Here is a 105,118-nt window from a genome sequence, read left to right on the forward strand (position 1 = left end):
ACGCTGGAAACCGTCGCCGCCATTTGCGACACTACCTCCATGGACCCGGCGACAATCGCCGCCCTGTAACTGCGGCCAAGCCAAGGCCGAAGAACAAAGTTACACCAGTTCCTGGGACACGATCCATAACCGTAGCCGCAGACGGTTGGCTCCGGTGTTGGGCACGCCCATCTCCTCCAACTTTAGACCACGGGCAATCGCCGCGTCGGTGTTCTTCTTGATGTCGCGCTGCACCTCGCGCTTTTGATCCTCGGACAGCTTCAGATCACGTGCCAGTTCCACGACAATCTCATCGGGCTTGCCATAGACGGTGATGATCTGGTTCACCAAGCGCCGCAACTGGTTGAGGCCGATGTGGACTGTCGGGTTGGTGACGCGGCCATAACGGGTCACGTCGTCATCGCGTTCATCGTAACTGCCTGGTATCACGTGCCGGTCGAGGATCTGGCCGTAATACGGCAGCGCATCCAACCCCTCCCCGGTGCGACCATCTGAATGATGCCAGCCACAAGCGGCGACCGCCGCGCTATAGGGGATCACATCGGCCTCGAGTGCTGCCAGAATGCGGGTCGTGGCCGTCAGACCCAGACGTCCATAGCCTTCGGGCAAGGGCGCTTTGGCGGCCTCGATGGCATTCGTGTGCTCGAGCTGATGATGCGTCTTTAGCCAAGTCACGAAAATGTCGAAGCACTCTTCACTCTGCACTGCGCGAATACGCCTGACGATTTTCCACTGTGAATGACTATCCAGCGCTGACCAGCGTGGCCCAAACCTATCGGGATGCGACAGGCTGGCCCGTACCGGGTCGCAGGCAATCGCATCGCGGTTAGCGGTTTCAAGTGTAAAGCCCTGACCTTTCCGCAGTTTGATGACCTTGCCCAGTGCGGCCAGTTTCATCGACATGCCCAACATTGATTTGGTATGCACCTTGTTGTCCAGCGCATGAACGATCTGATCACGTTCCTCTTTGGTCAGGCCTCGTGCCGCTTCGCCCTGCGCCGTGATCCGCAAGGCGTTGACCGTCTCAAACAGAATGCGGCGTTGATTAAGGGGGTGGGCGCTGGGGATGCGCAGATCATCGGTGAATAGACACAGGCCCACTTTGGGGATCTTCAGGGGCCGTTGATGAAAAATAATTGTCTCAATTTCACTGCGCAATTCATCGGTCAGCGCATCGGCGTGGCAGGCGGCTTGTGCCCGCCACAACTTGTCGAATTCCTCGGCCAGATGGCGGCGGTCGGGATAGTAATCGTATCCGGCCTCCTCCTTTTCCGCATTGTCACGCTTGGCAATTGACAGGCGGGTGCGCACGGTTGGCACCTGCCGTTCATCTGGTGCAGCGGCGCGGCGCATATGCAGAAACTCACCGTACGTCCGGGCACCCTTGGCCATCATAGCCTGATCCAGCCGCGCGGTGGCATCCTTGATCTTGCCGCTTTCATTGTCGCCGCGATCCGTTTTTCGGTTCGATTTAAAGCCTCGCCGTTGGTTCAAATGAAACAACGCCCGGCCAAGATGTGTCAGCGGCAAAGCCTGATCCAAGCCCCGCGCCCGCAGCGCATAGGGATCCAGCAATTCCAACTCTTTGGCCACAGCTGGATTGGCGGGCATTAAACCCACTTCAGCCATGCGCTTCATCAATGCGGCCTTGCGCCGCAAATATCGATCTCGGCGGCGGCGCTGGGCGCGGGCCGCACGGCGATCAACAGCCAAAGATGCTTTGGATTTCGGATCACGCCCATCCGAAAAGATTCGCACACCGCCATCAACAACCTCAGAGATCGAACCATTTTCGGCTGCATAGAGCCACCAGCCAATTGAGTTCGTGCCAATATCGAGACCTAGACGCATAACTACCCCTCCGCACATGTACGGTATCGTTGCACCGTCCGTTCGGATGCTCAACCCTAAAGTGTATTGACATCTGGCTTGCAGATCGTCATTTGTGTATTGTTCAAAATTCGCGGTCGAGCCGTTAACAAGCATTCGATTGCACCACATTGAAACGCAGGCTGCGGCCTGCGTTTTTTCATTTCACCCTCTAATCAACTCGGCCTGCCGTTCTTGCGATACGGGCAGATAGCTGGACACGGTGGTCAGTGCGCTGTCGTGGCCGATGTTTTGCGAGAAGGCTTTGAAGGCTTCGCGGGTAGGGTAGTGGGTATCGGCCCAGCGCACCAAGGTCTTGCGAAAGCTGTGGGGGACGAAGGGGTGCAGACCTGCGCAAACAAAGGCGTCCTTGATCGCGGTGCGAATGGCCCCGGCATTGGCGTAGGGTTCGCGCTTGAGGCCAGTGACGGCAAACTGACCGTTGACGCGTTCCATCTGTGGCGGCGGGAACAAAGCATCCTCATGGCCAAACAGCAAATCATCGCGCAGATGGTGAACCCAAGCCGTGAAGCACTCCAGATACACGGGATCAACGGGCAGGAAATACGTCGTGAATGTCTTTGAGAACTTGGTACGCACATCGCGCCCATCTTGATGAACACAGCCCTCGATCAAATCAATGCGCTTTAGCCGTAGCGATGAGATTGCGCCATCGCGTGCGCCGGTAATCATCAGAAATGCAAACAGGGCTTTGTCCCGCTTTTCAATATCGGACCCCAAGGGCATCGCGTCAAAGGCGTGGCGGCATTGCTTGAGCGTCGGGTAGGGTGTTTCGCGGTGGGCGTGGGCGACACGGGCGTCTTTGGCGTTTTGATTGAAGTATTCGGCATCGGAATAGCTGATCCGAGACTTGTAGCCTGGTTGTCCAGCTAGCCAGAGAACGAACGCCTTGTTGGCGCGTAGAACACCGCTGATCGTCGCTTTAGACAGTGGCTTGCCGGTTCGGTGGTGTGTCGCGGCGTTTAGCTTGACCTTGAAGGCGCTGACCTGCTCAATGTGGAACCTCTTGAAAGATTTGTAACCCGTGCTGGCCTCGAATTTAAGGATGGCATCAGCCGCCCGATCCACGGTGACGGTGTCGCAGCGATTGGCATCGCGCAGATAAGCCAGATACAGCCTCTTGATACGCTCGTTTTCTTCGTTGATTTTGCGGGCCATGGTCGATCCTTTCAAAGTGTCAGTTTCAGAGGGGGTTGTTGGTATCCCTTAGGGTGTTGGGTCCTCTCGTCTGGTGACATCAAAGATTTGGCCAAGTTGCGGGATTTGTGCTTTACCAATCATCCGAAAACTGGGCATCTGACAGGCCTCGCAGAGACCCATGATGCGAGCCGTTGAGCCGGGTTGGTCGATTAGATCGACAAGCATCCCCCATGGGCGGCGCGGAGCTTTGCAGGACATGCAGTAGAGCTGATCGGGTTGCAGTTTCGCTTTGGCCTTGCCCTGTCGCGCCTCAAGATAGCTCCGCGCAACAGACCCAAGTACCAAGTATGGCCGCTGGGCCTTCAGCGCGGGCAAGTCATCGCGGGCCCACCCCCGCACCGCACCGACGGAGACGCCCAGCACTTGCGCGAGTTCAGGGATGGTGTAGGCGCGATTGGCCTTTAGAACGCGGGGATTGAGACGCTTTGCCACGGGCCTAGTCCTCGCCCTCGAACAAGGCGCGAATGTCCTGAGCTTTCCAAACCGTGGTACGTGGACCAAGTTTTTGCGGCTTGGGAAATCGCCCGTCTTTGACACCTTGCCACCAAGTCGATTTGGATACGGGGATCGGGCCCGCCGGGGCAAGGATTTGAGAGAGCCTTACCAACCCAGTTTCAGGAAATATGCGATGATCCATTGTGATACGACCTCATGCGTTAAGAGCTGAGGAAGTCTTTTCATGGTTCAAATCGCAGGTGGCGGAATAGCGAATTCGCTGAAACGAATAGGCGTAAGGCATTGTTAAAAAATAATAATACAGAATCTATTCGTTGGACGAATAGTGACTATTCCGCGTTCCAGTCGGGTGGCAAGTGTTGTGCACCAAGTTGCAGGTACTTCCTGATGGTATCCTTGGAAACACTAAGGCCCAGTTTGTCTGCAATAGATGCGATCTCACCGGGTATTGGGCTGCGGGGCTGGCTTGGGTCATAGCCATAGGCATCCGTTGCTATCGCGGTCAAAAGCTTTGCCAAGCTGACTTTTTCACGTGCGTCGGGATATCCTGCGCCGTTGTCGTCTCGTTCGACAGTAGGAACCGAACTGTTCGAACCTGGGTCGCCGACGGCTTGTTGAAGCATCGCCAAGAATTCAGGGTGTACCGGAAAATTTACGCGCTCGATCCATCGAAGTAACGCATTCGCCTTGATTTCTTCGCTCTGAGCAAAGAGTTGGAACTCTCGTCGAAGGAGCTCTGTGTGTCGGGACATATAGAGCGCGACGGTTTTTAGTGTGCGAGGGCGGCCAAACTGATCGTAGGGTGATGCAGCGGCGCTAAGGGAAGCGCTCGGCTCCAAGCCAACCGAGAGCCAAACAACCTCATCGAGTGACCAAAAACTTGATCTCCCCCAGTGCTCAAAATTGGCAAGATCACTCGTTCGGAAGAGAGGCGCCAAGTACCAGGTCGACAGGCCACTGAAGGCATCCAGAATCCGCCGTTTCGTGATGTCGAACCAGCTTTTTTCCGCCTCTGTTTGCGGCTTGCCTTCCCTGTCATATGACTGCGCAAGTTCTTCATCCGACATAGCGGCAAGGCGCTTCGTAATTTCGGCAAGGAAGTCATTCCGCTTTGCCAAGATCCTTGTCATTGTCCGATTGTAGTCTTCTCCAAGGGGCAAGATTTCATCAGCATCTGGTGGCAAAAAGAGCTTGCCCCCCAAACGCACCAAAACAGGACCGACGTAGGCAATGCGACTTAACGTCTTGTTCTCCGGCATAGAAACCTCATCGACATTATGATGTGATCAGGTTGCCCTTAGTTCTCCCAAGAATCCAGCCCACCAATCCGCAAGCCTGAGGCGTTCCTCCCAGTGCTGCCCGCGATCATAGGCGCGGCGAACTTGGTTGCTTTCGACATGGGCCAATGCGCGCTCGATGGAGTCAGGGTGCCAAAGGCCGCTCTCGTTGGCGATGGTTGAGAAGGACGCACGAAACCCGTGCGCGGTCATTTCATCACCGCTTATCCCCATCCTGCGCAGTGCGCCGTTTAACGTGTTCTCGCTGATCGGGCGCAGGTGAGTTCGTAGGGATGGAAAAAGATAGACGCCATTACCGGTCAATCGCCGCAGCTCATCCAGCAATGCCAGCGCCTGAGGTGGCAATGGCACTTTATGTGGCCTGCGCATTTTCATTTGTTCTGCGGGGATCGACCAAACTGCATTGGCAAAATCGATATGCTCCCACTTTGCAGAGCGCACTTCGCCGGGGCGTTGCGCTACAAGCGCGAGGAACTGCAACGCGATCTTTGTCGTCGTTTGGCCGTGGAAACCATCAATGGCGCGCAACAATCCGCCCAGCGTGGCCGGGTCTGTAATGGCGGCGCGGTGCTTAACCGTCGGGGTGATCAACGCGTCCCGCAAGGCATAGGTCGGGTCGATCTCAGCGGCACCCGTAGCAATAGCCAATCGAAACACTGCGCCGATTATGGCGCGTAGCCGTTTGGCGGTTTCGTAGTTCCCCTTGGCTTCGACTTTGCGCAGGCAGGCCAAAACGACGGGCGACGTAATGTCGGAGATTGGGATGTTGCCCAAGTCGGCATTGGCGAGGCCAAGTAGCCATACTGTCTTGCTCATAGTCGCCGGTGCTTTGTTCTCCTTGCGGGCTTTGACAATGTATGCGTCGGCGAACTTGGCGAACGTGTCGCCATTCGCTTCCCGAAGTTTCCGCTTTTGCTCTTTCTTGACCGCGCTGGGATCTTCGCCACTCGCAAGCAAGGCGCGCGCTTGGTCGCGAAGGCGCCTTGCGCTGGCAAGCGACACGCTTGGATATGCCCCGAACGACAGCAGCTTTTCCTTACCCTCAAAGCGATACTTCATCTGCCAAAGGCGCGACCCCGTCGGTTTGACCAAAAGGAACAATCCCTCCATGTCCGAGACTTTATAGGGTCTGTTCCGAGCGCCGAGATTTCGAATCTGTGTGTCTGTCAAAGGCATCTGGGGGTATCGTAATACTAGCGTTTTCGCGATACCCCCAAGAACACCCCCATACAGGGGGTATCACATTGGATAAGGCTGAACGTCATTGGACAACCCAGCACCGCCCAACCCCTTGTAACACAGGGGGTTTCGGATGTCTTTGGTGCTGTCTGGATTAAGAAGTGGTGCCGCTGAAGGGACTCGAACCCCCGACCCCATCATTACGAATGATGTGCTCTACCAGCTGAGCTACAGCGGCACTGACGCGCGGGGGTGCGTGGCAACCCTGCTCTGGTGGCGCGGTGTGTAGCACCGCGTCGGGGCCGGTTCCAGCCCCTATTTTCATGTTTTCGGATCGAATGCGCCACTATGCCTTGACGGGCCGCGACAAGCGGCGACACACCGTGCCAGGCCGGACCGGTTAGAGGCCGGCGCGTCGGGTTTGTTCGAGGTCGATGGGTTTGGGCGCGGTTGGCGCGGGTTCGGCCTCGGCGGTCGGCGCGTCAGCAGGCGGGGCTGCGGATGCGTCTGCCGGCTCGGGCGTGGCCTCGGGTTCGATGGTCTCGGCCTCCTCCGCCTCGGGCTTTGCGGCAGCGGGTTCGGGGGGCTCAGGCGCTTGCAGGTCGATCTCGACCTCGGGCTCCGCGACCTGTGGCTCGGCGGCAGGCAGCGCGCCGACGATCAGCGGCAGCATCTCGGTGCCGGTGGCGCTGGGACCGGTGCTGTCGGGCGGGGATTTCCAGCTCAGCGTGTCGAACGAGGTGCAATTGTCGCAGAGCGCATGCCAGCTGGCGTGCACATGCTGGCAATTCTCGCAGACCCATTGCGGGCCGCGCGGCGCGGTCAGGGCGCGGGCCAGCCAGCCGCGCACCACGGTGTCGGGCGAGCCTTCGCCGCGCTCGATCGCGGCCATGATGGTCATCACCCGCTGGCTGGGCAGGCGCTCATGCAGATCGCCGATGGCGCGGCGGGCGGCGGGGAAATCCTCGGCCGCGATCAGGAGTTCAGCGCGGGTCTGGCGGGCTTCGTCGCCCTCGACCATGGACAACAGGCTGTCGAAACGGCGCACCCGTTCGGCGGCAGTTTCATCCGCTTCGATACCGGCGAAGGCGCGGGCGAGTTCGGGATGCGGCTGGGCTTTCCAGGCGCGGCGGATCACCTTGGCGGCGGCGCGTTTCTTGCCGCGCGCGGTCAGCGCCTCGGCGGCCATGACCGCGGCGGGGACCAGCTCGGGCGAGTGTTTCGCCGCCTCGATGGCGAGATCCTGCGCCACAGATTCGCGTCCGGCTTTCGCCTCGGCCTGCGCCTGTTGCAGGGTCAGGACCGCGTCGCGGCGTTTGTAGACCGGCTTGGGCAAGCGGCCCGAACGCGAGGTGTCCAGAAGCGTGCGGCGCGCGCCGGACCAGTCGCCGGCCTTGTTTTGCAGCGCCATCAGCGTGTCTTGGGTCTGGCCGTGACCGGGGCGCAGGGTCAGCGCGGTTTCGGCGAGTTTGCGGGCGGTCTCGGGGTTACCGGCCTCGATCTGCTGCTGCATCAAGCCGCGCACGCCGACAAACCGCGCGCGGTCCTCGTCGAGCAGGCGTTTGAAATAGGTCTCGGCCAGCGCTGTGTCGCCCTTGGCCTGCGCCGATTGGGCGATCAACAGGTTGGTAAGTGTCCGGTTTTCCAGTAGTTTCTCGGCGCTGCGGGCTTTGGTCAGCGCCTTGTCACCATCATCGGAGGCGAGCGCGATGAAGCCTTCGGTGAGCGCGTCAAAGCCGCGTTTGCGCCGCGAGCGCTGGAAATAGCGGCTGATCGCGGTTTCGTCGCCGTTGATAAAGCGCAGGGTCGCGACCAAGAGGCCGGAGAGTTTCAGGAGCAGCCAGAGCGCGCCGAGCAGGAGGAGCGCGGCGAGCGCCATCTGGATCGGACCGAGGGTAAATTCGACATTGGCAAAGGCGATGCGCAGCCCTGCGTCACTACTCATCAGGGCTTCGGCGCCGAGGGTCAGACCGGCGACAACGGCCAGAAACAGAACGATTTTCAGAACGGTCCAGATCATCGTGTCAGTCCTCGTCGCGGGTCAATTGGGTTTGCATCTCGGCCAGCGCATCCAGCGCGGCCAGTCGGGTCTCGGCCTGCGCGCGCCAACCGGCCATCGCGGCGGCGGGCGCCTCGGGCAGCGCCTCGAGTTCACCAAGCGCGGCGGTGATCTCGTTTTGCCGCACCAGCGCCTCGGCGCGCGACAGGATCGCGTCGGTGCTATCGCCGTCACGCGGGGCGAGCGAGCGCGCCCCGGTCTGGTTGCGCAGGAAGGTCAGCAGGCGGTCGGCGACCGGCGCATCGGCGGGCGGCGCATCGGCATTGAGCGCTTCGCGGGCGGCGGGGGCGAAGGCGGCGCGCAGACCGGGGGCGGTGATCAGACCATCGGCCAAAGGGGCGAGCGCCTCGGGGGTTTCGGTGGCCGCATTGAGCGTGGCCAGCGCCCCGGGCGCGGCTTCGCCCGAATCGGCGGCGGCGATCAATTCGGCGAGCGCGGCGCGGGCGGCAATGCGTTCTTGCGCGGCTTCGACATCGGTCTCGCGGGCGTTGAGCGCTTGCGCCTGTGCCTCGACCTCGGCGCGGGACTCGGCCAGCGCGGCATCGACGGCGGCCTGCGCCTGCGCGGGGATACCGGCCTCAAGCTGGGCGATGCGGGTGTTGACCGGCGCCAGCGCGCTGCCGATGGCGGCGTTGAGGTCGGCGTTGTTGAGCCGTGCCTCTTCGAGCGCGGCGATGCGGGCTTCCAGCGGTGCGAGGTCGGTCTCGGCCTGCTCCAAGGCGGTGACACGGTCGGTCAGATCAGGGGCGGCCTCAAGCGCGGTGAGGCGGTCAGACAGCGAGGTCAGATCCGCGGAGGGCGTGCCGCCGGTGTTGGCCTCAAGCGCGGCGATACGGGACTGCAGATCGCCGGAGGCATTGCGCCAGCCCTCGGGGAAAACCGCCAGCGCTGTGAGCCCGCCGATGCCTGCGGCGAGAACGCCACCGATGATCATATTGCCCGCGCCTGCGGTTTTGGCGGCCTGCGCAGGGAGCGGGGCGGGAACCGGCGCGCGTTCGGCCTCGGGGGGCTGGGTGGTATCCGTGGTGTCTGCTTCGGTGTCTGTGGCCTCGGCTTTGGCGCTATCTGCGGCGTCATCCGCTGGCGGTTCTTGCGGTTCGCCATCCTGCAGGGTCACGTCTTCGGTCACATCATGCGGCACATCCAGCGCGGCGTCGGTGTCAGCTACGGTATCGGCGTCAGGGCTGGTGTCAGCACTGGTGTCTGCGGTGGCGTCGGTGGCGAAGACATTGGTCACCTCGGTCGACTCACCTCTGGCCTCAGCTTTGGCGGCATCGCTTTTTGCAGTCTGTGCGGGCCTGCGCGTGCCGCGATTGCCGTCGGTGTCTGACATTCCATCCTCCAGATAGCCGCGCCCCAAGTCCCGCGGCGGGTAGGTTTTACTTATCGGTTACGGGGGCTTGCCTCAAGCCATCCGCCGCAATCCGCGACATCACATCCGCGATGGCCGCCATCATCCCCTCGGCATCCGGCGTGCGCGCAATCTGGCACAAGGCGCGCAACTCCGGCGGCAGATTATCCGCACAGGCCGCGCTGATCGCCACCATTCGCAGGTCTTGCAACTCTGCGCCCTGCAACTCTTGCATGAAACGCAGCGCCGCGCGCGGGGAAAATAACGGCACCACACAGACCTGCCCCGCGGGACGGGCCTGCAATTGGGTCAACACCGATGGCGGCCAATTGGTTGCACGCGCCTCATAGACTTGCACACTGCGCGGCTCCATCCCCTCGGGCCCGAGCGCCGCGACCATGTCGCGGGCCAGATGCACGCCGTGAGCATGAACCAGCGGCCCCTCGGGGCGGCGGGCGATCAGATAGGCGACCATCGCCACCGCATCACCGCCGCAGTTATAGGCCACAAAGCCAGCGTCTTGCGCGGCCTGCATCGTCGCCGGGCCGACGCAAAAGGCGGGCAGACCGGCGATCCCAGGCATATCCTTGGCCACCTGCGCCACCGCTGGCACCGCATTGACCGAGGTCAGCAGGAGGCCGCGTGCGCCCTTGAACACCGCAGGATCAAAGGCCAGCGGCACGATCCCCGAGAGCGGCGCGATCAGCAGATCATGCGGCGGGCACTGCGTTTGCGCCTCGGCGGCGAAGTGATGCGCTTGCGGCAACGGGCGGGTGAGCAGGAGTAACGGGCGCATGAACCTCAACTTAACGGCGGCCGCGCCCATTGTCTGCGACGCCCCCCGATGTTACCCCCAGCGCCGAACCATGCGCAACCGGGTGCAGATGACCAGAGTGCTGACTTTATTGGGTATTGAATCCAGCTGCGACGATACCGGCGCGGCACTGGTCCGGCATGCGCCGGGCGCGGCGCCGCAGATATTGGCCAATTGCATCGCCGGACAGACCGAGCTGCACGCGGCCTACGGCGGTGTGGTCCCCGAGATTGCCGCCCGCGCCCATGCCGAGAAGCTGGATCTGATGGTCGAGGCGGCGCTGGCGGAGGCCGGGCTGGGGCTGGCGGATATTGACGCGATTGCGGTGACCGCAGGGCCGGGGCTGATTGGCGGGGTGCTCTCGGGCGTGATGCTGGCCAAGGGGTTGTCACTGGCCAGTGGCGTGCCGCTGATCGGGGTGAACCATCTGGCGGGCCATGCGCTGACCCCGCGGCTGACCGACCAGCAGGCGTTTCCCTATCTGATGCTCTTGGTCTCGGGCGGGCATTGCCAGTTTCTGCGCGTGGACGGGCCGGATGATTTCACCCGTCTGGGCGGCACGATTGACGATGCGCCGGGCGAGGCCTTTGACAAAACCGCAAAACTGCTGGGTCTGCCGCAACCGGGCGGGCCGTCGGTGGAGCGCGAGGCGCTGGCGGGTGATCCCGCGCGCTTTGCCTTCCCGCGGCCGCTTTTGGACCGTGCGGGCTGTGATCTGTCATTTTCGGGGCTGAAAACCGCACTGATGCGTGCGCGGGATGCTCTGGTTGCCGAGCAAGGCGGGCTGACCCAGCAGGACCGCGCCGATCTCTGCGCGGGATTTCAGGCGGCGGTCGCCGATGTGCTGGCCGAGAAATCGCGCCGTGCGCTGGCGCAATGCCCCGATATCACCGGCTTTGCGGTGGCGGGCGGGGTGGCGGCAAATAAATCCCTGCGCGCAGCCCTTGAGCGGGTTGCCGGTCAGGTGCCGTTTCTGGCGCCGCCCCTCGCGCTCTGCACCGATAACGCGGCGATGATCGCCTGGGCGGGGCTCGAGCGGTTCCGCGACGGTCACCGCGACGATATGAGCCTTTCCGCGCGGCCTCGCTGGCCGCTTGACACGACTGCGCCCGCCCTGATCGGATCAGGCAAACGTGGCGCCAAAGCCTGAGGATATCTATGCCCCTATTCGCCATGATCTGCACCGATAAAGCCGACCACGAGCCCCTGCGCAAAGCCAACCGCGAGGCGCATCTGGCCTATCTGAACGAGACCGGCTGCGTCACCTATGCGGGCCCGTTTCTGGACAATGGCACGATGACCGGCTCTTTGGTGATCATCGAAGCCGCTGACAAAGCCGCCGCCGAGGACTGGGCGGCCAATGACCCCTATGCGCTGGCGGGATTGTTCGCCAAGGTGCGCGTTGAAGAATGGAAGAAGGTGATCGGCTGATGCGTTACTGGTTGATGAAATCCGAGCCCGATGTGTTCAGTTGGGATGATCTGGTCGCCGTGGGCGATAAGGGCGAGGAATGGGACGGCATTCGCAACTATCAGGCGCGTAATTTCATGCGCGAGATGGAAATTGGCGATAAAGTGTTCTTTTACCACTCGAATATCGGGCTTGAGGTGGTCGGGATTGCAGAAGTCTCGGCAACGATCCACCCCGATAGCACCACCGAGGATCCGCGCTGGGAATGCGTCGATATCCGCGCGGTGAAACCGCTGCCGCGTTCGGTGACGCTGAAAGAGGTCAAGGCGACGCCCGAGCTGGCAAATATGTCGCTGGTCACCTCGATGCGCCTCTCGGTGCAGCCGGTGACGCCCGAGGAATGGGAAATCGTCTGCAAAATGGGCGGGCTGTAAGGCGCGCGCGCCTGCGGCACCGAAACAGCTTACGGCACGGAAATAAGTAGTCAGGCGGGCAACCGCCGGTTAATCTTTGCTGTGTCGTCATCAAAACAGGAGGGGGCTATGGCCTATCTGGCGGTTATCGTCGCCGCGATCGCAGGGTTTGCGATTGGTGCGGTCTGGTATGGTGTGTTGTCGAAACAATGGATCAAGGCCGCGGGCATCACCGTCGGCGCCGATGGCAAGCCCGAGGGTGGCTCGCCGCTGTTGATGGTCCTTGGCTTTCTCTGCGTGCTGGTGGTCGCCGGTATGATGCGCCACGCCTTCATCATGTCGGGCATCAACACGCCGATGTCCGGTCTGGTCGCGGGGCTGGGCATCGGGTTGTTTTTCATCACCCCCTGGATCACGCTGAACGCGCTCTTTGGGATGAAGCCCAAGGAATTGCCAATGATCGACGGCGGTTACGCGACGCTAGGCTGCGGCGTGATGGGGCTGGTGCTGACGCTGTTTTAACCGGCGGGCGGTGCGGGCGTCCCTCAAGCGGGGAACGCTCGACCTGCCCCCCTGCCCCGCCTTGCGCGGCTTGGCATGCGCGCCGGAACCTCTGGCACGCGTGGCCTGTTATCGTTGCCTGCGCAGACCCGTTGACCAGTCTCGCTCAACGCCGCCGGATGCGGCGGAAGCTGAGGTTGGAATTGCGCCCGATCCCGCGCCGCAACCCCCAGTAAATCACCGCCAGACTCAGCAGTAGCCAGAGCGCGCCCCAAAGCACCGTCGGCCCGCCGTATTGCGCGGCGAGCATATAGGCGTCCGAGCGCTCGCCCGAGCGGCGGATGGTGTCGTCGAAAATATCATAAGGCACATAGAGCACGCTGGTCAGCCCGATCAGCCGCAGCACCATGTCATTGATTTCAATGCTCAAATAGCGGCCAATTGCCAGCATGCCAAAGCCTGCGACGCCGCAGAACAAGAGCGCGAACGCCTCGCGCACATAGAGCAGCGCGACCAGCAGGGTCAGAAAACCGAAGCCCATCACCACCACGCGGTCCCAGCGGGTGCGCAGCGCCACCCACAATAGTGCCATGCCCAGAAACAGCGATCCCAGATAGCCCGCCGAGAGGATCAAAAACCCGTTGCCGCCCCGCGTCAGCGCCGTGCCGCCCTGTTGCGCCGAGACGGAAATCCGCTCGATCGTGCCGCCCGTGGCGATGGCCGCACCGCCGTGCGACAGCTCGTGCAGGAACACCACCAACAGTTTCAGCGGAAAGACGGCGGGCGTATCCCAGAGCAAAAACACCAGCGCGGTGAGGAGGATAAGCTGCCAATGGGATTTGATCATCTGCATGCCCCTATGACGCTGGTTTGCGCTGCAATGTCAATTCCACCCCGTCAACGGCACGGGCTCACGCAAGATTGTTACCCAATCACCGCAGTTTCCAGACAGTTCCAAACTTAGGGGTTTACACAAGCCCCGCTTGAGCGTTCATTTTTCATATGCCGTCACTCAGCGCGCGGCGCGCCAGAGACGGATGCGGAGAAGGACGCGGATATGAAACCGACAGACACGCAGAATCCCGAGTATTTTCATAAAGTCGTTGATTGCCAATACGCCTGCCCCGCGCATACGCCGGTGCCGCTTTATATCCGGTTGATCGCACAGCAGCGCTATTCCGACGCCTATCTGGTGAATTGGGAAAGCAATGTGTTCCCCGGTGTTCTGGGCCGCACCTGCGACCGGCCCTGCGAGCCCGCCTGCCGCCGCGGCCGCATTGATGAGGAACCGGTGGCGATTTGTCGGCTGAAACGGGTGGCGGCGGATAACAAAGAGGATGTGACGGCGCGGCTGCCGAAAGCGGGGCCGCCCAATGGCAAGAAAATCGCGCTGATTGGCGGTGGTCCGGCGTCATTGACCGTGGCGCGGGATCTGGCGCCTTTGGGGTATGAGTTGCATCTCTATGAGGGCGAGGCCAAGGGCGGCGGTTTCATGCGCTCGCAAATCCCCTCATTCCGGCTGCCAGATTCGGTGCTCGATGAAGAGGTCGGCTATGTGCTGGATATGGGCGTGGTGAGTCATTTCAACAGCTATATTAACAGCATGAACGAGATGCTCACCAAGGGCTATGACGCGATTTTCGTCGGCTGCGGTGCGCCGCGCGGGCGCGATCTGCCGAAGCTGAAGGGCCGCAAAGAGGCCGCTGCGCATATCCATGTCGGGATCGACTGGCTGGCCAGCGTCGCCTTTGATCATATCGAGAGCATTGGCAAACGGGTGATCGTGCTCGGCGGCGGCAACACCGCGATGGATTGCTGCCGCACCGCGCGGCGGATGGGCGGCGAAGATGTGAAGGTGATCGTGCGCTCGCCGTTTGCGGAAATGAAAGCCTCGCCATGGGAAAAAGAGGACGCGGTGCATGAGGGCATCCCGATCATCGACAACCATGTGCCCAAGGAATTCGTGGTTAAGGATGGCAAGCTGGTCGGCATGCATTTCGACCGTGTCGAGGCGGTCTACAAGGACGATGATAGCCGCGAATTGGTCTCGACCGGCGAAGAACCGGTGTTCTACCCCTGCGACGATGTGTTGATCGCCATCGGGCAGGAAAACGCCTTTCCGTGGATCGAAAAGGACAGCGGCATCCGCTTTACCTCTTGGGGCACGCCGATCCTCAATGACGATGACACCCTGCAATCGACGCGCAAAGAGGTGTTTTTCGGCGGCGATTCCGCCTTTGGCCCGAAGAATATCATCACCGCTGTGGCCCATGGGCATAAAGCGGCGGTGTCGATTGATCTGTTTTGTCGCGGCAAGGATCTGGAGGATCGCCCCGCGCCGATGGTTAATCTGGTCAGCCAGAAAATGGGCATCCATGAGTGGAGCTATGACAATGATCCGGTGAATGACGCCCGCGAGGCGGTGCCGCTGGTCGAGTTGGAAGCGGCGCTCAGCGACCGCGCGCTGGAGGTGGAACTGGGGTTTGACGCGAGTTCCGCCTTTGTGCAGGCGGCGCGCTGTCTGAACTGCGATGCGCAGACCGTATTCACGGCCAGCAACTGCATCGAATGCGACGCCTGCGCCGATATCTGCCCGACCTCTTGCATCAGCTTTGTGCCCCCTGCCCCCGAGGAGGACTTGCGCGCAAGATTAACCGTGCCGGCGACCAATCTGGAGCAGGATATCTTCGTCTCCGACCCGCTGCCGACCGCCCGTGTCTTGGTCAAGGATGAGGACGTCTGCCTGCACTGCGGGCTCTGCGCCGAACGCTGCCCGACTTCGGCTTGGGACATGCAGATGTTTCTTTACAACACAACCAAGGCAACGCCGGAACTGGTGGAGATCCCATGAAACAGATCAAGGGCGTCAATGACTTTGTGGTGAAATTCGCCAATGTGAACGGCTCCGGCTCGGCCAGTGCCAACCACCTGTTTGCAAAGGCTATTTTCCGCATGGGCATTCCCGTCAGCCCGCGCAATATCTTCCCGTCGAACATTCAGGGCCTGCCGACATGGTATGAGGTGCGGGTCAGCGCCAAGGGCTATCTGGGGCGGCGCGGCGGGGTGGATATCATGTGCTGCGTCAACCCGCAAAGCATGGAGGCGGATGTCGCCAGCGTCGAGCCGGGCGGGTATTTTCTCTATGACAGCACCAAGCCGCTGGCACCGCATTTGCAGCGCGATGACATCAGTTATTTCGGGGTGCCGTTAACCGAGATGTGCATGCGCGAATACCCCAATCCGCGGCTGCAGCAACTGTTGAAAAACGTGGTCTATGTGGGCGCGATGGCGGCGCTTCTGGATATCAAATTCTCGATCCTCAAGGACCTGCTGGGCGACCAGTTCAAGGGCAAGGAAAAGCTGATTTCCTCGAATGTCCACGCGCTGGAAATGGGCTATCACTATGCGATGGATCACTTCAAATGCCCGCTGCCGATCCATCTGAAAGCCGGTGGCAATGCGGCGCCGCATATTCAGGAGAGCGAGCATATCTTGATGAACGGCAACACCGCCGCCGCGCTGGGCGCGATCTACGGTGGGGCGACGGTGGCGGCGTGGTATCCGATCACGCCCTCGACCTCGGTGGTCGATGCGTTTGCGCAATACGCCGAGCGGATGCGGATTGATCCGGGCAGCGGCAAGAAGAATTTCGCCATCGTGCAGGCCGAGGACGAGTTGGCGGCGATCGGCATGGTGGTCGGCGCCAGCTGGAACGGCGCGCGGGCGTTTACCGCCACCTCGGGGCCGGGATTGTCGCTGATGAGCGAGTTTCTGGGGCTCGCCTATTTCGCCGAAGTGCCGGTGGTGTTGATTGATGTGCAGCGCTCGGGCCCCTCGACCGGGATGCCGACGCGCTCGCAGCAATCGGATATTCTGGCCGCCGCCTATGCCAGCCACGGCGACACGAAACAGGTGCTTTTGTTCCCCGCCACCCCGCGCGAATGTTTCGACATGACCGTGCAAGCCTTTGATCTGGCAGAGCAATTACAGACGCCGGTGATCCTGATGTCTGATCTGGATCTGGGGATGAACGACTGGATGTCGCCACCTTTGGAGTGGGACGACAGCTATCAGATGGACCGCGGCAAGGTGCTGGACGCCGAAGGGTTGGACAAGGCCGCGCGTTGGGGGCGCTATCTGGATGTTGACGGTGACGGGATTTGCTATCGCACCTTGCCCGGCGCGCACCCGGATAAGGGCGCCTATTTCACTCGCGGGTCGTCAAAGAACGAGATGGCGGTCTATTCGGAAAGCGGCGAAGATTACGTGCAGAATATGGACCGGCTCTTGCGCAAATTCGAGACCGCGAAATCCTATGTACCGGCGCCGAAAACCCATGATCCGATCCCGGTGAGTAAGCCGAAAACCAAGCTGAAGCTCGGCGCATTGTTCTTTGGCACCTCGGCCTCGCCGGCCTATGAGGCGGTGGAGATGATGGCCGAAGATGGTTACCCGATTGATACGATGCGGATCAGGGCGTTTCCGTTTCACGAGAGTCTGGATGCCTTCATCCATGCCCATGATTTGGTGTTTGTGATCGAGCAGAACCGCGATGGGCAGATGCGGCGGTTAATCATTAATGAGTGTGAAATCCCGCCCGGCAAGCTGCGCCCGATCCTCAATTACTCGGGCACGCCGATCACTGCGCGGTCCATTGCCGATGAAATCCGCAACGCGCTTGGTGCCAAAAGTGCCGAGGTGGTCGCCCTGCATTCGGAGCCTGTCTGATGTCCTATATCAAGCCAAAATTCCAGCATCCCAATATGCCCAAGAACGCGCTTGGCTATACGGTGGGCGATTATAACGGTGCAATTTCAACGCTTTGCGCGGGCTGCGGGCATGACAGTATCTCGGCAGCAATCCGCAATGCGTGTTTTCTATCCTCGATCCCGCCGCACCGGATTGCGAAACTATCGGGGATCGGCTGTTCGTCGAAAATGCCGACCTATTTTCTGGGGCGCAGCCACGGGTTCAACTCGGTGCACGGGCGAATGCCTTCGGTGGCGACTGGTGCTTCGCTGGCCAATCGCGAGTTAACCTATATCGGGATTTCCGGCGATGGCGATACGGCGTCGATTGGCATGGGGCAGTTTATCCATCTGATCCGGCGCAACGTGAATATGACCTATATCGTGGCGAATAACGGCTGTTACGGGTTAACCAAGGGGCAGGATAGCGCCACCGCCGATCTGGGCGCGGTCAGCAAGGCCGGTAACGTGAACCCGTTTGACGGGATTGATCTGGCGAGTCTGGCGATCTTGCAGGGGGCCAGCTTTGTCGGGCGAAGTTTTTCGGGCGATAAGGAACAACTCGAGCCGCTGATCCGCGCGGCGATGGCGCATAAGGGGTTTGCGTTTATTGATGTAGTCTCGCCCTGTGTGACGTTTAACAATCACAGCGGATCGGGCAAATCCTATGCCGAGACGCGCAAAGCGCTGGATGCGATGCCCTTGGATTTCGTGCCGATGCGCGAGGAAATCCGCACCCAATATGAGCCCGGCACGACGCAGGGGGTGACGCTGCACGACGGCTCGGTGATCCATCTGCACAAGGCGAGCAACGGGTATAAAACCGACGACCGCAATGCCGCGCTGCTGTCGGTGCAGGAGGCGCGGGACGAGGGGCGGCTGTTGACCGGTCTGCTGTATCTGGACCCGAATACGCAGAATCTGGCGCAGAATCTAAAGCTGGCGAGCAAGCCGTTGAACAGCCTGAGCAAGGATGAATTATGCCCCGGCAGCCGGATGCTGGACAGTATCAATCAGGGGCTGCGGTAGGGCGTTCAATAGAAGGCGCAAGTCCTGAGCGCGTCCAAGAGCGCGGCGTGCAGGTTGCGGCTGGTCACTGCGTCCCCGATGCGGGCGAGGTGATAGGTGCCGGATTTGTTGAGCGTTTGGAACGGGTTGGTGCCAGTGATCAGCGCTTGGTGGTCAAGCTGACCGGCGTTGCGGGACCCTGCTTTCAGGGTGTGAAAGAGTTCATCCATCGGCGTGGCGCCGTGCTCGATGACGACGTGATCGACCTCGCGGGTGACCTCCTCTTTGGTTAACACATGGCGCAGGGTGGCTTTGATCCGGTTGCCCTCACGCATGAGGCTCAAAGGTTCATAGAGGCAGGTGAAACTGACGCCCGTGCGCGCCAGATCGCGCAGCGCCACCGCGGAGGTTGTCGGGCCGAGGTCGTGCAGCAGCGCGCGGTCCGGCGTCGCCAGTTCCAACGAGGCACCGGCGCTGGCCATAAACTCCGCGACCACCGCCGAGGGTTGATCGCCGACCTCATCGCAGAGCAAGATCTCGCCCGAGACGCGCGCGGCGCCGGTCAATACGTCCCAACTGGACAGCGCCAATTCGGCGCCGGGAATGGAGGGGGCATCGGGCCAGCCGCCACTGGCGATAATGACCAGATCGGGGGATTCGGCGTGGATGTCCTCGGGCTCGGCATAATGGTTAAGGCGCGGCTCAACGCCCAGCGCCGCGAGTTCAGAAATTAACCAATCCGCCACGCCCCAAATCTGCCGCCGCGTGCGGGATTTAGCCGCCAGCGCCAATTGCCCGCCAAGCCGGTCGCTGGCCTCGAACAGCACCACCTGATGCCCGCGCAGGGCCGAGACCCGCGCCGCCTCCATGCCCCCAGGGCCGCCGCCGATCACCACCACGCGTTTCGGCATATCGGCTTTTGTGATCACATGCGGCAAGACCGCCTCGCGTCCGGTGGCGGCATTTTGGCCGCATACGGCGGGCTTGCCTTGGTTAACGCGGTCGACGCAGTAGCCAAGCCCGACGCAGGGGCGGATGCGGACCTCCTCACCGCGCATCAGTTTCGCCACCAGATGCGGGTCGGCCATATGGGCGCGGGTCATGCCGACGAGATCGACATGCCCGCCCGCCACCGCATGGCGCGCGGTGGCCAGATCGGCGATGCCGCCCGCGTGCAGGATTGGCAGGGAAACGGCCGCGCGGATGCGGCCTGCGACGGGGATATGCGGCGCCGAGGGCAGGCCCATCGGGCGCACCCAGCCGGCAAGGCCGAGGTCGTCATAGGGGGCTCCGGCGAGGATGTTGAGAAGGTCCACCTGCCCCGTCGCCTCAAGCATTTTGGCCGCCTCGATACAGTCTTCGGCGCTGAGCCCGCCGTCCAATTCCTCATCGCCGGTGATCCGCATGGAGAGGATAAAATCGGGCCCAACCTCGGCGCGCACCGCGTCCAACACTTGCAGAGTCAGGCGCATGCGGTTGGCGAGCGATCCGCCGAAGGCATCCTCGCGCTGGTTGGTGGCGGGCGAGAGGAATTGGCCGAGAAGATGCGAATGCGAGAGCAGTTCCAGCCCGTCAAACCCGCCCGCCTGCACCCGCCGCGCGGCCGCGGCGAAATCGCCGATCACGCGGGCGATGTCTTCCGCCTCCATCACCTTGGGAAAGGCGCGGTGCGCCCGTTCGCGCAGCCCCGAGGGCGCCAGCACCGGCAGCCAATGCCCGTCATCCCAAGCGGTGCGCCGCCCCATATGGGTGATCTGGCACATCACGGCAGCGCCATGGGATTTTACGCCATGCGTAAGCTTTTGAAACCACGGAATGATACTGTCGTCACCGGCGTAAAGCTGGCCAAAGACCGAAGGGCTGTCGGGGGCGATATTGGTCGAGCCGCCGATCATCGTCAGCGCGACGCCGCCCTTGGCCTTTTCCTCATGATAGAGCCGGTAGCGGGTTTTCGGATGGCCGTTTTCAACGAGGTTCGGCGCATGGGCGGTGCTGACAATCCGGTTGCGCAGGGTCATTGTGCCAAGCTGGAAGGGCTCAAGAATATCACTCATCCGGCGCGCTCCTCTGGCCAAGAAAACCCCATTATTTCCGCCAGTGAACCCGCGGCGGGCGCAGAGGTCAATCCATCCCTGCCGCGCAAGTGACGCCACGGCGTGATTGTCCGAACGGGGGGCTTGGCCCTAGCATTTTGGCAACCAAGGAGCCTGCCATGACACCGCGTGACCCGATTGCCCAGCTGCCGACCCATGAGGTTTTGAATACGCCGCCGCATATGGGGGATCAGGATCTTTGGGCCGGTGACCGCGCCCTGCGCCATTGGGCGGCGCAGAGCGGGGCGGGGGCGCATAGCGCTCATATGGCCGAGGCGGGGCGGGCGTTTGGCCGTGACGAGACCTTCGAGAAAGCCACGCAGGCAAACCGCTATGATCCCGAGTTGCGCGCCTTTGACCGCTACGGAATGCGGCTCAATGCCGTCGAGTTCCACCCCGCCTATCATGGTTTGATGGCGCTGGCGGTCGCGAATATGGCGCATAATTTTGCGTGGCATCACGAAGGGAACGCGGGGCATGTCGGGCAATCATTGCTGACCTATATGTTTGCGCAGCCCGAGGGCGGGGTGCTCTGCCCGATGGCGATGACCTATTCGGTGCCGCCCTCTCTGCGGTTTACGCCGGCGCTCGAGGCCGAGTGGATGCCGCGCATCCTCTCCACCGATTACGACCGCCGCGACATCCCTGCGCCTGAGAAAAGCGGCGCCCTGATGGGGATGTTCATGACCGAGAAACAGGGCGGCTCGGATGTGCGGGCCAATTCGACCATGGCGCGGCCCGAGGGGGCGGCGACCGGCAATGGCGCGGCGTATCTGTTAACCGGTCATAAATTCTTCTGCTCGGCGCCGATGTGTGATGCGTTTTTGGTGCTGGCCAATACCGAGGGGTGCGGGCTGTCGTGTTTTCTGGTGCCGCGCTGGCGGCCTGACGGGACGCGCAATGCGCTGTATTTACAGCGGCTTAAGGACAAGTTGGGGAACCGTTCGAACGCCTCCTCAGAGATGGAGTTTCTGGACACCTACGGGACGATGGTCGGCGATGAGGGGCGCGGGGTGCGCACGATCATCGAGATGGTCAACGGCAACCGGCTGTTCTGCGCGATGGGCTCGGCGGGGATCATGCGGCAGGCGCTGGTGCAGGCGCTACATCACTGCGCGCATCGCTCGGCGTTCCAAAAGCGGCTGATCGCGCAGCCGCTGATGCAGAATGTGCTGGCGGATATGGCCGTCGAGGTTGAGGGCGCACTGGCTTTGGGGCTGCGGGTGGCGCAGGCGATGGACAATGCGATGAGCGATCCGGCCGAGGCGGCGCTGGCGCGGATCGGCACCGCGGTGGCGAAATACTGGAACTGCAAGCGCTGTCCGGTGCTGGTGGCCGAGGCGCTCGAGTGCCATGGCGGGCCGGGGTATATCGAGGAGAGCATCATGCCGCGGCTCTACCGCGAGGCGCCGCTGAACTCGATCTGGGAGGGTTCGGGGAATGTGATGGGGCTGGATGTGCTGCGGGCGATGGCGCGGGAGCCCGAGGGGATTGCAGCCTATATGGCCGAGGTGGAACTGGCGCGGGGGCTGCATCCGCAGCTTGATCGGGCTATTGGAGAACTGAAGGATGAGTTGGGGGATAGGGCAGGGCTTGAGGGCAGGATGCGGAGTGTGACCGAGTTGCTGGCGCTGTGCCTGCAGGGCGCGCTGCTGCTGCGGTTCGGGGATAGCGCGGTGGCCGAGGCCTTCTGCGCCTCGCGGCTGGGTGCGCGGTATCGCGGGGCATTCGGGACGCTGCCGAAAGGGTGTGATCTGGAGGTGATTATCGCGCGGGCGATGCCGGGGTAGTTGGTCTTTTGCGGGCGGTCCGAACAAAGCCCAAGGGCAGCGCGGTCACGCGGGGCAAAGCGAAGCGCCGCCGTCGCCCTCCGGTATTCATGGGGGCGTGACGGCGCTGCCCGACGGTTCCCATCGGGCGGGAGATTGGATTAATGTGTGCGCGTAAGCTGCGATATGCCTAAGCTCGGCGCCATTATTCCGAGGGCAGTGCCGCCACACGGGGCGTAGATTATGGGTGAGCAAGCTATTGGGCGAGGCCAAAGGGCAACGCCCTATTCCCAAGGGCGCGCCGAACCGAGGGGCAAGCGAAGCGCCGACCCGTGGGGTCGGTTCGGCGCTGCCCGACGGTTCCCATCGGGCGGGAGATAGCATCAATGTGCGCGCGCAGGCTACGACATGCCTAAGCACGGCGCCTTAATTCCGAGGGTGCGCCGAACCGAGGGGCAAGCGGAGCGCCGCCCCCCCGACACAATAGAATGCGGGTCGGTTCGGCGCTGCCCGGCGGTGCCGCCGGGCGGAAGACAGGATCAATGTTGGCGCGGAAATACTGATATTGCTAAGCGCAGCGGCTCATTCCCAAGGGCAGCGCTGCCACGCGGGGTGGAGCGAAGCGCCGCCCCGAGGGGGCGTGGCGGTGCTGCCCGACGTGTCCGTCGGGCGGGGTGTTGGATATATGTCGGGCGGTAAGCCGTTAAATCTCGCCGAAGTCCCCTCCCCGGCCTTTTCCGCTGGCGAAACGACCCGCGCCCTCGATGCCCACCGCGATCTGCGCTTTGCTGCCGCGCCATTCCTGCCGCAGCGCGTCCAATTCGCTGAGCCCGTGTTGCGCGCGGGCTGAATGGCGGTCGGCGCGCATGCAGGTCTGCGGGAAGCGCGCAATGTCATGGGCCAGCGCCTCGGCCTTGGCCCGTGCCTCGCCCTCGGGCACCACATATTCGCAGAGCCCGATGCGCAAAGCCTCCTCGGCCCCCACACGGCGGCCGGTCAGGATCAGGTCCATCGCCCGCCCCTCGCCCACCAACCGCGGCAGCCGCACGGTGCCGCCGTCGATCAAGGGGACGCCCCAGCGGCGGCAGTAGACGCCCATGAAAGCGCTCTCTTCCATCACCCGGATATCGGCCCAGATCGCCAGTTCCATCCCACCCGCCACCGCCGGACCGGCGACGGCGGCGATCACCGGTTTTGACAGGTCCAAGCGGCTTGGCCCCATTGGCGCCATCGGAGGGGTGCCGGCGTCGGGAATGTCATAGCGATCCATCGCTTCGGGGCCGGACAGCGCCGCCGCGTGTTTGAGATCCCAGCCCGCGCAGAATGCCCCGCCCTCGCCCCAGAACACCGCCACGCTGGCGCTGTCATCGGCGTCAAACTCTTGAAACGCGTCATAAAGCGCGGTGGCGCTGGCCAGATCCATCGCGTTGCGCGCCTCGGGGCGGGAGTGGATGATGGTCCAGACCGGACCGGATTTCTCAATGCGCACGCTCATTGGGGCCTCATGTTGCTGCGGTGGTTTGGGGCAAGTCTTTACCTGCGGGCGAGGCATGGCAAGACAAGGCTGGCGGGCGAGGAAAATACCGTGGCGTCGCGGGGGAAGCGCTGAGGGACGCGCCCGACACTGGGTGGGCGCTTGCAACCAATGATCGGCACGGGCGCTCAACAGCTTCCATGTCGGTTGCGCGGCGAAAGACATCGCCAAGGCGCCCTCCCGGGGGGAGGGTCGGGCGCGGCCCGGCGTATCCGCCGGGCGAAACAGGCTATAATGGCAAACGCCGCCCCGTGGGGCGGCGCGTCGTCTGGTAATTAAGGGCTCACAGGATACCCGGCAATTTCAACCCGTGCTCGCGGGCGCAGGCTTTTGCCTCGTCATAGCCTGCATCGGCGTGGCGCCAGACGCCGCTGGCGGGGTCGTTCCACAGCACCCGCTCGAGCCGCTTGGCGGCCTCGGGCGTGCCATCGGCGCAGATCACCACACCGGCGTGCTGCGAGAAGCCCATGCCGACGCCGCCGCCGTGGTGCAGGCTGACCCAGGTCGCGCCCGAGGCAGTGTTGACCAACGCATTGAGCAGCGGCCAGTCCGAGACCGCGTCCGAGCCGTCCATCATCGCCTCGGTCTCGCGGTTCGGCGAGGCCACCGAGCCCGAATCCAGATGGTCACGGCCAATCACGATCGGCGCTTTCAGCTCGCCATTCGCCACCATCTCGTTGAACGCCAATCCAGCGCGGTGGCGGTCGCCCAGCCCGATCCAGCAAATCCGCGAGGGCAGCCCCTGAAACGCGATCCGGTCGCGGGCCATATCCAGCCAGTTGTGCAGATGGGTGTTCTCGGGGAACAGTTCTTTCATCTTCTGGTCGGTCTTGTAGATATCCTCGGGATCACCCGAGAGCGCCACCCAGCGGAACGGGCCGACACCGCGGCAGAACAGCGGGCGGATATAGGCGGGCACGAAACCGGGGAAGGCGAAAGCATCCTCGAGCCCCTCTTCCAGCGCCACCTGCCGGATGTTGTTGCCGTAATCGACCGTCGGCACACCCATATTGTGGAAATCCACCATCGCCGCGACATGGATCTTCATGCTGGCGCGGGCGGCTTTTTCCACCGCTTTCGGGTCGCTTTCCTGCTTGGCTTTCCAGTCGGCCATGCTCCAGCCCTGCGGCAGATAGCCGTGGCGCGGGTCATGGGCCGAGGTCTGGTCGGTGACGATATCGGGGCGCACGCCGCGTTTGACCAACTCGGGGAACACATCCGCCGCATTGCCCAAAAGCGCCACGGATTTCGCCTCACCGGCTGCGGTCCAGCGCTCGATCATTGCCAGCGCTTCATCAAGACTGTCGGTCTTTTCATCGACATAACGGGTGCGCAGGCGGAAATCGATGCTGTCGGGGTTGCACTCTACGGCCAAGCAGCAGGCGCCGGCCATCACCGCCGCCAAGGGCTGCGCGCCGCCCATGCCGCCCAAGCCACCGGTGAGGATCCATTTGCCCTTGAGCGAGCCGCCGTAATGCTGGCGTCCGGCTTCGGCAAAGGTCTCATAGGTGCCCTGCACGATCCCCTGCGAGCCGATGTAGATCCACGAACCGGCGGTCATCTGGCCATACATCGCCAGACCCTTTTTATCCAACTCGTTGAAATGGTCCCAAGTCGCCCAATGCGGCACAAGGTTCGAGTTGGCAATCAAGACGCGCGGCGCGTCCGTATGGGTTTTGACCACCGCAACGGGCTTGCCCGATTGCACCACCAGCGTCTCGTCGGCTTCCAGATCGGTCAGGCTTTGGACGATCAGATCGAAGTCTTTCCACGTCCGCGCCGCGCGCCCGATGCCGCCATAGACCACCAGTTCATGCGGGTTCTCGGCCACATCGGGGTGCAGGTTGTTCATCAGCATCCGCAAGGGGGCCTCGGTCATCCAGCTTTTGGCGGTCAGTTCGGTGCCGGTCGGCGGGTAGACGTCGCGGGTGTTCTTGCGCGGGTTGCTCTCGGTCTCGCTCATTGGGGTCTCCAGTCGGACAGGGTTTGCAGGATGGTCTTGAGATGGGGACGCAGGCGTTCGGCGGCCTCTGGCGCATAGGCCCAGGGCGGGCTCTCGATCATATAAGTGGATTGCGCGAGCTCCATCTGGATCGCGTGCTGGCCCGCCTCGGGGCGGCCATAATGGCGCGTGGTCCAGCCGCCCTTGAAGCGCCCGTTGCTGATCGAAGAATAGCCCTCGGCGCCCTCACAGATCGAGGCCACAGGGTCGGCAATACTGGCATCGCAGGTGGTGCCGAGATTGGTGCCGATGTTGAAATCGGGCAGAGTGCCGTCAAACAGGAACGGGATATGCGAGCGGATCGAATGGCAATCATAGAGGATCGCGAAGCCGTGGATCGCATAGACGCGGTCGAGTTCGGCCTGCAGCGCGTCGTGATAGGGCGCATGGTAGAACTCGCGGCGGCGGGCAATCTCGGCTTCGTCGGGTTCCTGCCCCTCGCGGTAGATCGGCTCACCGTCGAAATCGGTCAGCGGGCAGAGGCCGGTGGTGTTCTGGCCGGGATAGAGGCTGACGCCAGACGGGTCGCGATTGGCGTCGATGACATAGCGGTGGATGGTGGTTCGGACTGTGGTCACATTGTCGACCAGACCGGCGTAGAGATCATGGATATGCCAGTCGGTATCACTGATCGCCAACCCGCGCGGGTTCAGCCGTGCAGCGCAATCGTCGGGCAGGTGGGTGCCGGTATGGGGCAAGCCCAGCACCAGCGGGCTGCTGCCACGGGTGATCTCAAGCAAGCTCATGCTGGCCTCCGTAGATGCGGGCGTGCAGCGGGTTGATGCCGATCCCGTAAGAGAGTTCGCCGGGTTCCTCGACGTCCCAGACCGCCAGATCGGCGCGCATGCCCGCGGCGATCATGCCGCAATCGATGAGCCCCAGCGCGCGGGCGGCGTTGCTTGTGGTGCCGGCCAGCGCTTCGGCGGGGGTCAGGGCAAACAGCGTGCAGCCCATATTCATCGCCAAGAGTAGCGAGCCGAGCGGCGAGGAGCCGGGGTTCCAATCGGTGGCGACGGCCATCGGCACGTTATGCTTGCGGAAGGCGGCGATCGGCGGTTTTTGCGTCTCATGGATGGTATAAAACGCACCCGGCAAGATCACCGCGACACTGCCCGCGGCGGCCATCGCCTCGACGCCCATCTCATCGGCGTATTCGACGTGATCGACCGAGAGCGCCCCGTAACGCGCGGCCAGAGGCGTGCCGCCGATGTTGCTGAGCTGGTCGGAATGGAGTTTCACCGGCAGGCCCAGCGCCTGCGCCTTTTGGAACACGCGCTCGATTTGGGCGGTGTCAAAGGCGATGCCCTCGCAAAACCCGTCCACCGCATCGACCAGACCCTCGGCATGGGCGGCCTCGAGCGTGGGAATGCAGATGTCGTCGATATAGGCGTCGGGATTCATGCCTTTGGGCACGGCATGAGCGCCCAGAAAGGTGGTTTTGACCCGCACCGGCCGGTGCTGAGCGATCTGGCGGGCGACGCGCAGCATTTTGAGTTCGCTGTCACGGTCGAGCCCGTAGCCCGATTTCACCTCGATCACCGCGACGCCCTGCGCGATCAGCGCATCGGCTTTGACCAGCGCCTTTTTCAGCAGTTCCGCTTGCGATTCGCTGCGCGTGGCCGAGACCGTCGAGGCGATGCCGCCACCGGCGCGCGCCACCTCTTCATAGCTGGCACCATTGAGCCGCATCTCGAATTCGCGGGCGCGGTTGCCGCCGTAGACAATATGCGTGTGGCAATCAATCAGCGCCGGGGTGACCAGCCGCCCACCAAGTTTATGGATCGCCAGCCCGGCAAATTGCGCCGGTTGATCCGCGCGTTTGCCGACCCATGCGATCTTGCCGCCCGCAACCACCACCGCAGCATCCTCGATCAACCCGTAGCCGCCACTGGCGACCTGCATGGTGGCCGCGTTGATATCGTGAAGCGCATAGTCTTGCATGATGGGTTGTCCTATCGTTAGATCATGCTTATTACTATTATGTAGCTACATATAAAAGTCAATGGAGCCTGAGCCATGCAATTCATCAATGCCAAACAAGTGCTTACTCCGCAGGGTTGGCAGGCCGACCGGCAGCTGCATATCGGTGCCGACGGGCGAATCGCCGGGATCGGGCCGCAAGAGCGCGCGGCGGATGCGCAGGTCGATCTGCTGCTGCCGGCGCCGGTCAATCTGCACAGCCATGCGTTCCAGCGCGCCATGTCCGGCCTGACCGAAGCGCACGGCCCCGATCCGCGCGACAGTTTCTGGACCTGGCGGCAGTTGATGTATCGCTATCTCGACCGTTTGACGCCGGATCATGTCGAGGCGATTGCGGCGATGGTGTTCATGGAGATGCTCGAATCGGGCTATGCCAGCGTCGCCGAGTTCCATTATCTGCATCACGCGGTGGGCGGAGTGCCCCATGCCGATCCCGCCGAGATGGCCGCGCGCATCACCGCTGCGGCGACGCGCACCGGTATCGGGCTGACGCTGTTGCCGGTGCTCTACCAGTTCGGCGGCTGCGACGGGCGGGCGCTGAACGGCGGGCAGATGCGCTTTGGCAATACGCCGGAGCAATTTGCCGAGTTGCATGCGGGTTCGGCGCGGCTGATCGCGCAGCAACATGCGGATTACCGCATCGGCGTCGCACCTCATTCCTTGCGCGCGGTGGATGCAGAGGGGATGGCCACGGCGCTCTCGCTGGCGGGCGACGGGCCGATCCATATGCATCTGGCGGAACAGGTGGCCGAGGTTGAGGAAGTGCAAGCCCATCACGGCGCGCGGCCGGTGGAATGGCTGCTGGCCAACCATGAGGTGGGCGCGAACTGGTGCCTGATCCACAGCACCCAGATGACTGCGGCTGAGACCGAGGCTCTGGCGCGGACCGGCGCGGTGGCGGGGCTTTGCCCGATCACCGAATCCAACCTTGGCGACGGGATTTTCCCTGCCACCGAGTTCACCCGACACGGCGGGCGCTTCGGGGTCGGCTCGGACTCCAATGTGCATATCGCGCTGTTCGAGGAACTGGCGGCGCTGGAGTATTCGCAGCGGTTGCGCGACCGTTCGCGCGCGGCATTGGCGCAGGAGAGCGCCTCGACCGGGCGCGTGCTGTTTGATCAAGTGGCAACTGCGGGGGCGCAGGCGGGCGGGCGCGACGCGGGGCGGATTGAGGTGGGGGCTTGGGCGGACCTGCTGGGCATCGAGACCGACAACGCGTGGATCTGCAACCGGCAGGGTGACGCGGCGCTCGACAGTCTGATCTTTGGTGGCCACGGGCGCGACTGTGTGCAACAAGTCTGGAGCGCCGGACGCCATGTGGTAAGCGCCGGTCGCCACGCCGATCACGAGGGGATTGCCCGCGCGTTTCAAACCGCCGTGCAGGAGCTGGGCCAAGACATTTGACCGAACCGATCCGCCATAGCTGGACCGACATCCGCGACCGCATCCATGCGCGGCTTCTGGACCGCACTTACCGGCCCGGCGACAAGCTGCCGCGCGACGAGGATATCGCGCAGGATCTGGGCTGCGCGCGCTCGACGGTGCAGCGTGCGATGCGCGATCTGGCGGATGCGGGGCTGGTCGAGCGCAAGCGCAAGGGTGGCACCACGGTGCGCGCCGATCCGGTGACCCGCGCGACGCTGGATGTGCCGATCACCCGCGCCGAGGTCGAGGCCTTGGGCAGTGTCTACGGCTATCATCTGCTGCTGCGCGATCTTGCCGTGACCCCGCCCGCCATCGCCGCGACTCTGGCACTGCGCAAGCCGGTGGAGATGCTGCATGTCGAGGCGCTGCATCTGGCCGACCAGCGGCCCTATATCCTCGAGGATCGCTGGATCTCTCTGGAGACCTCGCCGGAGATACTGGGTGTGGATCTGGCGGTGGAGAGCGCCAATGAATGGCTGGTGCGCAACAAGCCCTACAGCCGCTGCGACCTGCGGCTCTATGCGATCGAGGCCAATGCGCGGACGGCGTTGCAACTGGACACGCCGGTGGGCGCGGCGCTGTTGGTGATCGAGCGCACGACCTGGATCAACGAGGCCCCGATCACCACGGTGCGCTCGGTGACCAAACCGGGGTATCAGATGTTGACGCAGATTTAGAGGGCACCCTGCCCCGCGTCGCGCAGTGCCAGACTGCCGGGTGTTTTTGTGCTGCGCGGAGTCGAGGCGAAGCCGCCGCGCATCGCCAGACCGCCCCCCGGGCTGGCGATTTGGTTGGCCTTGGCGCGCCGCTTCATAGTCGTGCGGGTTTGCCACGATAAAGCGCGTCGCTCAGCGGTGGGATCGCCATCCCGCGGTCTGGCACTGCGCGGCTCGGGACAGGTGCGGCGGCTTGCGCCTTGTGTCCGCGCGGGGCCCATACCGCGGTCTGGCAATGCGCGGCACTCCCTCATCTCAACAAAAAAGCCCCCCGAACCTGCGTTCGGAGGGCTTCTCTTAACCTGTCACCAGCTTACGACACGTCGAATTTCAACGGCCGCACCTGCTGGAACATACCGGTCGAAGCCAGCTTCTCGACCACTTCGCCGCTCAGCGGGTGATCGAGATACAGGAGCGCGATCGCGTCTTTGCCTACGGTCGCACGACCGAGGGTAAAGTTGGCGATATTCACCCCGTTCTTGCCCATCGTCTCACCCAAGAGACCGATAATCCCCGGCTCGTCTTTGTTGGTGGTATAGAGCATATGCTCGCCAACCTCGGCGTCGATATTGATACCCTTGATCTGGATGAACCGCGGCTTGCCATCGCTGAACACGGTGCCGGCAATCGAGCGCTCGCGGTCGTCGGTGACCACGGTCAGCTTGATATAGCCATCAAAGGCGCCGGTTTTATCCTGATGCGTGGTCGACATTTTGATGCCGCGCTCGCGGGCGACAACCGGTGCCGAGACAAGGTTCACATCGGGGTTCGAGGCCTTAAGCACACCGGCAATCGCCGCGCAATCGAGCGCCTTGAGGTTCATCTTCGCGGCGGCCCCGTCATAGAGCACATTGATCGCGCGCACCGGCTCATTGGTCATCTGACCGGCAAAGGCCCCGAGATGGGCGGCGAGTTTGATCCACGGCCCCATAACGGCGGCCTCTTCGGCGGTGACCGAGGGCATGTTGAGCGCGTTTTGCACGGCGCCGGTGAGCAGGTAATCCGACATTTGCTCGGCGACTTGCAGCGCAACGTTTTCTTGCGCTTCGGTGGTCGAGGCGCCCAGATGCGGCGTGCAGACCACATTCGGCAGGCCGAATAGCGGGTTTTCCTTGGCCGGTTCTTCGGCAAAAACATCCAATGCGGCGCCAGCCACCTGCCCCGAGGTCAGCGCCTCGGCCAGTGCCGCCTCGTCGATCAGACCGCCGCGCGCGCAGTTGATGATCCGCACACCCTTCTTGGTCTTGGCGAGGTTCTCGCGGCTCAGGATATTGCGGGTCTTGTCGGTCAGCGGCACATGCAGGGTGATGAAATCGGCGCGCGCCAGCAATTCATCGAGATCCACCTTGGTGACGCCCATTTCCTTGGCGCGGGCCTCGGTGAGGAAGGGATCAAAGGCGACAACCTTCATCTTCAGCCCATGCGCGCGGTCGCAGACGATACCGCCGATATTACCGGCGCCGATCACCCCGAGGGTCTTGTTGAACAGCTCAACCCCCATAAAACGCGACTTTTCCCATTTGCCGGCATGGGTCGAGGCATTCGCCTCGGGCAGTTGCCGCGCAACCGCGAACATCATCGCAATCGCATGTTCGGCGGTGGTCACCGAGTTGCCAAAGGGCGTGTTCATCACGATCACGCCTTTTTTCGAGGCGGCGGGGATATCGACGTTATCGACCCCGATACCGGCGCGGCCGATGACTTTGAGGTTGTCGGCTTTCTCGAGCAGTTTCGCGGTGGCTTTGGTGTTCGAGCGGATCGCGAGACCATCGTATTGGCCGATCACCTCGGCGAGTTTTTCCTTATCCTTGCCCAGATCGGGCATGAAATCGACCTCGATGCCGCGGTCGCGGAAGATCTGGACGGCGGTTTCCGAGAGTTTGTCGGAGACGAGAACTTTGGGGGCCATATCGGCGCTCCTTTCCTGTCACGGCGTCTGGGACGCATGGGTGACGGTGTTTTGGGTCGGTGACGGTGCGTGCAGAGCACACACCCTACGGGTCAGGGACTTCGGGCGGCGGTAGGGTGCGTGCTATTGCACGCACCGAACCAGTTTGCGGCCGAGTTCAGGCGTTCTGCGCTTCGATCTCGGCGTTGAACGCCCAGTCGATCCAGGGCATCAGCGCCGCGACATCGGCGGTTTCCACCGTCGAACCACACCAGATCCGCAGACCCGCAGGCGCATCGCGGTAAGCGCCGATATCCAGCGCCACGCCTTCGGCCTCGAGCCGCTTCGCCACCGCTTTGGCAAAGGCCGCCCCGTCCTTGATCCGCGGATCGTTGAACTTCAGGCAAACGCTGGTGGTCGAGGCCTGCGCCGGATTAACCGCGAGGTTCTCCAGCCACGGGGTTTTCGCCACGAAATCCCAGATCGCCTGTGCGTTGGCCGTGGCGCGGGCCTTCAGCGCCGGTTGGCCGCCAAGGCTCTGCGCCCATTTCAGCGCCACGAGGTAATCTTCAACCGCCAGCATCGACGGCGTGTTGATCGTCTCGCCGCGGAAGATGCCTTCGATCAGCTTGCCGCCTTTGGTCAGGCGGAAAATTTTCGGCAGCGGCCATGCGGGCGTGTAGCTTTCCAGCCGCTCGACGGCGCGGGGGCTCAGGATCAGCACGCCATGCGCGCCCTCGCCACCCATCACCTTCTGCCAGCTGAAAGTGGTCACATCCAGCTTGTCCCAGGGCAGATCCATCGCAAAGGCCGCCGAGGTCGCGTCGCAGATCGTCAGACCCTCGCGGTCGGCGGGGATCGCATCGCCATTGGCCACACGCACGCCCGAGGTGGTGCCGTTCCAGGTGAACACCACGTCCTTGTCGAAATCGACCTGCGCGAAATCAACGATCTCGCCGTAGGGCGCCTTGCGCACTTCGGCCTCGATCTTCAGCTGTTTGACCACATCGGTCACCCAGCCTTCGCCAAAGCTTTCCCAAGCCAGCATCTCGACGCCGCGGGCGCCCAGAAGCGACCAGAGCGCCATTTCGACCGCGCCGGTGTCCGAGCCGGGCACGATTCCGATACGGTAGTCCTCGGGCACGCCGAGAACCTCGCGGGTCAGGTCGATCGCCTGGGCGAGTTTGGATTTCCCCACCGCGGCGCGATGCGAACGGCCCAAGGGCGCGTCGGCAAGCATATCCAGCGAGAAATTGGGGATTTTAGCGCAGGGGCCAGAGGAAAAACGCGGATTGGCCGGCCGCGTGGCCGGTTGTGCAATAGCCATTGATGCTATCCTTCCAGATAAGCGCCCCTCGTTGGGGAGGGGTGTCCCACGGATGGGGATAGCCGCGCCGCCCCACTGGCACAAGCGGCAAAATTCGCCTAATGCGGCGGTAGAGGCGCGCAAACCGACCGGCGTGCCGCGAAATGTAGTCGATCGGAAACAGCCATGCCCGCCACCCCCTCGCCCGCCCCTTTCGTCGCCACGCTGCTGTGCAACCCGCAAAATCCGGTGCTGGAGCCGACGCTGGTGGAAACCCTGCGCAACGCTTGGGGCGGCGGCGAGGCGCGCTGGCTGAATCCGGGGATTGCCGCCGAGTTTGATCTGGGCGCGATGCCCGACACCCGCTGGACCACTTGGGAGGACCTGCAGGCGCTGGGGATCGACCTCTGCGTGCAGCCCGCTGCGGGGCGGCGCAAGGCGATGCTGCTGGCGGATATGGATTCGACGATGATCGAGCAGGAATGCATCGATGAATTGGCGGATATGGCGGGCGTCGGTGCGCATGTGTCCGAGATCACCGCGCGGGCGATGAATGGCGAGCTGGATTTCGAGGCGGCACTGCGCGAGCGGGTCGGATTGCTGGAAGGGCTGGCCGAGGGGATCATCGCGCAGGTGCTCTCCGAGCGGATTACCTTCATGCCCGGCGGCAAGGCGTTGATCGCGACGATGAAGGCGCATGGCGGGCATGCGGCGCTGGTCTCGGGCGGGTTTACCGGTTTCACCGAGGCGGTGGCGCGGGATCTGGGCTTTGACGAGCACCGCGCGAATACATTGCTGGCGCAGGACGGGATGCTGACCGGAGAGGTTGCCAAGCCGATCCTTGGCCGGCAGGCGAAGGTCGATGCGCTCAATGACATCACCGCGCGGCTAGGGCTGACGCCCGCGCAGGTGATCGCGGTGGGTGACGGGGCGAATGATCTGGGGATGCTGGATCTGGCCGGTGCCGGTGTCGCGCTCCACGCCAAACCGGCGGTCGCGGCGCAATGTGATTTACGGGTGAACCACGGCGACCTGACCGCGCTATTGTATCTTCAGGGATACAGTGTCGAAGAATTCGCCCCGATCTGAGGGCTGTAGCTGCCGAACCCGACCAGCGGGGGTTTCACACCCCCGCACCCCCGTGGGATATTTCTGGACAGATGACGGGGGAGACGGGCATGGCGCAGACGGGGATTTTTATCGGTGGCGGCGGTGAGGGTTACGGTGATCCGCAGGAGTTGCTGCTGCGCTATGGCAACCGCCACGGGCTGATCGCGGGGGCGACGGGCACCGGTAAGACGATCACCATGCAGATCATGGCCGAGGCGTTTTCGCGCGCCGGTGTGCCGGTGTTCCTGACCGATATCAAAGGCGATGTCAGCGGCATGGCGGCGGCGGGGGAACCGCGTGAAGCCTTTGCCGCGCGCGCTGCGACGATTGGGCTGAGCGACATTGATTACGCGGCGATGCCGGTGACCTTTTGGGATCTGTTCGGCGAGATGGGCCATCCGGTGCGCGCCACCGTGGCCGAGATGGGGCCGCTGTTACTATCGCGGATCATGGAGTTAACCGAGGCGCAGGAGGGGGCGGTGAATATCGCCTTTCGGATCTCGGACGAGCAGGGCTGGCCGATCCTTGATATCGCCGATCTGCGCGCGATCCTGCAGTTTCTGGCCGAGAACCGCAAAGAAATCTCGGCGCAATACGGCAATGTCACCACCTCCACGATCGGCGCGATCCAGCGGCGGTTGCTGGTTTTGGAGAACCAAGGCGCGGCGTCGTTTTTTGGCGAACCGGCGCTGGATATCCGCGATCTGATGCAGCTTGACGGTGCGCAAGGGCGGGTGAATATCCTCCATGCGGCGAAGCTGATGACCACGCCGCGGCTCTATGCGACCTTCATGCTGTGGCTCTTGTCGGAACTGTTTGAGGAACTGCCCGAGGTGGGCGATGCCGACAAGCCGAAGCTGGTGTTCTTCTTTGACGAGGCGCATTTGCTGTTCAACCGCGCGCCGCGGGCGCTGGTCGAGAAGGTCGAACAGGTGGCGCGGTTGATCCGGTCCAAGGGCGTCGGCGTGTATTTTGTCACCCAGAACCCCGATGATGTGCCGGAGACGATCCTCTCGCAACTGGGCAACCGTGTGCAGCACGCGCTGCGCGCTTTCACCGCGCGCGACCAGCAGGCGCTCAGGCGTGCGGCGCAGACCTACCGCAGCAATCCGCGCTTCGAGACCGAAGTGGCGATCCGCGAGGTCGGGGTTGGCGAGGCGGTGACCTCGTTTTTGGAGCATAAGGGCGTGCCCGGCGTGGTCGAGCGGACGCTGATCCGCCCGCCCTCTTCGGTGATGGGGCCCTGCGAGGATGCGGTGCGGCGGCAGGTGATGGCAAATTCGCCGATGGCGGGGAAATACGACCGCGCGGTGGACCGCGATTCGGCGCATGAGATGCTGGCGCGGCGGGCACAGGAGGCGGCGCAGGAGGCCGAGGGATTCGAGGACCGCACTGCGCAGGAGGACGAGGCGACGGAGCGTTATTCGCGGGCGCGGCGCTACCAGCCGCCGGGGCGGATGGCGGAGCGCGTTGAGACGGGCAGCTCACGGGCGCGGCGGCTGGGCAGTCGCAAGACGACCACGCAGACACCCACCCGCAGCCGCTCGTCGCGCTCGGATTCGGTGCTGGAGACCTTTGGCAAGTCGATGGCGCGCTCACTTGGCACCGGCGCAGGCCGCGCCTTGTCGCGCGGCGTGCTGGGGACGTTGTTTCGCGGGCGCTAAGGCGCGGTATTCGCTACGGCTTTAGCTGCGGCGTTAGCTACGGGCGGCGGCCATCAGCCGGCGCATTTCGGTGATCGCCGGTGCCAGCCCCATGAACACCGCTTCCGAAATCAGGAAATGGCCGATGTTCAACTCGCGGATCTCCGGCGTGGCGGCGAAGGGCTGCACGGTGGCAAAGCTGAGCCCGTGGCCGGCGTGGACCTCAAGCCCCGCCGCATGGGCGATCTGCGCGCCCTTCATCAGCGCGGCGAGCTCCAGCGCGGCGGCTTCCTCCTGCCCCTCGGCCACCAAGTCGCAATAGCGGCCGGTGTGCAATTCGATCACCGGCGCGCGCACCGCAACCGCGGCTTCGATCTGGCGTTCGTCATGGCTGATGAACAGCGACACGCGGCTGCCCGCCTCGCGCAGCGGCGCGATGTAATCGGTGAGCCGCGCGATATCGCTGGCCACATCCAAACCGCCCTCGGTGGTGCGTTCCTCGCGCTTTTCGGGCACCAGACAGACCGCGTGGGGCTTGTGGCGCAGGGCAATCGCCTGCATCTCGGCGGTGGTCGCCATCTCGAAATTCAACGGCAGGTCAATCGCCGCCATGATACGGTCGATATCGGCGTCGACGATATGGCGCCGGTCCTCGCGCAGATGCGCGGTGATGCCGTCGGCGCCCGCCTCTTGCGCGATCAATGCGGCGCGCACCGGATCGGGATAGGCCGAGCCACGCGCGTTGCGCAGCGTAGCGACATGGTCAATGTTGACACCCAAACGAAGCGGCGAATTGGTCATATCTTATCTCCGGTAGTGGCGGATTGCTCGCGACGGCGAGCCTCCTCAAAGCGGGCCTTGAGCCGTTTCTGGCGCCCGCGCTGATAGGCGCGCACCAGTGGCAAATGTAGAAGATAGATCACCACAGCAGAAGGCAAGCCGATGATCGCGCCGCCCAGCATATAGGGCAGGAACACCTGCCAGAAGACATCGGCGAGATTATTCCAATGGACCTCTTGGGTGGACATTAGCGCCATGAAATTGCGCGACAATTCCCCGCTGGCATGGCCGATTGCCGACATCGCGGCGCGGAAAGACACCGCGTCATCGGACCCCAGTATCCAATGCCCCAATTCCATCGCCGCCACCGCCATCACCGGAAAGGTGATCGGATTGCCGTAGAAGGTGCCCAAAAGTGCGGCCAGAACATTGCCGCGCAACACCCATGCGAGCAGCGCCGCGGTGGCGAAATGCAACCCGAAGAGCGGCAGGAAGGAGGCGAAACAGCCCAGAGCGATGCCGCGGCAGATGCGCTCGGGCGAATCCGGTAAGCGGCGCATCCGGTGCAGCACATAGGTCGCCGCCCGACGCCAGCCACCGCGCGGCCAAAAGAATTCAGCGACGGTGCGGAGCAGGGTCTTGGGGTTTCGACGCTTGAAAATCACGCGACGCCGTCCGGGTTCAGGGTTGCCGGTTCGGGTCTCGAACACGGATGATTTGAGCAACATCGCTTTCCGCCGAAAGCAAGGTCAGGATTTGATGCAGATGAGGGGCATCTGACACTTCGATCTCGACGAAAATGCGGAAATAATCGGGCTTTCGGTCGATAAACCGCAAATCCGAGATATTCGCCTTATTCTCGCCAATCACCGAGCAGACCAGCCCCAGAACACCGGCGTTATTGGTGATCGTAACCTCAAGCGAGACCGCGTGCACAGGGGGGTGTTTGCCCTCATGCCAATGCAGGTCGATCCAACGCTCGGGCTGGGCCTCAAGGCTGGCCAGCACATCGCAGTCAATCGCATGCGCCACGACGCCCTTGCCGCGGTAGGTGATGCCGACGATACGCTCGCCCGGCACCGGCTGGCAGCATTGCGCGCGGCGGAATTCCTGCCCCGGATCAAGGCCGATCACCGGACGCGCGGTGTCGATTTCCTCATCAGGCAGCACCGCCAGATCGGGATACAGTTGCGCGACCACGGCGCGGGCGCTGATCTCGGCCGAGCCGATACGGGCCAGCAAGTCCTCGGCCCCCTTGAGCGCCATCCCCCCCGCCGCCGCGTCCAGCGCCTTATCGGTGATCTTGCGGCCAACGTTCTCAAAGGCCACCCGCGCCAGTTCCCGACCCAAGCGGATGAAACGGGCGCGGTTTTCCTCACGCAGCGAGCGGCGGATCGCGGATTTGGCGCGGCCGGTATGCACCAGCTCGATCCAGCTGCCCTGCGGGCGCTGGCCCTGCGCGGTGATCACCTCGACCGACTGGCCGTTGCGCAGCCGTGTCCAGAGCGGCACGCGCAGCCCGTCAACCTTGGCCGAGACCGTGGAATTGCCGATTCGCGTATGGATCGCATAGGCGAAATCCAGGGGCGTGGCGCCGCGCGGCAGCTGGATCACATCGCCCTTGGGGGTGAAGCAAAACACCTGATCGGAATACATCTCGAGCTTCACATGCTCGAGAAACTCGCTGTGATCCTCGGCGGTATCGAGCCGCTCGGTCAGTTTGGCGATCCATTTCGCCGGATCGACGGCAAAGGGGTTCACCGCCCGCGACCCGTCGCGATAAGCCCAATGGGCGGCGACACCGGCCTCGGCGACCTCATGCATCTCGCGGGTGCGGATTTGCACCTCGACGCGTTTGCCATCGCGCCCCGACACGGTGGTGTGGATCGAGCGGTAACCGTTGTTCTTGGGCTGGCTGATATAGTCCTTGTAGCGCCCCGGCACCGCGCGCCAGCGCTGGTGGATCAACCCGAGCACGACATAGCATTCCGACACCGTATCAACGATGATCCGAAAGCCGTAGATATCGGAGAGCCGCGAGAAGGCGAGGTCCTTCTCCTGCATCTTGCGCCAGACCGAATAGGGCTTTTTGGCGCGCCCGTAGACGGTGCCGTCAAGATCGGCCTTATCCAGTTCCAGCCGGATATCGGCGGTAATGCGCGAGATCACATCGCCGGATTCGCGTTGCAGGGTGATGAACCGGCGCAGGATCGAATTGCGCGCCTCGGGGTTGAGCACCTTGAAGGCGAGGTCTTCAAGTTCCTCGCGCATCCATTGCATGCCCATACGCCCGGCCAGTGGCGCATAGATTTCCATGGTTTCGCGGGCTTTTTGCGCCTGTTTATCGACCCGCATCGAACGGATCGTGCGCATATTGTGCAGGCGGTCGGTGAGTTTGACCAGAATCACCCGCAGGTCGCGCGACATCGCCATCAACAGTTTGCGGAAGTTCTCGGCCTGTTTCGCCTCGGAGGAGGAGAGCTGCAGGTTGGTCAGCTTGGTGACGCCATCGACCAGTTCGGCGATCTCTTGGCCGAACATCTTTTCGACCTCGGCATAGGTCGAGGGAGTGTCTTCGATGGTGTCATGCAGCAGCGCGGTGATGATCGTCGCATCATCTAGCCGCATCTCGGTGAGCAGCGAGGCCACCGCCACCGGATGCGAGAAATAGGGCTCGCCCGAGTGGCGGAACTGGCCCTCGTGCATCCGCGCGCCGTAGTCATAGGCGGCGCGGATCAGGTCTTCGTTGCAGTTCGGGTTGTAATTGCGGACCAGCGCAATCAGATCATCGGGCGTGATCACTTTGCGATTCCGCCCAATGCATCGTCAATTCTGCTCGCTTTGCGCGGCGACCAACTGGCGGAGCATCTGCTCTTCGGTCATGTCGTCGTGCTCGGGGGTGTCGTCCTGCGCCCCCATGCGCATCGCCATATCGTCCTCGACCGGCAGGTCGACTTCGTTCTGCGTGCGCATGCTCTCGATGAGCCGCTCGCGCAGGGCATCTGCACCCTGGGTTTCCTCGGCGATTTCACGCAGCGAAACCACGGGGTTCTTATCGTTGTCGCGGTCAACCGTCAGTTCACCACCCGACGCGATTTCACGCGCGCGGTGGGCGGCAAGAACCACCAACTCGAAGCGATTCGGAACCTTGTCAACGCAATCTTCGACCGTAACACGGGCCATGAAGCACTCCTAATGAGTCAGAGGGGAGGGTCAAGCAGTGTCCTTTACCGGCATTTCCCAGCAAAGACAAGCCCAGCGGCACCCGGTAAAGGCTGTGATCGGGGGTGATCACGGTTTTGCGCTCATCGCCCGCAGCGCCGCCACCTCACCGGGGTCCAATGCGGCGCACATCTCGCTGACGCTCTGGCCAAGCAGCGGATGCCGCCAGTCGGGCGCGACCTCGCACAGCGGCAGCAGCACAAAGGCGCGGTCCTGCAGGCGTGGATGCGGCAGGATCAACTGCTCGGGGGCGACACGCATCTGCGCCTCAAGCGGCAGCTCCTGCCAATGACGCTGCGTCACCGCATCGGGCAGGACCAGATCACCGGCGGCCAGCAAATCCAGATCAATCACCCGCTGGCCCCAGCGTTTTTCGCGGGTGCGGCCCATCTCGGCCTCAATTTGGTGCAGCACCTCCAAGACCTGCGCCGCGCTCAGATCCCCCGAGGCCAGCGCGCAGGCATTGGCAAAATCCGGCCCCGCCCCTGCCGGAAACGCCGGTGTCCGCCAAATCCCGCTTATGCGCTCAATCGTGAGGCCGGACTGGTTGATATGCGTCACTGCGGCCTTAAGTATGACCTCATTATTGAGTGCGTCATCCGAAGCGTTGCTGCCCAGAGCCAGCAGGAAGCTGTTGCGGTAATTTTGCTTCACATCTATACCCAATTCTGCCTGTGCCGCCATAGTGGTATGCTCCGGTGTAGCGTCTTGCGAGACTGTTTTGGCAAGTTCCGGCTCATTTGAGTTATAATACTGCATTTTTTGTCGCGGATTTGAAAGGAATTACAATGTTTTACAAAGATGAGCGCCTTGCGTTGTTCATCGACGGCGCGAACCTCTTTGCTGCCGGCAAGGCCCTTGGCTTTGACATTGATTACAAGCTGTTGCGGCAGGAATTCATGCGTCGTGGCAAATTGCTGCGCGCCTATTACTACACCGCGCTGCTGGAAAACGACGAATACTCGCCGATCCGCCCGTTGATCGACTGGCTGAACTACAACGGCTATTCGATGATCACCAAATCCGCCAAGGAATACACCGACTCGATGGGCCGCCGTAAGGTCAAGGGCAATATGGATGTCGAACTCGCGGTCAACGCGATGGAGATCGCCAACCGTATCGACCATGCGGTGCTGTTCTCGGGCGATGGCGACTTCCGCCCGCTGATCGAATCGCTGCAGCGTCAGGGCGTGCGGGTCTCGGTGGTCTCGACGATCCGCAGCCAGCCGCCGATGATCGCCGATGAATTGCGCCGTCAGGCCGATAATTTCATCGAACTTGACGAACTCCGCGATGTGATTGGCCGCCCGCCGCGCGATCCGCGCCCCCTGCGTGATGAAGACGAGACTGCGGTGGATGATCCGGCCGAAGTGTCCAGCTAAGCCTTGATCGCAGGCCTCGTCGGGCTGTTCGGGGCGGCATTCCTTGCCGCCACGCTGATCCCGTTCAACTCCGAAGTGATTTTTGTCGGCCTGCAACTGGGCGGCGTCGCGCCCTTGTGGCTGATGGTTGCGGTGGCCTCGGTGGCGAACACCTTGGGCGCCTTTCTCAATTACTGGATCGGGCTGCGGCTGGAAGATCGCGGCGCGCACCGATGGATGCGTATTCCCGACGCGCAATTCGACCGCGCCCACCACTGGTGGGAGCGTTGGGGGATCTGGACGCTGCTGCTCAGCTGGTTGCCGGTGGTCGAGCTGACCACGGTGCTGGCGGGCGCGATGCGCACCCCCTTGTGGCAGTTCACCCTGCTGGTGACGCTGGCCAAGACGGGCCGCTACATCGGGCTGGCGCTGATCACCGCCGGATTGTTCGGCTGATCCCCCTGCCCCGTGGCGACGCGGTTTTCCGCCCTGAGCCGCATCGCGACTGGACCCCGCGCGCCCAAAGCCTTACCTGTGGGCGAAACGGAGGCCCCTAGATGTCGAAACAGCCCCTGACCCTGTATCTGGCCGCCCCGCGCGGGTTCTGCGCCGGTGTCGACCGCGCGATCAAGATTGTCGAAATGGCAATCGCCAAATGGGGGGCGCCGGTCTATGTGCGCCACGAGATCGTGCATAATAAATACGTCGTCGACAGCCTGCGCGAACAAGGCGCGGTGTTTGTCGAGGAACTCGATGAATGCCCCGATGACCGGCCGGTGATCTTTTCGGCCCATGGCGTCCCCAAATCCGTTCCCGCCGCTGCGCAGGCCCGCGAGATGGTGTTTGTCGATGCCACCTGTCCGTTGGTCTCGAAGGTGCATATCGAGGCCGAGCGGCATTCGTCGAACGGCCTCCAGATGGTGATGATCGGCCATGCGGGCCACCCCGAGACGGTGGGCACCATGGGGCAATTGCCCGAGGGCGAGGTGCTGCTGGTCGAGACCGCCGAGGATGTGGCCCATATCACCCCGCGTGATCCGCAAAAGCTGGCCTTCATCACCCAGACCACGCTCAGCGTTGATGACACCGCCGGTATCGTTGCCGCGTTGCAAGAGCGTTTCCCGCAGATTGTCGGCCCGCATAAGGAAGACATCTGTTACGCGACCACCAACCGGCAGGCGGCGGTCAAGGATATCGCCGACCGCATCGATGCGCTCTTGGTGATCGGCGCGCCCAACTCCTCGAACTCGCGGCGGCTGGTCGAAGTGGGCCGCGCGGCGGGCTGTGCCTATGCGCAGCTCATCGGTCGCGCCTCCGAGATCGACTGGCGGGCGCTGGACGGGATCAAAGCCATCGGGTTGACCGCAGGGGCCAGCGCGCCGGAGATCCTGATCAACGAGGTGATCGAGGCCTTTGCTGAGCGCTATGACCTGACCACCGAGATCGTTGAAACCGCTGTCGAGAACGTCGAATTCAAAGTCCCGCGTGTGTTGCGGACGCCTGCATGACGGCTACAGGGATGAGTGGCGACCCCGAGACCCTTGCGGTCTATCAGGCGCGCGCCGAGGACTATGCGCGGATGATCGAGGACACGGCACCGGACGCGGATTTGCAGTCTTTCATCGCGCGCCTGCCTGCGGGGGCCGCTGTGCTCGATCTGGGCTGTGGCCCGGGGCCGGCCTCGGCCGCGATGCTGGCGGCGGGGCTTGAGGTTGATCCGGTGGATGCAACACCGGCGATGGTCGAACTGGCCCGCGCCTGCACCGGCAATCGCGCGCGGCTGGCGACATTCGATGACCTGATCGCGCATGCCGCATATGACGGTGTCTGGGCGAATTTCAGCCTGCTGCACGCGCCCCGTGCCGATCTGCCGCGCTATCTGGAAGCGATCCGCGCGGCGCTGACCGAGGACGGTGTGTTCCATATCGGGATGAAGCTGGGTGCCGGTGAAGAACGCGATGATCTGGGCCGCTTCTACAGCTATTACAGCCGCGATGAACTGGCCGGACTGCTGGCTACGGCGGGGTTAGAAATCCTCTCCGAAGAGATCCGCACCGAGGCCGGCCTCTCGGGTAAACCCGCCGCGGGCATCACTATTTTGACAAGGGCACTGCCGCAATGACCGAAGTTTTGGCATGGACCGATGGCGCATGTTCAGGCAACCCCGGACCGGGGGGCTGGGGCGTGTTGATGCGCGCGATGGACGGCGCGAAGCTGCTCAAAGAGCGCGAATTGCAGGGCGGCGAGGCCGACACCACCAACAACCGCATGGAGTTGATGGCCGCGATCAGCGCGCTCGAAGCGCTGACCCGCAGCACCGCGATCACCATCACCACCGACTCGGCCTATGTCAAAAACGGCGTCACCGGCTGGATCCACGGCTGGAAGCGCAACGGCTGGAAGACCGCGGCCAAGAAACCGGTAAAGAACGCCGATCTCTGGCAGCGGCTGGATGCGGCGCAGGCCAATCATCAGGTGACGTGGAAATGGATCAAGGGCCATGCCGGTCACGCCGAGAACGAGCGCGCCGATGAATTGGCCCGCGCCGGTATGGCACCGTTCAAACCGGCCAAAGCATGACCCTGCTCTCGGCGCTCGACTATCTGTCGGTGTTCATCTTTGCCCTGACCGGCGCGCTGGCGGCCAGCCGCGCGCAGCTCGATCTGGTCGGTTTTTTCTTTATCTCCTGCCTGACCGCGGTCGGCGGCGGCACCATCCGCGATGTGCTGTTGAACCGCGATCTGGTGTTCTGGGTCACCGATCCTTGGTATATCGCCGCTGCCTGTGTGGCTGCGGTTTTGGTGTTTTTCCTGGCCCATAAGCTGGAAAACCGCCGCCGCGCGCTGGATTGGCTGGACGCGGGCGCGCTAGCGGTGGCGGTCTCGGCAGGGGTCGGCGTGGCGTGGTCGCTGGGGCATGGACCGGCGATTGTGCTGATCATGGGGATGATCACCGGCACCATGGGCGGGATGATGCGCGATGTCGTCTGCAACGAGGTGCCCTTGGTGCTGCGCAAGGGCGAGTTGTATCTGAGCGCCGCGTTCTTCGGGGCTTTGGTGGCGCAGATCATCCATCTATTTACCGATTACGACCTGCTGGCCTTTGCCGCCTGCGCGGTGGTGACCTTCTTGCTGCGTGCGGGGTCGCTGGCCTTCGGGTGGAAGCTGCCGATCTATAAGGCGCGGCCCAAGCGGCATTGAGGCGTGATTAAGGTTGACAGAGGCGCGTGGCATGCCCATGTCGCATTCTGATTTGTGAATACGTGAGGCTGTGATGAGCGCGAAGATCAAACTGACCTGTAGCGACTGCGGGCAGGTCAACCAATTCCCCGCCGACAAAGCCGGAGCGGCGCCGAAATGCGGGATCTGCGGGGCGGCTCTGGGGCTGGGCAAGGTCGCGGCGCTGGATTTCAAGACGCTGGAGAAGGCGGCGAAGTCCGACGGGGTGCCGCTGCTGGTGGACTTCTGGGCGCCGTGGTGTGGGCCTTGTCGCGCGATGGCGCCCGAGTTCGAGAAGGCCGCGAAGGCGCTGGCGCCGAAGGTGCGGCTGGCGAAGATCAACACCCAGTCCAACCCCGACGCGACGGTGCGCTATAATATCCGCGGGATACCGGCGTTTATCCTGTTCCATAAGGGGCGCGAGATTGCCCGTCTGTCCGGCGCGCGCCCGGCCGCGGCGATCGAGAAATTCGTGCGGGACAGTTTGGCGAAGCAGAAGGGGTGAGGCGCCCTCGCACGGCGACAAGGCGAAGCCGCCGTGTGTCATTATGCACAAGCCGAGCAGCGTCAGGCCGCGGGCGGGCGACCGCGGGTAAAGCGGCGCATTTTATGGTGCGTTCTACATCCATGATTTGAACGGGGCGCTGGTGGTAATGGATCGCCAGTCCGGGGGGCGGCCTGGCGATGCACGGCGGCTTCGCCTTGATTCCGTGCGGGGGCAAGCAGAGCAACGAAGCGCCTCGCCAGACCGCGGGATGGCGATCTGACCGTCGAACGAAGCGCTTTATGGTAGCTAAGTCAGAGCACAGATTGAGTGATGTGCCTCGGTCCAGAATATCGCCAGCCCGTGCGGGCGGTCTGGCGATGCGCGGCGGCTTCGCCTTTACTCCGCGCGGGGGGCAGGAAAGCAAAACGCGGGACCGAGGCCCCGCGTTTGACTGATTTCTGCTGAACGATGCCCTACCCCGGCGACATGCCCCGCAGGCGCTCGTTACGGCGGCGCAGGATTTCGAGCGTGGCCAGCAAGAGGATCGACAGCCCCACCATCAGCGTCGCCACCGCCAGAATCGTCGGGCTGATCTGCTCACGCAAGCCGGTGAACATCTGCCACGGCAGGGTCTGCTGCCCCGCCGAGCCGACGAAGATCACCACCACAACCTCGTCAAACGAGGTGATGAAGGCAAACAGCGCGCCCGAGATCACCCCGGGCAGGATCAGCGGCAATTGCACCTTGAAGAAGGTCCGCACCGGCCCCGCCCCCATCGAGGCGGCGGCACGGGTCAGCGAGTTGTCAAACCCGACCAAAGTCGCGGTGACGGTGATGATCACGAAGGGAATGCCCAAGATCGCATGGGCCAGAACCACGCCCCAATAGGTGCCCTGCAAGCCAATCGTCGAGAAGAAGAAATACATCCCCGCCGCCGAGATGATCAGCGGCACGATCATCGGCGAGATCAACACCGCCATGATCACCCGCTTAAAGGGCACATGGCTCTGGCTGAGACCCACCGCGGCCAAAGTGCCCAGCGACACCGAGACCAAAGTCGCCATCGGCGCGATCGACAGCGAGTTCCACATCGCATGCTGCCAATCGGGGTTGGTGAAGAAATCGACATAGTGATGCAGCGAATAGCCTTCGGGGTCGAGGGCCAGCATCTCGGGGGTGAAGGTGAAGTAATTCTGCGCGTTGAACGACAGCGGCACGATCACCGCAATCGGGAACATCAGAAAGAAAAAGATCAGCCCGCAGATCACCCGAAACCCGTAATACCAGGTGCGTTGCAGCGGCGTTGCATAGGTCGGAAGCGCCATGATCTTTTACCCCAGCTTTACGTTGTCGATGCCGACAATCTTGTCATAGACCCAATAGAGCACCAGCACGGCGACCAAGAGGATGGTGCCCAAAGCGCCAACCAGCCCCCAGTTGCCCGAGACATTCCACTGGTGCGCGATCCGGTTCGAGATGAACATCCCCGAGGGGCCACCGACCAGTTCGGGCGTGATGTAGTAGCCCACGGCCATGATGAACACGAGGATCGCTCCGGCGCCGATACCGGGCACCGATTGCGGGAAATACACCCGCCAGAAGGCGGTCCAGTCATTTGCGCCAAGGCTCTTGGCGGCGCGCACATAGCTCGGCGGGACGGTTTTCATCACCGAATAGAGCGGCAGGATCATGAACGGCAGCAGGATATGGGTCATCGCCACGATGACACCGAATTTATTGTTGATCATCGCCAGCCGGTTGTCATCGGCGACCAGCCCGATCCAGACCAGCAACTGGTTGATCACCCCCTGCTCTTGCAACAGCACCTTCCACGCCGAGGTCCGCACAAGTAGCGAGGTCCAAAACGGCAAGAGCACCATGATCAATAACAGATTGGCATATCGCTCTTTGACATTGGCGAGGAGGAAGGCGACCGGATAGCCCAGCAACAGTGTGAGGAAACAGATCAACCCGCTCATCCATGCGGTGCGCCAGAATAGCATCAGATGGATAGATCGGTTGTCGGGCAGTGGCTCGATCTCGCCCGAGACCATCGTGTAATCCACCGCCGAGAGGTAATAGCCCACGGTATAGGGCGAGGAATAGGCCTTGAGCGCGCGCCATGTGGCGACATCGCCCCAGTCATCATGCGCCTCGATCATCAACTCGCGAAACGGGCCGGTGGCATCGTCATCAAGCCGCCGCAGGGGCCGCGAGGCGCGCCGCACCATGGTGGTAAACCCGGCCATCTCATAGTTCATCCGTCGCGCCATGGTCATCGCGGTGCGCTCTTCAATGGCGATCCGCAGGTCGCTGACCAGAGCGGTATAGACCGCCTCGGACGGGAGTTCATTGCTATCCGCATCCCAATCCGCCAGCGCGACCACGGTGCGCGGCAGGATATCGGTGATCTGCGGGTTTTCGACCGAACGGAACAGCATCGAGCCGATCGGCATCAGGAAGCCAAGGACGATAAAGGCCAAGAGCGGCGCGATCAGCAGTAACGCCCTGATTTTCTGGCGGCGCAAGGCCCGCGCGAGGCTGCGCTTGAGCGGTTCGCCACCGCGGGCGTCCATACTGCGTTCGTCGTGATCTGTGGCCTGAGTGCTCATCATTCTTTCCCTGAGGTTGCCGGTTCCCAGAGGCGGGAACCGGCGGGTTCATGAAAAACCGGCCCGAATGCGTATCTGCAAGGGGCCGGTTTGCTCAGGAGTTACTGAGCCAGCCACGCCTGGAAGCGGGCGTCCAGCTCATCGCGGTAGTCAGCCCACCAGGTGTAGTTGAACAGGAAGGAGCCTTCCATATTCTCGGGCGAGGTCGGCATATGCGGACCCATATCAATGCCCAGTTCGGCGTGCTGGCCAACCATCGGCGCCGAGGAGGTGCGTGCCGGACCATAGGAGATATAGGCCGCCTGATCCGCCAGACGCTGGGTGTCGGTGGCAAACATCAGGTAGTCCATCACCCGTGCCTGCGCCTCATCCGAGAGACCGGTGGGCACGATCCAACCGTCAAGGTCGAACATCTGGTGGCCCCAGGCCATGCCGATCGGCTGGTCCTGCTCGGCAATCGCGGCGAACAGACGTCCGTTATAGGTCGAGCCCATGAAGACTTCGCCATCGGCCAGCAATTGCGGCGTTTCAGCGCCTGCCGACCACCAGACGGTCTGGTCCTTGATCGTGTCGAGCATGGCAAAGGCGCGGTCAACGCCCTCGTCGGTCTCGAGCGTGGCATAGACTTCGTCATAGGGCACGCCGTCGCAGAGCAGCGCCCACTCCATGTTACCAATCGGACGACGCTCGAGCGCGCGGCGACCCGGATAGGTTTCAAGGTCGAAGACATCGCAAGCGCCGGTCGGTGCATCGACACCCTCGGGCACCATATCGGTGCGGTAGCCGAAGGTCGTCGAATAGACGATCTGCGGGATGAAGCACTCGGAGATGATCATATCGCCGAAGTCCTCAGACGCCGAGGTGCCATCGGGCGCGGCTGCCAGAACCGCGTCATGGTCGATTTCCTGCGCCAGACCCTCGTCGCACAGACGCATCGCGTCCGAGGCCACGGCGTCGACCAGATCCCAGGTCATATTGCCGGCTTCGTCCATCGCCCGCAGCCGCGCCACAGCATCGCCCGAGCTTTCGTCGGTGATGATCGTGACATCGGGATTCTGCTCGAGATAGGGGTTGTGATAGGCGTTCACCTGCGAGGCCTGATAGGCCCCGCCCCAGGAGACGATGGTCATTTCATTCGCCATATGGCCTTCGGCCGAAGCGCTTCCAACGGTCAATGCGACAACGCCGACAGCGCCTTTTAAAGCGGTGGTCAATTTCATGTAGTTACTCCCTAGTCGTATGCCCGCGTTGTAATTGTCTCGCGCCACCCTGCGGACAAAGGCGGCGTGCAGTCGCGTCGCGTCGCGCCTTAGGCGTCGAGCGCGCGACAATCCTCGGGACGCCAGCCAATGCGGATCTTGTCACCCTTTTGATAGCGTGGCTGGTCCTGTGCATTGCGGTATTTCATCACGAAATCCTGATTTCCGGCCACCCGCAAACGGGTGCGGAACGTGTCGCCCATATAGATGAACTCCAGCACCTCGGCGTCGATCAGATGCGCGTCGGGGTGCAGACGCTCGGGGTTGGATTCAACGCGCTCGGGGCGGATCGACACGCGGGTGCGCTCCCCAGCCTGCGAGACATTGACCGGCTGCGCATCGACCAGCGTGCCATCGTCCAGACGCACGGTGCAATGCTCGCCGTTGATCGTTTCCACCACACCGTCGAGCTTGTTATTCTCGCCGATGAATTGCGCGACAAAGCTGTTTTCGGGGCGTTCATAGAGATCTTCGGGCGGTGCCAACTGCTGGATGCGCCCATCGTTGAACACCGCGACACGGTCCGACATGGTCAGCGCCTCGGTCTGGTCATGGGTCACATAGACCGTGGTGATGCCCAGATCATGGGCCAGTCGGGTGATCTCGAACTGCATATGCTCGCGCAGCTGTTTATCCAGCGCGCCCAAGGGTTCATCCATCAGCACCAGCTCGGGCTCGAACACCAAGGCGCGGGCCAAGGCGACGCGCTGCTGCTGGCCGCCGGACAATTGCGCCGGACGCCGGTTCACAAAGTCCTCCATCTGCACCATGCCCAGTGCGCGGGTGATCTTGGCCTCGCGTTCGGATTTGCCCATGCCGCGCACTTCCAGCGGGAACCCGAGGTTCTCGCCAATCGTCATATGCGGAAAGAGCGCGTAATTCTGGAACACCATCCCGATACCGCGCTTATGCGGCGGGATGTTGTTGATCGGCTTGCCATCAAGCCGGATGTCACCATGCGTCGCCGTTTCAAACCCGGCGAGCATCATCAGACAGGTGGTCTTTCCTGACCCCGACGGTCCGAGCATCGTAAGAAACTCGCCCTTCGGCATGCTGAGGTTCAAATCCTTAACGACAAGTATCTCGCCGTCATAGCTTTTTTGCACGCTGTCGAAAACGACGAATTCGTCGGAGCGGTCAGTCGGCACTAGGTTTTCTCCCTGTTGAACAGCTATTCGTGTTCTTGCGTTCAGTAGAACTACCGCGCAGCAATATTTCAAGGATATTTTGGGAATGTGATCAAAATTCGCAGCGAAAGGCGACATTCGCCCTGCGTATCGGGTGATTTGAAACGCAAATGACCTGCCAAAGGCTAGTTTTTAAGCAATCGTCCCGCCGCGCCATGAAATTCAAGGGCTATCGGCCAGCGCAAAGCGCAGGTTTTGGGAAAAAATGGTGCGGTCGAGAAGACTCGAACTTCCACGGGGGTTAGCCCACAGCGACCTCAACGCTGCGCGTCTACCAATTCCGCCACGACCGCACTCTGGATTGGTGCGGTGCTGATAGCGGGTTCGCCATGGGATGTGAAGGGGGAAAACGAAAAACCCCGCCCGCAGCAAGCGGACGGGGCAGGCAAAGCCGGTAAAACGCCGGTATTTGCTTATTTGCTATAGGGTTGCGGCGCGGTTTGCGGGGCAATCACCGGCGCGACCGGGGTCGCCGCCATGGGCGCGGCGCCGGTGGCACCATCGACCGCGGCCAGAATCAGCGCATTGCGCGAATCAGGTCCGGGACGGAAGGCAACCTCGGTGCTGACCACGCCACCGGCGGGCAGGCTGGCGCGGAACCATTCTGCCGCCAGCTCGCGGCGCTGGGTGGCGCCGATCCCCTGCATCAGGTGATGCGCGGGCAATTCGCCGTAGCTATGCTCGCCCAGCGCCACCAGCACCATCGCCGAGCCGACCGCGACGGTCAGATCTTCGGTCAGATAGCCGCTCGACAGGCAGATCCGCGCGGTGCTGGCCAGATCACTGGTGCTCATCCCCGAGGTCAGCACGAATTGCGTCACCCCCTGCAGCACCTGATCGCGCGGCTGCACCGAGAGCGCCGCGACATGGGGCTGCAACAGCGGCTCGAGCCCCTGACACTGCGCGGCGATGCTCTGCGCGGTGGCGCCGGGCACCTGTGCGACCAGCGCCTCGCCCTCGGCGATGGCATAGCCACGGGCGAGGCAGAACTGCTCATTCAGGGCAAAGACCGGATCGCTCAGCGTGCCAAGCTCGGCATAGCCGCCATTGGCATTGGTCACCAAGGAGACGCGGTTGCAATGCGAGGCCAGCGAGGCCTGCTGCACCGCGCCGCCCGACTGTCCGCCAAAGAAATTCGGCACCGCGCTGGTGGCGGCGGGCGCCTCAGGTGCGGCGGGCACTGCGGTTGCGGCGGGAACCACGGGCGGCGCGGGCGTGGCCACGGTCACCGGCTGCTGGTTGATGCCCAGCATCTCGTCGCGCACGGTGTCCAGCAAGCCGCGCATCCCGTTCGGATGGCTCGCCGCCACGCGGGTCACATGCGGCCCGCCCATCACCGCGCGCTGGTGCGCGCTGAGCAGCACCTGCCGTTCGAATTCGCTGAGATGGCCGGTGACCGGAAAGCTCAGATAGGCCTGATACTGCGAGATCCCGGCGCGCGACTGGCGTCCGAGCACCCCGTCAGCGACGCCGACATGGAACTGGAAATGATTGAGCGCGGTCTGCACATCGCGCGCCTGCTGCCGCGCCGCCGAGGGCACCCGCGGGCGATGGGTGCGCACCGGCTGCGTGCGGGTGCGGTTGTGCTGGATCGCGCCAACGATCACCCCGCCGATAATTCCACCTGCGATTGCATCGCCGATATCCGCGGTGGCGCGACCGGTGCCGCTGACCATCAAAGCCGCCGCAAGTGCGGTTGCGGTTAATGTGTTGAGTTTCATAATACCCTCCCGAAAATGTATTATCTCTTAATGGCGTGCCACCCTAGCACCGTGATTCGATTCGTGCCAAGTCTCTTGGCCAGACCGCCGTTACCAGCGGTCACAACAGCTTAGACGGGATTGCCGCCCAAATGGTTCAAAAGAAATAAAAAATACGATGGAATGGAAAACGCTTGACGGGTTGCAGCCCTATCTCCCGACCCTTGCCGCGATGGAAGAGCGGGTGGCGCAGATCGCCAGTGGCGAGGCCGAAGAGGCGATCTGGCTGCTCGAACACCCGCCGCTTTACACCGCTGGCACCTCGGCCAATGCCGCCGATCTGACCGATCCCGGGCGTTTCGAGGTCTTCAGCGCCGGGCGCGGCGGGCAATATACCTATCACGGGCCGGGCCAGCGGGTGGCCTATGCAATGCTCGATCTCAACCTGCGCGGGCGCGATGTGCGCCGCTTTGTGCACAAGCTCGAAGACTGGGTGATCGCCACGCTTGACGAGTTCAACGTCAGGGGCGAGCGCCGCGAGGGCCGTGTCGGCGTCTGGGTGACGCGCCCCGACAAGCCGCGCAACGCCGATGGCAGCCTGCGCGAGGATAAGATCGCCGCGATCGGGGTGAAACTGCGCCGCTGGGTCAGCTTTCACGGCATCTCGATCAATGTCGAACCGGACCTGAGCCATTTCGACGGGATCGTGCCCTGCGGCATCCGCGAACACGGGGTGACATCGCTGGTCGATCTGGGCCTGCCGGTGACGCTGGAGGATGTGGATGTCGCCCTGCGGCGCGCCTTTGACGCGGTGTTCGAGTCGCAAGACTGAGGCGGCAGGCGCGATCCCGAGGCTCTGGCGCGCATCTGGCGCCGGTCTGGCGCGGCCCGCACCCCTGCCGGAGCGCCCGCAGCGGCAGGTCAAAAACCCTCGGATTGTCATTGACCTACATCAAATTTTTGCCTTCTGCGTCAACTCGAGCGTTGCCGCCGCCTGTCGGGCGAACTAGAACAGGGGCAGGTTCACCCCGGAGTCCTTGGATTTCGGGGAAGGTTTACGTAGAAAAACAAGATCACCAAGGGAACGGGAGCAAAGAATGGCCAACGCAGCCGCTCACGGGCACGAGGACAACCGGGGGTTCTTTACCCGCTGGTTCATGTCCACGAACCATAAAGACATCGGTGTCCTCTATTTGGTCACCTCGGCACTCATCGGCTTCATCTCGGTAGCCTTCACCGTCTACATGCGCATGGAGCTCATGGAGCCGGGCGTGCAATATATGTGTGCCGAAGGCGCGCGCCTGCTGGCCGACGGCCATTGCGAGGCGGCGAACGGCCACCTGTGGAACGTTTTTGTCACCGCGCATGGCATCCTGATGATGTTCTTCGTGTTCATTCCCGCCCTGTTCGGCGGGTTTGGCAACTATTTCATGCCGCTGCACATCGGTGCGCCGGATATGGCGTTTCCGCGGCTGAACAACCTGTCCTACTGGCTCTATGTCGCCGGTGCTTCGCTGGCGGTGTGTTCCTTGTTCGCACCGGGTGGCGGTGGCGATCTGGGCACCGGCGCCGGTGTTGGCTGGGTGCTCTATCCGCCCCTCTCGACCAACTTCGAGGCCGGGTTTGCGATGGATTTCGCGATCTTCGCGGTGCACCTCTCGGGCGCCTCGTCGATCCTTGGCGCGATCAATATCATCACCACCTTCCTGAACATGCGCGCGCCGGGGATGACCCTGCATAAAGTGCCGCTGTTTGCATGGTCGGTGTTTGTCACCGCCTGGATGATCCTTCTGGCGCTGCCGGTTCTGGCCGGTGCGATCACCATGCTGCTGACCGACCGGAACTTTGGCACCACCTTCTTTGATCCGGCAGGTGGCGGCGATCCGATCCTCTACCAGCACATCCTGTGGTTCTTTGGCCATCCGGAAGTCTATATCATCATCGTTCCGGGCTTCGGCATCGTCAGCCATGTGATTGCGACCTTCGCGCGCAAGCCGATCTTTGGCTATCTGCCGATGGTCTATGCGATGATCGCGATCGGGGCCTTGGGCTTTGTGGTCTGGGCGCACCATATGTTCACCGTCGGCATGTCGGTCACCCAGCAGAGCTATTTCATGTTGGCGACAATGACGATTGCGGTGCCAACAGGGGTCAAGATCTTCAGTTGGATCGCGACCATGTGGCGCGGCTCGGTGAGCTTTGAAACCCCGATGCTATTCGCCTTCGGCTTCCTGTTTGTGTTCACCGTGGGCGGCGTGACCGGCATTGTGGTGGCACAAGCGCCGCTCGACCGCAGCTATCACGACACCTATTATGTGGTGGCGCATTTCCACTATGTGATGTCGCTGGGTGCTGCTTTTGCACTGTTCGCCGGGATCTATTTCTGGATGGGCAAGATGACCGGCCGCCATTACCCGGAATGGGCAGGCAAGCTGCACTTCTGGCTGATGTTTGTCGGCACCAACCTGACCTTCTTCCCGCAGCACTTCTTGGGTCGTCAGGGCATGCCGCGCCGCTACATTGACTATCCCGATGCCTTTGCGCAGTGGAATATGGTCAGCTCGATCGGTGCGTTCATCTCGTTCGTGTCCTTTGCGTTCTTCATCGGTGTGGTGGTTTACACCCTGCGCGCCGGCAAGCGCGTGACCGAGAACAACTATTGGAACGAGCACGCGGATACGCTGGAATGGACCCTGACCTGCCCGCCGCCCGAGCACACCTTCGAGCAGCTGCCGAAGCGTGAGGACTGGGATCACGGCCACGCGCATTAAGCGAAGGTCTGCTAGACTGCTGAAAGGCCCCGGTATTCGCCGGGGCCTTTTGCTTTGCCACAGCCGGAGGTCTGAATGTTCAGCGGCACCCATATCATCATCTATTCCACCGATCCGCAGGCCGACCGCGCCTGTCTGCGTGACACGCTGGGCCTGAGCTTTGTCGATGCCGGTGACGGCTGGCTGATCTTTGCCCTGCCCGCCGCTGCCGAAGTGGCGATCCATCCGCATGCGACTTCGGGTGCGCAGGAGGTCTATCTGATTTGCGAGGATATCACGGCGACCTGTGACGCGCTGGAGGCCGCGGGATTGCCCAGCGAGCCGCCGAGTGACGAGGGTTGGGGGATACTCTCGGGGTTCACCCTGCCCGGCGGCAGCAGGTTGCGGTTCTACCAGCCGCGGCACGCCCGCCCGACGGGGTGATGCGCCCGACACCCCAGCCCCCTTGCCTCGCGCCGCCGAGCGCTTAGACTTCCTGTTAACGCCTCCCAACCAAGTGCCCCCGTGCCCTGCCCATACACCACACCCCAGCTACTGCGACCGGAGCCCCCCGATGCCCTATGAGCTGCACCAAGAGGCGGACGGGCGCGCAGAACTGCGGCTTTGGCCCTATAACGCGCTGGCGCCGCGCGGCTTTGCAGTGGTGATCGTGATGGCGGCGGGCACTCTGGCGATTCCGCTGCTGGCGGTGATCGGCTCAAAGGTGCTCTGGGGGTTGCTGCCCTTTGCGCTGATCGCGCTCTGGGGGCTGTGGTATGCGCTCGACCGCAATTACCGCGACCGGCGTATTCTTGAAGCGATGGAGCTGACCCGCAGCGAAGTGACGCTCAGGCGGCAGACCGCCAGTGGCATGGTGCAGGAATGGCGCGCAGATCCGCATTGGATCAGCCTGCATCTGGCGGCCAAAGGCGGGCCGGTGCCGCAATATCTGACCCTGACCGGCGGCGGGCGCGAGGTGGAGCTTGGCGCCTTTCTCACCCCAGAAGAGCGGGTGCGGCTGAGCGAATCGCTCGGCGCGGTGTTGATCCGGCTCAAGTCGTATTCCTGAGCCGCCCGCCGATGACAGTTCCGTCTGACAGAGTGGCGCGGCTCAGGTTTATATCGTTAGGCGATTGGCGTTCAGTTGCCCATCAGGCGGGCTTTGACCAGCGGGCCGACCTGGGTGAAATCCATCTGGCCGGTATAGCGCGCCTTGAGCGCATTCATCACCTTGCCCATGTCGCGGATCGATCCGGCCTCAAGCTCGGTAATGGTCTCGGCAATCGCGCTTTCGGTCTCGTCTGCCGATAGCTGGCGCGGCAAATAAGCCTCGATCACCGCGATCTCGGCCATCTCGCGCTCGACCAGTTCCAGCCGCCCGCCCTCTTCATAGGCGCGCGCGCTTTCGTGCCTTTGCTTGACCATCCGCGACAGCACGGCGGTGATTTCGGCATCGGAAATCTCGCGGTCCTCGCTGTCGCCGCGCAGGGCGATATCGCGGTCCTTGATCGCCGCGTTGATCAGCCGCAGCGTGGATAGGGTCAGTTGATCTTTGGCCTTCATCGCGGTTTTGGTGTCTGCGGACAGACGAGCGCGCAACGACATGTGATATATCCATATTCGTGTCAGGGTCGGCTACATTACCTGTCGCGGCGGCCAAGAGCAACGGGGCTTCACGCGGGCCTGATCGGGTGGCGCGCGCCCCAGCGCCCCCAGCGCCCCCGCAAATACTTGACACGACTCGGTCAATTCCGCAAAAAACCGGCATGGGGCCGTAGCTCAGTTGGGAGAGCGCGTCGTTCGCAATGACGAGGTCGTCGGTTCGATCCCGATCGGCTCCACCACGCCCCGCCCGCTGCGCGATGCCGGTTCAGCCGCCGACAAAAGCCTCGACACCGGCGGCGACCTGCCCGACAAAATCCCTGCCGATCCCCGCCGCATTGCCCTCATCGGTGTCGATATGCATCTCGGTAAAGGCATTGGGCTGCACCCGCACCAAAGTGCGCGCGAAGGTCAGCGCGCGGTCGCCGGTGCCAATGCGCACCCGCACCAATTGCCGGTCTTCCAGCCCCATCGCTTCGGCGTCGGCGGGGTTGATATGGATGTGCCGCGCCGCGACGATCAACCCGTCGGTATCCAATTGCCCCGCCGGTCCGACCAAGCGGATCTCGGGCGTGCCCTCCAGATGCCCCGAATCGCGCACCGGTGCCTCGATGCCCAGCGTGAAACTATCGGTGCGCGAGACCTCGATCTGGGTGCGCGGCCGCAGCGGGCCAAGGATCGCGACATTCTCCAAGGTGCCCTTGGGCCCGACCAGCGTGACCCGCTCATTGGCCACCCAATTGCCCGGCTGGCGCAGCGGTTTCGCCTCGGTGAGCTGATAGCCCTCGCCAAACAGAGCCGCCAAAGAGTCCGCGCTCAGATGCACATGACGGCCCGAGACCGCAATCGGGATCGGCCGCGCCGCAGGCATGGGGCGGGCGAGATGCGCGGCGACTTCACGCGCGATCTGCAGTTGCTCGGCGGTTTCGGTGACGATCACCGCCACCTTCGAGCCGTAGGCCTGAATATGCGGCGCCGCGTAATTGTCCAGATCGGGCGCAAGGTTGCGGTCGTGGTCCAGCCGCAGCCCGAAGAATTGCAGCCCGTCGCAAATCCGCCGCCGCATCGAGGCCGAGTTCTCGCCGATGCCGCCGGTGAAAATCACCCCGTCAACGCCGCCCATCGCCGCCGCATAGCCGCCGATATATTTGCGCACGCGGTAAGCGTAGAGATTGATCGCCAGCTGCGCCTGTGCATCGCCCGCGGCGGCGCGGTCCTCGACATCGCGCATGTCGGCGCTGCCGGTCAGCCCCTTGAGCCCGCTTTCATAGTAGAGATCATGCTCGATCTGCGCGACACTCAGGCCCAGTTCGCGCTGCAGATAGCCAAAGGCTCCCGGGTCGATATCGCCCGAGCGGGTGCCCATCACCAGCCCCTCCAGCGGGGTCAGCCCCATCGAGGACTCAAGGCTTTGCCCCAAATTGATCGCGCAGACGCTGGCGCCATTGCCCAGATGCACCGAGATCAGCCGCAGATCACCCAGCGGCTGCCCCATCGCCTGCGCGGCGCGTTCGGCGACATATTGATGCGAGGTACCGTGGAAGCCGTAGCGTCGCAGCCCCGCCTCGCGCCACGCCTGCGGCACCGCATAGGTGGTGACGCGCGGCGGGTTATCCAGATGAAAAGCGGTGTCAAACACGCCCACCTGCGGCAGATCGGGCCAGACCGCGCGCGCCAGCCGCACGACATTCAGATTGGCGGGGATATGCAGGGGCGCCAGCGGGGTGAGCGCCTCGATCCCCGCCAAAGTCTCGGGGTCCAATGTCGCCGGCCCGTCATGCGCCTCGCCGCCGTGGACAATCCGGTGGCCGATGGCCTCGATCCCCGTGACCCCCCAATCGGCGAGTAGGCCCGGCACCGCAGCGGTGGCGGCGGCCAGATCGGCATAGGGGGCGGTGAAATCCTCGCTGCGGTCCGCGGCTTGCAGATGCACCGTGCAGCCGCCGTCGCGGAACCGGCCAAAGCCGCCCTTGAGCCGCTGCACGACCTGCGCTCCGGCCTCGCCTCCGGTATCGAAAACGCCGATTTTCAGGCTGGAACTGCCCGCGTTGAACACCAGAATGCGCATGTTGTCCCCTGTATCTCCCAGCCACTTTGATAGGAAACCTGCGCCGCCAGCGAAACCCCGAAACCCGTTAGCCGCCGCCCTCTGCCTTTGCGTCACGCAGCAAAAACCGCGCCGCCAGTGCCGCAAGCAGTGAAGCGAGGGCGAAATAGAGCGCAATCGCCCAGCCTTGGCGCGCGAAATCAATGCCCTGGTCGATGATCACCCCGGTCAGCCCCGGTCCGATCGCCGAGCCGAGCACGCTGACCGCCGCCATCATCGCCCGGATCGAGCCGAGGTTGCGGGTGCCGTAAGCCTCGGCCCAGATCGTCGTGCCCAGCGTGTTGTTCATCCCCGCCGAGGCGCCCATGCAGATCATCCCCAGCGCGCCGGTCCATGACGAAGGGGCCAGCGCGAAGATGATGAAACCGGCGGCATTGGGCAGCAGATACACCGGCATCAGCCGCGCCGAGCCAAAGCGGTCGACCATCCAGCCCGCGACCTGCAAGAACACCACCGCCGACACGGTGAACACCGGGAACAGCGCCACCAGAACCGCATGGCTCCAGTCTTTGACCTCGGCCAGATGCACCTGATGAAAGAAGAACGCCGTGCCCCAAGCCGGCGGGCCGATCAGCGCCGGCACCATCAGCCAATAAAACGGATGGCGCAGCGCCTCGAGCCGCGTCCAGTTGCGCCCCTGCATGCCCTGGCTGCCCTCATCGGTGGTGAAACTCTGCGGCGTGCGCTCGTTGCGCAGCAGCACAAATAGCACCGGCGCCAGACAGAGCAGCACCAGCGCCGAGGAAATCCACAGGTTGCGCCAGGCGACGAAGCCCAGCAGCGCCACGAAACTCAGCGGCAAGAGCGACTCGCCCAGTGAAATCCCCAGTCCAGCGATACCAATGGCGCGCCCGCGCGTGGCGATGAACCAGCGCGACATCGCCACCATCGCGGTATGGCTCATCAGCCCCTGCCCGAAGAGCCGCAGGAAAAACACCGCCAGCGCCAGCATCCACAGCGAGGAGGCCATGGCCATCGCCAGAGCCGCCGCAGAAAGCCCGACAATCACCATCGGCCCGAGATTGCGCACGCGGATACGGTCGGTCAGCGTGCCCGCGAACACCATGACCACCGCCGAGGCCATGGTGGCAGCGGCATAGAGCCCGCCCCAAGCGCCATGCGAGAGGCCGAAATCCGCACGAATATTGCCCGCGAAGACCGAGATGAAAAACGTCTGGCCAAAGCTCGACAGGAAGGTCAGCAGCATCCCCGCGCCCAGCCAGAGGGCGTTGCTGCGGATAAAGGCGAGAAGGCCGCTCATCGCAGGGGACGCCCGCAAAGGGGACGGGGGGCGGGGCCGGCGCATGGGGCGCATTGGGGGCGTGTGTTGAACATGTTCACAAAGGATCAGAACCCCGCGCCCGAGGCAAGTGGCCTGATCGCCCCGCAGCCAATCCCGAGGCCCCTCAAGCACAGGGGCGGGTCCGAGGGTGGATCGACGATGCGCGGCATGGCGTTCGGGTATTGGAACCGGATCAACCGCAGCGAGGAACGATGCGCAAAGGGTCGCGCCCGACACTGGGTGGGCGCCCTGCCCTTGCCACGAGGCGGAGCATGTCAAAGCAGCAATGTCGGGTGAGCAGCGAAGGACATCGCCAATGCGCCCTCCCATGGGGAGGGTCGGGCGCGGCCCGGCGGTGCCGCCGGGCGTGGCGGTGGAACGGGGCTGCACGGGATTACTTCCTGCTTATGAAAGCCGACGGATCAATAATGGCTGGGAACAATGCACATAGGGTCGCGCCCGGCCCTGGGTGGGCGCCCTGCCCTTGCTACGAAGCGTTGCGCTCGAAAGCAGGGATGTCGGTTGAGCAGCTTATGCCACCGCCAATGCGCCCTCCCATGGGGAGGGTCGGGCGCGGCCCGGGGTGGCCCCGGGCGTGACGGTTGAACAGGGCTGCGCGGAATTACTCCCTGTCTTTGTAACCCAACAGACCAACTATGGCGGGGAACAAAGCACAAAGGGTCGCGCCCGACACTGGGTGGGCGCCCTGCCCTTGTCACGAGGCGGAGCACGTCAAAGCGGCAATGTCGGATGTGCGACGACCATCATCGCCAACGCGCCCTCCCAGGGGGAGGGTCGGGCGCGGCCCGGCGGGGCCGCCGGGCGTAGGGGTGGAACCGGGACGCTTAATGCCGACAGAGTGTCAGTCCTGCGGATCGCGTGGATCGTGTTCGGGGATTTCTCCTTCGGCCTCGCCATCCGGCCCCGGGATCACGTAATCCCCGCGCAGCCAGCGCGCCAGATCGACATCCGCGCAGCGTTTCGAGCAAAACGGCTTATGCGCATCCACCGCCGCTTTCCCGCAATTCGGGCAGCGCGGCGCTTTCGTCGCGGGCGCGCTCATTGCGCCAGCCATGATTTCACCGGCACGCGGTCGCGCTTGCGGGTCAGTTCAAAATTGCCCAGCGGTGTCCAGCCCGCCAAATTCGCCTCGCCGGGATCATCGCGGAAGGCTTTGCCCAGAACCTGCTCGATCACATGCCGGTCGCGTTTGGGGAAGGGCGCAAGGTCGACGACCACGATGCCGCCCAATCCGCGCAGCCGCAATTGCCGGGGCAGATCGCGGGCGGCGGCGAGATTGGCCTTGAGACCGGCGGCGGGCGAGGTATCCGTGCCGGTATTCACATCCACCGCCACCAGCGCGCGGGTCGGTTCGATGCTCATCGAGGCACCACCACCCAGCGGCGCCTGCGCAAGCGCCAGAGCTTCGATCTGGTCCAAAGCGCCCGAGTGATCGAGCGCCTCCTCGCTGGTGTCGACCTCATCGACATCACCCCAGTCTCGCCAGGCCAATTCATGCGGGCCGGGCGCGTCGACCAGAAGTTCCGGCACGCCTTTGACATCGGCCAGAACCGCTTCGGCCAAGGCGCGCATCTGGGCGATATCCTCGGCGATTTCTTCCGCCTCGACCGCCTCGCAGGCCGAGCGCAGGATCAGCCCGAGGCTGTCATCGGCCCCTGCCATCCCACCATTGGCCAAAGCCTCAAGCTCGTCGCGCAGCTCAGTGTCGCGGATCGCGCGCGAGACGTTGCGGCCCGGCGCGCCGGGGGTGACGATGGCGTAGCGGCTCTTGAACAGGAGCCGCAGCACCAAGGGGATCGCCTTGCCGTCCTCGGCCACGCCCGAGACCTGCACCAGAATGCTTTGTCCCGGCGCCAGCCCTTTGGGTTGACGCAGGAACCCGCGCTGCCCCTCGGGCAGATCAACAAACACCCCGCCCAGCCCTTTGACTGGACGCCCGACGGTGCCGCGCAGGATCGCACCCGGCGCGAGCCCGTCGAATTCCAGCGCCAGATCGTCAAGCTGCCCGTCGACCATCATCGCGGCAACCTCGCGCTCGCCGATATGGCCCAGCGCAATGACCCGTCCCTTCATACCCGATACCCCGCAGCGGTTAGGAGATTGGCGGTCTCGGCCAAGGGCAGGCCGACAACCGCGCTGAACGAGCCCGAGATCCACGGGATCAAGGCGCCGGCACGGCCCTGAATGCCGTAGCCACCGGCCTTGCCGCGCCATTCTTCGGAGTGCAGATAGGCGTTCAACTCATCATCCGAGAGACGCTTCATCTTCACCGCCGTGACCACTTCGCGGGTCCAGATGCGCGCGCCGCATTTCACCGCCACAGCGGTGATCACCGAATGCCGCCGCCCGCCCAGTTTGAGCAGGAATTCGGCGGCCTCGGCGGCGTTTTCGGGTTTGCCCAGTATGCGGCGGCCCAGCGCCACGGTGGTGTCGGCGCAAAGCACGACCTCACCCTCGGCGGCGGGGATCGCCTGCACCTTCTCCAAGGCCATGCGCGCGCAATAGGGGCGCGGCAGTTCGGCCTTGCGAGGGGTCTCGTCAATGTCAGCGGGGCGGATGTCGTCCGGAACGATGCCGATCTGCGCCAGCAGTTCCAGCCGGCGCGGGCTGGCAGAGCCCAATATCAGGCGCATCACTTAAAGCGATAATTGATCCGGCCCTTGGTCAGATCATAGGGCGTCATTTCAACTTGCACGCGGTCACCCGTAAGGACGCGAATCCGGTTCTTACGCATTTTACCTGCCGTATGGGCGATAATTTCATGGCCATTTTCCAACTCGACCCGAAACGTCGCATTCGGCAGGAGCTCGCGCACGACACCGGGGAATTCGAGCAGTTCTTCCTTGGCCATGTTCACTCCAACACTTTTCCACCCGCTAAAGTTACGGGCGAGCATTAAATGCGCCTTTGTTGGCAAAAGTTCAAGGTTTAACTTGTTGTGATCACTTGAATGGGACGCGAGAGCCGCGCGGACTGCTCGGGCCAGTGTTGTAAGGTCAAAACGCCCCCTTTGGCGCGGGTCTGGCGGATGCGCGCGCGCGACACCTGCGCGAGGGTCCAGCCCGGTGCATCCATCTCGCCCTCGGCCAGCACGCCGTTGGCCGGCCAGCCGATATCGGGCGGCCCGTAGATCGCCGCGCGGCCGGTGTTTTCCTCAACGCCTGCGCACCACGGCGCGGTGCCGATCAGCGGCGCTTGCACCACCACGCATTGGTTCTCCAACGCCCGCGCCATCGAACCGACGCGCACGCGGGTGAAACCGGCCTCGGTTTCGGTGCAGCTTGGCGCCAGCAGGATCTCGACCCCCGCCTCGGCGAGGGCGCGTGACAAGAGCGGGAACTCGCTATCATAGCAGATCACCACCCCCAGCCGCCCGATTGGCGTGTCGAAGACTGCCAAACCGTCGCGTCCGGCGGTGACATCCCAATCGTCGCGCTCGAAGGGCGTCATGATCTGCTTGTCCTGATGCCCGATCACCCCCTGCGGCCCGTAAAGCACCGCGCGGTTGACCGGCCTCTTACCCGTGAACACCGGCCCCGAAGCACCCAGAATATAGACCCCGTGTTCCGCCGCGAGACCGGCGAGCACCTCATCCACCTGTGGTGCGTGGCGCGCGACTTCTGAGAGTGCGCCCTGCAGATCGGCGGCAACCTCGGCACCGCCCAAACTGGCCAGTTCCATCGCGCCGTATTCGGGGAAGACCAGAAGGTCCGCCCCCTGCCCTGCGGCTCCGGCCACCCAGTCGCGCAGTTTACCGGCGTAATCGTCAAAGCTGTGGCACCAGTCCAGCGGATAGGCGGCGGCGGCAATTGTGATCGGATCAGGGGACATCTCGCTCATAGCTTACGCATCCAGACTTGCAGCGGTTTCAATGTGTCTTGCGCCGCGCCAAGGTCTTTCCAGCCGAACTGCGCCACCGCGCCTGCCAAGGGCGCATAGCCACGCGCGCGCCAGAAGCCGTCAAGCGGGCGATAACCGGCAGGGCGTGCGGGATGATCCTCGGGCCGCTGCACCGCACAGAATGCGACATATCCACGGCCCATTTCGCACGCATGCGCCTCGCGGATGTCAAAAAACCGATGTCCGACGCCCTGCCCGCGAAATTCTGGCAGCAGCACGGATTCGGCGCAATAGAATATGTCTGACATATCCAAGCCACGCCCCGCGAAGGCCTCGGCGAATTCATCGGCATGGTCTTCCATCGGCGTGCCGGTGGCGGCGCCGACCAGCCGCGCGCCGTCAAAGGCACCGGCGACGATCGCCCGCGGGTTGTCGCGGTAGGGTTCCAGATACCGGCGCTCATAGGCGATATCGCCATCATAGAGATACGGCCAGTCACGAAACACCGCGATGCGCAAGCGCGCCAGATCCTCCAGAGCCTCGTCCAGCGCAGGGCCGGTCAGCGCCGCGACCTTCATGCCGAGACCTGAGCCATCCAGTCGCGCAGGTTGTAATAAGTCGTCACCCGCGAGATCAGCCCGTCCTTGAGGGTGAAAAACGCCCCCGCCGGTAACTTATAGGTCTGGCCGCGCGCTTCGGGCAGGCCCGGATCGGTTTTCAGATAGGTGCCATTGACGGTGAATTCCGCCGCCCCGCGCGTGCCGCTCTCATCGGTGAAAATCACCATATCGGTGAGGTTCTCTTTGTAGGTCTCGCTCATATGGGCGCTGAACTCGGCGAACGCTTGCTTGCCGGGGCGCGCGTCGCCTTCATTGGCGTAATGGATAAAATCCTCATGCAGGCAATCGCTCATCGCCGCCACATCACCGGCGTTGAAGGCGTCATAATAGCTTTGCAAAATCTGACGGGCAGCGAGGGTCATGGGCTACTCCTGAGCTTGAGATGGCGCCCGGGGCGATCCCCTTGACGGCGCGAGACGGGTTTATTCCTTACTGGCGGGGGCGTCATCCTCGGCCAGCGGCGGGCCGAAACGGTCGATCATCCGCGTGGCGATCTGGTCGCGGGTCTGGCGGTAGCTCTGCAGCTTGTCGCTGCGGCTTTCGCCCAGACCGGTGGGGTCCATGATCGGCCAGTATTCGACCTCGATATGGGCATAGCGGGTCAATTCCTGCGCCGCCCGCTGGCTGGCCGGCGAGAGCGCCACCACCAGATCAAAGCTGGACAGATCATCGCCCCATTCGACCATCTCGCGAAAGCTGCGCGAGCGGTGGCGCGACAGTTCCACCCCCATCTCAGCGCTGACCGCAATGGCGAAACCATCCACATCGAGATCACCGCGCACCCCGGCGGATTGCACATAGCAGCGCTGGCCGTAGAGTTTTTTCATCAACCCCTCGGCCATTGGCGAACGCACCGAGTTATGGTCGCAGCAAAACAGCACGGATTGAGGAAACAGAGGCACGGATTAGGAACCCCGATTGAGGACACTGATCAGGGTGAACAACCGCCGCGCCGTATCCAGATCAATCTCGGCCTTCCGCTCGAGCCGCTCTTGCAGGATATTGGCACCCTCGTTGTGAATCCCGCGCCGCGCCATATCTATGGTCTCGATCTGGCTTGGCGGCAGGTTTTTCACCGCGTCGAAATAGCTGGCGCAAATCTGGTCGTAATCCTTGATCACCTGCCGGAACGGCCCCAGCGAGAGGTGGAACTCGGCGACCTTCTCCTTGTTCTCGCGGGCGATATCGACCACCAGCCGCCGATCGCGGATCGCCAGCAGCAGCCGATACGGCCCCTGCGGGACCACGCCCCCGTCGCGGGCAGGCAGCGCGAAACTGTTGTCCTCCAGCAGATCGAACACCGCAACCCGGCGCTCTTGCTCCATCTCGGGCGAGGGCGAGGTCAGACCGGTATCGTCGATCTCGATATGGCAGATGCGATTCATCAAAGCGGCCTTCCTGCGTGCTCCACAACTGATGCCTGACCAATTTCGCGGGATCAAGCTACGATTGTCGCCATTCGCCTGCGGAAATTCTTGCGCGAATCCATCTGCTGGATTATCGCCGAAGCAGAGCAAGTGGTGATGGCGTCGCCACACGGAGCGATCCGTTGCTCGCGGCAGTCACCGCTTTCTCCTGAACGCCGGGATCTTTTCGGGGGTCTCGCCATGCCGGGCCCCTCTATGGAGGTCTGACCATGACACAACGTCCCGCCTATTACCGCCTGCATCAGGGTGCGCGCATCCTGCCCTTCGCCGCCGACGAATACGACGCCCGCCTGAAAGGGTTGCGCGCGATCATGGAGGCCCAGGGCGTCGAATCCTGCGTCTTCACCTCGATGCATAATATCGCCTATTATTCGGGCTTTCTCTATTGCGCCTTTGGCCGCCCCTACGGGCTGGTGGTCACCGCCACCGATAGCGTCACGATCAGCGCCGGAATTGACGCGGGCCAGCCCTGGCGGCGCTGCCACGGCGACAATATCACCTATACCGACTGGGCGCGTGATAATTACTGGCGCGCGATCCTCTCGGTGACCGGCGAGGGCAAGACCATCGGCTTTGAGGGCGATCACCTGACCCTGCTGCAATCGGGCAAACTCGACGCCTTCCTCAAACCCGCCCGGCGCGTCGATATCGCCGAGGCGACGATGCGCCAGCGGATGCATAAATCCCCCGCCGAGATCGCCCTGATCCGCGCCGGTGCCAATACCGCCGATGTCGGCGGCTATGCGATCCGCGAGGCGATCGAAGTCGGCGCCCGCGAGATCGACATCGCCATGGCCGGTCGCAACGCGATGGAGCGCGAGATCGCCCGCCGCTTCCCCGAGGCCGAATACCGCGACACCTGGGTCTGGTTCCAATCCGGCATCAACACCGATGGCGCGCATAATCCGGTGACCGCGCGGCGGCTCGAGACCGGCGATATCCTCTCGCTCAACACCTTCCCGATGATCTCGGGCTATTACACCGCGCTTGAACGCACGCTGTTTGTGCGCGAGGTCGACGCGGCCTCGCTGAAAATCTGGGAGGCCAATGTCGCGGCGCATGAATACGGCATCAGCCTGTTGCAACCCGGCGCCAGCTGCGCCGAGATCACCGCCAAGATCAACGCCTTCTTCGAGGACCGCGACCTCCTGCAATACCGCACCTTCGGCTACGGCCATTCCTTCGGCGTGCTCAGCCATTATTATGGCCGCGAGGCGGGGCTGGAACTGCGCGAGGATATCGACACCGTGCTCGAACCCGGCATGGTGATCTCGATGGAGCCGATGCTGACCATCCCCGAGGGCCAGCCCGGCGCCGGCGGCTACCGCGAGCATGATATTCTGGTGATCCATGAGGGCGGCAACGAGAATATCACCGCCTACCCCTACGGCCCCGGCTTCAACGTCGTCGGCTGACCTTCACGCCCTCAAACGTCGCACCCTCCCCCCACTTTATGCGATAAATATCCTCCGGGGGGAGGCCGCAGGCCGGCGGGGGTGGAACCCCCCCGGCGGTGCGAAGGGGCTCGATGCCCCTGAGCACCGCCCCTCCTCAGGTTTTATCGTTCAACGCATCGAGCCGCGCGCGCACGCTCAAGCCATGCGCCTGCAGGCTCTCGGACTGCGCGAGGATCTCGGCGGCGGGTCCAATCGCCGCCAGCGCCGCCGGGGTCATATGCGCCAGCGTGGTGCGTTTCATGAAATCGAGCACATTGAGCCCCGAGGAAAACCGTGCCGAACGCGCCGTCGGCAGCACATGGTTCGGCCCGCCGATATAATCGCCGATCGCTTCCGGCGTCCAATGGCCCAAAAACACCGCCCCTGCATGGGTGATATCTTCCAGCAGCGCCTCGGGATCCTCGACGCAAAGCTCCAGATGCTCGGGCGCGAACCGGTCCGAGAGCGCCGCCGCCTGCGCCAGATCACGCGCGACAATCACGATCCCGTTGTCGCGCCAGCTGGCACCGGCAATCGCGCGGCGTTCCAGCACCTCAAGCTGCCGGTCCACCGCGGCACAGACCGCATCCGCCTCGGCTTGCGAGGTGGTGATCAGGATCGACTGCGCGCTTTCGTCATGTTCCGCCTGCGACAGCAGGTCCAGCGCGATCCACTCGGCATCACCCGTGCCATCCCCGATCACCAAGATTTCGCTGGGACCGGCGATCATATCAATGCCGACCTTGCCAAACACCCGCCGTTTTGCCGCCGCGACAAAGGCGTTGCCCGGGCCGGTGATCTTATCCACCGGCGCGATGGTCTCGGTGCCGTAAGCCATCGCCGCAATCGCCTGTGCGCCGCCGATCCTATAGATGGTATCCACGCCCGAGAGCCGCGCCGCCAGCAAGACCAGCGGGTTGACCACCCCGTCCGGCATCGGCGCGCAGATCACCAGACGTTCGACCCCCGCCACCTGCGCCGGAATCGCGTTCATCAGCACCGAGGACGGATAGCTTGCCAGCCCGCCCGGCACATAGAGCCCCGCCGCCGAGACCGCCGACCAGCGCCAGCCCAATGACGCGCCGGTGTCGTCAGTCCAGTGCGCATCCTCGGGGCGCTGACGCTCGTGGTAGGCGCGGATACGGGTGGCGGCGAGTTCCAGCGCCGCGCGCTCCGCCTCTGGCACCTGCGCGCAGGCGGCGTCGATCTCGGCCTCCGAGAATGCCAATGTCTGAGGGGTCAATTCCAGCCGGTCGAATTTGGCGGTCAGTTCCAGCACCGCCGCATCGCCGCGCGCGCGCACATCGGCAATGATCGCGGCGACGGTGTCATCGACCTCGGGGCTGTCTTCGCGCTTCATGCCCAAAAGCGCGGTCAGACGCGCGTCGAAATCCGGCGCCGAAGTCTCGAGGAAATGCGGCATCACGGGGCTCCTTGCCTGTCAAATCTGCTGGCCTGTCTCTTCTGCGGGTGGGTTAACGGCTCGCCCGGCTGCGGTCAACGCGCGCTCAGTCGTTATGCTGCGGCGCCTTGCCCGAAGGGGCCATATAGGGCCGCGTCACATCGCTGAGTTCGACCTCAAGGCATTCCACCGTCAGCGACAGCGCCCCGTCGCCGGCAAAGGTCAGCAGCACTCGCCCCGGTCCGGCGGGTTCCCCCTCGGACGCCTCGGCTGTATCCTCGGGCGCGCTTTCGGGCTCATAAGCCAGCGCCAGCAGCGACAGCACCGTGTCACTGTCACGGGTCAGCCCCTGATGCTGCACCCCGCCCACATCCGCGAAATCCAGCACGCAGCGCACCCGCTCGAATCGCCGCCCCGAGGCCGCCGCCCGGTCGCGGTCTTCCCAGCGAAACCGGTTGAGCAGCAGCGAAAACCGCCGCTGTGCGCGGTCGAATCGCATATCGGCACCGGTCAGCACCGCATCCTGCAGCAGTGCCGAAATAATCTGCAAATCCCTGTCGTCGCGAGCGATCAACCGCAGCGGCTGCTCGACCCCATCCTCGAAGCGTGCATCAGACATCGTCATTTCCCTTGTCATCGCGCGCCTCACCGCGACCTGTGTCGCGTGCTTTGGCCTGCGCTTTGCGCCTTGCTATATTGGCTTTCAACGCCGCTTTGATCCGCGCTTCACGGGCGTGATCGCCCTTGGTGCCCTTCACCGCCTTGACGCGTCGCGCGCTCAAATCAGCGGTCTCGGCACCTGCGTTTGTGGCTGGTTTTTCCTGTGTCATGGCGCCTCTCTTAGCCTAGAGTGAAAAAACCGTCTATAGAGGGCTTGCACGCCCCGCGCTTTGGGGCTAATCAGCCGCCGACGACGATGCTGTGGTAGCTCAGTGGTAGAGCACACCCTTGGTAAGGGTGAGGTCGAGAGTTCAATCCTCTCTCACAGCACCATCGTTCTCCCCCTTTCCGCAGCCCCATGTGACCAGCCCCGTGCCGGTAGTTCTTGCGTCCGCCTATAGCCGCCCGTGTCGCAGCTTGACGCAGTGATGCAAATCTTCCACAACAGCCGCGATGGTTTCCAGCCGCTCCGGCGGTTGGGATGAAATGGGAATACGGTGAGGTCGCGATCAACGCGCCAAAGCCGGAACTGCCCCCGCAACTGTGAGCGGTGAGTGACCCCGATGAATACCACTGAGCCCGAGGGGCTTGGGAAGGTGCGGGGGAACGCTGATCCGCGAGTCAGGAGACCTGCCATCAGCGGCACCAATAGGTGTCGTTATTGCAACCCAATCCAGACGGGGTGTCTGGCAGGAGGTCATGATGGCGACACGGAACTCCCCGTGCCTTGAGACTAATCGACCCTGCGCCCCGCTGTATCGCGGAGGGCGATATGCACATCGATGCAAGACGCAGGACGACCCGAGACTTCACCACCGCCGGAGCCTTTAACCCGCCGCAACGCGAATGCACGCGATGAGCGCCGCAGCGCTTGAGGTGCGCGAGGTCAGCTGGGCGCCGCGCAAATCCACGCAACCGGTGTTGCACCCGACCAGCTTCGAGGTCGGCGCGGGGCGCATACTCGGTGTCGTCGGCCCCAATGGCGCGGGGAAATCGACGCTCTTGCGGCTCTTGTACCGGTTCCAGAAACCCACCACCGGCACAGTGCGGATCAACGGACAGGACATCTGGGCGATGCCCGCACAGGTGGCGGCGCGGCAGGTCGCGGCGGTGTTGCAGGAACAGGCCGCCGCATTTGGCCTGAGCGTGCGCGAGATTGTCCGGCTGGGCCGCACCCCGCACCGTGCGCATTTCGCCGCCAATGGCGCCGAGGATGAGGCGGTGGTCGCGCGTGTGCTCGACCGGCTCAACCTGAATGCGCTCACCGCGCGCGATTTCGGCACCCTCTCGGGCGGCGAGCGGCAGCGGGTGATGGTGGCCCGCGCGCTGGCGCAGGAGCCGCAAATCCTGATCCTTGACGAGCCGACCAACCATCTCGATGTGCGCCACCAGCTCGAGGTGGTCTCGCTGATCCAGACCCTCGGCCTGACCATCGTCGTCTCGCTGCATGATCTGAACATGGCGATCGGCATTTGCGACGATATTCTGGTGCTCAAAGACGGGCACCCGCAGGGCTTTGGCCCGCCGCAAACCCTGCTCACCGATACGCTGGTGTCGCGCACCTTCCATGTCGATGCCCGCCGCCGCCATCTGGCGCCCTGCGGCACCGCGCATTTCTCTTTTGCCCTGCCAAACTGAACGGAACACCCGATGAAAACCGCCATTCTCACCCTCGCGGCGCTGCTTGCCGCCAGCCCCGCCCTCGCGCAAACCACGGTGCAAAGCTGCGATCGGCAGGTCACATTTGACGCCCCGCCGCAGGCTGCAATTGCCAATGATATCAACCTGATCGAGATGATGCTGGTGCTTGGACTGACCGATCATATGGTCGGCTATACCGGCGTTTCCGGCTGGGTCAAACTTGACGCAGAGATCGCCGCGGGGGTCGAGGAACTGCCCGAACTCTCGTCGCATTACCCCTCACGCGAGGTGCTGATCGGCGCCGATGCGGATTTCTATTTCGCCGGTTGGAACTATGGCATGCGGGTCGGCGGCGAGGTGACGCCCGAGACGCTGGCGCCCTTTGGCATTCAGGTCTACGAATTGACCGAAAGCTGCATCCATATCGGCGACAAAGACCCCGCGTCTATCGCGGATCTCTACAACGATCTGCGCAATCTGGCGGCGATCTTCAACGTGCCGGAACGCGCCGAGGCGCTGATCGCGGGCTATCAAGCCGAGCTTGCAACGTTCCTTGAAACCCTGCCCGCGCTGGATCATGCGCCGCGGGTTTTCGTCTATGACAGCGGCGAGGATGTGCCCTTCACCGCCGGACGCTACGCGATGCCCAATGCGCTGATCGAAGCGGCGGGCGGGGTGAATATTCTCGACGATATCGAGGGCAGCTGGACCACGGTCGGCTGGGAAGCGGTGGTCGAGCGCAACCCCGAAGTGATCGTGATCATCGACTATGGCGAGGTCTCGGCCGAGGACAAACAGGCGTTTATCGCCACGCATCCCGCCTTTGCCGAGATCGACGCGGTGCGCAACAACCGCTTTGTGGTGCTCGATTACGTCGAGGCCACGCCCGGCCCGCGCAATATCCGCGCGGTGATGACCCTCGCCGAGGCGTTTCGCGGTGAGTAAGCCGCGATGAAGGACGCCCCTATCAGCAGCGCAGAACCGGCGCCACCTCCCGTCGCACCGCCAAGACGCGGGCGTCGCCTGCCGGTCTGGGCGATCGCGGTTTCGGGCGTGGCGGTCCTGCTGGTCTCGCTGTCGCTGGCGGTCAGCGTCGGCGCGGTGTCAATCCCGCTGGCCACGGTCTGGAGCATCCTGATCAACAAGATCGCGCCGGAGACATTGGCCCGCGATTGGTCGGTCGGGCGCGAGGCAATCGTCTGGGACATCCGCTTTCCGCGCGCGATATTGGCCTGTTTTGTCGGCGCCGGTCTGGCGATTGTCGGCGCCTCTTTGCAAGCCGTCACCCGCAACCCTTTGGCCGATCCGCACCTTCTGGGCATCTCGGCGGGCGGCGCGTTCGGTGCGATCCTGGCAATGCTGCACACCGGCCTGTTTTTGGGCCTCCTGACCGTGCCGCTGTTTGCCTTTCTCGGCGCATTGGGGGCGACGGTGCTGGTGCTCTCGGTGTCGCAGATCGCCTCGGCGACCAGCGCCGACCGGTTGGTTCTGGCCGGAGTCGCGGTGTCCTTCATCGTGATGTCGGTGGCTAATGTGTTGATTTTCCTCGGCGATCCGCGTGCCACCCATACGGTGGTGTTCTGGATGCTGGGCGGGCTTGGCCTCGCGCACTGGGACCAACTGCTCTATCCGGCGGCGGCGCTCACGCTCTGCGGCGGCTATCTATGGATGAACGCGGGGCGGCTCAACGCGATGACCATCGGCGACGAGACCGCCACGACGCTGGGCATCCCCGTGGCGCGGTTTCGCCTAACCGTGTTCGCGGTTGGCGCGCTGATCACCGGCGTGATGGTGGCGTTTTCGGGGATCATCGGCTTTGTTGGCTTGATGATCCCGCATATTGTGCGGTTGCTGACCGGCGGCGATTACCGGCGGCTCCTGCCGGTCTCGGCGCTTTGCGGGGCGGTGTTTCTGGTCTGGGCCGATATCATCGCGCGCATGATCATGGCGCCGGACGATATGCCGATCGGGATTGTCACCGGCTTGATCGGCGGGGTGTTTTTCGTCTGGCTTTTGCGGCGGCGCATCGGCTGAGCGGCGGGGCGGCAGGGGTCTCCCCGCCGCCCCCGCTGGCCTCAGGCGCTCGGCACTCTCGCCCGCGCATTGCCGCCCTGTGCGGTGGCGACGGTGAATTCATCGCCCGCCTGCAGGGTCAATTTGCTGACGAATGTCGGCTGCGCCTCGGGCGTGCCGTCACGGGTCAGGGTCAGGCTGTTGCAGCCGCCCTCAGTCGCGCCCGGCAGCGCCCAGACCGGCACCACACCATGCGAGAACCCCGAGGACATCACCCCGCGTCCGCGCATCCGGTAACGCGTCTGCACCCCGCGCCCGCCACTGTGTTCACCTTCGACGCGCTGCACCGGGCCGAGCGTTTTCTCAATCACTTCAAACCCGTAGCGCGCTTCGGCCACCTCAATCGGGCAGTTGAAGGTGTCGCCGTGGTTGGTCGAGAACATCGCGTCATTGCCCGCGCGCTCCGGCGTCGCGCCCCAGCCGCCCATCTGCGGCTCGACCATCGTATAGCGGCGACCGGTGTCGGGATGTTCACCGGCAATCACCACGCCAAAGATCGAGGCAAAGCTGCCCGCCGGCAGATCCGCGCCCGCCTGTTCGGCCAGCCCGCGCCAGAGCATATCGATCAACCGGATGCGGGTCTCGAAGTAATAGCCATGCGCCGCGTCTTCGCTGGGATCAAAGATCGAGCCGGGGCGGGTGATCACCTTGAGCGGCGCGAAGGAGCCCGCATTGGCATAGCGCTCGGGGTCGGTCAGCGCCTTGAACAGGATCTGGCAGGCGACCAGCGCGCCGTCATGACAGGTGTTATAGGGGCCTTCGGTCTGGTCCGGTGCCGCGCGCAGATCGACGGTGAAGGCGTCATCGCTGATGGTGATGCTGGCGCGCCATGTGCTGCCGTCATCCTGCGCTTGGGCGACGTCAAATGTGCCCTTGGGCAGCGCTGCCAGCCCCTTTTTCGCCCGCGCCAGACCGGTCGCCTGCGCATCCGCAATCGCCTCGCGCAGCACCTCGGCGCCGTAACGCGCGCAGAGCCCGCGGATCAACCGCGCGGCGCGACGACCGGCCGAGACCTGCGCCCAGAGATCGCCGGTGACGAAATCGGGCAGCCGCGAGTTGGTCGAGATGATATCCGCCACCGCGTCATTGCGCTCACCCTTGGAGAACAGCCGCACAATCGGCAACCGCAGCCCCTCGGCGATGATGCCGGTCACATCGGTGGCCATCGAGCCCGGCGTGCTGCCGCCGATATCGCCCCAATGGGCAATCGAGGCGACCCAGGCGATCACCTCGCCACCGTAAAACACCGGCTCGGCGACCACCACATCGTTGAGATGGGTGACGCCGCCGAAATTCGGGTCGTTGGTGAGGAAGACATCGCCCTCATGGATATCATCGCCCTGTTTGGCGAGGATCGCGGTCACCGATTTGTCCAGCACGCCGACAAATGACGGGATGCCCGCGCCCGAGCTGACCAGCGAGCCATCGGCGGCGGTGACACCGGTGCCGACGTCCAAAACCTCATAGATGATCGGGCTCATCGCGGTCTTTCGCAAAACCTCGAACATCTCTTCGGCAGCGGAATCGAGCGCGGCTTGCACCACCGAGAGGGTGAATTGATCACGCATGGATCTGCTCCACATCGCGCGGCAGATCGGACAGGATCTCCGGTCCGTCTTCGCGCAGGATCACGATATCTTCCAAGCGGATGCCAAAGCGGCCCGGCAGATAGATCCCCGGCTCGATCGAGAACACCATGCCCTCTTGCAGCACGGTCTGTGAGCTGGCGGTGATATAGGGCGGTTCATGGACCTCAACGCCCATGCCGTGGCCGGTGCGGTGGACAAAATACTCGCCGTAACCGGCCTCCGTGATCACCCCGCGCGCGGCATCATCGACCTCATGCGCCTTGACGCCGGGACGGGCCGCTTTAAGCGCCGCTTGCACCGCACGTTCCACCACCGCATGAACCTCGGCGTAGCCCTCCGGCCCGTCGCCAATCAGCGCCATGCGGGTGATATCCGAGGAATAGCCCTCGGACGCCGCGCCGATATCCATCACTACCGCATCGCCGGATTTCAGCACCGTCTCGCCGGTGTGGTGATGCGGAAAGGCGCCATTGGGACCAGCGCCGACGATGTTGAACAGTGGTTTCGCGCCGCTCCCCGCAAAGCTGCTGCGGATGATAGTCGCAACCTCGGTTTCGGTCATGCCCGGGCGCATCGCCGCCCATGCCGCGCGCATCGCTGTGTCGGCGAGTTGGGCGTTGCGCTTGAGGGCGGCGTATTCATCCGCGCCCTTGCACATCCGCAGCGCCCCCACGGTGTCGATGGTGAAACGCCGCGCCGCTTGCGGCAGCGCATCGGTGATCAGCGCCGCGTGATCGGCGCGCATGGTTTCATCGAGCACCAAAGACGTCGCCTCACCCGCACCCAACTCGCCCAGCGCCTGTGTCAGCGCCGCCGCGGGGCCGGTGTCGTCGGACCATGTGAAAAACGGCAAATCCGTCTGTGTGCGCACGCTTTCCGCCTCGAGCGCGGGCATCAGGAACGCCGCGCCATTACCCGAGACCAACGCCAGACAGGGGCGCTCATCGGCATGGGGGGTGACGCCCAAGAGCCACGCCAGATGCGCGCCGGGGGCCAAGACCACCAGATCGGTCTTGGTGTCGTTCATCCGTGCGCGCAATGCGGCTAGCCGGTCTTGTGCCTGTGTCATATCTCTCTCCTCACCCGGCCCCGCGCCGTGAGCCACCCGAAAGCGGGCCAGACCAGCGGCAGCCGATAATCTCGTTTCATTCGCGGCATGGTGCGGGGCGGTCGGCGGATTTGACCCGCGGCCACCGCCCCGCACCTGCTGTTACAACGCTAGCCCATGCACCTCTTTGGCGCGCTCGGGGCTGATCAACCCGTTTTTGATGTCACGGTGCACCGCTTCGGGATCGCGGTCCTTGGGATCGCCGTAGCCCGCGCCGCTGGAGGTGATCACGCGGATCACATCATCGGTGGTCAGGTCGAGGCCGGAGACAAAGCTATAGGTCTCTTGGCCGCCATCCGCCTTGACCACTTCGACGAAATTGCCCGAACCCTCCTTGCCGCCTTCCAGCGGCCACGGCTTGATTTTCGAGCGCGTATACCCCGCTGTCAGGAACCCGTTCTTGGTGCGGATACGGTATTCCAGCACCAGCCCGCGCCCACCGTTATACTTGCCCTCGCCCCCCGGTGCGGTGTTCAGCGCCATACGGTCGACGAAGAGCCCGTTGCGCGCCTCGGAAATCTCGGCGGGGGTGTTATAGGTCTCGCCGTGGAAGCCCGAGAAGATGCAGGGGTTGCCGTCGCGCCCGTCCCATGCGCCCCAGCCACCGATCTGCGGCTCGACGATGGTGTATTGGCGGCCGGTGTCGGGGTGGATACCGCCGATGAACGTGCCGCAGATCGAGCTGAAGTGACCGGCAGGCAGACGCTCGGGGATATGCGGTGCAAGGCAGCGCCAGATCAGATCGTAAACCCGCACTTCGGTTTCGAAGTAGAAGCCGATGGCCGAGCCTTCGCGCGCATCAAAGATCGAGCCCTCGCGGGTCAGCACCTTGAGCGGCCGGAAACTGCCGTCATTGGCCGGCGTGTCGGGATCGGTCAGGGATTTGAACACCATCTGCGCGCAGATCATCGTGCCATCGCGGCAGGCGTTGGTCGGGCCGGTGTCCTGATCGGGGTTATCGCGCAGATCGACGAGGAATTCATCGGCGCTGATCGTGACCTTGACGTTATAGACCCGCCCGTCGTCCTGTTCCTCGGACAATTCAAACGTGCCGTGGGGCAGTTTGGCGAGTTCGGCGCGGGCCGCTTTCTCGCCGAAATCCATGAAGTGATCCATCGCCACAAGGAAGGTCGCGGTGCCGTATTTCGCCGCCAGCCCCTCGAGCCTGCGCGCGCCTACCCGCACCGCCGCAATCGCCGCCCAGACGTCACCCTTGAGGAAATCGGGCATCCGGCTGTTGGTGGTGATGATATCCATCACCGCCTGATCAGTCTCGCCCTCGCGGACGATTTTCACCGCCGGAAGCCGCAGCCCCTCTTGGAAAATCTCGGTCGCCTCGCCCGACAAAGACCCCGGCGCCATGCCGCCGACATCCGAGTTATGGGCGATATTCGCGGTCCATGCGATGATCTTGCCATCTGCAAACACCGGCATCGCCAGCACCAGATCGTTGAGATGCGTCACTCCGCCGTGCCACGGATCATTGGTGATGAACACATCACCGGGCCGGATGTTATCGCCATGTTTTTTCAGGATAAACTGCACCGATTTATCCAGCACGCCGATAAACGCCGGTATCCCCGCCCCCGAGGAGGCAATCCGCCCGACCGCGTCGGTGATGCCGGTGCCCATGTCCAACACCTCATAGATGATCGAGGACATGGCGGTTTTGCGCATCGCCGCGAACATCTCGTCCGAGGCGGCCTGTAGCGAGTTCTGGATGATCTCCAGCGTGATCGGGTCATTCATGCTCATGACTGCCCTCCCACATGGATATGGGTGTTGCGGTAGGCGTCGATTTCCACCTTGTTGCCGGGGTGGATGACAATCGTGGTGCCCGGATCCTCGATGATCGCGGGGCCGTCGAAGGCCATGCCCGGTGCCAGCTTGGTGCCGTCGTAAATGTCGGCCACATGCTTGCCCTCAAGCGCGTAATCCACCTGCCGCTGGCCCTTATGCGCGGGGCTGGCATCGGCGTCGCCCAAGGGCGCAGGTTTGAGTTCCAGCTTGCCGACCTCGGCGCGGGCGACCAGATGGATGCCGACCATCTCGACCGGCGCATCCAGCCGGTAGGTGTATTCGCGCTCATAGGCCTCGTGGAAATCGCGGGTGATCTGGCCGAGTTCCGCGTCCGAGACCGTGCCATTGAGCAGCACTTCGGTGGTGTGCTCCTGGTTCTGGTAGCGCAGCTTGCCGTAGCGCAGGAAATTCACCTCCGACGGGTCAACGCCCTCGGCCTCGAAGGTGGCGCGGGCGGTGGCTTCGGCCTCGGCAAAGATCGCCTCGATATTCGCCCCTGCCCCGTCGTTCAGATCGACCAGTTGGGTGACGAAATAATCACGCCGCAGATCCGACATCATCATCCCGAAGGCCGAGAACACCGAGGCCGCAGCGGGCACCACGACCTTCTTGACCTGCAACTCCTGCCCCAAGGCCACCGCATGCATCGCGCCACCGCCGCCAAAGGCCAGCAGGGTGAAATCGCGGGTGTCATGGCCACGGTTGAGGCTGACCAGTTTCAGCGCATTGACCATATTGTTGTTGGCAATCCGCACGATGCCCTGCGCCGCCTCGTCAACGCCGACGCCCAGATCATCGCCCACCGCCTTTAGCGCGGCCTCGGTGGCTTTCATATCCGCCTCGACCTCGCCGCCGCAGAAATAATCGCGATTGATCCGTCCCAGCCAGAGATTGGCGTCGGTGGTGGTCGCCTTGCTGCCGCCCTTGCCGTAGGCCGCCGGACCGGGCAAAGCGCCTGCCGATTGTGGGCCGACATGTAGTTTCTTAAAGTCATCGACCCAAGCGATCGAGCCGCCACCGTTGCCGATTTCGACCAGATCAACCACTGGCACCATGATCGGATAGCCGGCGGATTTGCCGCTGCGCTCGATCCAGTAGTCGGTCATGATCCGCACTTCGCCGTCTTCAATGAGCGAGCATTTCGCGGTGGTGCCGCCGATATCGAGCGCCAGAATGTTCTTCTCGCCGATCAGCTTGCCCAGTTCCGCAGCCCCCCAGAACCCCGAGGCAGGACCGCTTTCGACCATATTGATCGGCACCTGCGAGGTCGCCTCAAGGCTGTCAACGCCGCAGTTTGACTGCATGATATAGGGGCTTTTCGCCAGACCCTGCGCCTTCAAACCCGCATCCAGCTTGCCCAGATAGCGTGCCGCGACGGGCTGCACATAGGCCGACAAAGCGGTGGTATTGGTGCGCTCGTATTCGCGCCATTCGCGGGTGATCTGGTGCGAGGCGACGACCGAAACCTCGGGCCAGAGGCGGCGCACTTCGTCAACCACGGCCAATTCATGCGCGGTATTGGCATAGGCATGCAGCAGGCAGATCGCCACCGCCTCGACGCCCTCGGCGCGGAAATGGTCAAGGATCGCAGGCACGCCGGACAGGTCCAAAGCCGCGCGCTCTTCGCCGCGATAGGTCATCCGGCCGGGCACCTCGGCGCGCAGATGGCGGGCGACGAACACCTCGGGCTTTTCGTAATGCAGGTTGAAGAAATCGGGTCGGTTGCCGCGCGCGATCTCCAACACATCGCGAAAGCCTTCGGTGGTGATCAGCCCGACCTTTACGCCCTTGCGCTCGGTCAAAGCGTTGATCACCACGGTGGTGCCATGGGCCATGAAGCTGACGCTTTCAGGCTCGATCCCGCCCTTTTTCAGCACATTCAGCACGCCCTCTTCAAAGTTCGGCGGCGTGGTGTCGGATTTGGCGGTGACGATATCAATCGTGCCATCGGCGCGGGTTTCGAACCCCACAAGGTCGGTGAATGTGCCGCCGACATCGGTCGCCACGCGGCGGGTGCTATCTGCCATGTCAGGCTCCTTGGTTGAATTTTTCATGCAGCAGGAAGGCCAGCGCCCCCGGCAATTTCAGCGCATTCGCTGCCTCGATCCGCTCTTGCGTGTAATAGCCCGCGTCGTGCAGACAGTTCAGCGTGCCGATCACCTGCCCGTCGATGGTCACCGGCACATTGATGCAGCTTTCGCAGCCCAGCGAGCGGATCAATTCATGGTCAGGAAAGGCGGCTTTGATCTCTTCGTAGGAGTTCAGCACAAAGGTCTGGTGCTGGCCCTCGACGATATCGGCCCAGCGATCCTTGGCGCGGGGCTTCTCACCCGACACCGGATAAGCCTCGGGCATATTAGAGTAATTCCGGCGCACCACATCACGCTCACGGTCGATCACCAGCGTGGTGAACAGTTTCACCCCGATGGTCTCATCGACCAATTTGGCGAGCGCTTCGAATGTCTGGTCGGGTTGGCCCTTGGCGGCCACGGCCTGCATGAAATCCATCATGTCCCTTTCGCAAGTCTGTTTCTGAGGTCCAATTCGGCATCATCCACCACCGGCACGGCGCCAATCAGGCTGCGCGTATAGGGGTGTTTGGGTGCCGTGAAGATTTGCGCGGTCTCGCCCAATTCGACCAATTGGCCGGATTTGAACACCGCCACCCGATCGGCCACATTGCGTACAACGGCCAGATCATGGGTGATGAAAATATAGGTCAATTTCTTGCGCGTGCGCAGGTCATTGAGCAGCCGCAGCACCCGCGCCTGCACCAGCACATCCAGCGCCGAAGTCGGCTCGTCCAGCACCACCAACTCGGGATCGCAGGCCAGCGCGCGGGCAATCCCCACCCGCTGGCGCTGCCCGCCCGAAAGCGCCGAGGGCGCGCGGTGACGCATCTCGCGCGGCAATCCGACCTCTTCGAGCGCGTCCTCGACCTTGGCCCAGCGCTGCGCGCGTTCGCCGATCTGATAGGTGTCCAGCCCCAGCCGCACCGAGGCGCCGATGCTGCGCTTGGCGTTCAGCGACGACAGCGGGTTTTGCTGCACAAACTGGATCGCGCGGCGGTGGCTGGCGCGGCGTTTGGCGGGGAGTTCAGTGCCGTCAAAACGGATGCTGCCCGAGGTCGGCGACAGAATGCCGAGGAGCATATTCGCCAGCGTGGTCTTGCCCGAGCCGCTTTCGCCGACCACCGCCAGACATTCGCCACGCTCGACCGCAAAGCTGATATCGCGCACCGCATGCACCATGCCACCGGCGACCGAGAAGCTTTTGCTCAGATTATCAACGGTTAACAGGCTCATGCCGCACCTCTGTCATGGCGCACCATCGGCGCGAGGAAAGCGTCCGAAACTTCGGGGACTTCGGGCAGACCGGCGCCGGTGATCCGCGGCACTGCATCCATCAGCGCGCGGGTATAGGCGTGGCCGGGGTTGTGAAATACCGAGGCCGTCGGGCCTTCCTCGACGATATTGCCGCGGTAGATCACATAAACGCGGTCGGCAAATTCGCGCACCACGCCAAGGTTATGCGAGATGAACAGCACCGCGGTGCCGTGCTTCTCGACCAGATCATGCATCAACCGCAGGGTCTGCGCCTGCACCGAGACATCCAGCGCCGTCCCCGGCTCATCGGCGAGCAATAGTTTCGGATGATTGACCAGCGCCATCGCAATCATCACCCGCTGGTTCATCCCGCCCGACAGCTGGAACGGGTAGTTTTCCAGTATGCGGTCGGGGTTGGGGATCGAAACCTCAGTCAGCATCTCGATGGCGCGGGCATCGCAGGCGGCGCGGCTCAGCTTGGGATCGCGGCGGCGCATCACCTCGGCGAACTGGTTGCCAATGGTGAAAGTCGGGTTGAGCGAGGAGGTCGGGTCTTGAAAGATCATCGACATCTCGGTGCCGCGCAGCTTGGCACGGTCGCGCGGGCGCATCGTGTTAATCTCCGCGCCGTCAAAACCGACCTTGCCCGAGACCCGCGCGCTGCGGGTTTCTTGCAACAATCCCAGCACGATACGCGCGATCACCGATTTTCCCGAGCCGCTTTCGCCGACCAGCGCCACGCGCTCTCCGGCGGCAATCGACAGGGAGATGCCGTGCAACACATCAGTGATCCCGCGCAGCCCTTTGAACGACAATCTCAGGTCTTGGATATCGAGAAGCGTGCTCATTCCTCGGCCCCCAATACTTCGCGCAGCCCGTCGCCCAGCAGGTTGAACCCGAACACCGCCAGGAGGATCGCGAGGCCGGGAAACACCGTCATCCACCAGCTATCGGGCAGGTAACGCGCGCCCTCGGCGACCATCGAGCCAAGGTCCGGCGTCGGCGGTTGCACACCCAAGCCCAGAAAGGACAGCGACGAGGCGATGATGATCACAAAGCCCATATCCAGCGTCATTTTGGTGATGATCGCGGGCAGGCAATTGGGCAGAATTTCGCGCAGGGTGATATGGGTGGTGGAGGCGCCGATGACCTCGGCGGCCAGCACATAGCCCTCTTCACGCTCGGACCGCGCGATCGAATAGACCAGCCGCGCATACCACGGCCACCACATCACGGTGACCGCGATCATCGCGTTGGTCAACGTCGGCTCCAAGACGCCCAGCACCGCAATTGCCAGCACCAAGGGCGGGATCGACAGGAACACATCAACGATGCGCATCAAGACCGCTTCGGTCCAGCCGCCGAGATACCCCGCCAGCAGGCCAACGATGGTGCCAATCGGCGTCGCGATGATCAGCACCACCACGCCCAGCACCAGCGAGATGCGGAAAGCGTAGAGAATGCGGCTGAAGATATCGCGGCCGACCAGATCGGTGCCCATCCAGTTGCGCGACGAGGGCGCGCTATTGGCAAAGGCGAAATCAATCACCGCCGAATTATGCGTCGGAAACGGCGCGATCCACGGCGCGAAAGTGGCGGCCAGCACGATCATCAGCACAAGGATCAGGCCGACCAGCGACAGCGGGTTAGAGGCGATAATGCGCAGGGCACGGGTCATGAGGAGGCCCTCGTCGAATGGCGGATGCGGGGGTTGAGAAAGGCGATCAGCAGATCGACCAGGATATTCACCACCAAGAAGGTCAGCGCGATGATCAACACCGTGCCCATGATCGCGTTCAGGTCCTTGCGCAGGATCACCGCGACGCCGTAGCGGCTGAGACCCGGCCAGGCAAACACCGCCTCGACCAGAAACGCATTGCCCAGCATCGCCGCGAAATCGAGGCCGATGATGGTTAGCGACGGAATCATCGACGGCTTGAACGCATAGCGTTTGGCGATCCGCGACGGAAAGAAACCGAAGGCCTGCGCCATCTCGATATAGGGTTTGTCATAGGTCTCGATCATATTGGCACGGGTCAGCCGCGCCGCCTGCCCGATCCCCGACAGCGACAGCGCCACCGAGGGCAGCACCAGATGCGAAAGCGCGTCGAGAAAGGCGCTGAAATTCCCCGCGATCAGCGTGTCGATGGTGAGGAAACCGGTCACCGTGGCAATGTCGAAACTGTCGCCCAGCCGCCCCGCCACCGGAAACAGCGGCAGGTAGAAGGCAAACAGCAGCATCAGGATCACTGCCCAGACGAAGCTCGGCGCCGAGACGGTCAGCAGGGTCAGCACGCGGATCACATGGTCCGGCCAACGCCCGCGATGGCGCGCAGCAAGGATGCCCAAGGGCAGGCCCAGCCCGACCATCAGGATACCGGCAAAGATCACCAGCTCCAGCGTCGCGGGCAGGAACTGCACGATATCGGTGGTCACCGGCCGGTTGGTATAGAGCGACTGCCCCAGATCCCCGCGCAGCACATCACTGACGAAATAGCCGTATTGCGCGAATATTGACTCGTCGAGATGCATCTCGGCGCGCAGATTGGCGACCTGTTCAGCGGAGGCATTCGGGCCCAGCGCAATCCGCGCCGGATCACCGGGAATGACGCGGGCGATGGCGAAAATCAGCATCGACACGCCGATCAGCACGATCACAGAAATACCGAGCCGTCTTAGCAAAATGCGCAGGACAGAGGACATGGGATCAATCCGGGTAAGTGATATTCAGATGCGGTTCGGGCCAGCAGCCAGCCCGAACCAAAGGCGACACCGGGCGTTTATTCGCCGGTCATTTCCATCAGGCGGAAGGTGAAGCCGACGCCATCGACACCAAAGGCCATCGCCGGATCGCTCAGCGCCGGTGCATGGACACGGTTCGAGGCGGCAAACACCGACTGGCGGTCATAGGCATAGATCGTCGGCGCCAGTTCCATCAAACGCGCGTTGAGCGCCGAATAGGCCGCCTCACGCTCGTCGTCCGAAGGCCCGCGCCGTCCGGCCTCAAGCGCCTCATCAACCTGCGCATCGCTCAGATATTCCGGCGACTGCCATGTGCCCGGGGTCGAGGAGTGATACATATTGTAGAGCAACGTATCAGGGTCACCGGTCACCGCATTGGCGAAGATCTGGCTGATGTGGGGGGTGTTCTCGGGGTTGGCAACCCGCTCGGTGAACAGCGCCCAAGGCAGGGTCGCGATGCTCGAGGAAATCCCCAGTTCGGCGAAATTCGCCTGCATCAACAGGGCAAAACGCTCTTCGACCGGCACCTCGGCGATCCAGCTGATCTCGAGGTTGAAATCCTCGGGCGCCGTGGGGCATTCCGCCAGATATGCGCGCGCGGCATCCAGATCGCGGGTCAGCGCCATCTCGGGCGCATTGGCCCCGAACATGCCCACCGGAACCGCACCGGTCGAGGGCGAACCCGAGGACACATCATCGGTGATCGCCACCATCTGCAGCGCAGTGCCGTAGTCAAAGGCATGAGCCAGCGCCTGACGGCAGTTGACGTCATCCAACGGCGCGCGGGCGGTGTTGAGCTTGACATAGAACGCGCCGGTGCCGCTTTCGGTGAACATCTGCGCGCCGCCTGCGGCCAAGGCCCGCATCACTTCCGGCGGCAGCCACTGGCTGGAGATATCATGCTCGCCCTGCGCCAAAAGCGTGCGCACGGTGGCCGCCTCAAGGCTGTAGCGCAGCCGCACCTGATCGGGGGCGGCGTCATTGATGGGCAGGAAATACCCGTCATTGAGCGCCATCACCGTCAGTTCCTGCGGGTTGTGCGAGGTCACGCTATAGGCGCCAGAACCGGCAGCGGTGCCCGAGAGATAGGCCTCGGCCCAAGGGTCGTCGTCGGTGGCCTGTTCCTGCACCAAGACCTGATCAACAATCGGCAACCGCACCAGCGAGGCAATGAAGGGCGCGTTCTGCTCGGCAAGGGTGAAGCGCACGGTGCGCTCGTCAATCGCCTCGGCCTCGACATCAGGAAAGAGGAACGACAGCCCCTGCCCGATCTCATGCATCCGGTTGAGCGAATAGACCACATCGGCGGCGCGCAAAGGGTTGCCGGACTGGAAGGTGACGTCATCGCGCAGGGTGAAGGTATAGGTGGCGCCGTCAACCTCCCAACCGGTGGCGAGATGCGGCTCATAGCCGGGCCCGCCCTGACGCGGCAAAACCAGCGTGTCATAGACGTTGAACATCAGGATCGAATCGGCGTAATCCGAGGCTTTCGCCGGATCCAATTCGCCGACCGCGACCTCATCGAGCCGCAGCACCGTCTGCGCGAAAGCCGGCGTGGTCAGCGCCGTCGCGGCCATCAAGGCGGTGGCAAGGATAAATGGTTTAGTCATATTTCTTTTCTCCTGCTGGCTGTATCCGCACCGGCGCGTTGGCCGGAATTCTGTCGTGAATAGGCTTTGGTCCTTCGCCGAAAATATCCATCGTGCCGCACCATAAAAACGAGGCGGTTTTGTCCGTGGCATTCCATGTCGAATGCACGCGGCGGCTGTCGAAATGCACCGAATCGCCGGCTTTGAGGACTTCGACCTCGCCCTCGATCTCGATCGTCACCTCGCCCTCGATGACATAGAACATCTCTTCGCCGCGGTGGCTGATCGGTTCGCTGCGGTGCCCCGGCGCGTCATGGACGATCACCGAATAAAGCTGCTGGCCGTCGAATTTTGACGAGAGCCGCTCATAGGAAATCAGCGAGGGCTGCACCGAATAGGCTTGGCGCTCCTCTTTGCGGGTGGTGCCGCGATCGCCCGACGGCTGGCTGAGGAATTCGGAAATCGGGGTCTGCAAGACCTCGGCAATCCCCGCCAGCGACGACAGCGACGGCGAGGCCAACCCGCGTTCAACCTGACTGATAAACCCGACCGACAGCCCTGCGGCATCGGCGACGGTCTGCATCGAAAGTTTCAGCACCTTGCGCCGTTTTCTCAGCGCGGGGCCAAGAAGCTCTCGACTGGCTTCATTCGTTTTCTTTACCATGGCTAAAGATTGAGCGGCGAAACCATGGCTGTCAATAAATTTATTTTAGTATAGGTGAAATTCTTTGCAATTTGCACAGCGGGCATGCCACGACACTGCACCCGCAGCATTTCGCGCGGGACGGCGGGTTTTTACCCGATTTTAACCGGTTACCCCGCACGCTCACGGCGTCACAACCAAGCGACTCAGGTCCGATGCTGCAACGCAGAAACGCGCGCTGTCAAGGACAGCACGCGGCGGCTTTGGTCATAGATAATGACGTTGGAACCCCCGTCGCGACGCCTCACCGCGCCAATGCGGCGGCAAGATCGCGGGGGCTGGTGACGGGGCGCGGGCGCGATCTGTGCGCGGCCTGCCCCGTCCGCAACCGGAGTTGGTTAACGCTGGAAGAGGGTCGGGAACCAGTCTTCGCGCAGCGTCTCGCCCGGTTTCATATCGTGGCCGGGGAACGGCGGCGAGGTCGGGCCGGGGCGCTCGACATAGCGCGCGTCATCGCCGACCAGCCGCAGCGAGAAGGCCCGACGCCGCGACTGGGTGGTGTTGCCGCGCGCGCCGTGCAGCGTGCCATAGTTAAACGCCACCGCATCGCCCGGCTCCATCGCCCATTCGCGGATATCCATACCCTCGGCATCGGGGTCCGGCACCGGCATATAGTCGTCCTCATTGGGGTAAAAACTCGACTCCGCCAGCCAGCGGGTCGGCAGCACCGGTTTGTCCCAAGCGTGGCTACCGGCAACGCAGCGCAGACCGGCGTCCTTCACCGCATCCATCGGCGACCAGAAGCTGACGTTCTGGATACCATCGACAAAATAATACGGCCCGTCCTGATGCCAGGGCGTGGCTTTCGAGGTGCCGGGCTCTTTGACCAGCACGTGGTCATGGAACATCTGCACCCGCTTCGAGCCCATCAGGTCGGCGGCAACCTCGGCGGCGGGCGAGTCGCGCACCACCTGCTCGAACTCGGGGATGCGGGTCCAGTTGCAGTAATCGTCAAAGAACCGCCCGCCCTCGCCCTCTTTGAGGTTCTCGGCGGCATAGGGGCCGGGCTCGGCCATATTGCGCTCGATCCCGGCGCTGATCGCGTCGATATGGTCTTTGAACAGGCCTTTGATCAGCACAACACCGTCGCGCTGGAAGGTGTCGATATCATCTTGGGTAAGAAGTGGGTGCATCTTGGTATCCTCCGTTTGAAAGGACCATAGGCCAGGCTATAAATAGCTTCCAATAATACTTATTCATAGATTATATAGATACATGCTATATGTAACATTGCGCCAATATCAGTACCTCGTCGCGGTCGCCGATGCCGGCCGGATGACCGATGCCGCCGCGCGTCTGAACGTCTCGCAGCCCTCCTTGTCGGTGGCGATCAACCGGGTCGAGGCGCGCTTGGGCCGCGAGATTTTCATCCGCCGCAAGGGCGCCGCGATTGCGATCACCCCCTTCGGGCACCGGTTCATCGCGCAGGCCCGCGAGCTGTTGCGGCAGGCCGAGGCGCTGGAGCAGTCCGCAAGCACCGAGCGGCCTTTCGTGCTGGGCTGTTTCGAGGATATCGCTCCGTGGTATCTGACCAAAGCGCTGCACATCCTGCGCGAGCGGTTTCCGCAGATGTCGTTTCAGGGCCGCGAGGGGCGGTTTTCCGATCTGGCGCGGGATATCACCGAGGGGCGCATTGATACGGCGATTTCCTACGACATCGGCTTTGACGAGCGCTTTGATAAGCAGAAGATCAAACATGTGGCGCCGGTGGCCTTCCTGTCGCCCGCGCATCCATTGGCGGCGTTCAAGGCGCTGACCCTGCAGCAATTGGCGAATGTGCGGCTGATCCTCTCGGCCGAGGAATTGTCGCTGGGCTTCGTGATGCGGATATTCGAGAGCGCCGGTGTGGATATGCATGTCGAGCATAAGACCGCCTCGCTGGAGATGATGCGCTCGCTGGCCGCGCATGGGGCCGGGGTCGGGATCAGCTATTCGCACCCGCCGAGTGGGCTGAGCTATGACGGGCAGCCGCTGGTCACCCTGCCGATCCGCACCACCGAGGCGCTGGCCGATATCGTTCTGGTGCGCTCGACCCTGACGGCGCCCGATCCGAGGGCGGCGGAAATCTCGGAGATACTGGCGACGGTGTGAGGTTGAGGGGCGGGTGCATGCGCAACTGTTTGGCCCGTGGAACCCACGGGCCGTGATCACTCGAGCAACAAAGATCTAGAAAGGCACAAACAAGAAAGAATAGGCGCTCCACCTCCGCCCACCCCCTTTGCCCGGGGTCACCCCGGGCCGCGCCCGACCCTCCCCCAGGGAGGGCGCATTGGCGATGTCTTACGCCACGCAGCCAACATGGATGCTTTCGAGCGCAGCGCATCGTGGGACGGTTCCGAGCACCCACCCAGAGTCGGGCGCGTCCCTTTGCGCATCACCCCCGGCGACATAGCCAGCGGCAGGTGCAGACCCAATAAAGCGGCATCTCAGATGCAGAATTTTTCGCCGCAGCGCTTCCCCGCAACTCGTTGAAAACAAAAACATCCGCGCCGTAGAACACAAGCACCACACCATGCGACCTCCAACAATTGCCCGCCCTACATGGGAACCGAACCCGCGCGCGGCAGTTAAACCTGTGGTAGTGCACGGGTCTTGCTTGGGTGTTTTCCGGCCAATTCTCGCCCCGCGCCGCTCAGAAAACACTGCAGCATGGAGGCCCTCCGAATGACTCAAATCACACGCCGCAATCTGCTGGCCATGATTGGCACAGCGGCAGGCAGCACCGCCATGTATCACGCAATGAGCGCGATGGGACACGCCGCGCCCTCGGATTACACCGGGCCGATAAGGCTTGATGGCGATCCAAATGGCGCCAAGGTTTTGATCCTCGGCGCCGGTCTCGCCGGCCTCACCGCCGCCTATGAGATGCGCGCCGCGGGCTACGAGGTCGAAGTGCTCGAATACCGCGAGAAAGCCGGCGGGCGCTGTTGGACCCTGCGCGGTGGCGACAGCTACACCGAGTTGGGCGGCGCCACCCAGAACGTCGATTTTGCCGAGGGCAATTACATCAACCCCGGACCCTGGCGCTTGCCGCATCATCACCATGCGGTGCTCGATTACTGCAAGCGCCTCGGAGTGCCGCTCGAGCCGTTTATCCAACTCAATTACAGTTCCTATCTGCACCGCTCGGACGCCTACGGCGGCCAGCCGCAGCGGCTGCGCGATATCAAAACCGATTACCGCGGCCATATTTCGGAACTGCTGGCCAAGGCGGTGGATCAGGGCAAGCTGGATGAACTGGTCAGTACCGAAGACCAAGAGCTGCTGATCGAGAGCCTGCGCAGTTTTGGCGTGCTGAATAGCCAGAATGAATACGTCAAAAGCCTTGAGGTCAGCGATTACCGCGGCTTTGAAAAACTGCCCGGCGGCGGTGTCGGGGCGGAACCCGTGGCTTCGGATCTGCTGGATCCACGGCAAGTCGTGCAGTCGCGCCTTTGGGAGTATCTGGCAACCCATGAGACCATCGACCACCAAGCGCCAATGTTCCAGCCGGTCGGCGGCATGGACGGGATCGCCATGGGCTTCGAGCGCGAGGTCGGCGATCTGATCACCTATAACGCCAAAGTCGTGGCGCTGCAGCAAGACGAGAGCGGCGTCACCGTGACATGGGAGAGCGCCGACGGCAGCGGCGAGCGCCAGACCAGCACCGCCGATTACTGCGTCTGCACCATCCCCTTCTCGATCCTCAGCCAGATCGACCATAATCTCTCTGGCGGGCTGGCCTCAGCGATTGCCGAAATGCCTTACAATGGCTCCACCAAATGGGGGCTGGAGTTCAAACGCCGCTTTTGGGAGCAGGACGAGCAAATTTTCGGCGGTATCAGCTATACCGACCAAGCGATCGGCCAGATCAGCTATCCCTCGACCGGCTATTTCTCGGACGGACCCGGCGTGCTGCTCGGCGGCTATACATGGCGCGGCGAAAACTCCTATCGGTTCAACGCCATGCAGCCCGAAGAGCGGCTCGAATGGGCGCTGCGACAGGGCGAACGCATCCATCCGCAATACCGCGAAGAGTTCAAAACCGGGGTCAGCGTGGCGTGGCATAAGGTGCCATGGGTGCTCGGCTGTTCGGGGATCTGGCAGAACCGCGACAATTACGACGACGCGGTGAAAATCGACAACCGCGTGGTCTGCGCCGGTGAGCATCTCTCCTATCTGCCCGCCTGGCAGGAGGGCGCGATTCTCTCCTCGCTCGACGCGATCTCGCGTCTCCATGACAAAATTATCAACGGGTGAAGCGATGAAAACCACATATCTCACAGCCCTCCTGATCGCCGCGCTCCCTGCCCTGCCCGTCTTGGCACAGAGCACATCGGATGCGCCCGAGGTCGAACCCCGCCCGCAAGAAGCCGAGATCACCGAGATGGCCGATGGCGGCGCCGCGTGGCAAAGCGAATACACCGGCACCGACGGCGAAGACCTGTATCAAACGCTCTGCGCGGGCTGCCATATGCCGGACGGGTCGGGCGCGGTCGGGGCCGGTGAATATCCGGCGCTCAGTGGCAATCCGAACCTCGAGTTCGCCGGCTACGCGACCTATCTGATCGTCAACGGCCAGCAGGCGATGCCCAGCTTCGGGCATTTCCTCAGCGACGCGCAGGTGGTGGCGATTACCGATTTCATCCAGAGCGGCCTTGGCAATGGTTATGAGCCTGACGGCGATATCGAAGGCGTCGCCGCTGTCCGCCCGCTTGATCCGGTGGATCAGGATACGGAGGAACATGAATGATTGCTCTCATTCTCGCCCTCGGACTCGGCGCGGCACTGCTTGCAATCATCGCCAGCGCCCCGGCTCCACAGCCCCGCCCGATCCCCGTGAAACGGCGTAACGCGGCGCGGCGGTAATTTGAAAAAGGCTCCGGCGCCCCCTCAGGTCTGCGGGCGCCGGAGCCCCGCTTTAAATCACGATCTGACCGCCTGATCGCGGGGCGCGTGATCCCGCGCCACCGTGTCGGTCAGACAACCTCCGGGCCTGTCAGCAAGCCCGGAGGTCCGCTTATATTCAGCCCGCGTGATACAGGCGATGGGTGAACAGCCCGCGGATACTGCCGCCGCGCAGCGCTTTGGCCCCCGCCAGAACCGCAAGATCGGCCAGCGACTCGATCAATACCACCAGCATATAGGCCGCGCCAAAGGTCCAGACCGCGTTCAGGTTATCCGCGCCGAATCCCTGCCCGTAAAAGGCCCAGAATGCGACCCATGCGACCACGCCACCTTGATAAGCGACCGACAGTTTGAGGACATCCGCATAGGCCAGATCCACATAGGCCCGATCCTGCGGAATGATGCGTTGCGCCAAGGCGCTGATCGCGAACAGCGGCACCAAAAGCGTGGTGACATTGACGAAATACATCGGCAAATCGCTGGGCGCAAAAAACGCGCCCTGCACCAGCAGCCCCAACGCCAATCCAAGCGCTGACGGGGCCGCCCCCAAGAGCAGGAACAGCGTCGTGCCAAGGATGAAATGCACCTCGGAGACGCCAACCGCGAAATGCGGCAGCAGCTCGAAAAAGACAAAGACGCCCACCGTCGCCAGCACGCTGCGCGCCGCGAAGGACAGGATATTGTGCTGGGCGAGATCACTGGCGATCAGCTTGACCGAATAGCCAGCGGCAGCCGCGGCGGTGCCATAGGCAAACACCATTTTGGCGCCGTCAACGACGCCCGGTTCGATATGCATGAGACAAGTCCCTTGTTATGCCGCCCCACCGGCGGCGTTGGATATAAAGACGGCACGCTGGCCATCGGTTTTACGGCAGGTCTCCTGACTTGCGGGTCGATGCGCGCGGGCCCTTCCCAGCCTTTCGGCCAGTGGTTTTGCCTTTGCACTCACCGCTTACAGTTGCGGGGGCAGTCCGGGGTTTTCACCCGATTCCCTTTGAAGCCACAGATGTGGCACCGTAATTCAACGCTAATTCAGATTGTTGCACCGCGCAAAGACTAATTCGGGGGTGTAGAGATCCGCGACATTCCCGCTCGGCGGCGGTTCTCACCGGTGTTTCTCAACGGTGCAGCCGGTTTCGGGGCAACCCAGCGCCACGCGCCGCCCCATGCCGAACGTGACGCCTCGCCCATAAGGCGGGTTACTCGGTGGTCGATTCAGCCCCTCGCGCCGTGGGTTTTGCGCAGGTGGTCTTGCCGTTCCGCGATGAAGCGCACGAATAGCAACGCCAGGCTCTCGCGCCGCGATCTGTCCGGCCAGACGGCGAAATAGCCCAAGGGGATCAAACGCCACGCGGGCAAGAGCCGCAGCAATTCGCCCTTGGCCTCGCCGCGCGCTGCAAGATGCTCGGGCAGGACCGTCACGCCGAGGTTCTGGCAGGTGAAATGATAGAGCGCGTCGATACTATCGGCATCAAGCCGCGCTTGCCCCAGAACCTTGACCACCGCGCCGTCAGCCCCGTGCAATGTGGTGTGGTCGGGCCGGTATTTATAGCGCAGCCAGTCCCAATCCTCCAAGTCGGAGGGGTGGCCGGGCGGCGGGCGGGTCGAGGCATATTTGACCCCGACCACCAGCGCCCGATCACTTTCCCCCAGCTTGCGCGACATCATCGAACTGTCGTCCAGCCATCCAGCGCGGATATTGACGTCAAACCCGTCATCCAGCAGATCCTTTTGCTCATCGGTAAAGGCGACCGAAATCGCCACCTGCGGATGCTGCCGAACAAACTCCGCAATCGCCGTCGCCAAGGAGGAAGTGGCCAGAAACGCCGGCATCGACACGCGCAGGGCGCCGACCGGCTCTAGCGACAGGGCGTTCAGCTCGTTGAGCCCGTTTTCCGCGCTGCGCAGCATCTCGGCCACACGGGCATAGAATATCCGCCCCTCATTGGTCAGCGCGATTTTGCGCGTGGTGCGGTAAAGCAGCGTCACCCCGAGATAGCGCTCGAGGTCAGAGACGCTCTCGCTGACCCGCGAGGGCGCAAGGCCGATCACCTTGGCCGCCGCGCGAAACGAGCCTTCGTCAACGACGCTGGCAAAGATCGCCATATGCCGCAGGTGATCCATCATTGTTCTGCCTGCCCGAATTATGACTTCTGGAATCGATGAATACCCCGATCAATCGCGCAGGCATAGATCAACCCTGTAACCAAGGAGTAACGAGATGAACGCCAGCACATTTTTCAATACACCGAATGCCGAACGCTATCTGGGCACGTTGTGCAAACATTTCGGCCATAAGGTTCCGGTCACACATCAACCGGGATCGGGCCGTATCGAACTGCCGTTCGGGCATTGCGAGCTGCGCGCCGATGAGAGCGGGCTGCAGATGACCGTCGAAGCGCCCGACCAGCCGCAACTCGACAAGATGACCGGGGTGATCACCAGCCACCTCGAACGCTTCGCCTTCCGCGAAAACCCGCAGCTTGAGTGGCAGGTGTCCGGGGCCTGAGCGCCGCTCGGACATAGAGGACACCCACGCGCCGGAGGGTCGGGACGCGGTGAGGAAACACGCTGATCCTGCACCCCGCCCGCCCGCGAACACGCCGCGGGGGGGAAGCACCTGTGCCATGCGAGCAGGTCCAACCACCTCATCGCAAGACTTAGACCACGTGCCGATCCGGGTAGGCAGCGAGGCGCCCCCCGAACCGGCGTAGGCTTTCTTAGACAAAGCCGGCGGATGCGGGGCTGCTGCCCTTTGCCGAACCTCTGCCTCGGCCACATCCGCGCAGGCAAGATCTCCTAACCGCCTTATCCGGTCACGCCGCGGCTGCTCCATGTTTGCGAGGCCGCCTGATCGTCGCTGCAGGTTTCCAGTGACAGCGCCTTGATCTGGTTGGTGTCGCTGCGCCCGTTCCGCGTGTCCGCGCCGACCGTCATGCAAAGCCCCGTGTCGGAGGCCGGTGTGATCGTGCCCCCATCGGTGAAGCTAAAGCTCTGCGCGGCGCTGCCATCACACTCCGCCAGCCCGATCGCGGCGCCCGCTTCAAAGGCGGCGACAGTGGCGCAGACATCAAACTCGGGCATATAAAGCGTGCCCTCGGCGAATTGCACCGAGTCAAACCCCTGATCGACAAAAATCTCGCCCGACGGGCTATAGCAGGTGTGGCCCTGCAACCCGTTATCGGGGTCAGCCTGCGCGCCCTGACCGCCGGAAATATCGATGCAATAGCCGTTCTGGGTATTGTCGAGCATATCGACAAGGTAGATTTCCACGGTATCTGCCTGTGCCGAACCGGCGATGAACAGGGCAGCAAGCGCAGCCGATGGCAGGATGAATTTGGTCATTAAAGTGGTCCTTTGTTGGGGTCTTTTTTGGGGTCAGTTGCGGGGTGTTGAAGGTTTCGGGGCGCCACAAGACAGCGCCTTGAAAGCGGTGATGTAATGGGGCGAGAGGCGCCAACCGACGCGGCTCTGCGCCAAGGCCTTTGCACGCTTGCGATCACCGGCGGCGCTTTTGAAATGACGGGTCGGGGGTGCCCATAAAGCAGCCCAAAACATGCGGATAGGTTTCGGTGACGACATAGCCGTAAACCCCGTCCTGCATCATCCCGTTACACTGATCGAGATCACCGGACCCGGCGACATACTCCCAATCATCAATAAATGTGCCATCAAATGCGCCGCCCGGTCCACCATCGCGTGTCCCGCTGCGCAGGCGGTAACTGCTTGTCGCCCGCCGGATATTGTCTCCATCGGCGATGAAACTGCCAAAGATCGGAAACCCGTCAGCGGCAAATCCGATCACCGGCGAGGGGGCGCTGGGGTTTTCCTGCTCGAACAGGGCCATCGGGTTGCCGTGGTAATGGTAAGCGCCGTCAGGCTGGGTGTGGGCGTTATGCTCATCCGCGCCAAAACCGGCGGCAGGCGCCATCGGGTCATAGCGAAACGGCGAGGACATATCGTTGCAGCCGATCCGCCCGTCACCGACGCCGAAACACCCCGCCGCCATCAGGTCCAGCTTTACCCCGTTGAGAAACACGGCGTTGTCCGAACGCAGGCTCAAAGCTGTGGGGCTGGCGGCGAAACTCGGATTGGCGGGAATGCTGTAGCTTTGCCGCTGCTCGGCAAGCGGGGTGACAAATCGGCCGGTGGCGTTGAAATCGTGATTGGGCACCGCGTTCGAGGTGATCTCGCAGCTGTCGCCATTGACCGTGATCTCCAGTGATGCGCTCAGTCTGCGGTGGTTTTGTACATCATTGACCTCGGCTGAATAACTGTCGGCATAGGCCGCGCAACTGGCGAAACGCTCGGATAGAATGGCGTCGGTGATATCCTCATGGGCCTGCGCCGCGGGGGCGCTGAGCGCGAGGATGGCAAGAGTATAAGCAGCCGCGGCAGGAGGTCTTCGGGCAATATGGTTCGGCGGCAGGGTCGTTTGGCTTTGAAGCATCGCACGTCCTATCTTTGGATATCCAAGACTATGCGTGACAGCGAAACAGCGGCAACGAGACCACGCATGTCTTTGTAACGCGGCAGCCCGCGGTTTCCGTCGATAAATCGCGTCGATTTTAGAAAAATCTCTCCGCCAATCCCCCACCCCTTCGGCATCCGGCCGCTGCGGCACCTGTCCTCAGCGCTCGCCAAGCATCTGGCCGATGAGCCCAAGCGTTCAGGGTGTCAGGATTTCGGCGCCGATCTTGAGGATTTCATCAATCAACAGGTCAAGATCCGCGTCGCGGGTGCGGTGGTTGCAGATCGCCGCGCGCAGGCAGTGGCGGCCACGGATCGTCGTATCGGTGATCACCGCGACACCGCTTTCCTGAAGGCGCAGCATGATCTCGGTGTTATGGGCGCGCAGCGCGGCGTCATTCATGCCAGCGGGCGCGTGGCGAAAACAGACCACGGTGGTCGCGGTCGGCGCCATCAGTTGCAACGCCGGTTCGGCCTCGATCCTCGCGGTCAGATGGCGGGCCTGAGCGATGGTCTGGTCGAGAATACGCCCGAAGGCCGCAACCCCGTGATGGCGCAGCATCATCCAGATTTTCAGCGCCCTGAAGCCGCGGGTGGTCTCGAGCCCGTAGTCATGCAGGAACTCTGCCGCCGCAAGCCCGCGGGTGGCCACCTGCAGGTATTCCGCCTCTTCGGCAAAGGTCGCCCGATGGATCCTGCGGTCGCGCAGCAACGCGCAGCCCACGTCAAAGGGCGCATGCAACCCCTTGTGCAGATCAAGCGCCAGCGAATTCGCGCGCTCCATCCCCGCCACCAGATGGCGGTTTTCCGGCGCAATCGCGAACATCGCCCCGATACAGCCATCGACATGCAGCCAGAGGTCTTCGGCGCGGCACAGATCGGCAATCGCGGGCAAAGGGTCGATCGCGCCGGTGTTGGTGGTGCCTGCCGTCGCGATGACACAGGCGGGGGTCCGCCCCGCGGCGCGGTCGGCGCGGATGGCGGCGCGCAATGCAGTGATATCCATTCGATAGTTCTGATCCGTGGCCACGCGGACCAGCGCCTTGCCGCCAAGCCCCAGCAGGTTCATCGCTTTCATATGGCAGGCATGCACTTGATCCGAGGCATAGAAACGCAGCGGCGCGGCGATCTCGGCAACGCTATGGTGATGCAGATCAAGCCCCGCCTTGGCATTGCGCGCGGCCATAAGCCCGACGATATTGGCCATCGACCCGCCGCTGACCAGCGCGCCGCTGGCCCCCTCGGGGAAGCCGGTCATCTGCCGCAGCCAGTCGGTGACCTGCCGGTCCACCAGATTGGCGCCGGTATTGCCGCCACCGAGGTTCGAGCCGTCAATCGCTGCAAGGAAATCCGCCAGCGCGCCGGTCAGACAGCCCGACCCCATATACCACGCCCAGAAACGCGGATGAATATTGCCCATCGCATAGGGATAGAGGTTTTGCGTGACATCGGCATAGACCCTGTCCAGCGCGGCGGGGGATTGGGGCGGCGGACCGGTGAAATCGGCCTTGACCGCCTCGGGCATCGGTTGCCAGACCGGACCATCACCCAGCCCCTGCAGGCGGGCAATGGCACCCTCCACCATCCCCTGCGCGAGACGGCGCATCTCGTCCCAATTGGCCGGATCAAGGGTCTGGTTGTCGCGGGGCTGGGTATCTGGGGGCTGGGTATCTGGGGCCATGCTGCGGCCTCCTTTCGGTTGGATTGCGGCCTGCCCAATCAGGGCGGGCCGCGGCCCTTGGGTGTGCCCCAAGGACAGGCCGATACGGCGCGCCAAGACGGCAGGCCAGCGAGGCTATGCGCCCCGTCCGGCCTGACCGATCACTCGGCGGCCATCCGGTAACCGGGGGTCGACTCCGACAGCGCGCGCTCTTCGTCGTCCATCTCCTCGGGGATATCGGCGAAGAGCGGCGTCGACAGATAGCGCTCGCCGGTGTCGGGCAACATCGCGAGGATCACCGCCCCCGCCTCTGCCCGCTCTGCAATCTGCATGGCAATGGCAAAACTGGAGCCGCCCGAGATGCCGGTCAGTATCCCCTCGCGGGCGGCCAGCTTTTGGGCCCAGGCAATGCCCTCGGCACCCGCGACCGGACGCAGCCCGTCATAACCGCCGCTATCCAGCACCTCTTGCAACACCAGCGGGATGAAATCAGGCGTCCAGCCTTGGATCGGATGCGGCTCGAAGGCCGGGTGACTGGCGGCGGGCGCACCCTCTGCGCCGCGCTTCTGCGCAACACCGCTGGCAATCAGCGCGGCGTTTTCCGGCTCGCTCAGCACGATCTTGGTCTCGGGGCGTTCCTTGCGCAGCACACGGGCCAGCCCCGCGACGGTGCCGCCGGTGCCAAATCCGGTGACCACATAGTCCAGTCTGTCACCGGCGAAATCATTGATGATCTCGCGCGCGGTCGTGGCTTCGTGGATATCGGCATTGGCGCTGGTCTCGAACTGGCGGGCAAGGAACCAGCCGTGTTTTTCGGCCAGCTCCACCGCTTTCTTATACATGCCCATGCCCTTTTCGGCGCGCGGCGTCAGCACCACTTTCGCCCCCAGCATCCGCATCAAGCGCCGCCGCTCGACCGAGAAACTATCGGCCATGGTGACCACCAGCGGATAGCCCTTTTGCGCGCAGACCATGGCCAAGCCGATGCCGGTATTGCCGCTGGTCGCCTCGACCACGGTCTGGCCGGGTTTGAGGGTGCCGGCGCGTTCCGCCGCCTCGATGATGTTCAGCGCCAGCCGGTCCTTGACCGAGGCCGCCGGATTGAAGAACTCCGCCTTGACGTAAAGCCGCACACCCTCGGGCGCGAGGTTGTTGATCCGGATCACCGGCGTATCGCCCACGGTGTCGAGGATCGAGTTGAACAGCCGCCCGCGTCCCTGCGTCCGGCGAATCGTCTCTGCGGTCATGGTGGTCTCCTTTGCTGCTATGGGTTGGATCGGCGCGATTATTCTTTGGGGGCTGCACCGCATCCTGCAACCACCAATGGCCCTGTGCTTGAAGCCGCCCTGAAGAATTCCTGTAGAAATACGCAAAAACGCAGTATCTTCGCATATGGCTTGGCAATTCGGTGATTATCGGCTGGACCCGAAGGGGTTCGAACTCGCCCTGAGGGGCGAGACCGTCCACGCCGAGCCGCAGGTGCTGGAGTTGATCATCCATCTGGTGCGGCACCGGTCCCGTATGGTCAGCAAGGACGAGATCGCAAATACCATCTGGCCCGACCGCATTGTCTCGGATGCCAGCATTTCCAGCAGGATCCGCTCGGCCCGTCAGGCCCTCGGCGATGACGGACGCAATCAGGCTCTCATCCGCACCATCCATGGCAAAGGCTTTCGCTTTGTCGCCGAGGTGACCGAGACTGCCCCCGCGCAGCCCATCCAGCCCTCACCCGCAGCGGATAAGGGCGAGCTGTCACGCCCTTCGGTGGCGGTCCTGCCCTTCCGGCCCCTTGGCGCGGCGCCCGATCTGGCAATCCTTGCCGAGGCGATCCCCCATGAAATCATTCAGGCACTCTCGCGTCTGCGCTGGCTGGCGGTGATCGCCCGCGGCTCGTCCTTCCGCTTTCGCCAGAGTCAGAATGAGCCGGAACTGGTCGGCACCGCGCTGGGGGCGGGCTATGTTCTCTCGGGGGTGATCGAAGGATTGTCCGGCGCCGTTGCCGTGGCCATCGAATTGGTCGATGCAGTCCGGGGCGAGGTGATCTGGGGCGACCGGCTGACCGCCCCGATAGAGGGGATCGAAGACCTGCGCCAGCGGATCACCACCCATGTTGTCACCGCGCTCGACCTGCATGTGCCGCAAAACGAGGTGCGCCTTGCGATCCATTCCGGCGCCGAGAGGCTGGATGCGTGGAAGACCTTCCATCTCGGGCTGAGCCAGCTTTACCGGTTCACACCCGAGGCCAACCAGCTGGCCAAAGGGCATTTCCACGGCGCAATCAGGCTCGACCCTCAGTTTGCCCGCGCCCATGCCGGTCTCTCGTTCACCCGCTTTATCGACGCTTTCCTGCATCTCGGGCCGGATAGCGGGGCATCGGCGATGGCGGCAAGAACCCATGCCGAGCGCGGTCTGGAACTCGATCCGCTTGATCCCTTCACCCATTACACGATGGGCCGGTCCTATTGGCTTGCCGATCAGCCCGAGATCGCCGCCGGTTGGTTCGAACGCGCGATCGAGCTCAATCCGAACTATGCGCAGGGTTTCTATGCCAGCGCTTTCACCGCGCTGATGATCGGCGATATCCCGAAGGTCGATACCGGGCTTGATGCCGCGCTCGGTCTCAGCCCGCTCGATCCGCTGCTCTATGGCATTCGCGGGGTGCGGGCGCAGGCGCTGATCCAGACCGGCGACACCGCTGCCGCCGCGCGACTGGCCGACCGCGCGGCCTCGACGCCGGGCGCGCATTACCTGATCTCGATGATCGCCGCCGCGGCCAACGGGCTGGATGGCCGCCAGCAACAGGCCAGCCGCTGGCGCGAGGATGTGTTGCGCCGCAAGCCGGACGCCTCGGTGGCCCAGTATTTCGCCGCCTTCCCGATCCGCGATAAGGATACACGGGACCGGATCACCGGAGAGTTGACCCGTCAGGGCTTCTGACCGGCGCGCACCCCCGCCGCCGGTCCCGCACCTGATCAATCGCGCCCGTTGAGCGCAAGCACCTGCACCGAAATCGCGCCATCGGTGATCAGCCCACTGGCAGGATGGCCCAGCGCAGGTGCTTCATCCTGTGAGGTCATAGCTGCGTCGGGTTCGGCGCATCGCCATAAACCGCCACGGGATCGAATGTCTTGTGATCCTCGACATAGACCAGCGGCGCGCCTGCCTCGGCGCCATGGGGCACCGCCCGATAAAAGCACGAGCGGTAGCCGACATGGCAGGAGGCGCCCGAGCCGGTGACATCGACCCGCAGCCAGAGCGCATCCTGATCGTCGTCGATACGCGCCTCGACCAGTTTCTGCACCAGACCCGAGGTTGCGCCCTTGTGCCATAGCACCCCGCGCGCGCGGCTGAAGTAATGCGCCTCACCGGTCTCGATGGTCAGCCGAAAGGCTTCGGCATTCATCCAGCCAAGCATCAGCACCTCACCGGTCGCGGCGTCGGTTGTGATACAGGGCAACACCCCGTCTGCGCCGAATTTCGGCGCCAGATCAGTGCCTTCCTCGACCTGCTCGACCGACTGTCGGGTGTGGAATTGCAATTTTGACATCTCGGTCCTTTCGCGGCTCTTGCCTATAGTAATATTATATCATAACACATCCCGGTTAAAACCAAATCCACAGCGAAAAGGCAAACCGAAAATGGCACTGGAGGACAAACGCGTTCCGGTCACTTTGCTGACCGGCTTTCTCGGGGCAGGAAAGACAACGCTGCTGAACCACCTGATCCGCGACCCCGAGGCCGGACGGATTGCCGTGATCATGAATGAATTCGGCGATGTGGCGCTTGATCACGACCTGATCGAGACGGCGACCGAGGAAACCGTGTTGCTGCAATCGGGCTGTCTTTGCTGCGCGATCCTCGGGGATCTGGCCAAGACCCTGACCGGCTTGCAGGCCAAGCGCGATGCCGGAGAGGTCGGTTTCGACAGGGTGGTGATCGAAACCAGCGGCATCGCCGATCCGGGGCCGATCGTCCATACGCTGGTGACCGACCACCAGATCGCGCGCGCCTTCCGGCTGGATGGTGTGGTGACGCTGGCGGATGCGGCGACGGGGATGACAACCCTCGACCGGCAATTCGAGGCGGTGCATCAGGCGGCGATCGCGGATCTGCTGATCCTCACGAAAACCGATCTCGTCGATCCCTTTGACCTGCGCCGCTTTGAGACACGGTTAAGCAAGATCAACGCCTCGGCAAAACGCGTCCATGCCGCCCACGGAAAGGTGCCGCCGGGCATGCTGTTCGGCCTGACCGCGATGCGCGGGGATGTGACATCGGCGCATGTGGTCCACTGGCTGGGGATATCGACCAAACCCGCGGCAGAGGTGCCAGAGGTGGCGCAAGTGGCCAAATCCGACCCTCTGGCCGGGCTTTCGGGCATTCTCGCCAAACCCTCGGCACCGCTGGGTTTCACCCCGTCACCGCCAGCCACGAACCCCCGCCATGACCACCAGATCAGCTCGGCCTCCATCGAGGTGAGCGACCCGATTCCGGTCAATATCTTTGATGCCTGGCTGGATGGGCTGGTCGCGCTCAGGGGGCCGGACATCCTGCGGATGAAAGGCATCCTGCATGTCGAGGGGCTGCAGTATCCCTTTGTCTTTCACGGGGTGCAGCATATTTTCGACGCCCCCGTGCCGCTGAAATCATGGACCGGCGCGGACACCACCAGCCGCGTCGTGGTCATTGCCCGCGGCTTTGACGAGGCGGAGCTGAACGAGAGCCTCAAACTGCTGTTGATGCGGCCCGAGACCACGCCAGAACCGCAGGCGCTGCAGGGTGGCATGATGGCCGATACCAGCGAATATCCATTCTGATCCACAGCCGCCGCATTGGCCTTATACGCCCAACGCCGCGAGGCAATGGCAACCGGCCTGCGCGCGCGTGCCACCTGCGCAGGCCATCGCCCGCGCACCGCCAAAACCATCCCGACACACTGACAACCACAAGGAACCAGCCATGTCAGCTATCGATACCCGCCTGCCCGTCACCGTCCTTTCCGGTTTCCTCGGCGCGGGCAAAACCACGCTTCTCAACCGCGTGCTCAACAACCGCGAGGGGCGGCGCGTCGCGGTCATCGTCAACGATATGTCCGAGGTGAATATCGACGCCGACCTCGTGCGCGAGGGCACCGAATTGTCGCGCTCCGAGGAAAAACTGGTCGAAATGTCCAACGGCTGCATCTGCTGCACGCTGCGCGACGACCTGTTGCAAGAGGTGCGGCAACTCTCGGAGGAAGGCCGGTTTGACTATCTGCTGATCGAAAGCACGGGTATTTCCGAGCCCCTGCCGGTGGCCGCAACCTTTGATTTTCGCGACGAACACGGCCAGAGCCTGTCGGATGTGGCGCGGCTCGACACGATGGTGACAGTCGTGGATGCGGTAAACCTGCTACAGGATTACGCCAGCCATGATTTCCTCACCGACCGCGGCGAATCCCTCGGCGATCAGGACGATCGCAGCCTCGTCAGCCTGTTGACCGAACAGATCGAATTTGCCGATGTGGTGATCCTCAACAAGGTCTCGGATGCGGGGCCCGAGCGCAGCGCCTCCGCCCGCAAGATCATCCGCAGCCTGAACGCCGATGCCAAGATCATCGAAACCGATCACTCCGATGTGCCGCCCGAGAGCATCCTCGATACCGGCCTGTTCGATTTCGACACCGCGCATGAGCATCCGATGTGGGCCAAGGAGCTCTATGGTTTTGCCAACCATGTGCCCGAAGACGAGGAATACGGCATCACCTCTTTCGTCTATCACGCCCGCGCGCCCTTTGATCCGGCCAAGCTGCATGATGTGTTGAACGGCCCGCTACCGGGCACGATCCGCGCCAAAGGGCATTTCTGGATCGCAACCCGCCCGGATTGGGCCGCCGAATTCAGCCTCGCGGGTTCGATGTCTTCGGTAACGCCGCTGGGGCGCTGGTGGGCCTCGGTGCCGCAAGACCGGCTGCCAACCCATCCCGAGGCGCAGGCCGAAATCGCCCGCAACTGGGTCGAACCTTGGGGCGACCGGCGGCAGGAGATCGTCTTCATCGGCGCCGGGCTCGAGCGCGAGGTGATCTGCGCGCTGCTGAATGGCGCCTTGGTGGACACCGCGGAATTCGCGCCCGACGCATGGGTATCCCTGCCCGATCCCTTCCCGCGCTGGAGCGGCTGAGCCAGCGCGTTTTCCAGCCCGCAACCGGAAGGGTGACAATGATCACATCGCAAGACCTCTTGGCCGCCCGCATGGTGTGGGGCGCGCAGAAAGTGGCGATTTCCAAGGCCTATGAAGCGCGCGGGCTCGAGGCAGCCCGCACCGCCGCGCTGCGCCATCTGGAGGCGAACTACGGCTATGATCTGGGGCCGGTGATGTTCAAACCCACGATGGCCAGCGGCGCCCAGAGCTTTCGCCCGACCAAAGCCGGAGCACTCGCCTATTTCTGCGGGCATTCCGCCGAGTATCCCCTTGATACCGGCTTCGCGATCCGCGGATGGCGCGCGGTCGATAGCGTGACCTCGGCGGAACTCATCGCGGGCGATATCGCCATGTGGATGGGCTGGATCATCCTCACCGATCGCTCTGGCGCCGTGACCAAGGTCGACAAGAGTTTCGGCTACCAAAAGGACGCGCAGGATGTGCTGCGCATCGTGCTGCATCATTCCTCGCTGCCCTACCAACCCTGAGGCCCTCCACCGTAGCGCGGCAAACCCTGCGCTACCGGCTTTCGAAAGGATCATCATGACATTTATCCACGCCACCTCGGTTCCGGCGACCGATGCGCTTGCCGAACACGGGGTCCATCGGGTTGCCACGCCCGAAGCCCTTTCGCTGATCCGCCGCGCCGATTGCGCCGGTGCGATCTGGGAGCGCCAGCCGCTGCCCAGTTTCAACCGCTGGATCGACGATCTCGCGCCCGATCACCTGCCCAAAGCGCGGATGGTCCTGCCGGTGGTGAGGGTCAGCGAGGCGTTGCAGGAGATCACCGGCGCCTGCGGCACGCCCAAGGGTCCGGCGCGCGATCTGCTGGTCGATGATATTTCGGCGCTGGCGGCGATCTTTGCCGAGATCATGCGTGTCGATTACCTGCGCCTGCGTCTTGATGTGGTGCGCGGCAACGCCTGTCGCAAATTCCATATCGACGCGGTCACCGCGCGGCTGGTCTGCACCTATCGCGGCACCGGCACCCAATATGGCATCGCCAATGAAGGCCGCGACCCCGACCGCATCTCGACTGTGCCAAGGGGCGCGCCGATCATGCTGCGCGGAACCCGCTGGCCGGTGACGCCGGAGCTCAACCTGCGCCACCGCTCGCCGCCGATCGAAGGCAGCGGCGAGACACGGCTGGTTCTGGTGCTCGATCCGATCATCGACCCCGACGAAGAAACTGTCAGCCATACCCTGCACTGATCGCAACTTCTGGGCCGCGGGCGAAGGCAGCACCAGCCCGCGGTGAGGAATGGGCAAACAGCACGATCCTCCATGCCGCCATCATGCCAGCCCCCGTCAAGAGCCGCTTTCCCTCGGGATTATTGGTTTTCTTGGCCGCGCTTGCGCGTGGCGGCACCTAGCTTGCCGACAGCCTCGGGAACTACCCTCCCCCACATCCAATCGCGCAGCCACCTCGCGCGATGTGTCACGCTGGCATTTCATTTCGGCGGTTCCAAAGACCCACGCCAAGAAAAATCCTCATCCCCTATTGATAATGAATATTCATTATCATAACTACCCATTCTCAGACAGGAGGGTGATCCATGGCGCGACTCAGCAAGGCGAAAACCAGAGCGAAAATTCGCGACGCATTGGTTGCCGAAGTGGTCGAGAACGGCCTTGCGGCGGTCAATGTCGCGGGCGTTGTCCAGCGGGCACAGGTCTCGGCGGGCACGGTCTATGTCCATTTCGAGAGCAAGGACGACATGCTCCGGCAGGTCTATATGGAGATCAAGGCAGAGTTCCACGACTGCATCACCAAGCACCATTCGGAGACCGACAGCACCCGCCTCGTGCGCGAGATGTGGCTTGCCATGTTCCGCTTTGTGCGCGCCCGCCCGAAGGACTTTCTGTTCCTCGAATACGCCAATGCGGCGAATATCCTGCTGCCCGAGCAACAGGCGATCACCGACCGATATGCCGCTGACATTGCCGCGCTGCTCAAACGCGGGGTGGATGACGGCACGCTGGCCGATCTGGATGCCAGCCTGCTCTCGCTCTTGCTGGTGGCGCCCGCCATGCAGCTTGCGCGCAGCGCCGTCCTCTCTGGCCAAACCACCCCCGAACCCTTGATCGAACAGACCTTTGAACGGGTCTGGCTGTCGATTGCAAACCACTGATCATAAGGATCGAACATGCCGAAAATCATCCTCATCACCGGCACCTCCACCGGACTGGGCGTCGCCACCGCGGTTCAGGCGGCACAGGCCGGACACATCGTCTATGCCACCATGCGCAACACGCAAAAACGCGGCGCCCTTGATGCGGCGGCACAGGCGGCGGGGGTCTCGCTCACCGTGCTGCAGCTTGATGTGCAGGACAGCGCCTCGGTCACTCGCGCGGTCGATACCGTCATCGCAGAACAAGGGCGCATTGATGTGCTGATCAACAACGCCGGCATGGGCTATGTGCGCAGCCTCGAACAGGCCGAGGAAGCGGATATCCGTAAGCGGTGCCTACAGGGCACTCAGGATCAGCTTGACGGGCTGAAGTTCCATGGGAGCAGGTCGTCGATGCGGCGGGTTGGATGGCCTGCGGCGATGGCCTCGAGTGTGGCCTTGAGGTAGGCAAA

General features: G+C 63.2%; 99 protein-coding genes, 4 tRNA genes, 1 pseudogene and 2 riboswitches. Of the genes and pseudogenes, 40 read left to right on the forward strand and 64 right to left on the reverse strand.

Annotated features, from left to right (window positions below; genetic code table 11):
- Positions 1-99: 99 nt before the first annotated feature.
- From cas9 to DDE20_RS15580, 10 genes are all read right to left on the reverse strand, one after another.
- Positions 100-1,851 (reverse strand): type II CRISPR RNA-guided endonuclease Cas9, encoded by a 1,752-nt coding sequence (cas9, locus tag DDE20_RS15535; RefSeq protein WP_205961688.1) that lies wholly within the window; start codon positions 1,849-1,851, stop codon positions 100-102.
- Between the two features lie 183 nt (positions 1,852-2,034).
- Entirely contained in the window at positions 2,035-3,048 is a 1,014-nt protein-coding gene (locus DDE20_RS15540; protein WP_116559450.1) for a site-specific integrase, read from the reverse strand.
- 48 nt (positions 3,049-3,096) lie between these two features.
- Positions 3,097-3,522, reverse strand: coding sequence for a helix-turn-helix domain-containing protein (locus tag DDE20_RS15545; RefSeq protein ID WP_116559451.1), 426 nt, complete (start codon positions 3,520-3,522; stop codon positions 3,097-3,099).
- 4 nt (positions 3,523-3,526) lie between these two features.
- Positions 3,527-3,727, reverse strand: coding sequence for a helix-turn-helix transcriptional regulator (locus DDE20_RS15550; RefSeq protein ID WP_116559452.1), 201 nt, complete (start codon positions 3,725-3,727; stop codon positions 3,527-3,529).
- A 148-nt stretch (positions 3,728-3,875) separates the two neighbouring features.
- Complete coding sequence (locus tag DDE20_RS15555; protein WP_116559453.1) at positions 3,876-4,805, reverse strand: hypothetical protein; 930 nt, start codon at positions 4,803-4,805, stop codon at positions 3,876-3,878.
- 27 nt (positions 4,806-4,832) lie between these two features.
- The gene (locus DDE20_RS15560; RefSeq protein ID WP_116559454.1) at positions 4,833-6,020 is read right to left on the reverse strand and encodes a tyrosine-type recombinase/integrase; all 1,188 of its coding nucleotides are present in this window, start codon (positions 6,018-6,020) and stop codon (positions 4,833-4,835) included.
- A 165-nt stretch (positions 6,021-6,185) separates the two neighbouring features.
- Positions 6,186-6,261, reverse strand: a tRNA-Thr gene (locus tag DDE20_RS15565).
- A gap of 162 nt (positions 6,262-6,423) precedes the next feature.
- Positions 6,424-8,043, reverse strand: coding sequence for a heme biosynthesis protein HemY (locus tag DDE20_RS15570; RefSeq protein WP_116559455.1), 1,620 nt, complete (start codon positions 8,041-8,043; stop codon positions 6,424-6,426).
- Positions 8,044-8,047: 4 nt separating this feature from the next.
- Complete coding sequence (locus tag DDE20_RS15575) at positions 8,048-9,415, reverse strand: COG4223 family protein (RefSeq protein WP_116559456.1); 1,368 nt, start codon at positions 9,413-9,415, stop codon at positions 8,048-8,050.
- Between the two features lie 46 nt (positions 9,416-9,461).
- Entirely contained in the window at positions 9,462-10,229 is a 768-nt protein-coding gene (locus tag DDE20_RS15580; RefSeq protein WP_165814536.1) for a uroporphyrinogen-III synthase, read from the reverse strand.
- 88 nt (positions 10,230-10,317) lie between these two features.
- Between DDE20_RS15580 and tsaD the strand changes: the two genes are divergently transcribed.
- The 4 genes from tsaD to DDE20_RS15600 all read left to right on the forward strand — a co-directional run bounded on the left by tsaD (position 10,318) and on the right by DDE20_RS15600 (position 12,592).
- A complete protein-coding gene (gene tsaD / locus DDE20_RS15585; RefSeq protein WP_116559538.1) occupies positions 10,318-11,397 on the forward strand; it encodes a tRNA (adenosine(37)-N6)-threonylcarbamoyltransferase complex transferase subunit TsaD in 1,080 nt (359 codons plus the stop codon).
- 8 nt (positions 11,398-11,405) lie between these two features.
- Positions 11,406-11,678 carry a YciI family protein gene (locus DDE20_RS15590; RefSeq protein WP_205961689.1) on the forward strand — a complete coding sequence of 91 codons (273 nt, stop codon included), beginning with the start codon at positions 11,406-11,408 and terminating at the stop codon, positions 11,676-11,678.
- A complete protein-coding gene (locus DDE20_RS15595; RefSeq protein ID WP_116559458.1) occupies positions 11,678-12,091 on the forward strand; it encodes an EVE domain-containing protein in 414 nt (137 codons plus the stop codon). The genes DDE20_RS15590 and DDE20_RS15595 overlap by 1 nt, the downstream gene beginning before the upstream one ends.
- Before the next feature lie 108 nt (positions 12,092-12,199).
- Positions 12,200-12,592 carry a DUF1761 domain-containing protein gene (locus DDE20_RS15600; protein WP_116559459.1) on the forward strand — a complete coding sequence of 131 codons (393 nt, stop codon included), beginning with the start codon at positions 12,200-12,202 and terminating at the stop codon, positions 12,590-12,592.
- A gap of 145 nt (positions 12,593-12,737) precedes the next feature.
- On the opposite strand, the gene DDE20_RS15605 is transcribed toward DDE20_RS15600, so the two are convergent.
- Positions 12,738-13,418 (reverse strand): M50 family metallopeptidase, encoded by a 681-nt coding sequence (locus DDE20_RS15605; RefSeq protein WP_338066518.1) that lies wholly within the window; start codon positions 13,416-13,418, stop codon positions 12,738-12,740.
- Between the two features lie 210 nt (positions 13,419-13,628).
- Here DDE20_RS15605 and DDE20_RS15610 point away from each other — a divergent pair, with 210 nt between their 5' ends.
- From DDE20_RS15610 to DDE20_RS15620, 3 genes are read left to right on the forward strand one after another with little or no spacing between them, the layout of a single operon-like run.
- A complete protein-coding gene (locus tag DDE20_RS15610) occupies positions 13,629-15,422 on the forward strand; it encodes an FAD-dependent oxidoreductase (protein WP_116559461.1) in 1,794 nt (597 codons plus the stop codon).
- Positions 15,419-17,299: a 2-oxoacid:acceptor oxidoreductase subunit alpha gene (locus tag DDE20_RS15615; RefSeq protein ID WP_116559462.1), complete on the forward strand. Its 1,881-nt coding sequence runs from the start codon at positions 15,419-15,421 to the stop codon at positions 17,297-17,299. The genes DDE20_RS15610 and DDE20_RS15615 overlap by 4 nt, the downstream gene beginning before the upstream one ends.
- Positions 17,299-18,348, forward strand: coding sequence for a 2-oxoacid:ferredoxin oxidoreductase subunit beta (locus DDE20_RS15620; protein WP_116559463.1), 1,050 nt, complete (start codon positions 17,299-17,301; stop codon positions 18,346-18,348). Before DDE20_RS15615 ends, DDE20_RS15620 begins: the two co-directional genes overlap by 1 nt.
- A gap of 5 nt (positions 18,349-18,353) precedes the next feature.
- Here DDE20_RS15620 and DDE20_RS15625 read toward each other — a convergent pair whose 3' ends face one another.
- Positions 18,354-20,381: an oxidoreductase gene (locus tag DDE20_RS15625; RefSeq protein WP_116559464.1), complete on the reverse strand. Its 2,028-nt coding sequence runs from the start codon at positions 20,379-20,381 to the stop codon at positions 18,354-18,356.
- A 158-nt stretch (positions 20,382-20,539) separates the two neighbouring features.
- Here DDE20_RS15625 and DDE20_RS15630 point away from each other — a divergent pair, with 158 nt between their 5' ends.
- On the forward strand, positions 20,540-22,210 hold the full coding sequence (locus tag DDE20_RS15630; RefSeq protein ID WP_116559465.1) for an acyl-CoA dehydrogenase family protein: 1,671 nt from the start codon (positions 20,540-20,542) through the stop codon (positions 22,208-22,210).
- 682 nt (positions 22,211-22,892) lie between these two features.
- Here DDE20_RS15630 and DDE20_RS15635 read toward each other — a convergent pair.
- From DDE20_RS15635 to hutI, 4 genes are all read right to left on the reverse strand, one after another.
- Positions 22,893-23,684: a crotonase/enoyl-CoA hydratase family protein gene (locus DDE20_RS15635; protein WP_116559466.1), complete on the reverse strand. Its 792-nt coding sequence runs from the start codon at positions 23,682-23,684 to the stop codon at positions 22,893-22,895.
- 322 nt (positions 23,685-24,006) lie between these two features.
- Positions 24,007-25,686, reverse strand: a complete 1,680-nt coding sequence (gene hutU / locus DDE20_RS15640) for a urocanate hydratase (RefSeq protein ID WP_116559467.1) — start codon at positions 25,684-25,686, stop codon at positions 24,007-24,009.
- A complete protein-coding gene (gene hutG / locus DDE20_RS15645; RefSeq protein ID WP_116559540.1) occupies positions 25,683-26,465 on the reverse strand; it encodes an N-formylglutamate deformylase in 783 nt (260 codons plus the stop codon). Before hutG ends, hutU begins: the two co-directional genes overlap by 4 nt.
- Complete coding sequence (gene hutI, locus DDE20_RS15650; protein ID WP_240608142.1) at positions 26,458-27,627, reverse strand: imidazolonepropionase; 1,170 nt, start codon at positions 27,625-27,627, stop codon at positions 26,458-26,460. The genes hutG and hutI overlap by 8 nt, the downstream gene beginning before the upstream one ends.
- 114 nt (positions 27,628-27,741) lie before the next feature.
- On the opposite strand from hutI, the gene DDE20_RS15655 reads away from it, so the two are divergent.
- Both DDE20_RS15655 and DDE20_RS15660 read left to right on the forward strand, forming a co-directional pair.
- The gene (locus DDE20_RS15655; RefSeq protein ID WP_116559469.1) at positions 27,742-29,109 is read left to right on the forward strand and encodes a formimidoylglutamate deiminase; all 1,368 of its coding nucleotides are present in this window, start codon (positions 27,742-27,744) and stop codon (positions 29,107-29,109) included.
- Complete coding sequence (locus tag DDE20_RS15660; RefSeq protein WP_116559470.1) at positions 29,106-29,807, forward strand: GntR family transcriptional regulator; 702 nt, start codon at positions 29,106-29,108, stop codon at positions 29,805-29,807. Before DDE20_RS15655 ends, DDE20_RS15660 begins: the two co-directional genes overlap by 4 nt.
- Positions 29,808-30,159: 352 nt before the next feature.
- Here DDE20_RS15660 and serA read toward each other — a convergent pair whose 3' ends face one another.
- Both serA and DDE20_RS15670 read right to left on the reverse strand, forming a co-directional pair.
- On the reverse strand, positions 30,160-31,755 hold the full coding sequence (gene serA, locus DDE20_RS15665; RefSeq protein ID WP_116559471.1) for a phosphoglycerate dehydrogenase: 1,596 nt from the start codon (positions 31,753-31,755) through the stop codon (positions 30,160-30,162).
- Positions 31,756-31,912: 157 nt separating this feature from the next.
- Positions 31,913-33,061 carry a phosphoserine transaminase gene (locus DDE20_RS15670; RefSeq protein WP_116559472.1) on the reverse strand — a complete coding sequence of 383 codons (1,149 nt, stop codon included), beginning with the start codon at positions 33,059-33,061 and terminating at the stop codon, positions 31,913-31,915.
- A gap of 165 nt (positions 33,062-33,226) precedes the next feature.
- Between DDE20_RS15670 and serB the strand changes: the two genes are divergently transcribed.
- Both serB and DDE20_RS15680 read left to right on the forward strand, forming a co-directional pair.
- Positions 33,227-34,129, forward strand: coding sequence for a phosphoserine phosphatase SerB (serB, locus tag DDE20_RS15675; protein ID WP_116559473.1), 903 nt, complete (start codon positions 33,227-33,229; stop codon positions 34,127-34,129).
- Between the two features lie 71 nt (positions 34,130-34,200).
- Entirely contained in the window at positions 34,201-35,814 is a 1,614-nt protein-coding gene (locus tag DDE20_RS15680; protein ID WP_240608125.1) for a helicase HerA-like domain-containing protein, read from the forward strand.
- Between the two features lie 33 nt (positions 35,815-35,847).
- Here DDE20_RS15680 and DDE20_RS15685 read toward each other — a convergent pair whose 3' ends face one another.
- The 5 genes from DDE20_RS15685 to folK all read right to left on the reverse strand — a co-directional run bounded on the left by DDE20_RS15685 (position 35,848) and on the right by folK (position 40,479).
- A complete protein-coding gene (locus DDE20_RS15685) occupies positions 35,848-36,594 on the reverse strand; it encodes a pyridoxine 5'-phosphate synthase (protein ID WP_116559475.1) in 747 nt (248 codons plus the stop codon).
- On the reverse strand, positions 36,591-37,298 hold the full coding sequence (locus tag DDE20_RS15690; RefSeq protein WP_240608126.1) for a DUF2062 domain-containing protein: 708 nt from the start codon (positions 37,296-37,298) through the stop codon (positions 36,591-36,593). Before DDE20_RS15690 ends, DDE20_RS15685 begins: the two co-directional genes overlap by 4 nt.
- A complete protein-coding gene (locus DDE20_RS15695) occupies positions 37,255-39,375 on the reverse strand; it encodes a RelA/SpoT family protein (protein WP_116559477.1) in 2,121 nt (706 codons plus the stop codon). Before DDE20_RS15695 ends, DDE20_RS15690 begins: the two co-directional genes overlap by 44 nt.
- Before the next feature lie 24 nt (positions 39,376-39,399).
- Complete coding sequence (gene rpoZ, locus DDE20_RS15700; protein ID WP_116559478.1) at positions 39,400-39,756, reverse strand: DNA-directed RNA polymerase subunit omega; 357 nt, start codon at positions 39,754-39,756, stop codon at positions 39,400-39,402.
- A 108-nt stretch (positions 39,757-39,864) separates the two neighbouring features.
- Positions 39,865-40,479 carry a 2-amino-4-hydroxy-6-hydroxymethyldihydropteridine diphosphokinase gene (folK, locus tag DDE20_RS15705; RefSeq protein WP_116559479.1) on the reverse strand — a complete coding sequence of 205 codons (615 nt, stop codon included), beginning with the start codon at positions 40,477-40,479 and terminating at the stop codon, positions 39,865-39,867.
- A gap of 104 nt (positions 40,480-40,583) precedes the next feature.
- Between folK and DDE20_RS15710 the strand changes: the two genes are divergently transcribed.
- The 7 genes from DDE20_RS15710 (at position 40,584) to trxC (ending at position 44,879) form a co-directional block, all read left to right on the forward strand.
- Positions 40,584-41,177 (forward strand): LabA-like NYN domain-containing protein, encoded by a 594-nt coding sequence (locus tag DDE20_RS15710; RefSeq protein ID WP_116559480.1) that lies wholly within the window; start codon positions 40,584-40,586, stop codon positions 41,175-41,177.
- A 3-nt stretch (positions 41,178-41,180) separates the two neighbouring features.
- On the forward strand, positions 41,181-41,612 hold the full coding sequence (locus DDE20_RS15715) for a YqaA family protein (RefSeq protein ID WP_116559481.1): 432 nt from the start codon (positions 41,181-41,183) through the stop codon (positions 41,610-41,612).
- 101 nt (positions 41,613-41,713) lie between these two features.
- Positions 41,714-42,664 (forward strand): 4-hydroxy-3-methylbut-2-enyl diphosphate reductase, encoded by a 951-nt coding sequence (gene ispH / locus DDE20_RS15720; protein WP_116559482.1) that lies wholly within the window; start codon positions 41,714-41,716, stop codon positions 42,662-42,664.
- A complete protein-coding gene (locus tag DDE20_RS15725; protein ID WP_165814537.1) occupies positions 42,661-43,278 on the forward strand; it encodes a class I SAM-dependent DNA methyltransferase in 618 nt (205 codons plus the stop codon). The genes ispH and DDE20_RS15725 overlap by 4 nt, the downstream gene beginning before the upstream one ends.
- Complete coding sequence (gene rnhA / locus DDE20_RS15730; RefSeq protein ID WP_116559483.1) at positions 43,275-43,736, forward strand: ribonuclease HI; 462 nt, start codon at positions 43,275-43,277, stop codon at positions 43,734-43,736. The genes DDE20_RS15725 and rnhA overlap by 4 nt, the downstream gene beginning before the upstream one ends.
- Positions 43,733-44,356, forward strand: a complete 624-nt coding sequence (locus DDE20_RS15735; protein WP_116559484.1) for a trimeric intracellular cation channel family protein — start codon at positions 43,733-43,735, stop codon at positions 44,354-44,356. Before rnhA ends, DDE20_RS15735 begins: the two co-directional genes overlap by 4 nt.
- 73 nt (positions 44,357-44,429) lie before the next feature.
- The gene (trxC, locus tag DDE20_RS15740; RefSeq protein WP_116559485.1) at positions 44,430-44,879 is read left to right on the forward strand and encodes a thioredoxin TrxC; all 450 of its coding nucleotides are present in this window, start codon (positions 44,430-44,432) and stop codon (positions 44,877-44,879) included.
- 455 nt (positions 44,880-45,334) lie between these two features.
- Here trxC and DDE20_RS15745 read toward each other — a convergent pair whose 3' ends face one another.
- The 6 genes from DDE20_RS15745 to DDE20_RS15770 form a co-directional block, all read right to left on the reverse strand.
- Complete coding sequence (locus tag DDE20_RS15745) at positions 45,335-46,186, reverse strand: ABC transporter permease (RefSeq protein ID WP_116559486.1); 852 nt, start codon at positions 46,184-46,186, stop codon at positions 45,335-45,337.
- Positions 46,187-46,192: 6 nt separating this feature from the next.
- Positions 46,193-47,473 (reverse strand): ABC transporter permease, encoded by a 1,281-nt coding sequence (locus DDE20_RS15750; RefSeq protein ID WP_240608129.1) that lies wholly within the window; start codon positions 47,471-47,473, stop codon positions 46,193-46,195.
- A 101-nt stretch (positions 47,474-47,574) separates the two neighbouring features.
- Positions 47,575-48,693 carry an extracellular solute-binding protein gene (locus DDE20_RS15755; RefSeq protein WP_116559488.1) on the reverse strand — a complete coding sequence of 373 codons (1,119 nt, stop codon included), beginning with the start codon at positions 48,691-48,693 and terminating at the stop codon, positions 47,575-47,577.
- Positions 48,694-48,782: 89 nt separating this feature from the next.
- Positions 48,783-49,880: an ABC transporter ATP-binding protein gene (locus tag DDE20_RS15760; RefSeq protein ID WP_240608132.1), complete on the reverse strand. Its 1,098-nt coding sequence runs from the start codon at positions 49,878-49,880 to the stop codon at positions 48,783-48,785.
- A 245-nt stretch (positions 49,881-50,125) separates the two neighbouring features.
- Positions 50,126-50,212 (reverse strand) — tRNA-Leu (locus DDE20_RS15765).
- A 120-nt stretch (positions 50,213-50,332) separates the two neighbouring features.
- Positions 50,333-51,640: a peptidoglycan-binding domain-containing protein gene (locus DDE20_RS15770; protein ID WP_116559490.1), complete on the reverse strand. Its 1,308-nt coding sequence runs from the start codon at positions 51,638-51,640 to the stop codon at positions 50,333-50,335.
- 145 nt (positions 51,641-51,785) lie between these two features.
- On the opposite strand from DDE20_RS15770, the gene lipB reads away from it, so the two are divergent.
- The 4 genes from lipB (at position 51,786) to DDE20_RS15790 (ending at position 55,438) form a co-directional block, all read left to right on the forward strand.
- Positions 51,786-52,451 carry a lipoyl(octanoyl) transferase LipB gene (gene lipB, locus DDE20_RS15775; protein ID WP_276308537.1) on the forward strand — a complete coding sequence of 222 codons (666 nt, stop codon included), beginning with the start codon at positions 51,786-51,788 and terminating at the stop codon, positions 52,449-52,451.
- A 265-nt stretch (positions 52,452-52,716) separates the two neighbouring features.
- On the forward strand, positions 52,717-54,390 hold the full coding sequence (gene ctaD, locus DDE20_RS15780; protein ID WP_116559492.1) for a cytochrome c oxidase subunit I: 1,674 nt from the start codon (positions 52,717-52,719) through the stop codon (positions 54,388-54,390).
- Between the two features lie 75 nt (positions 54,391-54,465).
- A complete protein-coding gene (locus tag DDE20_RS15785; protein WP_116559493.1) occupies positions 54,466-54,813 on the forward strand; it encodes a VOC family protein in 348 nt (115 codons plus the stop codon).
- A 130-nt stretch (positions 54,814-54,943) separates the two neighbouring features.
- Positions 54,944-55,438 (forward strand): DUF2244 domain-containing protein, encoded by a 495-nt coding sequence (locus DDE20_RS15790; protein WP_116559494.1) that lies wholly within the window; start codon positions 54,944-54,946, stop codon positions 55,436-55,438.
- A gap of 71 nt (positions 55,439-55,509) precedes the next feature.
- Here the strand turns inward: DDE20_RS15790 and DDE20_RS15795 are convergent, their stop codons facing one another.
- Positions 55,510-55,974: a GatB/YqeY domain-containing protein gene (locus DDE20_RS15795; protein WP_116559495.1), complete on the reverse strand. Its 465-nt coding sequence runs from the start codon at positions 55,972-55,974 to the stop codon at positions 55,510-55,512.
- Between the two features lie 163 nt (positions 55,975-56,137).
- Between DDE20_RS15795 and DDE20_RS15800 the strand changes: the two genes are divergently transcribed.
- Positions 56,138-56,213, forward strand: a tRNA-Ala gene (locus tag DDE20_RS15800).
- 26 nt (positions 56,214-56,239) lie between these two features.
- Here the strand turns inward: DDE20_RS15800 and DDE20_RS15805 are convergent.
- The 11 genes from DDE20_RS15805 to DDE20_RS15855 form a co-directional block, all read right to left on the reverse strand.
- Positions 56,240-58,039 (reverse strand): acetate/propionate family kinase, encoded by a 1,800-nt coding sequence (locus DDE20_RS15805; RefSeq protein WP_116559496.1) that lies wholly within the window; start codon positions 58,037-58,039, stop codon positions 56,240-56,242.
- Between the two features lie 67 nt (positions 58,040-58,106).
- On the reverse strand, positions 58,107-59,339 hold the full coding sequence (locus tag DDE20_RS15810) for an MFS transporter (RefSeq protein ID WP_116559497.1): 1,233 nt from the start codon (positions 59,337-59,339) through the stop codon (positions 58,107-58,109).
- A gap of 883 nt (positions 59,340-60,222) precedes the next feature.
- The gene (locus DDE20_RS15815) at positions 60,223-60,423 is read right to left on the reverse strand and encodes a DNA gyrase inhibitor YacG (RefSeq protein ID WP_205961690.1); all 201 of its coding nucleotides are present in this window, start codon (positions 60,421-60,423) and stop codon (positions 60,223-60,225) included.
- The gene (locus DDE20_RS15820) at positions 60,420-61,454 is read right to left on the reverse strand and encodes a ribonuclease E/G (RefSeq protein WP_116559499.1); all 1,035 of its coding nucleotides are present in this window, start codon (positions 61,452-61,454) and stop codon (positions 60,420-60,422) included. Before DDE20_RS15820 ends, DDE20_RS15815 begins: the two co-directional genes overlap by 4 nt.
- Positions 61,451-62,014, reverse strand: coding sequence for a Maf family protein (locus tag DDE20_RS15825; RefSeq protein ID WP_116559500.1), 564 nt, complete (start codon positions 62,012-62,014; stop codon positions 61,451-61,453). The genes DDE20_RS15820 and DDE20_RS15825 overlap by 4 nt, the downstream gene beginning before the upstream one ends.
- Positions 62,014-62,232 (reverse strand): translation initiation factor IF-1, encoded by a 219-nt coding sequence (gene infA, locus DDE20_RS15830; protein WP_116559501.1) that lies wholly within the window; start codon positions 62,230-62,232, stop codon positions 62,014-62,016. The genes DDE20_RS15825 and infA overlap by 1 nt, the downstream gene beginning before the upstream one ends.
- A gap of 77 nt (positions 62,233-62,309) precedes the next feature.
- Positions 62,310-63,221, reverse strand: a complete 912-nt coding sequence (locus DDE20_RS15835) for a carbon-nitrogen hydrolase family protein (protein WP_420812373.1) — start codon at positions 63,219-63,221, stop codon at positions 62,310-62,312.
- Entirely contained in the window at positions 63,218-63,799 is a 582-nt protein-coding gene (locus tag DDE20_RS15840) for a GNAT family N-acetyltransferase (RefSeq protein ID WP_116559502.1), read from the reverse strand. The genes DDE20_RS15835 and DDE20_RS15840 overlap by 4 nt, the downstream gene beginning before the upstream one ends.
- Positions 63,796-64,203, reverse strand: coding sequence for a ketosteroid isomerase-related protein (locus DDE20_RS15845; RefSeq protein ID WP_116559503.1), 408 nt, complete (start codon positions 64,201-64,203; stop codon positions 63,796-63,798). The genes DDE20_RS15840 and DDE20_RS15845 overlap by 4 nt, the downstream gene beginning before the upstream one ends.
- Positions 64,204-64,263: 60 nt before the next feature.
- A complete protein-coding gene (locus DDE20_RS15850) occupies positions 64,264-64,683 on the reverse strand; it encodes an arsenate-mycothiol transferase ArsC (RefSeq protein ID WP_240608143.1) in 420 nt (139 codons plus the stop codon).
- 63 nt (positions 64,684-64,746) lie between these two features.
- Positions 64,747-65,226: a UPF0262 family protein gene (locus tag DDE20_RS15855; RefSeq protein ID WP_116559505.1), complete on the reverse strand. Its 480-nt coding sequence runs from the start codon at positions 65,224-65,226 to the stop codon at positions 64,747-64,749.
- Positions 65,227-65,477: 251 nt separating this feature from the next.
- Between DDE20_RS15855 and DDE20_RS15860 the strand changes: the two genes are divergently transcribed.
- A complete protein-coding gene (locus DDE20_RS15860) occupies positions 65,478-66,683 on the forward strand; it encodes an aminopeptidase P family protein (RefSeq protein WP_116559506.1) in 1,206 nt (401 codons plus the stop codon).
- A gap of 136 nt (positions 66,684-66,819) precedes the next feature.
- Here the strand turns inward: DDE20_RS15860 and hisD are convergent, their stop codons facing one another.
- The 3 genes from hisD to DDE20_RS15875 all read right to left on the reverse strand — a co-directional run bounded on the left by hisD (position 66,820) and on the right by DDE20_RS15875 (position 68,936).
- Entirely contained in the window at positions 66,820-68,127 is a 1,308-nt protein-coding gene (hisD, locus tag DDE20_RS15865) for a histidinol dehydrogenase (protein WP_116559507.1), read from the reverse strand.
- Between the two features lie 85 nt (positions 68,128-68,212).
- Positions 68,213-68,725, reverse strand: coding sequence for a DUF2948 family protein (locus DDE20_RS15870; RefSeq protein WP_116559508.1), 513 nt, complete (start codon positions 68,723-68,725; stop codon positions 68,213-68,215).
- Positions 68,718-68,936 (reverse strand): hypothetical protein, encoded by a 219-nt coding sequence (locus DDE20_RS15875; RefSeq protein WP_116559509.1) that lies wholly within the window; start codon positions 68,934-68,936, stop codon positions 68,718-68,720. Before DDE20_RS15875 ends, DDE20_RS15870 begins: the two co-directional genes overlap by 8 nt.
- A gap of 88 nt (positions 68,937-69,024) precedes the next feature.
- Here DDE20_RS15875 and DDE20_RS15880 point away from each other — a divergent pair.
- The 4 genes from DDE20_RS15880 (at position 69,025) to DDE20_RS15895 (ending at position 72,441) form a co-directional block, all read left to right on the forward strand.
- Positions 69,025-69,099: transfer RNA gene (locus DDE20_RS15880), tRNA-Thr, on the forward strand.
- Between the two features lie 105 nt (positions 69,100-69,204).
- Positions 69,205-69,418, forward strand: a riboswitch (cobalamin riboswitch).
- Between the two features lie 203 nt (positions 69,419-69,621).
- Positions 69,622-70,404, forward strand: coding sequence for an ABC transporter ATP-binding protein (locus DDE20_RS15885; protein WP_116559543.1), 783 nt, complete (start codon positions 69,622-69,624; stop codon positions 70,402-70,404).
- Positions 70,405-70,416: 12 nt separating this feature from the next.
- Entirely contained in the window at positions 70,417-71,352 is a 936-nt protein-coding gene (locus tag DDE20_RS15890) for an ABC transporter substrate-binding protein (RefSeq protein WP_116559510.1), read from the forward strand.
- A 6-nt stretch (positions 71,353-71,358) separates the two neighbouring features.
- Positions 71,359-72,441: a FecCD family ABC transporter permease gene (locus tag DDE20_RS15895; RefSeq protein WP_116559511.1), complete on the forward strand. Its 1,083-nt coding sequence runs from the start codon at positions 71,359-71,361 to the stop codon at positions 72,439-72,441.
- Positions 72,442-72,482: 41 nt separating this feature from the next.
- On the opposite strand, the gene DDE20_RS15900 is transcribed toward DDE20_RS15895, so the two are convergent.
- The 12 genes from DDE20_RS15900 to DDE20_RS15955 form a co-directional block, all read right to left on the reverse strand.
- A complete protein-coding gene (locus tag DDE20_RS15900) occupies positions 72,483-74,048 on the reverse strand; it encodes a hydantoinase B/oxoprolinase family protein (protein WP_116559512.1) in 1,566 nt (521 codons plus the stop codon).
- Positions 74,041-75,138, reverse strand: a complete 1,098-nt coding sequence (locus DDE20_RS15905; RefSeq protein WP_116559513.1) for a M24 family metallopeptidase — start codon at positions 75,136-75,138, stop codon at positions 74,041-74,043. The genes DDE20_RS15900 and DDE20_RS15905 overlap by 8 nt, the downstream gene beginning before the upstream one ends.
- Positions 75,139-75,279: 141 nt before the next feature.
- Positions 75,280-76,932: a hydantoinase B/oxoprolinase family protein gene (locus DDE20_RS15910; protein WP_116559514.1), complete on the reverse strand. Its 1,653-nt coding sequence runs from the start codon at positions 76,930-76,932 to the stop codon at positions 75,280-75,282.
- On the reverse strand, positions 76,929-79,004 hold the full coding sequence (locus DDE20_RS15915; protein ID WP_116559515.1) for a hydantoinase/oxoprolinase family protein: 2,076 nt from the start codon (positions 79,002-79,004) through the stop codon (positions 76,929-76,931). The genes DDE20_RS15910 and DDE20_RS15915 overlap by 4 nt, the downstream gene beginning before the upstream one ends.
- A 1-nt stretch (position 79,005) precedes the next feature.
- Positions 79,006-79,488, reverse strand: a complete 483-nt coding sequence (locus tag DDE20_RS15920) for a GAF domain-containing protein (protein ID WP_240608134.1) — start codon at positions 79,486-79,488, stop codon at positions 79,006-79,008.
- Entirely contained in the window at positions 79,485-80,282 is a 798-nt protein-coding gene (locus DDE20_RS15925; protein ID WP_116559517.1) for an ABC transporter ATP-binding protein, read from the reverse strand. The genes DDE20_RS15920 and DDE20_RS15925 overlap by 4 nt, the downstream gene beginning before the upstream one ends.
- The gene (locus DDE20_RS15930; protein ID WP_116559518.1) at positions 80,279-81,151 is read right to left on the reverse strand and encodes an ABC transporter ATP-binding protein; all 873 of its coding nucleotides are present in this window, start codon (positions 81,149-81,151) and stop codon (positions 80,279-80,281) included. Before DDE20_RS15930 ends, DDE20_RS15925 begins: the two co-directional genes overlap by 4 nt.
- Positions 81,148-81,981: an ABC transporter permease gene (locus DDE20_RS15935; protein WP_116559519.1), complete on the reverse strand. Its 834-nt coding sequence runs from the start codon at positions 81,979-81,981 to the stop codon at positions 81,148-81,150. The genes DDE20_RS15930 and DDE20_RS15935 overlap by 4 nt, the downstream gene beginning before the upstream one ends.
- Positions 81,978-83,006, reverse strand: coding sequence for an ABC transporter permease (locus DDE20_RS15940; protein ID WP_116559520.1), 1,029 nt, complete (start codon positions 83,004-83,006; stop codon positions 81,978-81,980). The genes DDE20_RS15935 and DDE20_RS15940 overlap by 4 nt, the downstream gene beginning before the upstream one ends.
- Before the next feature lie 77 nt (positions 83,007-83,083).
- Complete coding sequence (locus tag DDE20_RS15945) at positions 83,084-84,655, reverse strand: ABC transporter substrate-binding protein (RefSeq protein WP_116559521.1); 1,572 nt, start codon at positions 84,653-84,655, stop codon at positions 83,084-83,086.
- Positions 84,648-85,298 carry a cupin domain-containing protein gene (locus tag DDE20_RS15950; protein ID WP_116559522.1) on the reverse strand — a complete coding sequence of 217 codons (651 nt, stop codon included), beginning with the start codon at positions 85,296-85,298 and terminating at the stop codon, positions 84,648-84,650. The genes DDE20_RS15945 and DDE20_RS15950 overlap by 8 nt, the downstream gene beginning before the upstream one ends.
- Positions 85,299-85,675: 377 nt before the next feature.
- Positions 85,676-86,470 (reverse strand): phytanoyl-CoA dioxygenase family protein, encoded by a 795-nt coding sequence (locus DDE20_RS15955; protein ID WP_116559523.1) that lies wholly within the window; start codon positions 86,468-86,470, stop codon positions 85,676-85,678.
- 82 nt (positions 86,471-86,552) lie between these two features.
- Here DDE20_RS15955 and DDE20_RS15960 point away from each other — a divergent pair, with 82 nt between their 5' ends.
- The 3 genes from DDE20_RS15960 to DDE20_RS15970 all read left to right on the forward strand — a co-directional run bounded on the left by DDE20_RS15960 (position 86,553) and on the right by DDE20_RS15970 (position 90,069).
- Positions 86,553-87,428, forward strand: coding sequence for a LysR family transcriptional regulator (locus DDE20_RS15960; protein ID WP_116559524.1), 876 nt, complete (start codon positions 86,553-86,555; stop codon positions 87,426-87,428).
- 573 nt (positions 87,429-88,001) lie between these two features.
- Entirely contained in the window at positions 88,002-89,576 is a 1,575-nt protein-coding gene (locus DDE20_RS15965; protein ID WP_240608138.1) for a flavin monoamine oxidase family protein, read from the forward strand.
- Positions 89,577-89,580: 4 nt separating this feature from the next.
- On the forward strand, positions 89,581-90,069 hold the full coding sequence (locus tag DDE20_RS15970) for a c-type cytochrome (protein ID WP_165814538.1): 489 nt from the start codon (positions 89,581-89,583) through the stop codon (positions 90,067-90,069).
- Positions 90,070-90,342: 273 nt separating this feature from the next.
- On the opposite strand, the gene DDE20_RS15975 is transcribed toward DDE20_RS15970, so the two are convergent.
- A complete protein-coding gene (locus DDE20_RS15975) occupies positions 90,343-91,020 on the reverse strand; it encodes an energy-coupling factor ABC transporter permease (protein ID WP_116559526.1) in 678 nt (225 codons plus the stop codon).
- Positions 91,021-91,077: 57 nt separating this feature from the next.
- Positions 91,078-91,258: riboswitch (cobalamin riboswitch) on the reverse strand.
- A 181-nt stretch (positions 91,259-91,439) separates the two neighbouring features.
- A complete protein-coding gene (locus DDE20_RS15980) occupies positions 91,440-92,351 on the reverse strand; it encodes a LysR family transcriptional regulator (RefSeq protein ID WP_116559527.1) in 912 nt (303 codons plus the stop codon).
- A 94-nt stretch (positions 92,352-92,445) separates the two neighbouring features.
- On the opposite strand from DDE20_RS15980, the gene DDE20_RS15985 reads away from it, so the two are divergent.
- Entirely contained in the window at positions 92,446-92,733 is a 288-nt protein-coding gene (locus DDE20_RS15985) for a DUF2218 domain-containing protein (protein WP_116559528.1), read from the forward strand.
- A 299-nt stretch (positions 92,734-93,032) separates the two neighbouring features.
- On the opposite strand, the gene DDE20_RS15990 is transcribed toward DDE20_RS15985, so the two are convergent.
- The 4 genes from DDE20_RS15990 to DDE20_RS16005 all read right to left on the reverse strand — a co-directional run bounded on the left by DDE20_RS15990 (position 93,033) and on the right by DDE20_RS16005 (position 97,601).
- On the reverse strand, positions 93,033-93,569 hold the full coding sequence (locus DDE20_RS15990; protein WP_116559529.1) for a ricin-type beta-trefoil lectin domain protein: 537 nt from the start codon (positions 93,567-93,569) through the stop codon (positions 93,033-93,035).
- Positions 93,570-93,723: 154 nt separating this feature from the next.
- Positions 93,724-94,674, reverse strand: a complete 951-nt coding sequence (locus DDE20_RS15995) for a YHYH protein (protein WP_116559530.1) — start codon at positions 94,672-94,674, stop codon at positions 93,724-93,726.
- 219 nt (positions 94,675-94,893) lie between these two features.
- Positions 94,894-96,375, reverse strand: a complete 1,482-nt coding sequence (locus DDE20_RS16000; protein ID WP_240608140.1) for a pyridoxal phosphate-dependent decarboxylase family protein — start codon at positions 96,373-96,375, stop codon at positions 94,894-94,896.
- A 140-nt stretch (positions 96,376-96,515) separates the two neighbouring features.
- Positions 96,516-97,601 carry a PLP-dependent cysteine synthase family protein gene (locus DDE20_RS16005; protein WP_116559531.1) on the reverse strand — a complete coding sequence of 362 codons (1,086 nt, stop codon included), beginning with the start codon at positions 97,599-97,601 and terminating at the stop codon, positions 96,516-96,518.
- A 145-nt stretch (positions 97,602-97,746) separates the two neighbouring features.
- Here DDE20_RS16005 and DDE20_RS16010 point away from each other — a divergent pair, with 145 nt between their 5' ends.
- Positions 97,747-99,291, forward strand: coding sequence for a winged helix-turn-helix domain-containing tetratricopeptide repeat protein (locus DDE20_RS16010; protein ID WP_116559532.1), 1,545 nt, complete (start codon positions 97,747-97,749; stop codon positions 99,289-99,291).
- A gap of 136 nt (positions 99,292-99,427) precedes the next feature.
- Here DDE20_RS16010 and hisI read toward each other — a convergent pair whose 3' ends face one another.
- Complete coding sequence (gene hisI / locus DDE20_RS16015) at positions 99,428-99,901, reverse strand: phosphoribosyl-AMP cyclohydrolase (protein ID WP_116559533.1); 474 nt, start codon at positions 99,899-99,901, stop codon at positions 99,428-99,430.
- 91 nt (positions 99,902-99,992) lie between these two features.
- On the opposite strand from hisI, the gene DDE20_RS16020 reads away from it, so the two are divergent.
- The 6 genes and pseudogenes from DDE20_RS16020 to DDE20_RS16045 form a co-directional block, all read left to right on the forward strand.
- Positions 99,993-101,171: a CobW family GTP-binding protein gene (locus DDE20_RS16020; RefSeq protein ID WP_116559534.1), complete on the forward strand. Its 1,179-nt coding sequence runs from the start codon at positions 99,993-99,995 to the stop codon at positions 101,169-101,171.
- A 142-nt stretch (positions 101,172-101,313) separates the two neighbouring features.
- Positions 101,314-102,513 (forward strand): GTP-binding protein, encoded by a 1,200-nt coding sequence (locus tag DDE20_RS16025; RefSeq protein ID WP_116559535.1) that lies wholly within the window; start codon positions 101,314-101,316, stop codon positions 102,511-102,513.
- Positions 102,514-102,551: 38 nt separating this feature from the next.
- Positions 102,552-103,022: a phosphoribosyl-AMP cyclohydrolase gene (locus tag DDE20_RS16030; RefSeq protein ID WP_116559536.1), complete on the forward strand. Its 471-nt coding sequence runs from the start codon at positions 102,552-102,554 to the stop codon at positions 103,020-103,022.
- A gap of 55 nt (positions 103,023-103,077) precedes the next feature.
- The gene (locus DDE20_RS16035; protein WP_116559537.1) at positions 103,078-103,746 is read left to right on the forward strand and encodes a DUF1826 domain-containing protein; all 669 of its coding nucleotides are present in this window, start codon (positions 103,078-103,080) and stop codon (positions 103,744-103,746) included.
- Positions 103,747-104,090: 344 nt separating this feature from the next.
- Positions 104,091-104,666: a TetR/AcrR family transcriptional regulator gene (locus DDE20_RS16040; RefSeq protein WP_240608141.1), complete on the forward strand. Its 576-nt coding sequence runs from the start codon at positions 104,091-104,093 to the stop codon at positions 104,664-104,666.
- 15 nt (positions 104,667-104,681) lie between these two features.
- Positions 104,682-104,984 (forward strand): annotated as a pseudogene (locus tag DDE20_RS16045) (SDR family NAD(P)-dependent oxidoreductase); the annotation flags it as partial.
- Between the two features lie 35 nt (positions 104,985-105,019).
- Here DDE20_RS16045 and DDE20_RS16050 read toward each other — a convergent pair.
- Positions 105,020-105,118, reverse strand: a 99-nt coding sequence (locus tag DDE20_RS16050) for a transposase domain-containing protein (RefSeq protein WP_133240353.1), incomplete at its 5' end; no start/stop codon positions are given.

Origin of the sequence: Pararhodobacter oceanensis (assembly GCF_003076755.1) — a bacterium.
GTDB lineage: Bacteria > Pseudomonadota > Alphaproteobacteria > Rhodobacterales > Rhodobacteraceae > Pararhodobacter > Pararhodobacter oceanensis.

Bases quoted from the DNA above. Each gene is read 5' to 3' on its own strand.
- DDE20_RS15885 (WP_116559543.1), top strand. From the start codon at position 69,622: ATGAGCGCCGCAGCGCTTGAGGTGCGCGAGGTCAGCTGGGCGCCGCGC.
- DDE20_RS15745 (WP_116559486.1), bottom strand. From the start codon at position 46,186: ATGGCGCTTCCGACCTATGCAACGCCGCTGCAACGCACCTGGTATTAC.
- DDE20_RS15555 (WP_116559453.1), bottom strand. From the start codon at position 4,805: ATGCCGGAGAACAAGACGTTAAGTCGCATTGCCTACGTCGGTCCTGTT.
- ctaD (WP_116559492.1), top strand. From the start codon at position 52,717: ATGGCCAACGCAGCCGCTCACGGGCACGAGGACAACCGGGGGTTCTTT.
- DDE20_RS15940 (WP_116559520.1), bottom strand. From the start codon at position 83,006: ATGTCCTCTGTCCTGCGCATTTTGCTAAGACGGCTCGGTATTTCTGTG.
- DDE20_RS15575 (WP_116559456.1), bottom strand. From the start codon at position 9,415: ATGTCAGACACCGACGGCAATCGCGGCACGCGCAGGCCCGCACAGACT.
- trxC (WP_116559485.1), top strand. From the start codon at position 44,430: ATGAGCGCGAAGATCAAACTGACCTGTAGCGACTGCGGGCAGGTCAAC.
- serB (WP_116559473.1), top strand. From the start codon at position 33,227: ATGCCCGCCACCCCCTCGCCCGCCCCTTTCGTCGCCACGCTGCTGTGC.
- DDE20_RS15845 (WP_116559503.1), bottom strand. From the start codon at position 64,203: ATGACCCTCGCTGCCCGTCAGATTTTGCAAAGCTATTATGACGCCTTC.
- DDE20_RS15600 (WP_116559459.1), top strand. From the start codon at position 12,200: ATGGCCTATCTGGCGGTTATCGTCGCCGCGATCGCAGGGTTTGCGATT.
- DDE20_RS15590 (WP_205961689.1), top strand. From the start codon at position 11,406: ATGCCCCTATTCGCCATGATCTGCACCGATAAAGCCGACCACGAGCCC.
- DDE20_RS16035 (WP_116559537.1), top strand. From the start codon at position 103,078: ATGACATTTATCCACGCCACCTCGGTTCCGGCGACCGATGCGCTTGCC.
- DDE20_RS15615 (WP_116559462.1), top strand. From the start codon at position 15,419: ATGAAACAGATCAAGGGCGTCAATGACTTTGTGGTGAAATTCGCCAAT.
- DDE20_RS15785 (WP_116559493.1), top strand. From the start codon at position 54,466: ATGTTCAGCGGCACCCATATCATCATCTATTCCACCGATCCGCAGGCC.
- DDE20_RS15910 (WP_116559514.1), bottom strand. From the start codon at position 76,932: ATGAGCATGAATGACCCGATCACGCTGGAGATCATCCAGAACTCGCTA.
- DDE20_RS15805 (WP_116559496.1), bottom strand. From the start codon at position 58,039: ATGCGCATTCTGGTGTTCAACGCGGGCAGTTCCAGCCTGAAAATCGGC.
- DDE20_RS15985 (WP_116559528.1), top strand. From the start codon at position 92,446: ATGAACGCCAGCACATTTTTCAATACACCGAATGCCGAACGCTATCTG.
- DDE20_RS15850 (WP_240608143.1), bottom strand. From the start codon at position 64,683: ATGGCCGAGGGGTTGATGAAAAAACTCTACGGCCAGCGCTGCTATGTG.
- folK (WP_116559479.1), bottom strand. From the start codon at position 40,479: ATGGCGGCACAGGCAGAATTGGGTATAGATGTGAAGCAAAATTACCGC.
- DDE20_RS15680 (WP_240608125.1), top strand. From the start codon at position 34,201: ATGACGGGGGAGACGGGCATGGCGCAGACGGGGATTTTTATCGGTGGC.
- DDE20_RS15620 (WP_116559463.1), top strand. From the start codon at position 17,299: ATGTCCTATATCAAGCCAAAATTCCAGCATCCCAATATGCCCAAGAAC.
- DDE20_RS15990 (WP_116559529.1), bottom strand. From the start codon at position 93,569: ATGACCAAATTCATCCTGCCATCGGCTGCGCTTGCTGCCCTGTTCATC.
- DDE20_RS15755 (WP_116559488.1), bottom strand. From the start codon at position 48,693: ATGAAATTGACCACCGCTTTAAAAGGCGCTGTCGGCGTTGTCGCATTG.
- DDE20_RS15635 (WP_116559466.1), bottom strand. From the start codon at position 23,684: ATGAGCGTGCGCATTGAGAAATCCGGTCCGGTCTGGACCATCATCCAC.
- DDE20_RS15905 (WP_116559513.1), bottom strand. From the start codon at position 75,138: ATGACACAGGCACAAGACCGGCTAGCCGCATTGCGCGCACGGATGAAC.
- DDE20_RS15975 (WP_116559526.1), bottom strand. From the start codon at position 91,020: ATGCATATCGAACCGGGCGTCGTTGACGGCGCCAAAATGGTGTTTGCC.
- rnhA (WP_116559483.1), top strand. From the start codon at position 43,275: ATGACCGAAGTTTTGGCATGGACCGATGGCGCATGTTCAGGCAACCCC.
- DDE20_RS15610 (WP_116559461.1), top strand. From the start codon at position 13,629: ATGAAACCGACAGACACGCAGAATCCCGAGTATTTTCATAAAGTCGTT.
- DDE20_RS15860 (WP_116559506.1), top strand. From the start codon at position 65,478: ATGACACAACGTCCCGCCTATTACCGCCTGCATCAGGGTGCGCGCATC.
- cas9 (WP_205961688.1), bottom strand. From the start codon at position 1,851: ATGCGTCTAGGTCTCGATATTGGCACGAACTCAATTGGCTGGTGGCTC.
- DDE20_RS15960 (WP_116559524.1), top strand. From the start codon at position 86,553: ATGCTATATGTAACATTGCGCCAATATCAGTACCTCGTCGCGGTCGCC.
- DDE20_RS15965 (WP_240608138.1), top strand. From the start codon at position 88,002: ATGACTCAAATCACACGCCGCAATCTGCTGGCCATGATTGGCACAGCG.
- ispH (WP_116559482.1), top strand. From the start codon at position 41,714: ATGTCGAAACAGCCCCTGACCCTGTATCTGGCCGCCCCGCGCGGGTTC.
- DDE20_RS15895 (WP_116559511.1), top strand. From the start codon at position 71,359: ATGAAGGACGCCCCTATCAGCAGCGCAGAACCGGCGCCACCTCCCGTC.
- DDE20_RS15595 (WP_116559458.1), top strand. From the start codon at position 11,678: ATGCGTTACTGGTTGATGAAATCCGAGCCCGATGTGTTCAGTTGGGAT.
- hisI (WP_116559533.1), bottom strand. From the start codon at position 99,901: ATGTCAAAATTGCAATTCCACACCCGACAGTCGGTCGAGCAGGTCGAG.
- DDE20_RS15630 (WP_116559465.1), top strand. From the start codon at position 20,540: ATGACACCGCGTGACCCGATTGCCCAGCTGCCGACCCATGAGGTTTTG.
- DDE20_RS15550 (WP_116559452.1), bottom strand. From the start codon at position 3,727: ATGGATCATCGCATATTTCCTGAAACTGGGTTGGTAAGGCTCTCTCAA.
- DDE20_RS15955 (WP_116559523.1), bottom strand. From the start codon at position 86,470: ATGCACCCACTTCTTACCCAAGATGATATCGACACCTTCCAGCGCGAC.
- DDE20_RS15570 (WP_116559455.1), bottom strand. From the start codon at position 8,043: ATGATCTGGACCGTTCTGAAAATCGTTCTGTTTCTGGCCGTTGTCGCC.
- rpoZ (WP_116559478.1), bottom strand. From the start codon at position 39,756: ATGGCCCGTGTTACGGTCGAAGATTGCGTTGACAAGGTTCCGAATCGC.
- DDE20_RS15725 (WP_165814537.1), top strand. From the start codon at position 42,661: ATGACGGCTACAGGGATGAGTGGCGACCCCGAGACCCTTGCGGTCTAT.
- DDE20_RS15790 (WP_116559494.1), top strand. From the start codon at position 54,944: ATGCCCTATGAGCTGCACCAAGAGGCGGACGGGCGCGCAGAACTGCGG.
- DDE20_RS15890 (WP_116559510.1), top strand. From the start codon at position 70,417: ATGAAAACCGCCATTCTCACCCTCGCGGCGCTGCTTGCCGCCAGCCCC.
- DDE20_RS15685 (WP_116559475.1), bottom strand. From the start codon at position 36,594: ATGACCAATTCGCCGCTTCGTTTGGGTGTCAACATTGACCATGTCGCT.
- tsaD (WP_116559538.1), top strand. From the start codon at position 10,318: ATGACCAGAGTGCTGACTTTATTGGGTATTGAATCCAGCTGCGACGAT.
- DDE20_RS15670 (WP_116559472.1), bottom strand. From the start codon at position 33,061: ATGGCTATTGCACAACCGGCCACGCGGCCGGCCAATCCGCGTTTTTCC.
- DDE20_RS16005 (WP_116559531.1), bottom strand. From the start codon at position 97,601: ATGACCGCAGAGACGATTCGCCGGACGCAGGGACGCGGGCGGCTGTTC.
- DDE20_RS15540 (WP_116559450.1), bottom strand. From the start codon at position 3,048: ATGGCCCGCAAAATCAACGAAGAAAACGAGCGTATCAAGAGGCTGTAT.
- DDE20_RS15935 (WP_116559519.1), bottom strand. From the start codon at position 81,981: ATGACCCGTGCCCTGCGCATTATCGCCTCTAACCCGCTGTCGCTGGTC.
- DDE20_RS15920 (WP_240608134.1), bottom strand. From the start codon at position 79,488: ATGATGGATTTCATGCAGGCCGTGGCCGCCAAGGGCCAACCCGACCAG.
- infA (WP_116559501.1), bottom strand. From the start codon at position 62,232: ATGGCCAAGGAAGAACTGCTCGAATTCCCCGGTGTCGTGCGCGAGCTC.
- DDE20_RS15875 (WP_116559509.1), bottom strand. From the start codon at position 68,936: ATGACACAGGAAAAACCAGCCACAAACGCAGGTGCCGAGACCGCTGAT.
- DDE20_RS15915 (WP_116559515.1), bottom strand. From the start codon at position 79,004: ATGGCAGATAGCACCCGCCGCGTGGCGACCGATGTCGGCGGCACATTC.
- hisD (WP_116559507.1), bottom strand. From the start codon at position 68,127: ATGCCGCATTTCCTCGAGACTTCGGCGCCGGATTTCGACGCGCGTCTG.
- DDE20_RS15825 (WP_116559500.1), bottom strand. From the start codon at position 62,014: ATGCGCCTGATATTGGGCTCTGCCAGCCCGCGCCGGCTGGAACTGCTG.
- DDE20_RS15710 (WP_116559480.1), top strand. From the start codon at position 40,584: ATGTTTTACAAAGATGAGCGCCTTGCGTTGTTCATCGACGGCGCGAAC.
- DDE20_RS15835 (WP_420812373.1), bottom strand. From the start codon at position 63,221: ATGAGCGAGATGTCCCCTGATCCGATCACAATTGCCGCCGCCGCCTAT.
- DDE20_RS16040 (WP_240608141.1), top strand. From the start codon at position 104,091: ATGGCGCGACTCAGCAAGGCGAAAACCAGAGCGAAAATTCGCGACGCA.
- DDE20_RS15810 (WP_116559497.1), bottom strand. From the start codon at position 59,339: ATGAGCGGCCTTCTCGCCTTTATCCGCAGCAACGCCCTCTGGCTGGGC.
- hutU (WP_116559467.1), bottom strand. From the start codon at position 25,686: ATGAGCGAGACCGAGAGCAACCCGCGCAAGAACACCCGCGACGTCTAC.
- DDE20_RS15980 (WP_116559527.1), bottom strand. From the start codon at position 92,351: ATGATGGATCACCTGCGGCATATGGCGATCTTTGCCAGCGTCGTTGAC.
- DDE20_RS15930 (WP_116559518.1), bottom strand. From the start codon at position 81,151: ATGAGCACGCTTCTCGATATCCAAGACCTGAGATTGTCGTTCAAAGGG.
- DDE20_RS15625 (WP_116559464.1), bottom strand. From the start codon at position 20,381: ATGAGTGATATTCTTGAGCCCTTCCAGCTTGGCACAATGACCCTGCGC.
- DDE20_RS15855 (WP_116559505.1), bottom strand. From the start codon at position 65,226: ATGAATCGCATCTGCCATATCGAGATCGACGATACCGGTCTGACCTCG.
- hutI (WP_240608142.1), bottom strand. From the start codon at position 27,627: ATGCAGGTCGCCAGTGGCGGCTACGGGTTGATCGAGGATGCTGCGGTG.
- DDE20_RS16010 (WP_116559532.1), top strand. From the start codon at position 97,747: ATGGCTTGGCAATTCGGTGATTATCGGCTGGACCCGAAGGGGTTCGAA.
- DDE20_RS15815 (WP_205961690.1), bottom strand. From the start codon at position 60,423: ATGAGCGCGCCCGCGACGAAAGCGCCGCGCTGCCCGAATTGCGGGAAA.
- DDE20_RS15900 (WP_116559512.1), bottom strand. From the start codon at position 74,048: ATGCGTGATCAATTCACCCTCTCGGTGGTGCAAGCCGCGCTCGATTCC.
- DDE20_RS15995 (WP_116559530.1), bottom strand. From the start codon at position 94,674: ATGCTTCAAAGCCAAACGACCCTGCCGCCGAACCATATTGCCCGAAGA.
- DDE20_RS15970 (WP_165814538.1), top strand. From the start codon at position 89,581: ATGAAAACCACATATCTCACAGCCCTCCTGATCGCCGCGCTCCCTGCC.
- DDE20_RS16030 (WP_116559536.1), top strand. From the start codon at position 102,552: ATGATCACATCGCAAGACCTCTTGGCCGCCCGCATGGTGTGGGGCGCG.
- DDE20_RS15795 (WP_116559495.1), bottom strand. From the start codon at position 55,974: ATGTCGTTGCGCGCTCGTCTGTCCGCAGACACCAAAACCGCGATGAAG.
- DDE20_RS16020 (WP_116559534.1), top strand. From the start codon at position 99,993: ATGGCACTGGAGGACAAACGCGTTCCGGTCACTTTGCTGACCGGCTTT.
- DDE20_RS15840 (WP_116559502.1), bottom strand. From the start codon at position 63,799: ATGAAGGTCGCGGCGCTGACCGGCCCTGCGCTGGACGAGGCTCTGGAG.
- DDE20_RS15605 (WP_338066518.1), bottom strand. From the start codon at position 13,418: ATGATCAAATCCCATTGGCAGCTTATCCTCCTCACCGCGCTGGTGTTT.
- DDE20_RS15820 (WP_116559499.1), bottom strand. From the start codon at position 61,454: ATGAAGGGACGGGTCATTGCGCTGGGCCATATCGGCGAGCGCGAGGTT.
- DDE20_RS16025 (WP_116559535.1), top strand. From the start codon at position 101,314: ATGTCAGCTATCGATACCCGCCTGCCCGTCACCGTCCTTTCCGGTTTC.
- DDE20_RS15950 (WP_116559522.1), bottom strand. From the start codon at position 85,298: ATGGTAAAGAAAACGAATGAAGCCAGTCGAGAGCTTCTTGGCCCCGCG.
- DDE20_RS15945 (WP_116559521.1), bottom strand. From the start codon at position 84,655: ATGACTAAACCATTTATCCTTGCCACCGCCTTGATGGCCGCGACGGCG.
- DDE20_RS15925 (WP_116559517.1), bottom strand. From the start codon at position 80,282: ATGAGCCTGTTAACCGTTGATAATCTGAGCAAAAGCTTCTCGGTCGCC.
- DDE20_RS15750 (WP_240608129.1), bottom strand. From the start codon at position 47,473: ATGAGCACTCAGGCCACAGATCACGACGAACGCAGTATGGACGCCCGC.
- DDE20_RS15580 (WP_165814536.1), bottom strand. From the start codon at position 10,229: ATGCGCCCGTTACTCCTGCTCACCCGCCCGTTGCCGCAAGCGCATCAC.
- DDE20_RS16000 (WP_240608140.1), bottom strand. From the start codon at position 96,375: ATGGCCCCAGATACCCAGCCCCCAGATACCCAGCCCCGCGACAACCAG.
- serA (WP_116559471.1), bottom strand. From the start codon at position 31,755: ATGGCCCCCAAAGTTCTCGTCTCCGACAAACTCTCGGAAACCGCCGTC.
- DDE20_RS15870 (WP_116559508.1), bottom strand. From the start codon at position 68,725: ATGTCTGATGCACGCTTCGAGGATGGGGTCGAGCAGCCGCTGCGGTTG.
- DDE20_RS15655 (WP_116559469.1), top strand. From the start codon at position 27,742: ATGCAATTCATCAATGCCAAACAAGTGCTTACTCCGCAGGGTTGGCAG.
- DDE20_RS15735 (WP_116559484.1), top strand. From the start codon at position 43,733: ATGACCCTGCTCTCGGCGCTCGACTATCTGTCGGTGTTCATCTTTGCC.
- DDE20_RS15770 (WP_116559490.1), bottom strand. From the start codon at position 51,640: ATGAAACTCAACACATTAACCGCAACCGCACTTGCGGCGGCTTTGATG.
- DDE20_RS15560 (WP_116559454.1), bottom strand. From the start codon at position 6,020: ATGCCTTTGACAGACACACAGATTCGAAATCTCGGCGCTCGGAACAGA.